This is a genomic window from Staphylococcus cornubiensis (genome assembly GCF_900183575.1).
In the GTDB taxonomy this organism is placed as follows: domain Bacteria; phylum Bacillota; class Bacilli; order Staphylococcales; family Staphylococcaceae; genus Staphylococcus; species Staphylococcus cornubiensis.
The window spans coordinates 1-115,343 of record NZ_FXUZ01000004.1 but is presented as its reverse complement, the minus strand read 5'-3'; the positions used below and the strand labels follow the sequence as shown (position 1 = coordinate 115,343).

Sequence of the window (115,343 nt, the reverse complement as noted above, 5' to 3'; positions counted from 1 at the left end):
AGTCAAAATAGTTGACCCTGTTCATTTTAAATTGATATAGCGCTTGTTTGAAGCATATTTTGATAAGGCTCGCTAACTAAATCGTTGTGCATTTATTGATAATATGCAAAAAATGTATCATTTTGTAATTAAACCGTTAATTTTCAGTAAATTCATTTTTCTCTTTTAGTGGCATATTTTCCTGAGAATACGATAAAAAATACTCTTTAAAAATCTTGTTGCCAACCCACAATTTGCTTTAAAAACCTTGTTTTACATCTAATAAAAAAGGGGAGAACATAATCATTTTTGATGCTATGGATGCAGTATTGAGTTTAACTAACCCTCCCTATGATTTGTGGTATTTGATTGCCCTTATGGCTTCGCGTTCCCAGGGGACTTGTCTCAACTAGCCAACGCTTGATTGAACTATGACATGGATGTGGTATTGGCGGATTTTGGGAGCAGTAGAGAAATCTCATGTAAAACAAAGATTTCGTCGTACTGCCCCAGCAAGGCTGACTCGACTTCTCAAAAGCACAAGCATTGAGAAGTCAGACAGCTACTGCGATAAACAGCAGCCACTATCAGAGTAAAGAAGTGACTGCTAGCAATATTCACTAATTTCCTCGGGAGTCTCAGCCTTCTGGGCAATCTTACATCAAATGCAGTCACTTAGGGCAAGTTGATGAAATGGAGACAATCCCATAACATCCAATGATGACGTCCCATTCATCCTCATTTTTTGCCTTTTTTATCATTATTAATCGCTATATGTCCATAAAAAGAAGATAGGGACTGGGAAAACTTAATGTCCCGGTCCCCTTCTAAAATTAATTTAAACGATCAATATACGCGTCGAACGCATTCACAAAACGCTTCATATAAGAAATCGTACGTTCGTCTTCAATTGTCCCTGCGTCTGTAATTAATTCGTGTACACGGCCAACAACCAATTTAGGCCCTGGCATAATGTGCGCATTCATCGCTGTTAAAGTTTGTCTTAACTGTGCTTGTGACAATGCTGAACCTGTTGCGCCTGGAGAGCAACCTGCAATCGCAAACGGACGGCCAATGAGCGGGGAACGATCGCCTTTATTTTTAATACGAGAAGCCCAGTCAATTGCATTTTTCAATGGCCCTGGTGTCCCATTATTATATTCCGGTGTCACGATGACAATACCGTCTGCTTCACCCAACGCATCACGGAATGCTGTCACAGCTGTTGGTTCTTGGTCGCCTTCAAGGTCAAAGTTGTATACGGGCACATCTTTGAATGACACTTCTTTAATATTCCAATTTTCAGGCACTTGTTGCATCATTTTCTCCATATAAATACGGTTGTATGAATCTTTCCTCAAGCTACCACAAATAAATACAATGTTTTTCATAATGTTTCTCCTTTAGATAGTATTTTTACCAATATGTTTATGACTGACTTTAAATTTGCTACTATCATAACACAGGTTTTTACATTTTACCGATAGCATGAATCAAATTTTATTTTCCATAACCTACTCTTTGCATTGACTCAAAAATTCAATCAATGAACACCATAACTAATAACGCTTTCTATTTATACCTCTTTTCTCCGTATTCTCGAAATCACAATATTGGCTTGTGCTTGTGGTATATACCATTTATTCATCATCACTGGATTTGAATCTTTCGCATAAATCGTTTCCACAAGCAGCCAACAGTGCTCGCCTCCATCGAAACTGATGTCACCGTGATTAAAATGTGGCACCTCTGTCGTCATTACTTTTAAATCAGATTGCGCTGCTCGCTCGTAAATCGTCTTTTCTACAAATTCGGTGATCGCCGCTTCTTCTTTCAGTTGAATGTTCAATGTATCAATGACATGAAACGGCACAAAGGTGAAACAAAATGCATCGGCTATTGTCGCTTTTTGATTTTCGCGTTGATAATAACGTTCCATTGCAACGAGTGCTTTCGGATGAGTTGGAAAGAGCGCATTCGTGTATTCACTTGCTAGATCTATACGATAATTCATGAATACAAGATGCATACACGCCACTGCCATTTGGTCGAGTGGATGTTGAAACGCTTCGATACTCGACGCCCGTTGTACATCACCTGTCTGTGGTAAAACGACATGACCTTTGCCACGGATACTTTTAATCATCCCATCTTCAACTAAAATTTTGATAGCTTGACGCACTGTCACACGACTGACACCAAACCGTTCGCACAGTTCTTTTTCACTTGGCATCACTTGTCCCTTTGGATATTTTCCGATTTGAATTTCGTTAAACAGTGTATTGTAAATAGCTAAAAATTTAGGTTTTGTTCGTACCAATCGCACCACACCTCCATCATGTTCTCGCTTTATTTCTCCCTCTAAGACAAATTGGGTCCACATCACCATAAAAATGAGCATTCGCTTAATGTTTCGTCATCAAATGTTCAAAACTATAATTAAATAGTATATTGATAAAATTTTCACATACCCCTATACTTTGGATATCTTATACAACAAGGAGGTCCTGATATTGAGACAACGACAATGGGGCATGTTGCTCTTTACAGGTATTATTGGAGGCATACTATCTGGTATCGTTAAACTCGGTTGGGAAGTGATGTTTCCACCGCGTACACCAGAAAGAAACGCGACGAATCCACCACAAGAATTGTTACAACAAATGGGATTCAGTCATGACTTTACATACCAAACGTATACATTTTCACATATGGCTCTGCCGTGGGTAAGTTTTATCGTACATTTCAGTTTTTCAATTGTGATTGCTGTGATTTACTGCTTGTTAGTGAGAAAGTATGCGGCTGTGGCTATGGGATACGGAGCTGTTTTTGGGATTGTCATTTGGGTACTCTTCCATTTGATTTTAATGCCGCTCATGCACACAGTACCTGCACCGTGGGATCAACCTTTCCATGAGCATTTATCTGAACTGTTCGGACATATCGTTTGGATGATGACGATTGATGGGGCACGACAATTGTATCTTTATAAACACGAATCTCAACCTCAATAAAATATGAAAAGGGACTTGGACATCTCATGAATCCGAGCCCCTTTTTAACTGGATTATTTTTTATCTGTGATTGGCGTATCATCTTCCATTTGTTCATAATGATACTTCACTAACTCAAAGAATTTGTCCATGTTGTAATTCCATCTATTATAATACGCGATTGGGTCTGTATGCGTTGTGCCACCCCAATATTTCATAACAGCATAATGACTAATAATCGATCCTACCCCTGCTTGATCGTCAGCTAATGTCGGTTCAATATTTTGCTGTTTCAACATGTACGCTGCGAGCCATGCTTGGTTATTCACTGATCTTGCAAAGTCATCAAAGCTATACATCCGGACGACTTCAATATGATAGAAGTACGGGTTCGCTTGTTTACCTGCACCCCAAGCGATATAGTTAGATGGTGCTGTGATATGGATTTGATTGGCATCTACAAATGCGTGGACAAAAGCTCTATCGTACGTGGCATACATTCGGTCGACCCATTGTTGTAACGTGCGATAATCTTCACCGACTTCATGGATAACGACACCGATATACGTGCCATATTTATACGAAATTTTAGGGAGTGTGTCCATACGTGCATCTTTGACAACTGGGGAGTGTGGGATGTGATTTTTTATAATGTATTGGTTGACATCAGGGTAAGGAATCGGTGGAAAAGCTTCTGACGATGAGTGTGCTTGTTGCTGTTCACTTTGAAGTGCGAGATTTTGATGGTTCGGTACATTTAGAGGTTTTTGTATGGCGGTCGGCACGCCAGTTGTTGACGCAAAAGCCGTTGTAAATAAAGTTCGTGCGTAATTTGTTGTGGCAAAGCATAATGTACTAAGTGTCATTACAGTAGACAATGCCATCGTAGTGAAACCTTTGAGCATTTTAACCACACCTTTCTCTCTTTTTATTATTTAAACAACAACGAATCCTATAATACTTTTATACAATAGATATTACGCCGTTCTTTGTTAAAGTCAAGCCCCTATCGTTTATCAACGTATTGTTTTATATTTAGGTGTGGCTTATTTTCCTTTCTCAAAACAGTTTCTATATTATTTTTCCACTATTTTTTTGAATTCACTTTATATATGATTGTTCATTTGCACGTTTGAAGTGAGGTATGCGCCCTTTATTTTTACAACAAATCAGGGGCTGGACAACTTCATGCCCTAGCCCCTTGTGTTTTGCTTAACGGATTAAATTGGAATGTACTTTGCTTACTTTGCAGCGTTTTTTAGAGTGTTGTAAATCGCATCATTTTTATGCACGTCCTCTTTTTTACCAAAGTCAGGACTGTTTGGATCTTCATTCATATGGTCATAATTGAAGACACCCCAATTGCCATCACCTTGTGCATCATTGTTCCAAAATGTCCACGATAAATGATTATGATTCGCTTTATTCATAATGTATTCAAGGTCACCCGGTTTAGCGCCAGGTCCACCTTTCATAGATTGAATGTTGAACTCACCTAAATAACTTGGTACATCAAAATCACTGTTTTCGATACTATCTAACTTTTTATCAAATGATGCTTGGACACTTTCATCAAATTGGGTCGCGTAATTATGATATTCATAGACAAGACTGTCCGCTGAATCATGATAATAAGAAGGCTCTTTCATATTTTGAGGGTCCCACACCGCTTCTAAAAAGATAATATGTTTGTCACCTGTATCACGAATCGACTTGATGGCATCTTTATAAAAGGCATGAACTTGGTCATCACTCTTACCATCATCTTTATTTTTAGGTTTTACGCCTTTAGGTTCATTTAAAATGTCATAACCGGCAATCGCACTTTCATTTTTGTAGTGATCTGCCATTTGATATAAAATTTCTTTTGCTTTACCTTGTGCATTATTATCTTCCCAAAAACCGCCATAGCCTTCGTTGCCACCGTTCGTATCAGCTGAGTGTTCCGCTGCATTTTGAGATTGTGGTACACCGTGGAAGTCGAGAATAACGTACAGTCCGTGTGCTTTCGCTTTTTCTACAAATTTATCCACTGTATCAAATGAATCCGCTTCGACTTTTACATCGTCAGGGTTCATTCCTTTTTGATAATTGGTGATGTTAATATAGTTCAGCGGCAAACGTATTGTATTCATTCCCATCTCTTTTACGCGTTGAAAATCTTCATCTTTCCAATGATTGTCTGCATAGGTATTCAATTTCTTTCTCGCTTCATCAGGACCAAATTCATCGTCCATTTTATCTTTCAATGCTTTATACGATAAATGCTGATAAGGTTTCGGAAAATCCTTATACTGGTCACCTGTAATACCACCTAAATAACCTTCAGTTGTAAACGCATTGCCTGCATTCACACCTTTAAGTTGAAATGCTTTCCCATCTTTTTGAATCGCTTTACCTTCCGTTTTAAGCTGACTCATCTCTTCAGCATTAGCGTGATGTGTTGGTAAAGCAAGCGTCGTCAATGTCGTTGCGGCTAATATCGAACTGATTACACGTTTCTTCATCCAATCACCTTTCCTTCATTCATTATGCATGCTCAAAATCTACGTCTTGGTCATTGTAGTGATTAATTGCATCTTCATCTAAATGGAATGATTCTTCGTTCATCTTGAAGTCTAATGGTAAGTTTAAGTCGAAGTTTTGATCTTTAATGAACTGTTGTTGTACTTTCAAGCGGTCGAATACATTCGTATCGTCACTATGATTATTTTCATTTTCTTTTTGTGTTGCCTGGAAGCGTCCGTCTAAAAAGTGATTTAAAAAGTCCGCTTCATCTGCGCCTTGTTTTGGTGATTTGTCGCCACTTTCTTCAATGGCTTTTTCCCGTAATTCATCAAAACTCCATTCGTCAGCATCTTTTTCGAGATAGCCACCTTTTTTGAATTCACCTGGACCGTGTTTAACAATGGCATCAAAATAAATGTATTGTCCTAACTGTGATAACCCATCCTCTTTAGCGGCACTCACAGCCTTGTCCATATAGTCTGTTTTCAAAACGTAATTTTGCGCTTTTACAAAATTATCTCTGTCATTTTGATTTGCCTCTTTCCAAGCTTTTTCAAAACCGTCTAACCCTTCATGAGACTTAGAGCCTTCTTGCGCATGTTTTTTTAATGCACTTTCATATCGTTTCAACGGGTTATTTGGATTTAACTTGTTGTAATGCGCTACAAGATGGACCATATCATCCGTACCCGTTGTAAAACCAATAACCCCTGCTGTATAGCCTCTTCCATCACCAATATCTTCTATATATTCATAGTTGTGAGAGTAGTTACTGTCAGTATTTTCTGCTGCACCTACTAATGCCATAATTGTTTTACGTAGATGATAGTTGCTGTCCATGTAGTTATCCGGATTAATGTCACTCGCTTTTTGTGAAATTTGTGTTGTCACATCTTGAGTGGTTGCTTGTGCTACACTACCGTATGTCGCAAAACTTGATGCGACGACTGCTCCAGATAAAATGACCTTAACTGTGTTCTTCATTTTTCTCCTCCTATGCATCACTGAACTTTTAATCATAAGCGTAATCACGATTCCCAATCAAAACGGTTCAACATCCGCCTTAACAAAGTTAGCCTAGCTAACAAATAAAGCATAATCCTTTTTTATGATTTTCGCCAGAAAGGTAAGCGCTTTCTATTGTATTATTAATTAAAAGTTTAAACTGAGTATAAATTCTTCATATTATCATCACTATTTTTTACATATTCAAAAAATAGTTAACAACTTTGGAATGTACTTCAACATAAAAATGGCTAGTATGTTTAGAAAGGTTTAATAAACGTGATGATGTGGAAGATAAAAAAGGTATATTTTACAAAATTCTAAAATAATCATTTCAATTAAATGAAACTTATGATTATAATGACAAAAAGGAGGCTATCACAATGTCAACTACATCAGAAAAATTGTTAGCTTGTCTTTCTTATTTCAGCGTATTTTTTGCGCCAGTATTATTTCCATTGATTGTATGGCTTGTCGCTCCACAGCCTGTTTCAACACATGGCAAAAAGGCATTGATTTATCACATTTTGCCGACCGTATTTTCCCTTATCGCGTTTGCTTCGTTTATCGCGATAGTCAATACAAGCAGTGCAGTGGTGACAACTTTTCTTGTCATTCTCATCATTGTCACAGTTGTAGGGTCACTCTATTACATCGTTTATAACCTATACTGTGGTATCAAAGTATTAATTGTCGAACAAATTTAAATAATACCGAACATTAAGAGGATTTAAGGTAACAAAATTATCGGAGAGGGTTGGGACTTCATTGAATTTCCCAGCCCTCTCTTCCTACGATGAGCGAAAATCATAATGTGGAAATGTAAAATCAATCAAGATTAATGAGGACCATTTGATTAAAATATATCAAAGTAAGACAATCAAAAATTTGGTTTCCCATCCTCCCTTTTCTTTTGGGCTAGGCATGTTTTTGAATGAAGTGATGAATATGATTCCAGGCCGTCCGAGATTCAGGAAGCCATGGCGTTAAAATATAAAATGTGTGGAACATGCCATGATAAGTGATAAGTTGTGCCTCACCGCCTGCTTGGTTCACTTTATGTGCAACAGTTTGACTGTCACTTAATAACATTTCGTCTTCACCTGTTTGGATTAACATCGGTGGCATATGACGATAAGTGCCGTATGCCGGAGAAACGTACGGCTTCTTCAGCTGTGACTTTTGAGCGTAAGGTACTGAAATATGGGTATTTGCGTCATCAATCGGTTGATCAGAGCCAAAAATGACGTCTTTATGGAAGTTTTTTCGATATGATGCCCCTTCTGCCGCCAAATCAGTCCATGGTGACGACAAAATTAACATTTTAGGCAATGCTTCATGTGTATCTTGTAACTTGAGTGTGAGTGCCAAAGCTAAGCCACCACCTGCTGAATCACCGGCGATAATGATTTGATCAGCATCATACCCTTGTTTTAATAGCCAACGATAGCCATCCTCCACATCATTAAGCGCAGTCGGATAACGATATTTCGGCGCGACACGATAATCAATGGAAAATACCGGTGCATTTTGACTCGCTTTTGAATAACGAACTGCCGCACGGTTATACACATTTGAAAAGCCATTAATGTAGCCGCCACCATGTATTTGATACACAATTTGTTGCGATGATGCATGTTGTGGCTTCAGTAAATACCCTTTCACTTCTTTTAAGTCTACAGCTTGATTCGTATAGTGCTTCGGCGGATGCCAATCTTCAATATGATATGTATTTTGATGCTGTGTACTTAGTGCATCGTCCGAAAGTAAATCACGCGTCGTTACTTTTAACAAGCCCGCTACCAAATTCCCGCGAAATGAAACATCGTGTTGAAGGCGACCATAATTTAAAATCAACACAATCCCTATTAGCAATACGACACCCATTAGCTGTCCTCTCTTTTGATGAAATTGTCGTTGATGCCACAACACAAATACAGCAATACTTATTAGCAATATACCAACGTACGCCCATATATGCGCACCTAAAATCCATAATAGTAACTCCAATAAAATAAAAATGATGAGTACTAGCAGTTTTAAAATGATCCGCAACATACACATACACCTCTTTACATAATTCAACTGCACTTCTTTATTGTTTCTCGTTGCCATCATTTTTTGATATGTGATATTCATACTGTAACATATTTATAATAAACCATTATATGACTGCCTCGCATCCTCCCCGCTTCAACTCCTAAATCGTGACAAATGTCATATCGTCATGATGACAAACCTCACTACAAGCGAGTGGCACCGTTCACATACAATAAACATAACCTGATTAAAGGATGTGACGGATATGATTCAAATTTCTCATTTAACACAAACATACAATCAGCGTCATGTTGTCGATGATGTGTCATTTCAAATTCAACCTGGACAATGTACCGCACTGATTGGACCGAACGGCTCAGGAAAAACCACGCTCATTGATATGATTATCGGTGACCGCCACTCTGCACAAGGGACAATTAAGGATCATGAACAGCTTTTAACACCTGAACGTTTAGGGGTCATGTTTCAGCAAAGTCTCTTTCCCGAGCGCATGAAAGTCATTGAACTGTATCACTTGTTTGCGCATTGCTATCACGCACCTTTACCACTTGAAGCATGGATTGAAATCACACGTTTTACAGAAACACAACTCCAACAATTTGCGACACAACTTTCAGGTGGGCAACAACGTATTTTAGACTTTGCGTTAACACTTGTTGGACAACCGCAATGCCTCATTTTAGACGAGCCAACCAGTGCGATGGATGTCGAAATGCGTCAACATTTCTGGTCAGTCATTCGTCAGTTGAAAGCAGAAGGACGTACAATTTTTTATACTTCTCACTACATAGAAGAAGTTGAACAAATGGCAGATCGTGTCATTGTACTCAATCAAGGCCGTTTAGTCATGGATGATACGCCACAACATATCAAACAGGAACAAGGACGCTCAATCATCACATTACCTACCAAACCATCTGAAACACTGATATCACAATTATCTGGCATCAAACTCATGCCAACAGATGACGGGCAACTTCAAATTGAAACAGCGGATGTACAGCAAACGTTAATCGAACTCTTATCACTCCATGTGCCGTTACATCATATTGAAATTCATCATCATTCATTACTCGACATTATATTCAAACAAGACCAAGGCGGTGTATCACAATGATCAAACATTACTTTTTCACAGAGCTACGCTTACTGATACGTCACAAAACACGGTTCGCACTCGCCGTTATACTCCCGTCTGCATTTTATTTATTGTTTACGTCTATTCTCGACCTTCCCAAGGCAGCAATGACGCAATTCAACCAAGAGTATATGTACAGTATGACGACATTTAGTTTAATGAGTTTTTGCTTGTTTTCATTTCCGTTAGACCTCATTGACGAACGCACACGTGGCTGGTACAAAAGACTCATGCGTACGCCACTCACCCCGATTCACTACGTAGGCGTCAAAATGGGTAAAGCGATGTTTCAATTTGCGCTAGCCATTGTCATGATATTTACATTGGCTGCACAGTTAAGAGGTGTCAGCTTGTCGTGGCACGATTGGTTGATCTCAGGTGTTTTAATCTGGCTCGGGGCAAGTCTGATGTTGAGTTTAGGAGCATTACTTGCACAGATGGATGATACGCAAAAAGCGAGCGGTATTGGCAATATTTTGTATTTAGCACTCGCTGTTCTCGGTGGTCTATGGTTCCCTGTATCACAATTTCCGACATGGATGCAACATCTTGCAGTGATCACGCCGACATATCATTTAAAAAAGCTTTCCTATGACATCAGTTTGCATGAACATTTTCCGGTATTATCTTTAATGGTCTTGCTCATATATAGTATAATTTTCTTAACACTTGCACTGTATATTCGAAAAAGAAGTGAGATGTCATGATTAAAAAATTAGATTTACATTATCTAAATTTATCTAGTTTACTTTATTTACTTTTCTTAATCCTTAACCTATGGAATCCATACATTCATGGTCGTCGCGATATTTTAATCGTCGCCGTTTGTCTCTTTGTCATTGTCTATACAGCCCTTGTAGTCGCTTATCCACTCATGTCTAACGGTTTAATGTATACTTTGCTCACCCTTCAATACGCGGGCATTATTTATTTCGTATACGCATTCAATCCGATGACGGCATTGTTTTTGTTTTATAGTGCATTTGCGATCCCTTACGTCTTTAAAGCCAAACTCTGGTCCAAAGAATATGTCACTTGCCTTGCGACGATGGTCCTTTGTATGATCGTGACAGCAATGTATTACCCAGAATCTTATTATATTGTCGCCTTATTAATCTTTTTTACGGTCATCAATCTCATCATGTTTTCAAATTTCAAAAATGTTGAACGACAGCACTATCAAAATGAGCTGGATGCTAAAAATAAACAGTTGAACTTTTTAATCGCTGAACAGGAACGCAACCGTATTGGACAAGACTTACACGATACGTTAGGACACGTTTTTGCATCATTAAGCTTAAAATCCGAGCTCGCACTCAAGTTGATCGATACCGAACCTGATCGCGCAAAGTTGGAAATGCAAAGTGTGAACGCCATTTCAAAAGAGACACTCAATCAAATCCGTGTCATTATTAACGATTTGAAAATCCCTTCTTTTGCGGAAGAAGTGGCATCTGTCGAGACATTATTACAAGATGCCAATTTGGAATTCCAGTTTGAAGGCGTACACTTCGCACATGCATTGAACCCAGCGAAACAAGGATTGCTCGCGATGGTGCTCCGTGAAGCGATTAACAATGTGATTAAACATGCCAACGCGACGACAGTTCATGCGGCTTTATCTGAAACGACTGATGGCTTACAACTCGATATTCAGGATAATGGGCGCGGCATTGATGAAAAGTCGCCCATTCATCTCCAAAGCATACAAGCCCGCGTTGATGTTTTAAAAGGGCAATTACATGTACAAAACCATCATGGTCTACATATACAAATTTTGATACCGAGGAGCGTGCCACTATGATTCGTGTCGTTTTAGCTGAAGATCAAACCATGTTGCGTCAAGCAATGGTCCAACTGATGCAACTGCATGACGCAATAGATGTTGTTGCTGATGTTGGTGATGGACAAGCGGCTTTGAAAGCTGTCGAAACACACCCTGTTGATGTCGTCATATTAGATATCGAAATGCCTGGATTAACAGGTCTTGAAGTATTGAAATACATTCGCGAACAAGCCATTGACGTCAAAGTGATTATTGTGACGACTTTCAAACGACCGGGTTACTTTGAAACAGCTGTGGCGCATGATGTCGATGCGTACGTGTTAAAAGAGCGTTCTGTGGACGAACTCGTTCAGACGATACATCGCGTCATGGCGGGTCAAAAAGAATATAGTGATGCTTTAATGACCTCATTTGTCACAGAACGGAATCCCCTCACTGATAAAGAACAACAGGTGTTGAAAGCCATTGGCAAAGGACTGACAAGTAAAGAAATTGCACAAACCCTTTATTTATCAGATGGGACCATACGCAATTATACGTCGACCATCATCGACAAACTTCATGCAGACAACCGCTTCGATGCATGGAAAAAAGCATATGACAAAGGATGGGTGTAGCGCAAGAACGGCACTTTTGCAGATATCCACACATATATCATAAAAAACGACCACGCACCTCTTCATACATATGCGTTGGTCGTTTCTTATTGATTCAGTTGACATCATTTCCAAATGCGTCTAGCGGTTATTTCGCCCATAAAAATTGAATCAGTTCACTGGCGACTTGACGATTGTCGTGTAATTCACTATGCTGTGCGCTTGGCCCGACATATTCTGATTCGCGATACGATTTCGGACTGTCCCCGAGTAAATACTTCAATGATCTAGAGGACGTATTGGATACACTGCCGTCAGAGTGCGTACCGTCTTTTAAATCCCCATAAATGTTCAGTACATCAATATTCTTCCCTTTGTACACATCTTTCAGTACTCGCAAATCTTGATATGGTGGATTCATTCGGCTTGGCTTACCCTCTGCATCGAGCGTAATTTCATTCACTTCTTCATTCATATGCAGTACACCATTGAACGTTCCCGCGATATTCACTTGACGTTGTAACTGTGGCAATGCCGTATCTTTGCCATATGTGGCCATATATTGCGCAAATGTCATATTCGCCATTGAATGCCCTACAAAATTAAAGTTTTTAATATGATATTTTGTTTGTAAAGCGACTAACACATTTTTAAACCACTCTGCATTCACATCTGGGTCTTCTTCTTTATTATTTTTCAATTCTACTTGTACAATCGGATTAATCGCATTGCTATCCAAATGCCCTTTCAGCTTCACTTCACCCGCTTCATCCACATGCGCGGTAATGACATCTTGTGTGACACCTTGATTTTCCGCTTGCTTCACTAAAAACCTTACAGAGTTCACACTCCCGCCGTAACCATGCAAAAATAACGTCGGTGTTGTACTATCAACATACTTGGCATGCTTCGGATTATTGGCAATAGAAGTATTGCGGTAAAGGCCTATGTAAGTCACCCACCCTATAATCAATACAACAACAATCCCAATACTCCATTTCCAAAACTTTTTCATGGATGTCACCTCTTTATACGCGCTCGATCCCGTCTCATCGATATGCATTAAATTTACCTGATTCTATTGCAAAATCCATGAAAAGTCAATCTTGCAAAACTTTTACGTACATTTTGGCTAGCGCGCGACATGAGACGCTTCGTAAGTTTGACCGAATAACTTGTAATGGACAAATTTTGAAAGTTCATTAGATTGTGTAATCACTAAGATAGTATCATTACCTCCAACTGTCCCAATCACTTCTTTTAAATCCAATTGGTCGATATAATAATTCACAGTTTGTGCAAAGCCTGGTGACGTTTTAATAATTAAGTACGTATCCTTAATAATCAGAGAAACAATATCCTCTTGATACAATTTGATAAGTCTTTCTTTCGCTTCTTTTTGTGCGTTTTCGTTATATTGCCTGTAACACCTTTGTTGGTGTTCTGCTGGCATCTTATAAATCTTTAGTTCATTTAAATCTCTGCTAATCGTTGCAAGACTGTATCGGATTCCAAAATGCTGCTCAATATAATCAACAATTTCTGCTTTCGTATGAATATCGTGTTCCTTTACAACCATCGATACAAGGTCTAATCTCTTTCTTTTTTTCATACTTTTAAACTCCTTAATCTGATGATAGGTCAGTCAGACAACCATACACATCATTATCATAGCAAAATATTTTGTTCTGATATGTGAACTTTTTGGCATCTTTTAAAACCCTCGTATCTTCACCGATATCACCTTTATGGATATCCATACATCATATTGAATGAAGCACCATCTTACGTTTCTCTTAACACTACATATTCAATCATTATTCAATTCATTTGAACGATTAAAGTCATTGGCATGCATAATTTATCAATTTTATGTATTGAATACACTATTCATATGAAATTTTAGACAGTTTCATTGAGAAAATATTCACAATATAGGTGAAGAAAGCGCTTTATACTTGGGTTGTATTTAATTAAAGGAGGGGCAACAATGGAAAAAAATCCTATTCAAGTCAACAGTGAAATTGGTCCATTAAAAACGGTTTTACTCAAGCGACCTGGTAAAGAACTAGAAAATCTTGTGCCCGATCATCTCAGCGGGTTGTTGTTTGATGATATTCCGTATTTGAAAGTGGCCCAAGAAGAGCACGACAAGTTTGCACAAGTATTAAGAGATGAAGGTGTCGAAGTCGTTTATCTCGAAAAATTGGCAGCTGAAGCGATTGCTGACAAAGCTGTACGTGAACAGTTTATTGATGATATTTTAGCGGAATCTCAAAAAACTGTGCTAGGTCATGAAAAAGAAATTAAAGCACTTTTTGAAAATTTAAGTGATCAAGCACTCGTCGACAAAATTATGGCCGGCGTAAGAAAAGAAGAAATTCAACTCGAAATGAATCACTTAGTGGAATATATGGACGACAGATATCCGTTTTATTTAGATCCGATGCCAAACCTGTATTTCACAAGAGATCCGCAAGCTTCTATTGGACGTGGTATGACAATCAATCGCATGTACTGGAGCGCACGTCGCAGAGAATCTATCTTCATGACGTATATCTTAGAACACCACCCACGCTTTAAAGATGCTGATGTGCCCGTTTGGTTAGATCGAAATTCGCCATTCAATATTGAGGGCGGCGATGAATTAATTCTCTCAAAAGAAGTGTTAGCCATTGGTATCTCAGAACGGACATCCGCACAAGCGATCGAGCGGTTAGCACGACAAATTTTATTCGATGACCAATCCACATTCACTAAAGTATTGGCCATTGAAATTCCGAACAGTCGCAGTTTCATGCATTTAGATACCGTCTTTACGATGATTGATTACGACAAGTTCACGATGCATGCCGCAATTTTTAAGGAAGAGAATCAAATGAATATTTTTACAATCGAAAAAGATGAAGCGACGAATGATATTCAAATTTCACATTCAAGCCAATTGAAGAAAACCCTTGAAGAAGCTTTACATGTAGATGAGATTCACTTCATTCCTACTGGTAACGGCGATGCGATTGACGGTGCCCGTGAACAGTGGAATGACGGCTCAAATACGTTAACGATTCGCCCTGGTGTTGTTGTGACGTATGACCGCAATTATGTTTCTAATCAACTTTTAAGAGAACACGGCGTCAAAGTCATTGAAATTACAGGCAGTGAATTGGTGCGCGGTCGTGGCGGCCCAAGATGTATGAGTCAACCTTTATACAGAGAAGACATATAAATACTTCATCATCTTAAAATAGAAAGGATTTTTAAAATGACAGACATTCAAAAACCATTAAATTTAAAAGGCAGACATTTATTAAAAGAAGACGATTTTACTAAAAAAGAATTCTCGGACTTAATTGATTTTGCGATGACATTAAAATCCTACAAACAACAAGGCATCCGACACCGTTATTTAGAAGGTAAAAACATTGCTTTATTATTCGAAAAAACGTCGACACGAACACGCGCTGCTTTTACAGTGGCTTCCATTGATTTAGGTGCACATCCTGAATTTTTAGGTAAAAATGATATCCAATTAGGCAAAAAAGAATCTGTAGAAGATACCGCGAAAGTGTTAGGTCGCATGTTTGATGGTATTGAGTTCCGTGGCTTCTCACAAGATACAGTGGAAGCATTAGCTCAATTCTCCGGCGTCCCTGTATGGAATGGACTCACTGACGCATGGCACCCAACACAAATGTTAGCGGACTACATGACAATTAAAGAAAATTTTGGGTATTTAGATGGCATCAAGCTCACATACATTGGCGATGGTCGCAACAATGTCGCAAATTCACTGCTTGTTGCAGGTCCGATGTTAGGTGTTGATGTGACAATTTGTACACCTCAATCTTTATTCCCTGCGCAAGAATATATTGATATTGCTGAACGTCGTGCCAAACAAGATGGCGGTTCAATCAAAATAACTGACAATATCGATGAAGGTGTCAAAGGAGCCGATGTCATTTATACAGACGTATGGGTGTCAATGGGTGAAGAAAGTGAGTTTGAATCACGCATTAAGTTATTGAAAGATTATCAAGTTAACAAAGCTTTATTTGATAAAACAGGTAAAGACCATACGATTTTCTTACACTGTTTACCTGCATTTCACGATACTGAAACCGAGTATGGTCAAAAAATTAAAGAAGCATACGGTCTCACTGAAATGGAAGTCACTGATGAAATCTTTAGAAGTCACCATTCCAAAGTCTTTGATCAAGCAGAAAATCGCATGCATACCATAAAAGCTGTGATGGCCGCAACATTAGGATAATTCAAAAGATTTGATATGATTCAAAAGTCCAGACATACTTATTACAATGAAATAATATTAAAATCATTTAAAATAATAATTAACCTGGACTTTTGGTTCTATTAAAAGGAGACATGACATATGGGTGGAACAGATGAAAACAAATTAAATAAAACCTCCTTAATTGGTTTAGTCATTGGCTCGATGATTGGTGGCGGTGCATTTAACATTATTTCAGATATGGGGAATCAAGCTGGTGGACTCGCCATTATCATTGGCTGGCTGATTACTGCAGTCGGTATGATTTCACTGGCCTTTGTCTTTCAAAATTTAACGAATGAAAGGCAAGATTTAGACGGTGGTATTTATAGCTATGCGCAAGCCGGGTTTGGTGATTTTATCGGCTTTTCAAGTGCTTGGGGCTATTGGTTTGCAGCATTTTTAGGAAACGTTGCATATGCCACTTTATTGATGTCTGCGGTAGGCAACTTTTTCCCAATATTTGAAGGCGGCAATACACTTCCTTCGATTGTCATTGCATCATTGTTATTATGGGGCGTGCATTACCTCATTTTAAAAGGGGTGGAAACTGCCGCGCTCATTAATAGTATTGTGACGGTTGCCAAGTTAATCCCTATTTTGCTTGTCATTGTATGTATGATGGTTGCGTTTCATTTTGACACTTTTAAAGCCGGCCTTTTTGGTATGACAAGCCATGCATCACATGGGTTTAGCTGGGGTGACACGCTCTCACAAGTGAAAAGTACGATGCTCGTCACAGTATGGGTCTTTACGGGAATTGAAGGCGCAGTTGTATTTTCTGGACGTGCTAAAAATAAAAAGGATGTCGGCTCAGCCACAGTTATCGGATTAGTTTCTGTATTAGTCATCTATTTCTTAATGACTGTATTAGCACAAGGTGTCATTCAACAAGATCACATTTCTGAACTTTCCAATCCTTCTATGGCCGCTGTTTTGGAACATATCGTCGGTCATTGGGGATCTGTACTCGTCAATATTGGACTGATTATTTCAGTTTTAGGTGCATGGTTAGGCTGGACACTTTTAGCCGGCGAGTTACCGTTCATCGTTGCGAAAGATGGCTTATTCCCTAAATGGTTTGCCAAAGAAAATGAAAACAAAGCACCGAGCCATTCATTATTGATTACCAATATATTAGTTCAAATCTTTTTAATCAGCATGCTGTTCACACAAAGCGCTTATCAATTCGCCTTTTCACTCGCATCAAGTGCTATTTTGATTCCTTACACATTGAGTGCTTTTTACCAAGTGAAGTATACCGTGCAAACGAAGCATCGCGCGACAGCAAAACAATGGATCGTAGGTATCATCGCATCTATTTACACGATATGGCTCGTATATGCGGCCGGACTAGACTATTTATTGTTAACGATGTTGCTCTATATACCTGGACTCATTGTTTATAAAATCGTGCAAAAAAACAATCAAAAACCTTTAAAACAACTCGATTATATCTTTTTTATGATCATTATGTTATTAGCCATTATCGGCATCATCAGATTATTAACTGGTGCCATCGATGTATTTTAGTGAGGAGTGATTTTTATGCATAAAAAAATTGTCATTGCTTTAGGTGGCAATGCAATTCAGACAACAGATGGATCTTCAGAAGCGCAAAAACAGGCAATTCGTACAACAATGCAAACACTGAAGCCATTATTTAAGACCGACTACGATATTGTCATCTCTCATGGCAATGGCCCGCAAATTGGCAACCTCCTAATTCAACAAAAACAAGCGGATAGTCCTCAAACGCCTGCCATGCCTTTAGATACATGTGGCGCGATGACACAAGGGATGATTGGTTTTTGGATTGAAACAGAGGTCAATCGTGTATTAGCAGAAGTGAACAGTGACCGTAAAGCAGCGACAGTCATCACACGTGTGGAAGTCGATGCAAACGATCCAAGAATGGCCAATCCGACGAAACCCATTGGCCCTTTTTATACAAAAGCGCAAGTCGAAGAACAACAAGCGCAAAATCCGCAATCTGTGTATAAAGAAGATGCTGGAAGAGGTTATCGTAAAGTCGTCCCTTCCCCACTACCCGTTTCTATTTTAGAACATCAATTGATCAGCACTTTAGTTGAAAACAACAATATCATCATCGCCTGTGGTGGTGGCGGTATTCCTGTTGTCAAAAAAGATGACACTTACGAAGGTGTAGAAGCTGTCATCGATAAAGACTTTGCGAGTGAACGTTTAGCGCAACTGATTGATGCCGATATACTGATGATTTTAACGAATGTTGAAAACGTCTACCTCAACTTTAACGAGCCTGATCAATGGAAGCTAACGCAAATCGATGTCGCCAGTTTGAAACAATATGCACGTGACGGTAAATTTGCAGAAGGTTCGATGCTACCTAAAATTGAAGCGGCTATCGATTTTGTAGAAAATGGAGAAGGGCGTCGTGCGGTGATTACCAACTTAGATAAAGCCTATGAAGCCTTTAAAGGAGAAGCCGGCACACAAATTTATAAGTAGTCATAAGGTGGTGTTTCTATGGGAGAAAAGTCATACAATTACGCAATCATCGATGACTCCCTTATTAAAAATGATATTCAAACATTTCTAGAACCATTTGCTGCCTTTATCAATATACCCTCGATCGTTTTACAGCCGTACAAGAACGAATTTATTGTCAGACAGTACAACAAAGGCCAAGTGATTTATTATTCATCAGATGAACTGACGCATATTTATTTTTTAATCGACGGTTATATTGTACGAGAGCATTATAACATTAATGGTGATGTCTACCGTGTCATCAACAAAGGTCAACAATTATATCCCATCCACAATCTATTTCAAGATAAGACAACACATGAAGTATGTTCTGCACTCACCAATTGTATTGTGATGGCAATTCCGATCGATTTCATGGAGTATTTATGTAAAAATCATCATAAAGTATTCATTCAATTGTATAAATACTTATGTGACAATGAAAAACAACTGACTGAATATAATATGGCACTCAGCGCTAAAAATGCCAGGTCCCGTGTCATTAAAGTGCTCATTTACTTATGTCATACGATTGGTGACGACCATGATGAGTTTTATGAAATCAAATCTTTCTTAACGATTCAAATGGTCAGTGATCTCGCAAGTGTTTCACGCGAAACAACCGGACATATTATCAATGCGTTGAAAGAACAAAACTTGCTTCTAAAAAATAAGAAAAATTGGATGTTCAGTAAAACGCTGGTCGATCAACATAACGCTGATTAAACAAGAAGTGTCTGAATCTTATCCGAGACTTTCGTCAATGATGACAAGAAGGTCTCGGATTTTCCTATGATGTAGTTTCGTTCAGTCAACTCGAAATACCTATACAACTGGACGCCTTTCTCGATAATCTAGAATGCGCCGATACTTCAATATGCAATGCGCTATTTTGTTGTGATGCCACTTTTGATAAAATGAAACTGACTTTGACGAATGGAGTGATACCGATATGGCGCACCAAATTGAACAATTAAAAAATATCATTGACCACTCGCAGCGCATCGTATTTTTCACAGGTGCCGGTGTCTCAGTTGCAAGCGGTGTACCGGATTTTCGTTCAATGGGCGGTTTATTTGATGAAATTTCAAAAGAGGGCTACTCACCTGAATATTTGTTGAGCATTGATTATTTGGAAGATGACCCTGTTGGTTTTATGCGTTTTTGTCACAAGCGGTTACTATTAGCCGACAAACTGCCTAATCCGGTTCATCAATGGATTGCTGAATTGGAGCAACATCAACAAGCGTTAGGGGTCATCACGCAAAATATTGACGGATTACATAGCGATGCAGGAAGCCAACACGTAGACGAACTACATGGGACACTTAATCGTTTTTACTGCCCGAATTGTCATCAACAGTATACGAAAAATGATGTGATGACACAGCAACTGATACAATGTGAACGTTGTGGCCATGTGATTAGACCAGATATCGTCCTTTATGGAGAAATGTTGGATCAAACGACGATTGCCAACGCACTTCAGAAAATCACACATGCGGATACATTAATTGTGCTTGGATCATCGCTCGTCGTTCAACCTGCAGCTGGACTCATCTCAAACTTTCAAGGTCAGCACCTCGTCATTATTAACAAAGACGAAACACCTTACGATCACTATGCAGAACTTGTCATTCATGAAGATATGGTCACTGTCGTCGAACAGCTCTCCTCGTGAATAACTATAATGAACAAAAACGGTAGCTCTATCTCATTGAGAACTACCGTTTTTTAATGGGCTGTTTAACGTGTAAATGTGGCTAAACTTTTTAAATATTGTCATTCGTCCTCACATTTTATTTCACAACAGTGACAAGACGACTATCAATATAGCCAATGCGTTTACCTTTATTGTTGTATAAGGTAAAATATTTCTTACCATTTGGATGGTAAGAAATTTCTTTGGCATTGTATCGATCTCCAGCCTTAATGTGCTTTACAGTGACTTTTTGTTTGAGGTTTAAACCTTTCCAAATTGTAATTTTTCCTTTGTTGATTTTCACATGTTTATTATATTTTTGTGGTGTTGCTTTTTTAATAGGTGCAATTGAATGACCGTTCGTATAGCCTATAAATTCACCATTTGTACGGTACAAAGAGTAATATCTCTGTCCATCAGGATGGTTGTATGCGTATTTAGCAACATAGACCTCTCCCATCTTGACACTATCAGAACCCTTACCTAGTGTAAGTTCTAAATTTGTCCAAATCGGGATTTGCTTATGATTCAATTTCACGAATTTATTATACGGATGTGCCACAGGTGTAGCCATCCAATGTTTAATGTAGTCTATTTTCAAATCATTCATTCTTGTACCACTATTATTGAATGCACCACCATATGTGTGTACAGCAACAATTTTATTTTGCTCATTTCTAACAGCACTTCCACTTTGACCAGGAGATGTGTCAACATCATAATATAAGCTATTCTTTGTTGTTTTTATCAAATGCCCCGAAGCGCGATACTGCATTTGTCCCGGTTTATTACCTGGAAAACCTGAAATTTCAAGTTTATCATCTTTTTTAATTTGTGATGTTATACCTAATGTTCCTGTCTTTTTTCCTAATTTAGAATCTAACTTAACTATCGCAAAATCAGCATCTTTCTTTGATGCATTAGTCCAACTTTTAAGCGCATACATTTTTTTAGCTTTGGCTTTACCTATCGTATATTGATCCCCTTTTTTACCTGCATAGACCGTTAGTTCTTTCGCCCACCCCATCGTAGGCGAATATACATTGTGCCCTGCAGTCAGTACAGTATCTTCACCTATCATCGTTCCTGTTCCTTGATAAATGACACCATTTGTAAACCTCATATGTAATAATACAATTTGTCTATACGGCGTAGACAAATGGTTTGATACGGGTTCACGTTGATCTTTTCCAAAAACTCTTTCTCCAACTTCCCCGTACAAATATTCAATAGGTACTACTTTATTTTGATCTATTTCTATTTGACCAGATGTCGGTTGTTCTGTTGGCTCGATTGGCGATGTTTCCGGGTTAATTTCTACACCTTCTGGATAATATTGTTCTTCTATGATACCATCACTCGCAACATAATCTACTTCGGCAAAAACAGTGGATTTCACATTAAACAATACGACTAACATTAAAACAGCGCTTAGCAAAATCATCTTAAACTTGAACTTCATTTTTAATCCCTCACTCAAAATAATCTAAAAAATAATGATTTACTTCTACTGCGATTATGCGATTTATCACAATGCACTTAGCACGATTGACACGTCCCCTACTTACTCGATTTGATTATAAACAATAACCTAAATTATATTCAATAAGGAATTGAAATATTTATTATTTTATTTTGTACATTTTGGATTTTCAAATTCATAAGGAGTAGATTAAAGTGAGCTCGCTAAAATAATCGTCATTTCAGCATTATTAAAAGTACTTTTTTGTCAATATGTGGCTTTTGATCAAAGAGGATGATTAAAAAATAGCCAACTTCACGACTGTGTCAATGGACAATCATGCGTTGGCTGGTCGAGACTTTCATAGGGTAAGAATGCGAGAGCAAGTTTAGCGATTCCAAACAGCTAAATTTGATTTACAGTATCCCTCTCATCGATATTTCTTCATCAATGCATCTGGAATGTGACAATAATCATTTGGATATTTGTCGAGGTGATCTTGATGGATGTCAGCACTCGGAATATAATTCGTCAGTGGTGCCACTTCGACAGCGATACGTTCGGCATCAGTTCTATTTTGGATGAATTGTCGGGCTTCAGCTAAATGTTCGGGCTGTTCACTATACACGCCTGTTCGATATTTCGGTCCGACATCTTCTCCTTGTTGGTTGATGCTATATGGGTCTATGATTTCAAATAAATAGCCCATCAATGCAGTAACGTCCACTTGTGATGGGTCAAAGGTTGTTTTGACACACTCAACATAGCCATCATACGGGCCGTCTAACGTTGTCGTGTCACCATTTGCACGCCCCGCTTCCGTTGTGATCACACCGGGTAATGTTTTCACAAAGGCTTGGACACCCCATAAGCATCCGCCTGCAAGAAATATCGTTTCCATAAATCTCCCTCCTTATTGTAGTTTTATTTTATACTATACTGTAACGCATCCCAAAAAACAGTTGCCGAATTAGAGCGATGAGGATGATTCCGCATAACATTTTCTGGCCAAATCTTCAGCTTGCATCTGAGCATCGCCAAAAAAAGACTTGGACGTCATATCATCCAAGCCGTCTATTATTTCCATTCTCACTCGCCGTGATACAAAAATGATTCATCATGTGCGCTTAAGCCTCATGATTCAAATACGTTGTAAACATTTCTTGATATAAGTTAATAAATGTTAAGTAGACATCTTTGTCGACATATTCATCGACTTGATGCGCTTGTGACATTTGACCTGGGCCATAAGTTACGAATGAAAAATGTTCGTCCTTATCTTTCAATAACAATGACGCATCTGTCACACCTGTCGCTGCGATTTTTTTGACTCTCTCACTAAAGTACTTTTCACTTAAGTTTTGTGCTAAATCAATTAATGCATTTTCACCTGTTGTAACGACGGGCGCACGGTCTCCGTATGGCTGAATCGTCAACTGTTCATCTTTATCCGTTACACGTTGCTGAATTGACTCAAATAAATCGATAAAGCTTTGACTATTGAACTCTGAAACCGTACGCACATTAAACAATGCCGTCGCTTTATCTGGAATAGAGTTCACCTGATCGCCACCGTTAAAAACAGTCGATGCCAACGTCGGTCTACCAATAATGTCGTTTTTTTGATCGACTTGTTGAAACGCTTCATTTAAATGATAAATAAAGTTGACGACAGGTGTCACCGCATTAATTCCTAATTCCGGCATCGAACTGTGCGCTGATTTACCTCTAGATGTCAGTTCGACGTGCATGGAACCTTTATGCGCATAAAACATCCCCTCTTGAGAAGGCTCGGCAATGAGTAATGCATCCACATCGTCCATATAACCTTGTTGTTGTAACAATGCAGCACCTTCACTCTCAATTTCTTCTCCTGCAGTAGCTAAAAGGCGAATGGTCCCTTTCTTCAATGAACCTGATTCCTTAATTTCAATCATACTTATTACGAGTGCTGCGAGGCCTGCTTTCATATCTGCTGAGCCACGACCGTGTAATCGACCAGCGTCATCCTCTGTTAATTTAAAAGGTTCATACTGCCATGTAGAAATATCGCCTACCGTTACCACATCCATATGACCTGAAATAGCTAGTACTGGTTTGCCTGAACCAATTTCTGCCACTAAATTTGCACGTGTCTCACTATTGTCTAACTTTAAAATCTGAGCGTTAATGTGATACTGATCGAACAAATCGTGCAAATATTGGGCGACTTGTAACTCATCATCATTCACCGACTGTATTTCAATGAGGTCACGTAAAATCTGAATTCTTTCATCTTGACTTAAAACCGACATTGCATGCACACCCTTTCAAAAATATGTTAAGCGGATTCGTATTGCCAAAATAGGGTTAGCTATCCCCTCCACCTTGATAATTACGATACAACCTTATTGTCTCAAAAAGGATATCTAATTACAATTTAGGGCGCCTACCTAACTAAATAGAACAATCACATTTCGTTTGTTGAAATAAAAAAACACTTCTGTGCACGATTACACACAAAAGTGTTCGAAATGTTGATAATGTTATCGACCTAATAACTTTTCAGCATTTTGATACATGAATTTTTCTTTTTGTTCGTCCGTAATCATATCCGTTGTCAAAATTTCGTCTGTTAATTTTTTGACAACAGGTTCAATCGTATACGGCGTGTCTGAACCATAGACAATATGATTTTCATCTGCCATTTGAAGGAGCATTGGTAATTGTTGTGGCAACACTTTACCTGCTAAATCAAAGTATAAATTGTTCATTGTCTTTAAAATATCATCCGGTTGTTCTTCATATTCAAAGATAGCATTTCCCATATCAATGCGTTGCGCAATCACTGGGAGTAACGCACCGCTATGTGGAACAATCCATTTAATATTAGGAAACTTACTGAATGTGCGGTTTTGGTTCATATAGACGATAGCACGCGTTGTATCAAAGAAAAATTCCATCAATGGGGTAAAGACTTTTTTCTTAATCGATGGGTTAATCGGCTGTGGTTCGTTAGGATGGATAGCCACAATCGCATGACGTTCATTGAGTTTCTCAAAAATCGGATCTAAACTTGGGTCTCCTAAATAAATACCGCGCGCATGTGACGGTAACGTGAAACCGACTGCTTGATGGACATCTAATGCACGATCAATCGCCTGAATCGACGCGTCCACAAGCGGTATCGGTAATGAAGCAAAAAGACCAATTTTATCAGGGTACTTTTTAGACAGTTCAGCACCATATGCATTCGCCTCTTCATTCACTTCAACCATGACGTCATCTGGCGCAGCACTATGGTGAGGTCCCGCAATAGACAACACCCCATAATCAATCTCCATTTCTTCCATAAATTTCAAATAAGCCTCGATAGAAAATGAAGGCGTCGCAACACCTGCACCCTTCCCATCAAAATACGCATCCAAATATCGAATAAAACCTGGTGAGAAATAATGTGAATGTAAATCAATCTTTTTCATGAGACACACTTCTTTCTTTTTAATATGTGTTTGATAAAAACTTGTCACTGAACCAAAGTGTCGGGCAATCATACCTTAAAGCATGTCGCTGTATCGCTTTATCCATAACATTGAGAGCGCCGGCAGTCTTCCCTCTTCTCAAAAAGCCACACGTGTTTCAACAAGGTAAAGTTACAACGACTTTAATCATGTGCATGTCATATCATCATCAACCTCATATATCCAGCACTTTTGACAACAAGGTTTATTAATTATTAAATGAAATTACTTTTGACTACAGTTTATATTAACAATGATATGAAATACACTTCATATTATATGTTTAAAATTTCACTACCTCAAACAATTATTCTTAGTACATAGCCAGCAATATAATCGCTTACATTACAACTTCATTAGTTGATTTGGTTTCTAATAAAAAAACCACATCACTCTTAACGCAAAAAACACGAAATTTTGCGTTAAGAGTGATGTGGGATTTTAATCATTCATTTTGAGAAATACTGTCATATCAACGTTTCGGACTATTTTAGGTCTTTTTTGAACACTCACGTTACACACGAGCCCTTGTGTTAACTTATCTTAGAATTAAGGACTAATTACGATTCTTCATAAACAATAATATCACCGGGTTGGCATTCTAAATATTTACATATAGCCTCTAAAGTACTGAAGCGCACGGCCTTGGCTTTCCCTGTCTTTAAAATGGATAAGTTCGCAATGGTCACGTCGACAGCTTTGGACAATTCGGTAAGCGATACGTCTTTTTCTTTCAACACTTCATCTAACTTTATTTTAATCATGGTGACTCCTTATATCGTCAAATCATTTTCTTCTTTAATCTCTTGAGACCTTCTATAAATCGTAGTAAATGAGAGGAGTAATAAATTAATAACAACAAGTAAAGTTGCAGTCAGGTTTCCAATATCTAATACGCTAACAATGGCTTGATCGACATGTAAGAAATCTATCAAAAAATGAAGAGAAACAAAAATCAAAATACACATCGAAGTATACAACGTTTTATCGTGTATCTTATCTGAAAATCTAAATTTAGTATTTACGTTTACTTTACTAAATATTTGATATACGAATGTAAAAACAACTAAAGCTAAGATAACTTGTAACACATATACAAGGGCATAAAGCTGATACGATATTGATGCATGCCATATTCCGTCATCCAACAATTGGCTATACTTGAACAAATTTTTTATTGAAAGCAATACAAAAAGGACAATTAATATTACTGAAGTGAACTTTAGATATTTAATATTTCTTTTCATGTTTATCCCTACTTTCATTTCATTTTACTCCAATTTGATTCTTTATATCGTTAAATCGTTTTCTTCTTTGAGTTTCCGTGACTTGTCATAAATAGTACCAAAAATGAGTGCCACTGTACCGAGTACCATTAAAAGGGTATCAGATAAACCCTGCATATTCAGCGCTTTCATATATTTCGTCTCAATTTGAATTGAATTAGACAAAACGCTTGTGGCTGAGAATATCATGATACCGAGAGAAAGATATAAAATCCTCATCTGTGATTGAGTTGAAAATTCAAATTTCTTGTATATATCATTAATGAGTATGATTGTTAAGACAAAAACACCCACGAGGATCAGTAATCGTACAGTATACACTAGCGCATAAAGTTGATATTGTAATGGCGCATGCCAAATTGACGTTTCAAGCAATTGATAATAATAGATTAAGTCTTTAACTCCTCCAACAAGATATAAGACAGACGTGATCACAGCTAGCATTTGAATCACTCTCATGTGTTTTGGTATTTTCATTGAAGTCTCCAATTTTATTGATTATCGATAAAATTATACCACCATTTTTATCGATAATCAATAAAAACTTTAAATATAGATTCCACTTGCATATGACTATTTAGTATAATGGTATTCAATTCAACATGAGTAAGGAGTGGTTATCTTGAAACAATATGTAGTGGATGCATTTACCAATCGTGTTTTTAGTGGGAATCCTGCAGCAGTATGTATTTTAGATGAATGGTTGAATGACCAAACGATGTTATTGATTGCACAAGAAAACAATTTATCTGAAACTGCTTTTTCAGTGAAGCAAAATGGGAAGTATCAATTGCGTTGGTTTACACCTGGAGGAGAAATTGATTTATGCGGTCATGCGACATTAGCAACCGCGTTTATCCTCATGAATGAAGTAGATACAACCCTTAAAGACGTCACTTTTTCAACATTAAGTGGCGATTTAACTGTCACACGAGAAGATCACCTTTATCGCATGACTTTCCCACCTTTTGAATTAAAACGTGTTGAAATCACTCAAGATATCATTGATGCGTTAGGTGATACACCAACAGAAGTGTATTTAGGAAGAGATTTATTATGTGTCTTTGAAAACAGTGAACAAGTGATTTATTTGAAACCTAACATCGAGAAAGTCAAACAACTCGACGGCGTGCTCGTACATGTCACTGCACCAGGTACTGACACGGATTGCGTTTCTCGGAGCTTTGCGCCAAAACACAGTATTGCAGAAGATCCAGTATGTGGTTCAGGACATTGTCATATTGCGCCGTACTGGGCTAAAAAGTTAAATCAAACAGAGGTCTTGGCATATCAAGCTTCATCACGAGGTGGTACGCTTTATACAACATTCAAAGATGGTGTACTGACATTAGCTGGAGAAGCTGTACTATTTGCACAAAGTGAGCTTTATATTTAATAAAAAACGAGAAGTGAATAGCATGTTCGCATCACTCCTCATTTTTAATAGGCAAATCATATTTCATGTGCCGCTTCATACATCTTTTTAATGATTGATATGACGCGGTCTTGTTGTGCATCAGTCATATCCGATCCTGATGGCAAGCAGATTCCATTTTCGAACAGTTCTTTAGCATTATCTGATGATTCGGCAATATAGTTATAATCACGATATAAAGGTTGCAAGTGCATTGGCTTCCAAACGGGTCGTGCTTCAATATTTTCAGCACTTAATTTTTCAATGATTTGATGAACAGTTACTCTTGCTTCATCTGGATTGATGGTCAAAGCAGTTAACCATCGATTACCTTTAGACGATTTTAATTCGGGTTGAAACTCAAACCCTTTTAAGTCACGAAAAGCTTTTTGGTAATTTTCAAATATCGCTCTTCTTCGCGCAATTCTGTCGTTTAACACTTCCATTTGGCCTCGACCAATCCCTGCTGAAATATTGCTTAGTCTGTAATTGTAGCCTAATTCACTGTGTTCATAATGTAATGCTTGATCTCTTGCCTGTGTTGATAAAAATAAGGCATGTTCTAATGAGTGTTGCCTTGAAACAAGCATACCCCCACCACTTGTCGTAATTATCTTGTTCCCATTAAATGAAAATATACTGTAATCACCGAATATTCCGCTCATTTTATCGTGATACATAGCGCCTAGAGATTCCGCTGCATCTTCAATTAATTTCACTTGATAACGATCGCATAACGCTTGAATTTTATCGAATTGAGACATTTGACCATATAAATTCACTACAATCACAGCTTTGGGTTTAATACCTTTATCTTCATACGTCTTAAACGCGTTTTCAAGTGCAATAGGCGACATATTCCAAGAGTCTTTTTCTGAATCAATAAAAACAGGTGTCGCATTTTGGTATAAAATTGGATTAGATGTTGCACAAAATGTAAGTGTTGAACAAAAGACTACATCGCCTGCTTTAACACCACTTTCAATTAAAGCAAGATGTACTGCGGCTGTACCACTGCTCAATGCAAGCGCATACTCACTACCGACGTACGTCTTAACACTGTCTTCAAATGCATTTACATTTTCCCCTAATGGCGCAATCCAATTCTGTTCAAAAGCGCGTTCGATATATTGCTTTTCATGACCTCCCGTATGGGGTCTTGATAAAAATATCCGCTCATTTTCCAAACCTTATTCCTCCTTTGGTCTAGCAGGTGTGCCGATGACCGTCATATGTTCACCCACATTTTTAACCACCGTCGCACCAGCACCCACAATCGTATGACGCCCAATTTCAATAGTTGGAAGAATGGTTGCACCTGCACCGACATGCACACATTCACCAACTTTCACACCGCCTGTTAACGTAGCGTGTGGTGAAACATGGGCAAAATCTGCTATTTGGTTATCATGTTCAACAACGGCGCCTGTATTGATAATCACGTGATTGCCTATTTTTGTTGCTGCATTAATCACCACTTGTGCCATCACTACAGACCCTTTCCCAATGCTGACGCTCGGACTCATCACTGCAGTCGGATGCACCAGTGTCGCAAATCGATCGATATCCACTTGACTCTTGTTAAAAATTTGTTCACGTACGTCATTACTCCCTATTGCGATACAAAAATAAAAATTTGTGCTATAGTCATTCATTCGTGCAAGATTGTCATAGAATAAGTCTTCTTCTTCATAATACTGACTGATGCTGTCATCTAAATAACCCACAACCTGATACTCGTTACTCATGTCAGCAATATCTCTCACAACTTTTGCATGGCCACCTTTGCCAATTAAAATCAGTTTTTTCATATATGGTTACCTCTAAACTTTTCTATTGTCACATGATTTTCAGCACTAATATCCTTTTTTAGAAGCACATTTTTGATTGTTCGATATAAAATGAACATATCTAATTTGAATGATTGATTTTCCACATACCACACATCCAGTTTGAATTTTTGTTCCCAAGTAATGGCATTCCTACCATTCACTTGCGCCCAACCTGTAATTCCTGGTTTCACACGATGCCTTTGACGTTGTTTATCACTGTACAATGGCAAGTATTCCATTAGTAAAGGTCTAGGTCCGACTAAACTCAAATCACCTTTCAACACATTAATGAGCTGTGGTAACTCATCAATACTCATTTTTCTAATCCATGACCCCACTTTTGTCATACGTGCTTCATCTGGTAAAAGGCGTCCAAGGTCATCTTTCTCATCAGTCATTGTTCTGAATTTATATATTTTAAAAGGCGCTTCATCTTTTCCTGGCCTTACTTGTTTAAAAATAACAGGCGAGCCTAACTCTTTTCGAATTAATATAGCTGAACCAATGAATAAAGGAGATGTCGCAACCAATGCAATTGCACTTATAGTAAAATCAAACACACGTTTTAACATGACCCTCTCTCCTAACTCTCCAATATTTGAACAAGTTTTTTCGTTAAATTTTCAAAATCATAGTGTTCCGCAATTTGAGAAGCATTTTCTCCTTGTTCATATGCTAACTCCTCATCTTTAGCCATCGCTACTATCGCTTCAGCTACTTTTTGAGGCGTTTGCGCACTCACACAGACACCACAATGATAACGTTCAATCATACTGTAGCCTGTCGTATATGTCTGTAAAATAGGCCTTCCAGCAGCAAGATATTCAAATAGTTTATTTTGACTCTGCCCATACTGATCTAGTTTTGTACTGCGGTTATGCAGTATATTGGCGTATGCATTTTTTAAAATAAATGGGATGAATTTTTTAGGGATTTTACCTTTAAATAGGACGTTGTTAAGTTTTAATGCTTTCACCTTATCCACAAGTTGACTTCTTTCATCTCCATCACCATATATGAGTATTCTAATTTTCTCTTCCGGATAACTCTTTTCTAAAATTTGGGCTGCACCTATTAGTAGTGACAAGTCATTCACTTTTCGAATTGAACCTGTGTAAATAAAGTTTTTAAACTCTCGATTTAATAAATGAACGTCAGCTTGATTAAAAGTTGTTACATTGTGATAAAAGTCTTTCAATACAACCCCATTACTAATATGATGGACCTTGTCTTCAGATATCTGATTCTTCCATCCTCTGTTTTTTATATATTCATAACCACCCGGCCAAGTCATTATAATAGAATCCGCTTTTTGATAAATTATTTTTTCCATATGATACATCAATTTAACAAATGGATTTTTCTCACTCAAAATGTTATAAGCTACAATACTTTCAGGCCATAAATCTCGAATTTCAACTACACATTTAATATTCCACTTTTCAGCAATTTTTAACCCAGCTATTAATGTGAGCGGATGCACACTAGAAGCTAAAATAACATCCGGTCGTCCATATCTTTTCCGGTATTCTTCGGCAACAGTGAGTAACCTTTTTGCAAAAGTAATCATATTAAAAATTCGATGGTGATTATTAGACTGATAGGCATGTGATTTTACAAAAACAAAAGGAATCTCATTAACAACGCGCTCACTATATAACTTTTTCTGGTTATTTATCGTTTCATTAGAATTATGCCTTGTATTTGCACAAAAAATGGTCACTTCATATCCTTGTTGCTTTAAGTATTTTGCAAACCAATAATGTCTACCACCTTCATTAAAATATTGATCTGTTGCGTAATGATTCATAATCCAAATGTTTTTCACAAATAAAAACCCCTATCTATTAAAAACTCAATTTATTGATTCATATGTGTTGCTATACTGAAACTCACGCCTACGATAAATATTTGTAGCAATCCAATAGACAGTTGGTTTTGAAATAGTGTTGTTTCAAAAGATTGATGGACAATAATGCCAACAAAAAAACTAGCGGATAGTCTAACTAAAAAATTATTTTTACAACGGATCATGCCCATCCATATTAATAAAAAAATGAGAAGAACCAATATGAGCCCTAAATAACCAATTTGCATTAAAATATTTAAATATAAATTGTGAGGAGATTGATTATGTATATAAAGATCTCTCGCAAGTGTTCCCGGTCCATAGCCTAAGAATGGCTTTTGATTTATAAACTCTATTAACGGAAGCCACAATTCATTTCGCCCCGACATAATACTTTTTCCAGTATGAGTTAACACCCAATTCTCTAACGGTAAATAGAATTGAAATGTTGGGAGTATCGGATAAAAATATATAAACGCAATACTTATAACAATTAAAGCCAAAAAGAATACTGCTGCAATAAAACGATATTTCACTATGAATTTCCAACATATGTAAACCAGGCAAGTAGCAATCACACTTAATAGAATTGATCTCGTATCACTCGCTAAAATCAGAATTAAACTCATCACTAACACGACAAAATATAAAATCTTATATTTAGAAAACTTTATGCCACAAATAAGAAAAAAAGAGGTATAAAACATATAAGGCCCCATTAAGTTAGAGTTGTTATAGATACTTGAAAATAAATGTGGTGTTCCTGCTAGAATGAAAAACATAAAATGGTACATAGTAAAAGCGATAACCATTATATTAATCGATTTTAAGTCACTATAATCCAGTTTTATGAAACTCAAATACAGTATCGTATTCAAACAAGCAATCATCTGAACACTATTAATCAAATCCTTAAAGTGATAGCCATTATTCAAAATAGAAATCAAACAAATAACAACGAGTGCTAAAATCGCGAATAAAATAATCGATTGTAACTTATTTAAGTTCACACCTTTAAATAAATAAACAAGTAAACCTATATTAGTAATCCCAAAAACTAAAAACAATGCGATTAAACCTATAACTGAAAATGAAGACACAGTAGCATTAAGAGATCCCAACAAAATAAGAAAATACAGCACAAAAATAACTATGGTGGATATCTTAAAAATAAAATGATTTTCTATTGAATTGACCTTCACAATCAACCACCTCTGCATCTTTAATTATCCGATTTCAAATCATTTTTCGGAATACGTGTTAAATCTATTTTTTGACCATATTTTATTTCGTTATCAAGCGGATTCAGTACTAATTGCCCTCCATTTGGATGAAAAGTCATTTCTCCAAAATATAACTTGTCTTTACTCACTAAAAAATCTACTCTACAAAACGGAAATGGTGCAGCGAGCGTTTCAGCTACTTTCATCATTTCAGGTACATATTGACTCAACTTAAAATCACTGTCATCAAAACCTTTTCTGCTAATGTCAATATCGGATTTTTTTAATGTTTTATCATATAAATTGATTCGACTATTGAGGGAGGGATTGCCTTTCTCATCATTAATGTTTTGAATAACACCAAAAAACTCAACTTTCCCACCAAATACAAAAAATTTATAATCTACCAAGTCTTCATCATTTAAATACTCCTCAACAAGTATTTTCGGATTGATGTTTTTGTAATTCCATTCTCTTGAATATTTGTAATAATTATCTTTCAAAGCTCTGTTAAATCTACTTTTAGTTTGGCGAAAATCTGTTTTACCTCTCTCTACTAATTGATTAACGCCCGATGTATGATTCGTTTTTAGAAATACCTTTTCTGGCATTTGTTTAAAATCGATTTCATCAAAACTTTCAAAAGCACCTAATAACGGCGGTAATAAGTGATTAAACCCGTGCTCGATTATGTGATTTCTCATCAAAAATTTATCTGTATATTCTGTTTGTAATGGATTACGATAGTTTAATTTGAGCCAATTCATTTTGTCTATAAAACGTTCTGGATTATCCAAATTAAGTTTTATACCTGTATTGATACGAATGTTTAATTTAGTAAATTGTTCGTCACTCAAAGGCAACATCATGATACTTTTTAACTTGCTTAATTTTCTGTACAACTTCTTTGTTCTTTCTTTTAAAAATATATTCCTAATGATGATCTTGAAATTTTCCACTATTTAAACACCTCATAATTATTTTAAGTGCTTCGTTTTCAAATTATTAAATATGATAAGTTGTAAAACCATCTTAAGACTGTATGTACATAACTGAGCTAAAGCGATGACTACTATATTTTGTGAAAATGTATATAAAACCACTGAGAAAACTACAAACAACACTAAAGTAAGTGTGTCTATAATTGCTTTTCGCTTTAAAGAATAATATTTAACTAAGAAACTTCTAATGATATAATCAGCGCAAATGAGACTAAATGTAATTGTCACAAAAATATAGATGCTTTCAATGGACTCAACATAACTTGCATAAAGAATACGGATTAATATCAAACCAAAAAAGTAAGACAAAATAAAGACTACAATGCTGATTAAAGGCAGAAGTATATAAACGCTACGTTTAATATTGCTTGTCATCTCTTCCGTGTTAGCCAAATAGCTTAAAATAACAGAAGAAATCATTGTGAACGGAAACAACAACATTTTAGTCGGTAATGTTGCAATAAAAAAAATTGTGACGTTGCTAGCATCAAACAAATAATTAATGATAAACCTGTCAGAATAGTTCATTAAAGAACCTACAAAACCTGATATGATTAAAAAGACTAATGCTGAATTTTCAATACTTTTATTTCGAGCTACAATCAACTTACGAACATTTACTTTTACTAACACATATGTAAACATATTGATCACAAATTCAATCATTACAAAGAAAAACAAAACTTCTTCAATGTTATGCATATCGATAAAGAAGAGTGCAATATAGAATAAACTCAAAATCACATTAATTTTAAGTATCTTCACAAATGCTTTTTTAACTCTATAATATACGAGTAAAAACATTCGACTTGCTGTTAATAATATAAGTAAAACAAGTAAGAAGTAGGTCGAAAAGTTGATATCTGTATAGAACAATGTCGTTAAACCTATGATAGAAACAGCTAATATATAACTCAGCAGCATTTTGTAGTAACTATAGAGTTCTTTTTTTCCTTCAACTTCACTGCCAAATGTATGATAGTTTTTTTGATATAAATTCGTGAAGCTTGTATTTATAGTGATGATAACAACATTACAAATCCCATATATAATAAGAAATTCACCAAACTTGTTCTGACCTAAAGTTCTTTCAAAATTTGGGAATAAAAAAACTTGCTGAACAATAATAAACAAACCTTGTGACAAAATATTGATTAACATGTCTTTGATAAACTTCATTTTAATCACAAACCTTTGATCTTTTCATAAATTTTCTTATATTGTCCTGCCGCTTCATACCAAGAAAATTTATGTTTATCAATTTGAGCGATGTTATTTTGTATCTCTTTATAACAACTAATAACATTTAACATGTTATTAATAAGTTCATCAGCATCACTAGGTGAAACAGCATATCCAACACACCCGTCCTCAAAATAACGATCGAACCCTTCAGATTTTGTATATAACAAAGGTAAGTTTTGAGTGAGCGCTTCTAAATAAACTAGACCAAATGTTTCTGAAAAAGATACTAATGCAAAAACATCCATTCTTTTCATTATACTTTTAATTTCTTCTTTGCTTCTCTTCCCTAGTAAATGCACATGCTTATAAGAAGACAAAATTTCATAATATTTATCATCTAGAATTTCACCGATTACATATATGTTAGTCACTATGCCCAGAGTTTTATCATTCAGATGTTTAGCTAAGAATTCTATATTTTTATTTTTCATTACTCTGCTGACACATAAAATGTTAAGTTGTGTTGATAATTTCTTTTTTTCCAGGCTTTGATTGTTTATCCAAAAATGATTGATGCCATTAGGTATGATCACTATTTTCTTGCTTATTTCTTCTATTTCAGATGAGCGCTTAAACAATGCTTTAATCGTTTTATCCTTATACGACTCAGATAAGAAAATAATTGTGTGCGCATGTTTAAGAATTCTACGCCCTAAAGGTAGTAAATGTTTATAAAATCGTATAAAAAAATTCAAGTCTGTATTTCGAACTGTTACCACATAAGGTTTATCTGACTTGTAAGCAACATAACCGTCAGTGAAGAGCGTATGCGCATGAACGATATCATATTTTGCTATATTTAAGTTCAATGTCTCAATCCATTTTTTTATCTTCTTCTGCTTACCAAAATAAAATAGTCTATCTTTACTTTTTAAAAATTGTTTGTGATAGACATTTCTAAGATTTAATTTGTGAATACAATGTTTCTCATCATTCACTTTTCTTGGCATAATCACTTCATTTCTGACATCTAATAATTCAAGATGATTCAACAACTCGCTATGTAAGCGCGAATGCATGTAATTTGAATTAATATGAAGAACTCGCATATTTCCCTCCTGAATTTTTAAAGAGACCAATACGAAATACGATTAGTTTCATATTTTTTAAACCTATTTTTTAAATCAAAAATTATTGCCTCTGATGCTAACAAATCGATAAATTTCTTGTCTTCTATTCTCTTGAAATAGTCGTGATCTACAGCATATATCATGACGTCAACATCCTCGTTTGTACTTTCAATGGTTGTAGTATTAAATTTCAAACCACAGTCTTTAAAATTTTCAATAAATGGATCAATGACTTTAGGTATAATATCAAAATCATTCAATTCTTTAATAACTTCTATCACTTTTGAATTTCTAAAATCAGGGGTATTTTCTTTAAATGTGAGCCCATAAATAACTATATTACTCTCTCTGTTCTTGCCCTTTTTCATTATTTCTTTAATTAAATTCCTCACTACAAAACTAGGCATATAATTATTTATATTTCGACCTGTGGAGATAATTTGAGAATGATACCCAAGGTTTTCTGCTTGATAAATAAAATAATAAGGGTCTACACCGATGCAATGACCTCCTACCAATCCAGGATAAAATCCTAAAGCGTTCCACTTCGTATTCATAGCTTCTATGACTTCAAATGTATTAATCCCCATTAAATCAAAAACTTGTGATAACTCATTCATAAAAGCTATATTAATATCTCGCTGGCTATTTTCAACTACTTTGGCGCTCTCTGCTACTTTAATTGAGGAAGCTTTATGCACACCTGCTTTAATCACTTTTCCATATATTTCAGCTATAGTATCTAAAGCTTCTTGATCTATGCCAGATACGATTTTTATAATGTTTTCAACTGTATTTGTACGGTCACCTGGATTGATGCGCTCAGGGGAATAACCCACTTTAAAATCATCACGTACTTTTATATTAGATATTTTTTCTAGGAGCGGTACACATATATCTTCTGTTACACCAGGGTAAACTGTTGATTCATAAATAATGTAATCGCCTTTTTTCAAATACTTTCCAACTAATTTAGTCGCATTCTCTATAGGGGACAAATTAGGCGTATTATCTTGATTGATTGGTGTAGGTACAGTAATAATGAAAAAATTAACATCATGTAAGTCTTCTTCATTTGAAGAGAAGATTAAAGTTGAATTTTTTAAAACTTCTTCTCCAACTTCTCCAGTAGGATCAATGTGATTTTGATATTTTTTGATTTTTTCTTTATCAATATCAAAACCAATAACAGGGTAATGTTTTGCGAACGCAATTGCTAACGGCATACCTACATATCCCATTCCAATTACTCCAATTTTCATATCACTCATGTTTATCTCTCCTTTCATACTTTGGTCCATCTATCATTCGCTATATCTAAAATTTCTTCCTTAGAAAAGTCCGTTTTTAAAACTTCAATGATATATGCCATGTCACCCTTATCAACCTTACTCACTTTCCCTCTATATATTTTTTCATAGACTTGTTCGGGATGGATTTCATCTTCATTGAGCAATTCTTCATACAGTTTCTCGCCTGGACGAATGCCCGAAAATTCAATACCAATGTCTTCTTCCCTTTTACCACTCAAACGGATGAGATTTTTGGCAAGATCAACAATTTTGACGGGTTCTCCCATATCGAGTACGAACACCTCGCCACCTTCTGCGAGCGCCCCTGCCTGTAAGACGAGACGTGAAGCTTCAGGAATCGTCATAAAGTAACGTGTCATCTCAGGATGTGTGACAGTCACAGGACCACCTGCTTCAATTTGTTTTTTAAATAATGGAATAACTGATCCACGAGAACCAAGTACATTGCCAAAACGTACAGCAACAAAGTCTGTGTCACTACTCGCATCGTTTAAGCTTTGGATAATCATTTCAGCCACTCTTTTACTTGCGCCCATGACATTTGGCGGATTGACCGCTTTATCAGTCGAAATCATGACGAATTTGCACACTTTGGCGTGTTTTGCAGCTTCCGCAGTATTTTTCGTCCCAATAATATTATTTTTCACCGCTTCTTCTGGGTTATATTCCATGAGTGGGACGTGCTTATGTGCAGCCGCATGATAGACGATAAACGGTTGATACATTGTCATCACTTGAAACATACGTTCACGGTCTTGAATATCTGCAATGACAGGAACGATGTCGATCAACCCTTTATACATATCGCTTAACTCTTGATGAATGAGATAAATACTATTTTCACCGTGGCCAACAAGTATGATGCGTTTCGGCTTAAATTTACATACTTGGCGACATATTTCTGAACCAATCGAACCACCCGCCCCTGTCACTAATATCGTTTGATTCGTCAACTCTTTAGAAATCATATTCATATCGAGTTCCACAGGGTCCCGTCCGAGTAAGTCTTCTACTGACACTTTTTTAAGTTGACTTACCTCAACCTCACCCGTCATGACATTTTCAATATTAGGCATTTTTAAAACTTCAATATTCAAGTTACCAGTCAATGCGCTAATGTCTTTCAATCGTGCTACAGGCAACGTTGGAATTGCTATAATGATTTTTTGTATTTTATAGCGCTTCACGAGCTCCGGAATATCATCAATCGTGCCTTCTACTTTAACATTCGTCGATAATGTCATATTCTGCTTGTTCGGATCGTCATCCACAATCGCAACCGGCTCCATCCCCATATAAGGACTATTCGCCATCTGACGCATGAGTAATAAGCCACCTCGCCCCGCACCAATGACGAGTGTAGGAATCTTCTTATAGTCACTCTTGATGAATGCACGTCGGTAAACTCTCCACGATAACCTTGAACCGCCAATTAAAATTAAATGCATCATCCAAGTGATTAAATATAATCTGACAAACATACTGCCGTTCATCAAAACGAAAACAATCACCATCGTCGTAATAATGGCGGATGTGACCGATTTGACAATCAGTAATAATTCCGTCACGCTCGCGTACTCCCACGCACGATGATAAATGTTGAAAATATAAGCAAAAATATGATGTGTCACTAATAATGATATGGACGAAAATATTAATAAGTTTGTCGAATAGTTTTGAAAATAAGGTTCCAAAATGTAATAACCGAGAAAGACTGAAAATGTAACAATGAACGAATCGACTAGTATGAGTAGAGCTAATCTCTGTTTCACCGTTAATTTTGACACCTACATCACCCACTTGTTCAAATTAGACCAAAGAATTTTTTATGTTTTGTCGGTTTTAACGGTCTCTCTAGTTTCATGTCGATATTGTTAACCATTGTGCTTCCGTTATCAATCAAGTGCTGTATCGTTTCTTTATAAGGTCTGAGCTTGCTTTCTTCTATTAACGTTTGTAATTGAAAGGGTCTTTCCCCTGTTGAATGTGCATCAGATGCAATCACATGAGCTAAATGACATGTGATAAACTGTAATGACAGTTTTTGAATATTTTTGCCAAATGTGCCTAAAAGTGAGCCCGCTGTCAGTTGACTCAATGCACCATTTTGAATCAACTCATACAAGATTTCCGGATTTTTGACAATGGCTTTATTACGCTCTGGATGCGCAATGACCGGAATGTAACCTCGCCGTTGTAATTCAAAAAGTAATGGCTTTGTATAATGCGGTACTTCACGAGATGGCAATTCAATCAATACATATTTGGAATGATTCAATCCCATCACAGTGCCCTTTTCAATCCCTTGAATGATATCAGCAGAAATTCGAATTTCTTGTCCTGGATATAATGCAATCCCTAACTTTTGAATTTCTGGATGACTTTTCATCTTTTCAAGTTTTTCCATCACCACACTTGCTTCGTTATGAAAGCGCGGATTGAGATGATGGGGTGTTGCGACTATGCCCGTCACGCCTTGCGTAGCCGCCTGTTGCATCAATGCGATCATATCTGTGTCGGTTTGGGGGCCATCATCAACACCCATTAAGATATGATTGTGGATATCGATCACTGTTTCTCATCTCCGTAGTAAGCATAGTATCCTGAATCTTTGTCGGCTTTGACTTTATTCAGAACGACACCTAAAATTTTTGTATTTGCTTTTTCTAATTCTTTTTGACCTTTTATCACATGATTGCGATTATTTTTTTCAACATCCACGACATAAATCGCGTGGCCCGAAGTTTTCGCATACAATTGTGCATCGGTGACTGAATTAATCGGCGGTGTATCAATCACAATAAAGTCATAGCTGTTTAATAAATGTTGATATAAGTTTTGGAAAGCTTGTGATGCGATAAGCTCTGAAGGATTGGGAGGGATGGGTCCTGAAGTAATTACGTCTAATCCTTCTATCTCTGTCTGTTGGATAGTTTGTTCATAGTCGCCCCAGTTCATCAAAATACTCGATAAACCTTTGTTGTTTGGTAAATTAAAAATGTAATGTTGTGTGGGTTTACGCATATCGCCATCAATCAATAATGTTCGATAATTCGCTTGTGCATAAGTCACTGCTAAATTGGATGACACAGTCGATTTGCCTGACAACGGTGAAGATGACGTAACGATAACACTTTTAATCGGTGCATCTACCCCCGCAAACATAATATTGGAACGAATGCCCCGAAATTTTTCACTCACTGGTGATTTCGGTCGATGATGTACAATCAACTGTTCTTCTGCGGTTTTGATTTTAGATTTCGCCATAATACCCCTACTTTCGCCTTAATATTTCTCTATGGATCCGAGTACCGGAAGTTTGAGATATTCTTCCACATCTTGTTCTGTCTTAATGCGTTTATCTAACATCTCTTTTATGAAAATAATCAAAATTGCGATAACAATTCCGAGTAACACCCCTATGACTATATTCATTGCTGTTTTAGGAGACACTTTTTCAGCATTGTCATCCGCTTTTGAAAGAATAGACACATTATCAACATTCATAATATCTGGCATTTTTTCGGCATACACATTCGCAATGGTGTTTGCGATATTTTCCGCTTCACTTGGCGATGTGTTCGTCACACTAATATTAATCACTTGAGACTCAGCGGTATTCGTCACATTGACCATTTCGCTTAAATCATCGTAGTTATATCGGTGATGATATTTTTTCGCCACTTCCTCGAGTATTCTAGGACTTTTCAAAATTTCTGAATATGTATTAACGAGTTCCAAGTTATTTTGGACAACTTGCGGATTAAAATCGCTATTGTTGTGATTTTGATTCACTAAAATTTGCGTTGATGCCTCATATTGCGGCTTTATTACCCAAAATGTTAATACTATCGATACAATCAAAAAGATAATAGGCAAAATAATCAGTAATTTCAAATTTCGTTTGAGTATCCTTAAAAGGTGACCTAAATCGATTGTCTCTTCCATGGTTCTCCTCCCAATTACATACAAATTTCAATTTCATGTTTTTTCGCTACACTTATTTAGTTATAAATCTCTTTAATTTTGAAATTTAACTTTCTTTTTCATCATACACCTTAGTCTTATTTTATTCTATAAATATATACAATTTTTCTTCAAATATGACTTAGTTGTGAATTAAGAAATTTATTAGTTAAATATTTTCTATTTTTAGACGTAATAATTGTATAATCTTGTTTTTTAATAAAGATATAGTGGTGTGTAATATTTTATTTCTAATAAAAACCGAAACCAAACATGGTAAATAGCAATATTTATAAGGTGTTGGACGGACAGCTCTCACAAATTAAAACACCCTTTTCCATGTTGGTGATGGCCAAAATGTAAAGGGTGTCTTCTCTATCAATCACTATTTTTGAATTATATTTGAAATATTTTTGTTATCAAATGAATTAAAATATCACGCTTAATGTAATGGGCATGTTGGCATTGCTCTGACATTCTTTGTTCAAACGCACGAGGGTCATCGCCAATTTCGTCTAGAATTTTATTCAATTTCTTATATTCATGAACAGGAAAAATATGATTCGGTGAAGTCAACGGACGATGATGTGCCGTTTCATCATATGCCAAAATAAGCTGTTGATGATGAAAAGCACGCGAAATCGCATTTTCTACTTCATTTCCACGGTTAATATCGAGATAAATATCACATCGCTGATACAATTGTGCGATTGTGTCTTTGTTTGCTGTTGGATATAACTTCACATGCGAAAACTGCTCAAAAGCCATTAACTTCGATGACATTTCAGTCCGTGCAGCAATGTGAAACTGCCATTCTGGGTGTGCCGAGACAATATCTTTTAAGTGAGGAATATCATCTGAATTCGTTAATGTTAAGACGTGCTTCGTATGTTGATTCGTTTTGTTGAATGGATATAAGTAACCAGCTTCGTGCACATGCCCTGCTTGTTGGGGGGATAGTTGCGCCACAATTTTCTCATACTCTTCTTTATTAGGAATCATCACGGAGAAGTGTTGGCTTTGTTCTTGATTCAAAAGCGTCAACATATTGCCTGGGACGTGACCTTGACTCTCTTCTTGCCAAAACAATACACCCCGACCATTCAAATTCATATGATAGAGCACTAAAAATGGTGTCGATAATGAATTAATGACGATATCGCTTAACTCAAGTTGCATCTGTTGTAGGTAAAAAGTGATAAACGCGACTTTTGAATCAAAGAAATAGGTTTGACCTTGCCAGTCCAATACGTAATCGCCTGTGACGTAATTTTCGTAAATGATTTCTTTCTTATCTCGTGTCACATACTTTTTGAAAATAGTTGTTCCTGCTAAGTCATAAATCGTTTCAGCAAATTTAAAGCCTCTGTCTGTATAGTGGTCAATCGAACGTAATCGGCCACTCTGATCAAACCAACGCACGTGACTCACAATTCTCGTTTTATAATTCGGGCGATAAATGATTTCACCACGTGTTTGTCCCATATTTTTAATTTTGGCAATATGGGCGTCGCCTACAATTTCCCAATATGGCGGAATGTCAACATCATTAAAAAATTTCGGCTGGTCGTCTTCGTATAATCGATTCGCCGCAAAAAACTGGTAAGGCGAGGTAACATTTTCTGGTAAAAAGCCATCATCTTCCATACAAATTGTGAAGTTTTGATAACCTGCTTGAATCAGTGTTTGGTGTAATAATTGTGTCGGTTCGTGATAATATTCAAATAAGTTAATCATAGCGCACCTCTTCCAATAAGTTTTGCCATTTCTTCACAATTTCAGTAGTTTCAAAATGTTTCGCAATCGCATAGGACGTTTCGTGTGGGGATTTAGGTCCGTGCTGAAAATATTGAACAATTTTATCGGCCATACGATCAGTTATTGCGTCTATCGTTTCATTCGTTGCTAACGTATCAAGTAAATAACCGTTTTGACCGTCATGAATAAATGTTGGATTACCATAATTAACATTAAAACCAATCATACCGAGCCCCGAACCGACTGCTTCCATTAAAGTTAAACCGAAACCCTCACTTTGCGATGCCGACACAAACAATTCATATTGCGCGTAAATATGTGTTAAGTCGACATGTCCTTTAAAATGAATATAATTTTCAGCGTTGTGTTCTTGAATTACTTTTTGGATACGTTCATGTTCAGGGCCGTAACCATAAATATCAAACTGAAGCTCTGGCACGTGCTTTTTTGCTTTAATGACAGCGCGTGCAATCCAATCGACATGTTTTTCCGATGCTAGCCTTGAAGCTGTAATGATTGTATAAGGTGTTCTATCTTTTGTTGGATATGTTAACTGCTTCAAACTCCCGACCGGAATCGTATAAATACGTGGGTCGTCCGCGGTATATTGACGAAACTGTTCTGTTAAAGTGGTGTTCTGCAATTCAGTTGCAACGATATAAAAATCAATAAATTTCGCATTTTTAAACTGATATTCATAATAGTTGTTCCATAAAATATGTGCCCCATCAGTCGCATTTTCACTGAAATGTTCGGCATGGATGACGACACCTACACGACTCTGTTGTTTGTTTTGAAGGACGGCTTGACCGATATGAGAAGCACGGTCTAAAAGGATGATATCGTCTGATGTTAAATTTAATTTTTGAATGAAATAGGCTACAAGTTCTTCTTTACTGTATAAAATAGCGTCCTGAAAGTGGTACATGCACATATCTCCATCAATGATTTCTTGGTACGCCACGGTGCCGTCTTCATTGTAAAATTGGCGCATATACAGTTTGGCCCGTTGCTCACTCGGGGCATAATACTCTGAAAATGTCCGCACATAGCTGTAAAAATCTTTTCGTATAAGCTTTCCGTTAACTACAAATTCAGCACGATCGACATAAGGCTCACCTTCATTTTTTAAATAGCACGTCACAAATGTTTGTGATGGATGATGAAAATATAGTCGCTGAATTTTACCCATGTCTTCAACGTACATCACCGGTTGACCGAGTTCATTTTGTAGATCTTGAAGCGTATATGTCGTTGGCGCAATAGGAATATCTGTGAAATATTGATAGAGCCAAATGATTTCCTCGTCTTTAAAACCTAGATTGTCGGTTAATGTTTGAATATTTTCAGAAGCGATAAAGTCCAAAAATATAAATTTCGCATTCTCATTGCAAAGACGCAACAGTTGAGCACGATAACTTTGGGCGTATTCCACACCACTACTCGCCCAACCAATGCCAAAATTAATATTATAAATTGTCATACCGCACCTCCTTATTAAGGAAAATGAATCGTTAAGTCTCCATTTTTTTGTTGATCCACCATACTTAAACAGACGTTTCTAATCATACGATGCTTGATTTCCCACAACATACGATTGAATGACTCTAAGGCGACTTTATGATATTCAAACATCGCGTTACGTTGTCCTTTTTGGCGTTGATTGACATTCGCTTTTAATTGCTGCAAGTAGTCCACTTGTTCAATCCATGCTGTGTCGATCGCTTTAAGAACAGCTTTACGTAAAAATTGTTGAAACAGGGCATCATCGTTAATTTTCTGTTTGTTTTTCGCGAATTGCTGCTTAAACTGCGCCATTAATAAAGCCATCACCGCTGTCTCATGCGTTGTCGCACCTTTAACCTCAACATCTACAGCACTAAAACTCAAATTTTGATAAATATATTGCGAAATATCAGAAGAAGTTACAGTGCCCGACGTCTTAAAATGGTGATGAAATACATCTCGTGCTATCTGTTCAAAATTAAGCGTCTCCATCTGTGTACTTTCTAAAATCCGATTCCGCTCACGATAAACGAGTTGACGTTGGATGCTCATACTTTTTTCGAACTCATTTGCCGATGCTCTTAATTTCATTCCTTGTTCTTCTGCAACACGTTGGGCTTTAGTTACAATCCGTGTCACTTGATGTCGAAAGAGCAGACTTTCAGTTAAATCATTGTGATCCTGTGACATTAATCTCTCATTTTTTGTTAATTTGGCATCACTCCAACGTTCAACTAAATCATCATCAAGCGAGATAAATATTTGCGACTGTCCTGGATCACCTTGTCGTCCTGCACGCCCTCTCAACTGTCTATCGATACGACTATTTTCCATATGTTCATGCACCAATACCGTTAAGCCACCAAGTGCATAGACTTCCGACGCTAATTTAATATCTGTCCCTCTTCCTGCCATACTCGTCGCTACAGTCACTGCACTCAACTGACCCGCTTCAGCAATCATTTGAGATTCTTTAGCGACATTTTGTGCAATGAGCAAGTTATTAGGAATGTGCAAATTAAACAACGCATTTGAGAAATATTCTGCCGCTTCAGCTGTTCTTGTAATGAGCAACACAGGCTTTTTTTGTGCATGTAACTGAGTCACTTCTGTTAATATTGCACTGTTTTTATCATGAATATTCACAAACACACGATCTGGAAGGTCTTCACGAATGACAGGATGCGCAGTTGGAATTTGAACTACGATTTTCGAATACAACTCAAAAAATTCCTTCTCTGCCAGTTTTCCCGTCGCTGTCATACCAGAAAAACGCTCGAACTGCATAAATAAATTTTGGAAGGTAATCGTCGCCATCACACTCATATCGTTGGAAATGTCCAAGTTTTCTTTCGCCTCTAAAGCTTGATTGAGCCCCGCTTGCATTTTCGTCCCAGGCAACATCCGCCCTGTAATACGGTCAATCAACATAATTTCACCATCCAAGACGATATAATCTAAATTCACATCCAACAAATAGATTGCGCGTAAAGATAAATGAATCACGCGAACAAGGTCAAAATTTGAACTGTCGTATATATTTGTGACGTTAAAATACACATTCGCTTTCTCAATACCTTGTTCGGTCAACCAAATGTCTCGCTTCGTCTTTTTCATTTTAAAATCCTGATCTGCTTTGAGCGTCGCAACAAACGCTTTGACGACATCAAACAAATTGGACTGAACACGTGGCGCACCAGAAATGACGAGCGGAGTTTGTGCCGTATCTAAAATAATCGAGTCCACTTCATCGATAATCGCATAATACAATTCAGGCAAAAACTTACTTTCCAACGTATCAGCTAAGTTATCGATTAAATAATCAAACCCTAAATGACCATTCGTCGTATAAATGATGTCATGTTGATAAAGATTTTGCTTTTCTATATTACTTACGGGATTGTCTGCATTTTCTACAAAACCAAGTGAGACCGATAAGCCTAACCAGTTGTATAACGACTTCATTTCTAAATAGTCTCGCTCTGCTAAATAATCATTCGTCGTAATTAAAAATACAGACTTCCCCGCTAATGCATTTAAATATAACGGCATCGTTGCAGTTAACGTTTTCCCTTCGCCCGTCTGCATCTCAGCAATATTTCCTTGATGCATCACAATCGCGCCGAGCACCTGAACATCTTTGTGGTACATACCTAAAACACGACGTGACGCTTCTCTTACAACAGCATAAGCTTCAGGTAATAGGTCGTTTAAAGTCACTTGATGCGCACGTAACTGCCGTTGAAATTCAATAGTCTTCTGTTGTAGTTCTACATCTGAATATTGGGCCATCCGTTCACTGTAATGATTCACTTGTTTCAACATTTTATTTAATTTCTTGAGACGCATACGATTGATAGTTGTATTAAGATTAAGACGCATGGTCACCCCCCTTTCTAAAACGAATTCGCATTTTGCAGTGCACGTGTCCGTTGAATGATATAATTCACTTGTTTTACCATGTCGTCATAGCAAGCAAGTGTGGGCTGGATGTCGTCATTAAGCTGTACTTCTGTTAATACAATACGTTTAAACGTCAGACGATGACACGATGCATTCACCATTCGAATATCATAGCGATATGCCTCTTTCGGATATTCGAACTCTTTTGGACCATGATTCATCATTAACTGCTTGATTGTCGTGTCGTTTTTTCTATAAAAGGTAAGAATGAAATAGACACTCTCTACAGGATGTGCCTCTACTTCAAACATCAGGCGATACTGGCACCCTCTCTTTAAAATAGGGAGATTCGGTGTACAGCCGTCTTTATCAAATTGTGTCGTCATCGTCCATAAATGAATTTGTAACCCTGACGGCATCAGTTGATTCTCAAAATAAGTCCCGTTTGTATGAAATTGAATCCGAGAGCCGTGTTGATACGTTTCTTTATTCGTATTGCGCCATAAAATCGGCATCGCATGTTTAGTTTGCATGAACATCTCTCCCAAAATGGTCTTTCAATAAAATGTAATAAAAGTTCATAAACCAATTCACTACAGTGGCCGTGTCATCATTATGTCGACCAGGTACCGCTTTATTCATTAAATGGACATGTTGACGACTAAGTACAGGGAGTAAATCGTGAAACGCAGAATGGTCGTAATCATCATGCTCCATGTAAGTCATTGCTACAGAGGTGTGATACAAGTCACTATTTGTAAATACATCCCAAAATTTCTGATTCAGCTTAGACATACGTGTGTCAGGGTCAACCACTTCAGACTGGTGGGCAAGCGCAATATCCAATGATGTTTCAAAATCTTGTGGCCGTAACAACTTCATATTTTGCGCAATGGTCCCGATATTCACGAGTGGCTTTCCAACATTGATTGCTTTCGGATGTAGTTGTGCACCGTAATATAACGCACCAAACGACCCCATTGATAAACCAGAAAAAATACACGCATCGTAGCTAAATCCGAGTATTTCCAAAGTTTGTTGGATGACTTGTTTAATACCATTTTCAAATGTGGTCGATCCTAAATAAAACGCACCGCCTTGAATACGCGGGTCACTGATGAGTAGAAACGGCGCGTCAAGTTGTTGCATTAAATAATACGCTTCGAACCCTTCTGCCTCACGATAACCACTAAAATATACATTTAATGGGGGTTTAAAGTCACCAGGATGAAAGTAGTAGAAAAATTCCTCTCGCCTTTCATCCACAAAACGCTCACCCCCTAATAACAACTGTCCAAATTCAATGCGTGACAAGCGCTTATGTATGGCTCCAATATGCACGACACCACTGTAACGCGCCCTTACCGCAACAGCAATATATGCGGTATACGGTCGTCGTGTTAAGTAGAGCGGTTGCGCCAACGCTTGTTCGTTTAAAGTGATTGTCTCTAACACCCCTTCTTCAGGGTTTAACGACAACAAACGGACAACATATTCAAGCTCAACGTCTCCTTCTGTATAAAACTCAGGCCATATTTCAATGACTTTATCACGGTCATATACTAAATTCTTACGCCAACTGAGCAACGGACGAAATGTATCACCAAAATCTCCTTCGCACTGGACTTCTTTATGGCCATAATACGTCACGTTAACTGCGTCAGACGTATGCATGTGCGTATGTGCTGGACTGACTTTATCGCCATATTGCCCGGGAAATGAAAGTGCCAATAATTTATCGTGTAACGCCTCTTCATCAGCGTAGTGAATCGGTCGAACGTCATACTTTTTTACTACTTCTAACGCCTTGTATCCCGTTTGCCAATAATGATAATCCACGAGCGTGTTGTATGGTGTACATACAAGGGTCAAGAGTTCACCCAATGAATCCGTACAGGGTGTTTGAATAAATACAAGATCAAATGACCCTATTGCTTCAAACAGCGCCTCAACATTTCCAACCCAATCACTGTCATTATGAAACCGTTGCGTATCCATATAATTCCATGTCACTTCAGGCTTTTGAGCGAATAAATAGTCCAAACTACGGCCACCGATTTGTAGTACATTAAACGGTCGTCCCATCGTTACCACCTTCTAAAAATTGATTCAATTGTTCAATCATATGCTCAGAACTTAATGTTTCAATCATGTTTGTATTAAATGTATAAGCCGTATTCCAATGTTTTAATGTGTTTAAAAAGTAATCGAGCGCTGAATCAAGTGCCTCGTAGCTGTCGATGATGATACCATTTTTAAAATCTGTCACATAAGGGCTTTGAATCATGTGAATTTGTGGAATGCGCACACTTATACTCGCAATTTGGACATATAAATCGGGTTGCTCACTCAAGTCAATGACGAGGCGTAAACGTGTCAAAGCTTTGCGCACTTCATCTTCATACGGCACAGAGTGAAGTTGAATCAATTCCTCAAATGGTATTGGCGCTTTCGCTTCAATCAACTCCGCTTTCGCTTTATCTTTCACATCTTTTTCATTATGTCTTTCATTCATTTCGTGCATGATTTGTCGAATCCAATCATCTACATCCGTCTCATCTTGTTGCGTCAATAATACGAGCCGATAAGATGGATAAGGTTGAATGTAGTCTGTGAGCTGTCGTAATACACGTTGTAAATCCTCATCCTGCATCCCGTCTATCCAAATACCAATATATGTTTCATGTAATTGACTGCTTAAATTCGACAGTTGCTGTGTTTCAAACGGCGTCATTCTTAAAATGTCAGCTTGAAGCGCATGCTGTGCTAACAAAGTCTTTAAACGCACTTCATTTTCCGACGTATCCACTAACCATTTCGAACTGTGTGTCATCGATTGAATAAAGGCATCATCTAACGCCCCATTTCGCTTACTAAAAATCGAATAGCTCACAGTGACATCAGTGGAAATACTTTGAAATATCGCATTGTGCTTGGGATGTGCGCACACAATCAACTGATCCGTTTCATTTAGATGCCGTGCACAATAGCGCTCTAAACGTTCTTGAATCAGCATTGCCATCGAATCGTACATGGGCGCCTCAAACTCTGGTTGAAACGGTGACATCACTTCCACTTGATCTGTCAGTAAATTTTCTCGCAGTATAACTTCTCCCGTTGTCGTTAAATAGTCTTGTATGTTCGCTACACCATCTGCATAATAACGAATAGCACTCAAATAACCGCGCTCATCAAAAATAAATCGTCGTTGTTGTTGGCACTGTTCAAAGTCATCGAGCCAAATTAAATAGCCATCTTGATTAAAATACACTTTGGATGTGCCACTTTCCGTTATCACTTGAATCATATACGGTGAAAATACAAATTCTGCATCATCTGGCCACGTCAAATCCTCAAATTGAAAAGAACGTGAAGGTGTATCATCAAAGCCTTGAATCTCATCAAACAATGACCAAATATCCGCTTCATACAAATCATATTTGTGTAAAAACATTCTTAAATGCGGTTGATAGCTTAAATGCAACAGTTTAAATGGCACGTCATTTTGCGCATGCATCGTCATTAAACTCATTGCGTCATCAAATTGTATCTTTCTATTCTTTACATAAAACGGCTCAGTTAACTGACACCACCATTTATCATGGTCATACCATGCTGGAACAAAATATTTCATAGCTCACTCCTTACTATATTTGTCCAAAAATGATTGATATTGATCAAAATATAAATAAGTACGTATCGTTTCGGTCACATTAATCGTCATGTAAATCATAATGACAAATTGCGTGAACACCGACAGCTCCTTTGTCATATTAGGCACCACGATAGAAGTCAGTAACGGCAAACTGATCATCAAACCTAATACACACGCACCTACCAGACTCACTTTTCTAGACATACCGTTCAAATATTTCTCTGTCGCTTTTCCTGGATAAATCCCTTCAATATAATGGCCATTTTTTTGAAATTCTCTCGCCTTTCGCTTCGTATTCAACAGCAATTTAGACAAAATATAATTCAGCACGATGAACATCACGAGAAATATCACAACGCCCGCGGAATGATTTAATTCTAAAAATTGGGGTTGATAGGTCACATTTCCTGTCGCCCATCTTCCTATCAAATGGGCAATCGTTCCTACGATGAAAAACAATGTAAAATTAAACATCATCGCAATGCTTCCGCCAGAATTAAGCTTCCACGAAATATACGTATCTTTTTGATTTGTCGTCACATTCATCATATCTTGATAAATAATGTGATACTCGATGCGCTCTATCCATACTAATAACACCAGCACGATGAACATCAACATCACACCTATAATGACTGTAGAAGTATCTAGTCGCTGAAGCTGTTGATGTTGAAAAATGGACTTGATGATACCGACAAGCACAATCGGCGTTGGACCCGCAATGCCATAAACGGTATTTTGATCTGCAAGCCACACGAGGAACATCGTCCCTGTCACTAAAATGAGCAACAACAAACCGATATGAATACCGTGGCGCGTGCCATAATACTGATTGAGCACAAAACATCCTTGAATCACGGCCAATAGTATCGTGAAAAAACGCTCTTTAAAATGACGTTCTATACGTGTTTCCAACTTTTCTTTTTCGATATTGCGATAAGTCAACAGTGCCATGATAATCATCGTTGTAAGCCACGGACCAAGCCCTAGAGAAAAAATGTTGATTGTATGTACATCACCACCCACATTCGACAGAGCTAAATCTAACAAATTATGTGGCGCATGCGTTCGTTCTTTTATCCCTGGTAAAGTCATGTGACTCCCAAACATAAAAATGACAATGACCATCAATGTGAAAAAAAGACGTTGATATAAAACTTTATATTCTTTCGTTTTAATATGCTTCAAACTTGTCAATGTTCCCATATTTTTCCTCTTTTTAATGAATTAATAAAGAAGAGGCAAAAGCCTGCATTATTTTTTAATGTTCTTTTGTGTCCTTTAGAAAATAACGTTGCTTCCGCCCCTTTGGATACTGCATTAATTATCTTTCTTACGTGTCGTTTTATCTTTTTTGTCTTTTTTAGCTTTGCCGAATAATGCTAAACCGAACAAGGCTGATAACAAGCCAGCGAATATATCTTTTGATGTGTCTTTTTCACCTGTATTTGGTAATGATTGAGGTGAATGATGCTTTGGTGTTTCAATTGGCTGTTGCGTGATGGATTCACTTGTTGTCGGATGCATGCTTTGTGATGTACTTTCACTTGTTGAATGGTGTTGCAGACGATTAGAAACAGATTCGCTATGGCTTGTAGAGTGTGCACCACTTAAGCTCGTACTTGTGCTATTCGATGTACTTAGTGAACCACTGTCACTTGTTGACGTACTGTGTGACATTGAACCGCTTAATGACAGGCTTTCACTTGTTGATGTGCTTAAGCTATCGGAATAACTTGTCGATACGCTAGCACTGCTTGCCATAGACACACTCTCGGAGCTTGAAAGACTTGTGGACACTGAAGTGCTCTCACTTGTCGATGCACTTATCGACCTGCTTTGACTCGTTGAAAGAGAATGACTCTGACTGACTGATGCACTCGTTGACGTACTTGCACTTGCAGATACTGATGCACTCGTTGACGTACTTTGCGAATCAGAAATAGATATACTATCACTCACTGAAAGACTTCCTGATGTTGAAAGACTGAGTGATGTGCTTATACTTTCAGACGCTGATGTACTGCCACTTGTTGATATGCTGGTTGAAATCGATTCACTTACTGAACCACTTGTTGATGTACTGCCACTCATTGAAGTGCTGAGTGATGTACTTGTTGATTGACTTAACGATGCACTCGTACTGCCTGAAATAGAAGCACTGTTAGAAACAGATGTACTATTATTGGCTGACTCACTGAGCGAGACACTGAGCGAATTGCTTAACGACGTGCTGCTACTTGTCGATTCAGATGTACTAACACTTATTGAGTCGCTTTCTGAAGTTGAAAGACTTTCCGAATTGCTCAGTGACGTGCTTGTACTTGTTGATACAGAGTCGCTCACACTATTGGAAGCACTATTTGATGTCGACATGCTTGCTGAATCACTCAATGATTGGCTCACACTGTCTGATAGAGAAATGCTGTCACTTTCAGAAATAGATGTGCTGTCACTCATTGACGCACTTTCGGAAGTTGAGAGACTTTCCGATTGACTCCATGACGTGCTTGTACTATAAGACTCAGAAAGACTTGTACTTTCTGATGTACTGTCTGACATGGAAGTACTTGTCGATTTGCTGAGTGAGATGCTGTCGCTATCAGACACTGAAGCACTCATAGATTCACTAGATGAAAGACTTAAACTATTTGAAGTGGATGTACTATTCGCCATTGATGCACTGTCACTATCTGAAATAGAAGTACTTAATGAAATAGATTCACTTTCACTCGCTGATGCACTAAGTGAGATACTTGTGCTGTCTGACAACGAATTACTGTCAAAAATACTTAATGAAAGACTTGTACTTTCTGATACAGACATACTTTCCGAATCGCTTAATTTGTCACTGATACTACTAGAAACTGACGTGCTCTCGCTTATTGACACACTGCCTGAAATCGATTCACTTATTGACGCGCTAGTACTATTGGAAATCGATACACTGTCACTTGTAGAAGTACTTTCGAAAATCGATGTACTCTCTGAATCGCTCGTTGAAAGAATTGTGCTAGACGATATCGAATCACTCGTACTATTAGAAACAGAGATACTATCACTTAACGAGTCACTCTCAGACATCGATGTACTCTCACTTTCTGATGAAGCGACACTATCTGAAACTGATGCACTCATGCTTGCTGAATCGCTTACTGACCTACTGTTGCTTGCTGAAATACTCGTACGCTCTGATAACGATGTGCTGTCACTGGCCGATATGCTCTCGGATTCACTTAACGATACACTGTCACTATTCGATACAGAATCGCTTATACTATTTGATGTTGACGTGCTATCCGATACAGAAATGCTGTCACTGATTGAAGTGCTTTCTGAATCATTTATGCTATTAGATAGAGATATGCTAGCACTTTCGGATTCACTGTCGCTCATTGACATACTATTTGAAGCAGATGTACTTTCGTTTTCTGACATCGAGGTACTGTCTGACACAAAATTACTCTCACTAATCGATATACTTAATGATGTTGATATACTTTCCGAATTACTCAATGACGTACTCTCACTTCCTGAACTACTCAATGACAAGCTTGTACTTTCCGCTTCTGACACCCTATTGATCGCACTCAACAAAGTACTCATACTATTTGATGTTGACATGCTCTTGGACTCACTTAACGAAGTACTTTGCGAATCAGAAATGGAATCACTTTCAATATTTCTTCCAATCGTCCATACAAAAAGTTTTTTCGTCGTATTATGGCTCGGATCTTGAGACGTCACAGTGACCATGAATTCACCTATTTGCACTGGTGTCCCGCTGACCATTTTTGTCTCAGGATTATATGTTAGACCTAGTGGTAAGCCCGTCACGGTATCTGTCGTCATCCCACTATTGTCAATCGTCTTTATCTCGACTCCAGTAATCGGTTCAAAAACTTCATTGAATTGATGTTCAACCTTCACAATTGGATTTGTCGTATCAATAATATTGAAGTTAAACGAAGAAGTAGAAAAATTATCCGCTTCGTCAATAGAGGTCACAGTCACCTTAAATGTACCTAACTTAATCGGTGTTCCCGTAATCATGTTGTCTACCTCATCGTACTTTAGTCCTGGTGGTAATTCGGCTACCAAATTTTTCACATGTCCAGTCCCATTATCTGTCGTATTCACTGTAATCGGCGTAATCGGACTATTCAGCTCTTTCGTTTGTGTCGGCATATCTAATCTCGGAGCTGTCACATCTTTATAAAAGAAGACCACCGTTTGCCCCGCCTCAGTCAGTTGCAACGTATTGTTTGACGCATTATAAGTTGGTGCATCTTTACTGTAAAAGCTTACGTATCGATAACCTCTTGCTGATAACGCATTCTCTTGCTGATCGATTGTCACAACATCCCCTACATTACCGGCTATCTTTTTCGGCGGTATAATTTCTTGGCCTGTATCTGCATCGAAATAATGCACATGGGTAACGGCGGCTTCGGTATAGTAAAGCGAACCTACTTGAATTTGTTGTAAATTTCGTGCGTCGCCAGTTGATGCCGATATCGAGAATGAAAAGGTCGTATTCCCACTTCTTAAAATCCAATCTGAAATATCTTTCGACCATTTTTGATTCGCATAAACGACGGTCATCACTTTCGTGGCAGCATCATAACTAATAAGGAAATGCTCGAAAGTGCCATCTGGTTGCTTGTGTAACTTAGCTGCAGTCGCTGTCGTCGTCCCCTCTGTATAAGTTACCGCGACACCATTTTTATTGGTTGTCACAAAAGCACCAAAAGCACCACCACCACCGACAGTTGGGGGATCCGCATTTGCATCGTCACTTGCTTTCGGTTGTGTTGTGTTGTGATACGTATCTAACTTGAAACCAAACGCACTACTCAGACCACCAAAACCAACAGCTGCCCCTTGCTTCCCAACTTCACCTAAAGGACCCGGTGAAAAAACAAAACCAATCCCATCACCACCTGGTATACCGTCTGGACTATGCCCTTCATAACGCTTTCCTAGGTTGACAGCACCGACTAATTCGAAACTTTCTCCAAAATTAACTCTGGAACCGAGCGTAATTGACCCTCTTTGGTTGCGTGCGTCAGACGTTAAAGTGACAATGCCTGTCTCCGGCACATAATACGCTGTCCCTCTTGCAGTAAAGTTACTTTCAAAGTTATCTCGTGTCACGACAACTTGGTCCGATACCCTTGACGTCGTATCTCGTGTTGTCGTCAAATGACTTACCGACCTTGCATTTCGAATCCTTTTCGTGTGATGCGATTCACTCGTAGTCGTTGGTGTCGCTACACTTTCTGAAGACACCCATGTTATCGGTTCGAGTACCTTTGTCATTGTTTTCATAGGCACTTCACTATGGAGAGGTTGACTTAGGCTAGACGCTGACTCACTTGTTGTTAATGATGAATGTGCCTTGTTCTGTGATATCGATTGAGCGTGCTGTGTTGTAGCATCATGCGCTGTAGTGGATGTTCTATGTTGTGGTTTGCTTGAATCTTTTTCTCCAGTTTTTGAAAAAGATGAGGAGTCATTTTCTTTACTTTCACTAGAGTCCATAGTGCGATGTTCGTATGACTGCGTTTTCGTGGTTGTATGCGCATGAGGAGATGTATGATTTTCTGTGGATTCACTATGTTGTATCGTATTTTCACTGTGCAATGCTTTCGTACGTTCGCTCTCTGTAGTATGCGCGCTATGAATTTCTGAAGTTACTGTGCTATCTTTCGCATGTGCATTTTCTGAAGTTTTTGGATACGCCGTTTCACTATGAGTTTCACTCGATGATGTACGCACATTTTGACTTTCTGCTAATGATGCACTATCACTTTCCGATGTTTGCGTATGCGTATTCGCGTCATTTTGTTCAGAACTTTGAACTGATTCTGATGGTACTGTCTCACTTTCACAATTGCTCTGTTGACTTAATACTGTTGAGTTCTGGTTTGCGACAGCCGTACTCTGTGTAGACAACTCCGAAGTTAACGGAAGTTCAGAAGCCGCCATTGCTTCGTGACCTTGAAACGCATTTGCTGTTAAAGCACCACCTGCAAGCGTAGTCACTTTGATTACATGTCTTTTAATGACATTCCCTTTACCTTCATCACCCTCTTCAGTTGAACGACTTGTTAATAAAGGTAATCCCATTATGTGCAATAACTTAAATTCCTTAATACCCGACCTCACCCAATGCTTCCCAGACTTATATATTTTGACCCGGGATTTTTCCTGTTTCAAACTTTCATTCAATGCTTTTTCCTTTTTTGACATTCAATCAAGCTCCTTAAAATGTATGTTCACTATCAATCATTTTGTAACCATACACTGCAAAATATTTTTCATGTCTGAATTATTAGAATTTTTTCGGTAAATTTTTTAAAATCAATCATTTTACATTAGCAATTACTTTTACCACAAACTAAATGCTTTTTCGCACGACATCGTATTAGTATTTTACAAAAGTATTAGAAAACCATAAAAAACGAATTGTACATCACGGCCATACAATTCATCTCTACTTTTGCTACAATAAATGCAAAATGATTTTTGCGCTAAGCTAAGGAGGGATAAAAATGATTACTTATCAATCTTTTCACCAATTAAACTCACCTTTGATCTCAGAATTAAAAACACATTATCATTTCGATTCTAAAATGGTCGTTTCATCAGGCCACTATGATTTAACACTATTCCCTTGCATTGTTGCATTTGAAGAGAGACGTATTGTAGGTGTCTTAATTTATAGAACGGAAACGGGAATATTAGAAATCATTTCATTAGATAGCTATAGAGAAAACAAAGGTATTGGAAGTCGGCTTATTCAACACGTCGAAACTATCGCGCAGACTTTAAATATTCATACCATTCAAGTGATAACAACCAATGAAAATATTAAAGCGCTGTACTTTTATCAAAAAAATGGTTATCGCATGTCCGATATTCGACCGAATGCAGTAGACTTCGCACGACGCATCAAACCTTCCATTCCGCTTATAGGTGATAATGGCATTGCGATTAAAGATGAAATACTATTTACAAAATATTTTCAATCATCATAAAATAAGCATTTGAAACTCACTGACTTGCTACGTTGCTTCTAATGACTCACCACGTACAAGTGGGTACCTAACCAACGCACAAGCCAAAAAACCATGCAGTTGTAAAAGTAGTGCCCCCCTTTTATAACAGTTATTCCCAAAACGCATGTTATTTGGTTATCCGATTATAATATTATAAAATAACAAACTCAAACGTTTTTTAGAAAAATAAATAAAAAGAAAAAGACATAAAATGTTTCTATGACTATTTTAATGGTCCTATCTTTCATTGTTAGCATCAACACGATTATCACAAATGTCGAACAATGAACAGTGATGATAAATCGTATCATGTTAATTTGAGTCTTTAGTATTGGGCGTTCTAGCGCTATTCATTAAAATGCATCATTGCTCAAAAATTAAAATAGAACGAAAGCATCGATTAAGTATAACGAACATCACCATTTATCGTTAAAAAAATGACATAATGAAAAAACATAATTTAACAAATGCACAAAATGGGTAATCATATAATAGTTATTTTTTAATTTAAGCGTATAATTATGTCAACATATGATATGAGGAGGGACAACGATGGCCAAAACAGCATTGGCATTCATTTTTGATGGTGTCACGATTATTTTAGGATTCACGTTCGCTATCATCTTTTTCATCAAAGGATTCGATATATACTTAATGTCGATTCCTTTATCAGTCATTATTCCTAGTTCAATCTCCTTATATATGAATTTGAAAAAGCGAAAGTCTGACACTGAACGGTCGAATTGAAAGAGAATTTTAAGAAGATGAATCAATGAGAGAAATGTGATGATTTATGAGTAGAAGGGACTGAGGCATAATCATTTTGATGCAGCGGATGCAGTATTTTGTTTAACTAACCCTCCCTATGATTTGCGGTGTTTTGATTGCCCTGATGGCTTCGCGTTCCCAGGGGACTTGTCTCAACTAAATTTGGCTTGATTGAAGTGTACACTGGATGGAAGCCAAATTGGATTTTCGACTGCGTCTGATCCCTCGGGAGTCTCAGCCGTCTGGCAATCATACTACAAATGCAGTCACTGAGGGTCAACTTTATGAAATGGAGACACCCCCATAACATCCAATGGTGACGTCCCATTCATCCTTATTTTTGCCTGTTTTATCATCATTAATCGATATATGCCCATAAAAAGGATAGACAGTATAAGAAGGGCACCGAAAATGATGAATGTAGTCGTCGTTTGAAATTTAAAAACATATAAACATAATAAAGGTATGCCAATTAAAATGATTATAGCTATTAAATCTATTAAATCGAGTCGAAACTTTTTCATTTTGAATTGAACTCCCTTCACTTTAATATGAAAAAATTGCATTTTAGCTTGGTATTAGACGTTTTATTTTGTATTGTTCTACAGATATATTCCCCCTAAAACTTAAAAGTATGTGCTTGGAGGGGCTTTATTTTTTCATTTATATATAAAAAGGATGAATAAAAACATCCATCCTTAAGAGTGAGTATATCTTATTTAGAAAAATGTGTTTTAATCGTATATTGACCATCAGCTATAAATTTTCAGAAGAATGTCTGTGCTTTGTTAATAAGAGTATCGCTATACCCGTGAGTATGTAACCTATAATTGCTACGACAGAAACTGAAAAACCGTATTCTCCACCGGTTAGCCACACATGATGACTGTTGATGACATATTGGATCCACCTACATCTGTTTGAGTTGGGGAAATCGTAATCAACGCTCCTAAATTCCAACATATATGAAGCACAACACTTGCCCAAATAGAATTGTACCGGTAAGTAGCTATTGCATACAGCATGCCTACTGTTGTGCCACCTATGATTAATAAATAAAAATCTATCTCCATTAATCGACCATTGAACAAATGTACAACTGCAAAAGAGACCGAAGTAATCACCATTGCGACTATAATATTCGTTTTCTCTTCAATGTATTTCAATAAGATACCTCTAAATGTAACTTCTTCGACAATCGGTGCTGCAATTCCTCCAAGGATTACCAATTCAAAAAACATTTCCAAAAATTCTTTTGTTGATTCAACACGCGTCATACTAAACTGTCCCGGTACAAAAACAAAATAGAAAACAATCGTAATCACAGTTAATAATACACCTAAAATCACACTACTTGGAAACACACGAAATGGGGTAATGCGAAAATAAGAGAGTGGCTTTTTTAACATTTTGTTAGCCATCCATTTAATTAGCAATAGCGCAACGACAACATACGTTAGTCCATGCAGTGCATATTCAAAACCATACAATGACAATAAATGCCATGAAATAGCGACGTTTTGTGCAAAAACAGAAATCACAAACATCAACAAAATTAATCCAATAATTTTAAATAAAGTCTTCCACAATTTCATATCTCTCCTTTGAACTCCCTAATGCCACAAAATTTCTCTATATTCTCCTACTACAATACAATTACTTCTTCATTCATATGCAATTTTATCACTTAAAACATATACTTTTTTAATCAATTTAGTATCTTATGTTATTTTGAAGTATATTTCTCTCTAAATATGACGCCTCAATATTCGCGTCAACACGTCCCTATGGCAACTGATTTATACTCATTAACATCTCTGCCACTATGTATAGGATCACAAAAAGTGGATGAAAGAGGCGTCACCTACTAGCCCAATATGTTACGTCTCACATGCAATTGCAGCGAGTGCTGTCATTAGCTTAAAACAATAAGAATATGACCCATACTTTCTTTCGTGATATATCGCCCATCACCTAAAAAGAAAGTATCTCAATTTTCTCATTAGTAATTAAAATAAAAGTGCACTCCTTTTGAATATGCACAAAATTTAACTAATAATGTCCCGATATATTGATGAATAAATTGTATAATAACCCAATTAAGTTAAAAAAATGACATATAAAACCGCCTATGCTCGTAGGAACATAGACGTTTTTATGACATATTGATTTATTTTTAGAATAAACACTTACCGACATTGCAATACTAACAAATTCTAGCTACTTTCCAATCCTAACAATATGTTTAATGTATGAATTACGCCATTATGATCATTATCTCTCGCAATGAGATCAGCCTTACTTTTAAGCTCGGGGTAAGCATTGTCCATCGCAACCTTTATACCCGCCGCATTAAATAACGCCACATCATTTAAACCATCCCCAAATGCAATTGTAGATGATTGAGAATACCCCAAAAGCTGTTGTAAACGCATGATTGTCTTGCCTTTATCGACATCTTTTGCTGTTATATCAATCCATGCTGCCTCAGAAGCAACAATGTATAATTGGCGTTCAAAGTCTTTTAGTTTTTCCACATGTTCAAAACATTGCTGCTTATAATCATGCACAGTAATTTTTAAAAAATCTTCCTTAATCTCATCAAAATGATTAACATATGCGACAGTTTCATACGAACCATGCACGATTTGACGTTCTGATTCACTAATATGATTCAACACATAGGCACTTTTTTCCGTACAGACAATAATTGTTTGCGATAAATCAATTTGTTGTAAACGTTGAATGAGTGATAAACCCAGTTGGCGGTCAAAAGTTTGAGACCATATATTGTCACCATTATATTGGATACGTGTCGCACTATCACCCACAATATAAGTATCTTTTTCTAAACCGTTTAAAATTTTAACGACTCTGTCACACTGCTTCCCCGTACAAAAGACAAAGCGGATACCTTTCTTTTCACATTGTACTTTCAAACGACGAAATGCCTCTCGATCAAACTGACTACGACTGTCTAAAAAAGTTCCATCCATATCAGTCACAACGAATTGTAGGTTCATTAAACACACACCCTTTGTAAATTACTCCCCTAAATCTTCACCATTTGTTTCAATTACTTTTTGGTACCAATAGAATGAATCTTTCTTCAATCTTTCTAATGTTCCTTTTCCTTCATTGTCTCGGTCAACATATATTAGACCGTAACGCTTTTTCATCTCGCCTGTTGTAAATGAAACAATATCGATAATGCCCCATGGTGTGTAACCAATTAAATCCACGCCATCTTTATCAACCGCATCAATGGCCGCTTCTATATGCTGTCTCAAATAATCAATTCGATATGCATCGTGAATTTGATTGTTTTCTACTTTATCTATCGCACCAAAGCCATTCTCTACAATGAACAAAGGCACTTGATAACGTTCATACAAGACATTGAGCGCATAACGCAAACCTTCTGGATCAATGGCCCATCCCCAATCACTCGTTTCAATGTGTGGATTTTCAACCGAGTTAGGAAGACCCCCGTTGACAATATTGTTATCAACAACCGTTTGTGAATCATGTTTAACCACCGTAGACATGTAATAACTAAAGCCAATGTAATCGACAGTACCTTCTCGTAAAATCTCGTCATCTCCGTCTTGCCATCCGATATGATACCCTTTTTGTTCAAACATTTTTGTCGCATAACTTGGATACTCACCACGTACTTGTACATCAGGGAAGAAATATCTTAATCGATTCGCAATTTGTGCTTCCATCATATCTTTCGGGTGACAAGAATAAGGATAAATTGGTACATAAGCAATCATACTTCCAATTTTAAAGTTCGGATTAATCGATTTACCGATTTTGACCGCCATTGCACTTGCAATCAGTTCATTATGGGCAACTTGGTACAACACTTCTTCAGGATTATCGCTGTCATTTAAACTTACACCAGAGTTTGTCCATAAGAAAATCGGGTTACTCGTATCCATTTGGTTATTGATTTCGTTAAATGTCATCCAGTACGTCACTTTATCTTTGTACCGTTCAAATACAACTTGTGCGAAACGTGCAAAATGATCCGCTACTTTTCGATTACGGAAGCCACCGTACTCACGTGCCAAATGGAGTGGCATTTCGAAGTGTGATAACGTAATAATCGGCTCAATATTATTTTGGATGAGTTCATCAAACACATGATCATAAAACTGGAGTCCCTCTTCATTAGGCTCTAACTCATCACCATTCGGAAAAATACGTGTCCAAGCGATTGACGTACGAAGGCATTGCAAACCCATTTCTTTAAACAGAGCAATATCTTCTTTGTAACGATGATAAAAATCAATGCCTACGTGATTTGGATAGTATTTATCCGCTTCCACTGACGCCGTTATTTCTCTCGCTTTCCCATGCGCACCACCTGTCATCACATCGATAACACTTAATCCTTTACCACCTTGGTCGTAGCCTCCTTCAAATTGGTTGGCAGCTAAAGCACCACCCCACAAAAACGTTTTAGGTAATTTAGACATGATTCGTTGCACTCCTTTATTTTTTTATAATTGTTAACAACTGACTTTCTTGATTTAACTGTTGTTCTTCCGTAATCAGGACATCTTCAAAATCTGCTGAATTCGTTACAATAATAGGAATCACGCTTTCGTAGCCGTTATCCTCAATTTGCTTTTTGTTGAATTTTAATAATTGCTGTCCCTGTTGTACACTTTCATTTTCTTTAACAAATACTTCAAAGCCTTCACCGTTCATTTTGACAGTATCTAAGCCGACATGTATAAGAATTTCAACGCCATCTTCAGAAATGATACCCACTGCATGTTTAGATGGTGCAATCATAGAAATTTTGCCATCAAATGGTGCCTTAACCACTTCTTCATCATTCGGTATAATGGCCGTACCTTTACCCATCATACCTTCAGCAAAAATGGGATCATTCACTTCTTGTAAATCTATACGTTGACCTGCAATTGGCGAGAAAACGGATTTCTCTAGCTCTGTTACAGCATAGTGGCTATCTGTACCTTCAATGCTTTCTGTAGATGCCACTTCTTTCGTCGTATCTTCTCCATAACCCAGCATTTGAATCAAAATAATAGGTAAAATAAAGGCGATTAACGAACCTATCACAATCCCCCAAATAGAAGCCGGGTTACTGGAATTGTACCCATTCACTATCGTAATAGGACCTGGCAAACCTGCGTAAGCATAATATTTAGGATTAAAGAAACTAGCGACGAACGCACCTATACCACCACTTATGCACGCAATAATAAAAGGTTTTTTAAAGCGTAAGTTAACACCATAGATCGACGGCTCAGTGATACCAAATATCCCTGTTACACCAGCGGAAGATGCAATACGTTTAATTGATAACTGTTTAGATTTAAGTAATACACCAAATACTGCACCGACTTGAGAGATAACAGCTATTGTCTGGAAAGCTTGGAATGAATCACTCTTATATTGTTCAAAATTAGCTAAAACCATAGGCGTGATACCCCAATGAACTCCAAATACAACGAAAACTTGCCAAAATGCGCCGATGATTGTTCCTGCTAACCAAGGGGCTACATCGACCAAGAAGTTATAACCACCCGCTATACCGTGAGCGACTAATGTTGATAACGGCCCAATAATGAGTAATGTCAAAGGAACCATAATGACAATACTAAAGAAAGGCGTAAACAAAGGTCGAATGACTTCATGAATCATTTTATTTAAGAATTTTTCAAGATACGATAAAACCCAAACCAACAATAATGGTGGTAATACACTAGACGTATATGTTGTTTCTGATAATGGAATTCCTATAAAGTGAACCGCTTGCCCTTCTCCAATTTTGCTGATCATTTGTGTTAAATCTGGGCTAACCAATGCTGCGTTACAAGCAATTGCGATATACACATTGACATTAAAATGTTTCGCAGCTGTAACTGATATAAATATTGGTAAAAATACAAATGGTGCCCAAGAGATAATGTTAAAAATTTGATAAGTCTCCGTTTTTTCAAAAGCTGGAACAATTAAGTTAATGATTATTAGTAAACCTTGTAGTATACCGGCAGCAGCTAAAATATAAATAAACGGTGCAAACACTGCTGACATTGTCGCAATCACTCTATTTAGTATAGACTGCTTTTCATGATCATCATCGGAATGCTTCACTGTTCCCTTCTGTTCGTCTAACAAACTTTCAAACTCTTGATAAACATCCCTTACTGCATTTCCGATAACAACTTGAAACTGTCCATTATTTTCTACAACTGTAACTACTCCAGGCAACTGACTAACTTCATCTTTAGCTGAAGGTTTTGATCGTTTCAAAACAATTCTTAAACGTGTGGCACAGTGTGAAGCTTTTACAATATTTTCTTCTCCACCAACTGCGGTCAGTATGTCTTGAGATAATTCTCTATATTTATTGCTCAATAGTATTACCTCCCCAAAATCATTTGATGAAACCGGTTCACGTTCATTATAATTGTACCGGTTCAATTTGTCTATTCCGATACAAAACAAAAAACGACACATGTTATAATAAATTATCTAGAAATTGAAATGAGGGCTTATTGTTGCTGAAATACGAAAAAATCGCTGATGATATGCATACATTCATCACAAACAATCAATTTAAAGCAGGGGATAAATTGCCAAGTGTCACGACTTTAAAAGAAAAATATGAAGTCAGTAAAAGTACGATTATTAAAGCATTAGAATTACTGGAACATGATGGTATTATTTATCAAGCACAAGGCAGTGGTATTTATGTCAGAAATGCTCGAAATGACAACCACATTAATGTCTTCAAAACGAATGGGTTTTCAAAGAGCTTAAGTGAGCACCATCTTACAAGCGAAGTTTTAAAATTAGAAGAAATCACTTACATTCCCCAAACAGTCATGCAAGAGCTGAATTTGTCAAAAGATGACACTGTTTATTATTTAGAAAGAATACGTTATGTCGATGGCAACGTCTTATGTATTGAATATTCTTATTACAATAAAGAAATCGTTAAATATTTGAATCATGAAATAGTAAAAGGATCTATTTTTGATTACCTAGAGCAAAATATGCAAGTTAAAGTTGGTTTTTCCGATATTTATTTTAATGTTGATCAACTCGACTCTAACGAAGCGCAACTTTTAAAGCTCGAACCCAATGATCCGTGCTTACGTTATCATCAAACCTTTTACACTACGACAGGCATACCATTCGACGCATCAGATATCGTCTTTCATTATAAAAATGCTCATTTCTATATACCTAGCAAAAGATAACCATACGTTAAAAGCCAATCATATTCACATCACATGAATACGATTGGCTTTGATTTGGCTATAATACTTCCCTGACTTTGTAATATCCTTATTTAACATCATCTATACTTACATCCTTCAACGCACTATTTCCCAGGCAATACTCTCAATACCTTGTCATTACTCACTTTTGAACTGTCCAGTTTTTTTGGATAGTTCAAATCTCATATATTTTTGCAGTTATTATCAGAGCTTCAATGTTATATTCAACTTTATTTTAATTAAAACATAATATTAAATGATTTCTAGATAGCTCTAATAAGTAATGCTTTATTTTATGATACGAGATTGTTAGAGTAGTAATATTTTAAAAATTGCATTGTTTTTATTTTTGAAATATAATATTGTCGAATTATTTTATTGGGAGAGTGCGATCGAATGAAGATTGGTATTTTCGGGTTTAATATATTTGCTAAAGGCGGAACTTCTAGAAGTAACATTAACTTAATTCATGCAATGCTAGAAGAAGGCCATCAGGTTGTTTATTTTAACTATCAACCTTTTGATGAAGCAGCATATACAGAACTCGTCATTCATGAAAATATTCAAAGCGATTATTTTACGATTCGTCCATTTAAAGACGAACATGAAATGGCATGTGTAGACTATCTCATTATTACACGAGAATCATTTTTTAAATATGCACAAAATGTAAAACACTTTAATCCTCAAGTCACAATTGTTGGGGAAATTCATGGTCCTTTAAGCTACCTACCTCAAGATTTCAACACAGACCTTCAGCATATAGATGCGGTTCGCGTGAGTACATCAAGTATTCAACAAGAATTTCAAGCCATGTTTAATTACCCTTATGTATTTCCCTTATACGTCAATACGAGACATATCGATATCGATAATACGCCATCCAATACACGGAGAAATCTACTCATTAAGTCACGATTTGAAGATAATGTAAAAGATATTTCATACGTTATTCGCTTAATCAACTTCATTGTCAAAAACAAATCACATGTGGATATTCATTTATATTTAATTGGCTATGGGCCTTCAATGATACTGTACAAAAATTTAGTGCGTTATTATCAATTAAACGATTACATACATATTAATGGTAAACAACCACGTAACTATATTTATATGTCAACTTCACCTTATGAAACGTTAGGATTTTCAATTTTAGAAGCCCTTGGAGGAGGAAATAAAGCACTTATCTACCAAGGCAATGATAAGGTGCTCAAAGAAATTTATGAACCGTTCCATGGCATTGAATTCTTAACAAAAAATTTATTAGAAGATGCTGATATATTACTACAATTTCTCAACCAAAAATACACACGTGAAATGAGAGACGACGACGTTAAAGCATTACGTCAAAATTTCCTTACCCCTCATTACGCCTCACTGTTTTTATCAAAAGTTGAAACATGTGTAGCCGCTCATCCACGTCAAAAACGATTGAGACGTGTGAAAAAGCGCCGTTTTACCGATAACAAACAAAAATATACTGAACTTTATTTGAAGTTTAATGATAAATTGCTTTTCCGTAAAATTTTAAACAACCCACGGATTAAAGCACATCTTAAAAATATTTATGACAAGCGTACAGAAAAGTTACAGAACATTGTAGACCCTAGTGATACGAATGTGTTTATAGAATCATTTCACGGTAGTAACTTTAGCGGAGACCCTAAATATATCGCCTTATCTTTAAAGCAACATTATCCAGAAAAGCAGATATTCGTAAGTTCAAAAAATGCATTGGTTGATATGGAGATTAGAAGTTTTGGATTAACACCCGTCCGTTTTGGTAGTCAAGCGTATATTGAAGCTTTCAAAAGTTCAAAATATGTATTTGTGAACGGCAACACTTGGGATAAAGTTGGAAAACATCCACAGCAGATTTTCGTTCAAACTTGGCACGGCTTTCCTTTAAAGAAAATGGTCGGCAACCTAAACAATGCTCAAGAACGCGACAAACAACTGAATGCTTTTCTACCAAGGATGATGAAGTGGGATTACTTGTTAATTTCTTCTCATATTAACAAAATGTTATTTACATCAGCGTTTAAACTAGACCAAAATCATCATTTGCAAATTCTGACGGACGGTGCACCAAGAAATAGTTATCTCATCGGCCATCACAATGCAACAGAACGTCAAAAAATGCAATTTAAGTATTTCCAACATCAAGATAAAGATAGACAATATGTACTATTCTGTCCTACATGGCGCCAAGAAAAGCGTGAAAGTGTGTCAAATATTAACTTAAAGAAATTGCTAGAGTATTTACCCGGACATATTCATATTATTGTAAAGCTCCATCCTAATGAAGGTCATTTAAGAAGTCACTACAACCATTTAGATCCACGTATTCATTGTTTTTATAATGAATTTGTAGATATTCAAGAATTGTATATCCTATCTGATTGGATGATTACAGATTATTCTTCTACTATTTTTGATTATGCGCATTTAAATAAGCCCATATTCTTACTTAATGAAGATCAAATGGACTATAACCAAAATATCGGGTTTAATTTTAACATTCATCAACTCGGGCATTTTCCAATTGCTAGTCACAACGAAGAGAAATTAGCACAACAAATTAAAAATACGACTGAAATGGATTACACGCATATGATTCAGAGATTAATGGCGTATGATCATGAGAAAAGTGACATAAACGTGCTAGAAAATATTATGCGCCACACAAAAGAAGATGCTTTACACCACAACAAAGGATACTTATTAAGCCTCACATAATATTTATACGCAAGGAAACGCAACTATCCGGTTTTTCCGGATAGTTGCGTTTTTAATGATATCCATCAAAATTAAAAACACAGGAAAACGGCAATCCTCTCGCCATTCTCCTGCATTTTATTCAACGTCGATATGCCATTTACTTGTTATTTTTTAAGTCTTTGATGTCATATTTCACAAATGGGACGACATTTTTCATGTGTAATTCATTATTTGACCATGAATCGAATTTTTCAAACATGAGGCCAATTTGACCATTTGGCATTTCTGTTAAAGACGAATAACCATAGCCGTATTGACTGTAATCCACATCATGATGGTAACGCCAATCGATAGTGTTGTCGCCATTCACTAAACCAATCCAGATTTGACCATTTCGTCTGCCTGATGTTGAATTCGGTGTACTTAAAATAACCGCATCTTTACCGTCGATTTTTTTGCTGTATTTAATAATAGAAAGTTCTGTGCCGTAACTTGGATTTGATACAAAGTCTAAATATTTCGGACTGCTCCAATGATCACCGGCATCTGTACTTGTCATATAAGCAATTTTACCGTTATTCGTTCTCATATAAACTTGTAAGACACCCGGATTCACTTCGACGATTTGCGCTTCTGCTGACCAGTTTGATGGTAATGGAACGACTTTACTATTCCATGTTTTTCCATTATCGTCGCTATAAATAGTCACAAATTCTTTTCCTGTATATGAAGGAATGAGGATACGTCCTTTTTGGCTTTCGACAACGCCTCTTCCTGGTCCTAAAAATGGTGCATTACGACTTTCACCCATAACTGGTGGCATCATTTTCGGTGTAGACCAATGCTCACCATAGTCCTTACTTGATGTATAAGCAATAAAGTTCGTTGGTACAACTTTGAATAATGCATCTTTATAGAAAATATTCATGTTCACTTTTTTACCATTTTTATATTCCACTTTTTCGCCATTTTCAAATTTGACAGCCATTTGATCCGTTTTTAAAGGTTGACCGTTTTGTTTAATTGAAAAATCGTCAGCTACTGAGTACTCAGTCGGTTTGTTTGTGCGCTCATCATAAATGACACCATTGTCTCTAATCGTATAGTTGTAATCTGATTCGCCTGTTTTTTGCAATTTCATATAGTAATGACCATCCACTTTTTTAAATCCTGAGTCATCACGTTTGGCACCTGCAGAACTAACACCTGCTGGCAACGCATCGGCTAATAATAACGTTTGATGATCTGACTTCTCTAAAATCATTGAATCAATATAAGTTGCGCCACCACTTAATTTAGTAGAACGTTTGTCTGGATCACGTGGCCAATCTAGTGGTTCCGCAGCAAAATCTTCAAATGCGAGAGGAAGTTGCGGTGATGACCAAGTTTTTCCACTGTCATCACTATAGCTTGTAGCAGTATTAATTTTGTTCGTAAAGTCATGTGTTCCTGCATATCTTGCATCAATACTCGCAAGCACATGGCCATTACTTAAAGTATTGAGCGCTGGAATTCTGAAATAGTTAGAATGTGTCGCATCATTCGCTCTGAAAATAAAGTTTTGCGTCACGTCGTTCGTCGTTTTTTCAATCACTGTGTCGTCATTCATTGCAGTGTTATATATTTCTATATTTTCGATTGTGCCTTTAAAACCGAAATCGACTTGCCCTGCTCTGTTAACGCCACCCAGCATGTAAGAATCAAGTCCTTGAATATCACTTAATTTCAAATAAGGATCTACCTTTTGTTCAGCCACCTTTGTCCCATTAGCATACAATGCATATGTCTGTTGCTTCGAATTACCAACAATCGCTACTGTATTCGACACAGGTTGATTTTTAAATTTGCCCCATATCGAAGCAGGCCGTGCAATTAAATCGTTCGTACGAGACGTTTCATTACGCACTTCTGCACCTAACTCACCATTTTCTCTTACAAAAACATCAAAATAGCTATTTCTCGTTTTCGAATTTGAGGCTCCGAACAATGCTTGATTCCCTTTAACATCATCTTGCTTAAATTGAATAATCGCCGTAAAGTCCCCTTTGTCTATTTTACCTTGAAGGGCTTTAGTAATATCGCTTCCTTTACCAGTTAAATGCGTCTCTTTCTGACTAAAAACTAAATTGGGGTCTGCTTTACTTTCATTTGATGATGTTCCAGCGTTCACAGGTTGCACATTAAAAAATGACAGCACCCCAGCAATAGAAAAGATAAATAATGCTTTAAATATGAATAAAAAGCGTTTTGATTTCATTATACTGTCCCCTTTGTTCGTTAATAGTATTTCTTTTTCTCACTAAACAACGACCAAAATCACAAATCATGCTTCCGATTATAATTTCAAACCTTGTGACAAAGTGATTTTTGATACTTTTACATTTTAGAAATCGCTTTCATAAATAAGTTTATCACTTTTGAAAATATTTTCAAAACAAAATATAATAAATAAACATACTTCTATTCAAAAAATTTGTTTAGGTAAAAGTTTAAGAAGCTGATGATAATTAAGTAGCATGCTAAAAATTGGCTTTCACAAAAGTTGAATAGACATTAAAAACCCCACTTCACCGTAAAAGACAAGCGGGGCTTCACAGTATCAATTCTATTCGATAAACTACCAACTATAAGCCTTCACTGGATAGTGATCGGAATAATCATCATAAGTATACCAATAAGGAAATGAAAAGACTTCCCAAGGTACTGACTTTTCTTTAATCGCGGTATTCACTAACGTCCCAGGTTGTCTATGGTCTTTATCCACAAAAATATAGTCTAAGTATTCCGCAGCACTTTTAGGATAATTATAGTGTGCGATTGAGTTCGTCTTTGGATCCCACGTACTTGTGTAACCGTTATAAACAGGCTCTCTTGCATTTAAGTTTTTAAGCATGGCTTCGTATTCCCCTGTGTAGACACGTTTGTTGACATTCATATCGCCACCAATGTAGACCACTTCATTTTCTGGAATATGTTTATCTTTTACAAATTTGCTAATCTCTTGCATTTGTTCCGCTCTAATTGCTCGATCTCGCCCCGTACCACAACTCGTATCTTCCGACTGTGTATGTGTACCAATGACATGAACATGTTGATTGCCTTTTTTAATCTTTGTATACACAAATCCTTTATTACTGTAATTATCATAGCCACAACCATGCTTAAAGACGTGTTGAATTTTTTCTTTAATTGGATATTGGCTCACAACTGCCACACCACCATCTTCAAGTGTAAAATCTGAGTAGCTGCCCTCTGTTCGATTCCATCCCGACCTTGCACGTCCAAGCACTGGTGTCTGATAAGGAAACATCGCTTTCAAATTTTTTAATAATTCGTATGATGCGTTGTTGTCGAACAATTCATTAAATATAAGGACATCATTGTTTTTTAAATATCTTGCTTCAGGTATTAAGTTAGCCCGGACACCTTGACCCCAATTCGGATACAACAGTGTCGACAGCATATAAACATTGTGCGTTGCGAGTTTTAATTCTGGGTCTTTGTCCTCTGCTGCTTTGACGATTCGATGATTGCATACTAAAATGCCCGTGAAAATTAAAAAAACTGCTATAGATAACAGCATGAAACACTTGAATCCTATCATTTTTGTCATTTTTATCCCTCCTCAATTCCATATCATATATCGCGACTTTATTTATACAGTTAATTTATGATTAATTGTTTATTAAATAAAAATGAGAAGTTTTTTTAATTAAATAATTCAAGTGACAAAGAGAACTTTTGCCTCAGTTAATGCAAATAAAAAACTGTGCCGTAGCAATTCAATGCTACATACACAGTTTTTCAATTCTATTCATTAAGAGGTTAACATTGTTCTTTCAAGGTCATGTTCTTAGCTTAGTTCGTTTTTCTACCGCGTCCTAAGATGTATAGACCTAATGCTAAGCTTAAGCCACCTGTAAGTGATGTACCGAATAATGCCATGTCGTTTTCTTCACCAGTTTCAGGTAAAGCTTTCATTTCGTGGTTTGCTTTAGCTTCTTGGCTGTCTTTCATTGCTTTTTGGTTATCAACAACAAGTTTTTGACCAGGTAAAATCATATTTTTATCTTCTAAATGATTATCTTTAGCGATTTGTTCTACAGTTGTGTTATTAGCTTTAGCAATTTTTTCTACTGTATCACCAGGTTGAACGACATGCATTGCATCTTTTTTCTTCATTTCATTTGATGCATCTTTCGCTTTGTCCATACCTTTGTCTTTGGCTTTATTTTCTTTGTTGCCTTTGTCTTCAGCTTTGCCTGCCTTGTCGCCTTTATCTTCGGCTTTGTTTTCTTTGCTGTCTTTCTCTTTAGCTTTGTCTTCTTTGCTGCCTTTGTCTTCAGCTTTGCCTGCCTTGTCGCCTTTATCTTCGGCTTTGTTTTCTTTGCTGTCTTTCTCTTTAGCTTTGTCTTCTTTGCTGCCTTTGTCTTCAGCTTTGTTTTCACCTGAATTATTGTCTTTTACGTTGTTGTCTTCTTTAGGCGCTTGGCTGTCATTTAATTTTTTAGCTTCAGCAAGAATATCTTTACTTACACTTGGGTCATCTTTAAGGCTTTGGATGAATCCATTACGTTGTTCTTCAGTTAAGTTTGGTAGGTGTAAAATTTCATAAAATGCGTTTTGTTGTGCTTCACTGTAATCAGGTTTTGCTTGGCTGTCACTTAACTTTTTAGCTTCTGCAGAGATGTCTTTACTTACACTTGGGTCATCTTTAAGGCTTTGGATGAATCCATTACGTTGCTCCTCAGTCAGATTTGGTAAGTTTAGAATCTCATAGAAAGCACTTTGTTGCGCTTCATCAAAACTTGGCGCAGGTTGTGTAGGCGCTTGGTTAACGTTCACATTTTTAGCTTCAACAAGAATATTAGCGCTTACACTTGGATCGTCTTTAAGGCTTTGAATATAACCATTGCGTTGTTCTTCAGTCAAGTTTGGTAAGTTTAAGATTTCATAAAATGCATTTTGTTGTTCATCACTGTAATTAGGAGCAGGTTGAGAGCCCTCTTGACTATCATTTAATTTTTTAGCTTCATTAAGCACATCTTGACTTGCACTTGGGTCATCTTTAAGGCTTTGAATGAAACCATTACGTTGTTCTTCGCTAAGGTTCGGTAATTTTACTACCTCAGAGAAAGCGTTTTGTTGCGCTTCTGCGTTATTATCAGCTTCTTCTGCAAAACTTGGTGTATTCACAAGTAAAGAACTCGCGATTAAACAAGAACCCACCCCAATTGATAATTTACGAATGCTGAAAAAGTTTTTGTTTTCCATTGATTACAACCCCTTATTAATTTAAATTATGTATTGCATTATTCACTATAATGCTACATTATTACAAATTAAAAGTAAAGTGCAATTTTTGAATATTTAAAAATAAAGCGGTGTAAATTATTGATGTTTTTAATATAACATGTTGCAAAATTTTAATTGATAAAATTAAATTTTTAAAGCATTAATGAAAGTAAAATGATATTTTCAGAAACATATTTACTATACTTTTCTTATGCTGCATGAATCATAATCTTTTGTGTATAAATCAATATTTCAAAAATTCTATTTGCTTAAATTTTCAGAAGTTTTATTTGGATATATTAATTTCTTTGTTTAAAAGTACACTTCTTATCACACTCAGACAGTGGGTAATATCTTACCATTTTCTTTAAAATCTAGTTTAAAAATTTTTGTATCTCTTCAATATGATTCACAACATCACGCACAATAAATCTTCATATATATCAAAAAATCATCGCGTTTATCCAATCGACTTAAAGTAGTGTGATGATTTATAATGATTTGGAATCCATTGAAACTACTGAAATTCATTGTGTTCACCCTATTTAAACTATGTTCGTCCAACATGTATGATTATCCCTAATTCTTAATAAACAAAATAAAAGTAGGAAAACAGCATTTTCATTCCGCCATTTTCCTACACTTTCAAACCACTATTTGCTCAAATGATTTTCTAGATAATTCTTCTTTCTCTATTATTTTTCATTGATACCTTTATTTTCTTTATTAGAAGATTTGTAACCAGTAATCATACTTTTACATTTCTTAGTAAATTACCACCAACTATACTGCGATGAATCGTGAAACTCTACTTCATCTTCTCTCTTTTCGCTTAATAGGTACTTTAATATATTTTTGTGATTTCTTTCATCTATATCTTTATCAACCTTGTCAAAATTTCGTAACCACATCAGTGTTTCCTTGTACCAAACCAGTTCTTCTACTGACTCATTTTTAGTTCTGTAATTTTTAATATATTCTGTAAGTTCTTCTAATTCTTTATGTAATTTATATTGTCTCACCAAGGACTTAATTTTATTAAACTCTTTTTTTCTTTTTTCTCTTAAACTTTCCGCCTTAAGCCTTTGACGTTCTTTTTCATTTTCTCTTTCAATATATTCAATCTCTTCATCATATAATATACTAGGCAATTCGAATATTCTTTTAAATATCTTTTTCAATAGGACATCATCCGTATCAGAGCCTGGATAATTTTTTGTAATACCATAATTATCACTCCATGAATATACTCCAGTAAGTTCACATTTAAAATACCCCGTCTTAATATAATCATATGTCGAATACCGATCATCATTACTTTTGACCCTTTTTGTTTTTTCTTTAAATTTCAACTTAATTCTAAAATCTTTATTTATTTCATAGAACCTTTCATCTCTATCTAAAACTTTCTCGTAACGAGGGATGCTTATATTAATATATTCTTCATCAACATTAATTTTAAAACCTAAACTTTCAATTGCTTTAAATAAAGTATCACAAAGATTATAAAAATTAGGTAATGCTTCTTTAGAAATATTAGTTGAATTTAATACCTTTTGAGCTTCTTTTCTATAGTAACTCCACGGGTCTAACTCTGCTTCTCTTCTTCGCTTTCTTTCTGCTACTAGGTACTCTTTGTGTTTCGTAATAATCTTATGATGTCGTTTAACCTTATCAGGAATCACTAAATTCGTATATGCAATATATATTTCCTCTTTTTTGTCATCATCAAAGTATAGCCATTTGTTTTTGATTTTTTCTTTATCACTTAGCTTTTCATCAATCTTAATTAAGTAATCCTCCCCATAGATAGGATCAATAGGGGCAATAATCCCTTTCTTATAGTTGTATAAATATTTAGCATTTGGAATGGGAATCTGATGTTCTTCAATCACCTTTTTTAAATCATTAAATTCAATATTATGTTCTTCTGCAAATGCTGTTCGCGATTTTGTCCAAAGCTCCTTATAAATATCAAAGCGATTCATTTCCATATTCTAACCTCCTCTAACGGTGTATTATTACAATAACTCTATCACGTATGACTGTAGAAAGTCGAACTACAATAATATGCAGTCCGACTTTTATGAGTAAATCCTCTTATAAAATAACTTGAATTAAATGATTTTTATAGTCTCTGTTAACTACTTGATTTATAAATTTTTCTCATAAGCAATGATTCTAGATACTTAATAGTTTAACACTACTAAAGTTTTCTACAGCAATACAGCAAGTATTATATGACTTTCCTGTCACCCTTCTTTTTGGACTTTATAAAAGTATTGATGTACAAAAGTCATCTAAACATTTAAAACTAACTCAGATGTTTAATTTTTAGAAATTTTCTCTTTTACTTCAGTTGGTAATATACCCATAAAATAGTTCTCTATGTTGTCCCAAAACCAAGTGGTATAGTTTAATATTTTTTCTTTTGCATTAGAACCATGTTGCTCTTTTGTAAATAAATATTTGAGCATCTCAACGCTTGTATGATGTTTAGACTGGACATCTTGTAATATTGTATTTTGGTAAAAGTCACCTTGTTTAATTGCTTTCTCCAGTGGCGCAACAGAGTTCATTCTTAAATAAATTTGTGGTGAGCTTCCACCTATAACTTGATACCGCAGTAACTTCCTAGCTTCTCCAATGCCTAATGCTGCTATTTGCGAATCAATATTGCTTATTTTTTGTCTCAAATGGAAGGATATTACGACATCTTTCTCTTTTAAGTAATTATATTTTGGAATAAGAGCACTAGAAATTGAATCCATAATAAAACTTGTAAAGATGTCTCCATCTTGATGGATAAAATATCTTTTATTATTCTCATTACTATTTGTTCTCTCAGCTATAAATTTAATTTGTTTAATTTTATTAAATTCAAATGCAACATTAATTACAGTTTGAGCAAAGGTCTGAGCTTCAAATTTATCAGAAATTTTTAATGTTTTCATAAAATGATTACCTAAATCCTTGATTGTAAATTGCTTCTCTACAATCTTTTGCTGATCTACAAATTTCTCAAAAGCATTTAAAATCATTTTATATTCTGCTATTACATTTTCTATTGAATTATTATCATTTAAGCCAATTTCAACTCCAGATGTATAGGTTAGCTTTTCAAATAATTTTGCATGCTTTAATTTTTCTCTTTCCTTAGCAGTAAACAAGGCGTATTTAAAACTTGGAAATGACATTTTCTTATAGTATTTTTCCCATATTCCACTTAAATTCACTTGATACACAGAACTATATATGTCACTCTCAATATCATAGCGCTTAGTAAAATACTTACCAAAATTAGACTTAGATAATGTAAATTCAAATTCTTTATTGACGAAAATTAAATCATTTCCAAACAAGCTTCTAGGTCGTGCAACAAAAGGAGAATAGCCAAGTTTATTAGGAGAAGAAAAATCTTTCTCTATCATCAATAAAACCGTTTTAACTTTGTTATCTAAAGTATCCTCATCCCTCTTATTTTGTACAAAAATATATTTAAAATCTTCTGGACTTATAATGACATTACGATTATTGCCTTTTTCTTTATATACTGATAATACCTTTTTCATAACTTCAATTATTTGAGATTTCCTTATTGCTGACATTCCTTGTAGTCGCTTCACTTCATTCATATCTTTTGACAGAAAATCAATTACACCAAATCCATAGTGGACTTTATTTTTATCCCTGACCGCACGTCCAATCTCTTGAATATAATCAATAACATTACCGGTTGGAGCATAATGATAGACATTGTTTATATCTGGAATATCTATCCCCATTCCAAAGGCTTTTGTCGCTAATACAAATTGAATATCTCCCGACTTGTATCCTCTTAAAACTTCATCTTTTTCTTCTTTTTGAAGTGTTCCGAAATATTTTCCAATTTTTTCCTTAATATCCGGCTTATTTGAACCTACAAATTCATAAAAATCTAATAATAATTTTACTGTTGGAAAATATATTAATGATTTTTGATCTTTTTCTATGGCTTCTTCTATATGTCTTAGTGCTAAACAATTTTTTGTATGTCTGTAATCTCGTCCTTCTTTCTCAAAATATTTTTGACCACTGCGAACTTTCATAAATAAATCTTCCCTACGCACATAACCAAAATAAGAAATTGGACTAATCATATTTAGACTATTTCTTGTATCTAAATACATATCTTCGCGTCCACCATATATTGCAGTTGCAGTAAAAGTAACGATAGGAAATTTATATTCTTTTCTTAACTTCGCAAGGTAGATTCCTAAATACCAATAATCAGCTCTAAATGACTTACCCCAAGTGGTAACAATATGTGCTTCATCTATAATAACAACACCTATATTCCTGTCACCGATAAGCATTTTAATGTCGCTTCGTGCTTGCAATGTTTCTGGTGATAAATAAAGAACGTCAATTCTTTGATTTTGGATACCTTCAATTATATTTTCTTTCTCGTAAGGCGGTGTGTTACTATTTATAGTTGCAGATGAATTTATACCCTTACTACGCATATTTTCTACTTGATCGTTCATGAGTCCTATCAAAGGAGATATTACAAGTGTTAATGGTTTATTATCTTTATACTTATTTGCTAAAAACAAGGCAGGGACTTGAAACATGACTGATTTCCCTGCACCAGTGGCAGCAGTAATATAGATATCTCTAAAAGAATCCCCGAACATAGCATTTTCTGCTTGTACAACAATATCATCAATAATTTGTGATTGTGAAATGTTTATAGTTTTCTTAGAACGATCCTCAATATTTTTATAAAAATCTATTTCTCTAAAATCATCATACCCATATATATCTTTCAAAATCTTTTTATATTGTTTCTCATTATCAATAAGATTCCTTCTTATCGATAGCGTGGTGAAATAGAATTTCACATCACTTAACTTTTCAAGAAGATTTATTCTTTCCAAATAATTGTTTGGCAAATTATCAAGTGCGCCAGATAGTATAAATACCACATTTTTTTTGTTATTTTTACTCAGTATTTCATCTTCTAAATCTAAAAAAGGTATTTCATCCTCCGATAATTCTATACGAATAGTATTTTCAACTGAATTATCTTCAGTAGTACTTACTGAGATAGGTTCACTTTCGTATAGATTGTATATGTCTATTTTTTCATCTATTTCAGGATAGGTTACAAAATAATTATTCGATTGCTTTGAATAGTTAATTTGACCATAAAAATATGATACTTGCTCTAGCAAAATAGCTTGTTCTATCTCAAGCGCATTATCTTCTTCAAAATATAAATAATGGTAGACTTTCTCAATATCTGATAAAGTATTTCTGTAAGGAAATTGTTTATCAGATAAATTGTTTTTTAGGATTGCTATAGGCATTTTATTTATAGACTGGTATTCTCGAAATAATTGGTATTCTTCCATAGTCATCCATTTGTAATTTTCAGTAAATGTTCGATTTGATATAACCTCTTCAACTACCTGCTCTTTTACAATTTTTAATTCAACCTTGTCATAATAATCAATAGAAAACGAAAAATATTTGTTTTCATATGTAAACAAGCTTGAATCTACTCCATTAAGTACAATAATTGTACTACCTTTCTCATTAATTATTTCTTTAATTTTATTATTAATCATAACGATAATCCCCTAACCGTTTTGTAATTCTATTTACCTTCAATTTTTCTAATGCTTTTGATTCAATTTGTCTGATACGTTCCCTTGTAACATTCAATTTTTTTCCAATTTCTTCTAGTGTATAGACCTTCTCATTTTCAAATCCAAAGCGCAATAATATGACTGTCCTTTCTTTATCAGTTAATCTTTTATTAATAGCATCCTTTAATTCTTGTCTTAAAGACGAATTATAAACTTTATCCTCAACACTTAAACTTTTTTCATCTGGAATAAAGTCAATCAAAAAGCTACTTCCATCATCATTAATACTAGTTTCTAAACTTTTTAAATTTGATAACTCTATATATTTTTTTATTGTTTCTACTTCATGTAATTCACATTCTATTTCTTTTGAAATCTCTTCATTAGTTGCTACTCGTCCATGTTTGTTTAAAAGCTCATTTTCAATTCGAATAAGTTTAATTAATTTTTCACGCATGTTCACTGGAATTCTAATGGTAGTACTAAAATCTGCAATTCCTCTTGTTATACTTTGCCTTATCCACCATGTTGCATATGTTGAAAACTGATATCCCTTTTTAACATCGAATTTCTCAGCAGCTTTTAACAAACCCATCATCCCCGCTTGAAACATATCCTCTTCTGTATAAGAAACAGTGGATAATAATTTGTAATTACCAACAATTTTTGAAACTAATTTTTTGTTTGCAATTACAATGTTAGATAAAATCTCTAATTTTTCTTCCGACGTTTCTTCGATTTTCTTGAATTCAGTCAAGTATTCGATATTATATTTTTTATCAATTATTTTCTTGTAACTTTTTATATCTTTTTGGAAACTCTCACTCTCTAGTAAATCATCTAAGTCTTCAAAATCTTCATCTTCAAACAACTCATCTATTTTACTCATGCTTTTCAAATCTCTGTCCTTAATAACTTTATATCCTAAATCATTCAGTAATTTACAAATATCTTCCCGCCTTTTTATTTCAATAAATTCATCTTCAAACCAATTTAGTAAATCACTCTCTAATAATTCTTTGTTCTTATTAAAAAGAGAGTATAATTTTACTAATTTATGTTTATATGAATGTTTATCTTCAGAAATTGTAATATTTAGAGATTTCAATTCTTCTAATATTTTATATTTTTCTGAATTTTTTACAGAAAATTTTTTTAGTAACAAATCAACTTCATATCCTTTAATTTCGCTTCCATATTTAATATTACTGTTTATATAATCGATAATTGAAGTTATATTTTCTCCCATATTAGCCCCACCCTATGTAATTTTATAGACTAACTTTTGTTTTTACTTTTCAAAGTAATTATAACAATATTGTAACATTTTAAACATACCTAATATTAAAAATATGACTTTCTCTACATATATAAAATGTACATTTATATTTCTTTAGAATTTCGGATGATTTGGTCAAGTCACTAACTTAACATGTCAACTTCTACTCTTCAAAGTCGTTAATAAATGATTTACATCAGATTAGTTTATTCAAATATACAATTCTAAAAATGTTCTCCCAAGGTCATAATCATGATAATGAAGCATTTGTATTTTAAAATAAGTGCCGGAGTTAAAACATAGCCTACTACATTTTAGCTCCGGAATTCCCCAACTTATTAGACTTTCAATAAAAATATACTACAAAAATAAAGTAGGTAATTAATAGACAAAATCTGTAAGATATGTTTCTAAAAACTTCATTTGTTTAATTCACACCTTCTATTAAAACAAATCAAACAAAAACAGACTGCCTAACATCAAAACAACCGCCACTGCGACGAATACAGTAACAATTAATGTTTTCTCTATCAACAATTTCCTTTTTTCTCTTGTATCGTTATAAGTCTTTGCGCCATTCTCCATGTAATTCACGATCTCTTTAAACGTTTTGACATCGTACTTTTTCTTCAACTGTTCAATCTTAATCGCATAATACATTGAAATGACCCAAAATATGAATGGGATGAGTAAACCGTACCATCCATCGATAAATTTCAAAACTGGGCCAACTGAAATCATAGTAATAATCATAAAAGCAAGCATCAATTTACCATATCTGTCCATGTTATAGTGATCAATGATGTTCTTCATTTCTACTATATCTCCTTTTACAAGTTGATCTAAAGAAACATTGAATAAAGAACTGAGTGCAATCAAATGGTACAAATCTGGGTAGGTTCTCTCATTCTCCCAGTTCGAAATCGTTTGCGTAGATACATCAATTTTCTCCGCTAATGCCATCTGTGATAATTGTTTTTCTTTTCTATAAAACCTAATTTGATTGCCGACATCCATATCCAACAGCTCCTTCATTGCCCACGATAACTTGTAATTAAACGTTATTCTATCAAATCTCTTTATAATGTCACTATAAAATTTTTTATAGTTATATTTCCCGGGTGATACGCTTAAGTTTTTGTGACTTTTCCTAAAAAATACCACCTACTCCAGTAAAAGTAGATGGTATCGTAAAACTTACATAATTCACTTTCTTAAACTTAATTTTTATTGAGAAATTGCTTCACACTTCACTGTTCAATGCAATTTTACGAATCAGTTCTTTCTTATGGTTAATAACATCTAAAACTTGCTTTTGTTGCTCTCTCGTCAAATACATACCTTCAAGCGAAAGATTCTTAACGATCTGTTTGTTAAATTGTGAGTCAATCGTCATCATCGTATCGCCGCCTAATGGTCATACTATACCACATACTCAAGATTACCTTGTATTTCAATAATCAACCATTTCTTAATTAAAATGGAGGAAATAGCATTCGCATTGAGATCCATTACTAGACAACGCACAACACCTATTTCAATTTCAGTGTAAAGGCATTAATCGCAACGATAACAGTACTGAGCGACATGAGAATCGCACCCACTGCTGGAGATAAAATCAAGCCAATCGACGCTAAAATACCTGCTGCTAAAGGTACAGCAACAATATTATAGCCTGCACCCCACCATAAGTTTTGAATCATTTTTCTCATCGTTCTATTGGAAAGTGTCAAGAAATGAATAATGTCAGTCGGATTACTTTTAACAAGGATGATATCACCAGAGTCTACTGCAACATCTGTACCTGCTCCAATGGCGATACCGATATCTGATCTAATCAAACTTGGCGCATCATTAATACCGTCCCCAACCATCATCACTTTCTTACCTTTACTTTGATACGCTTTTATAATGCTCTCCTTATCTTCTGGCATGAGTTGTGCATGGACATCATGAATACCTAGTTCTTTCGCTACCGCTTCTGCCACTTCTTGATTATCACCCGTGAGCATGACAGGTGTGATACCTTTCGCTAATAAATCAGTGACCATTTGTTTTGAACTGTCTTTGATTTGATCTCCTTGCGCGATAATACCCACGACTTGTGTTTCATCAATTAAATAGCTAATGGAATTGCCTTGCTGTGCTAATTTCGTGAACAATGCTTGATCATAATCAAACCCATTTTGTTCAAGGTAGGAAACATTGGTGATTTTATAAGATTGACCGCCAACTTTCCCTTCCAATCCAACACCTGAAATATTTTGAACATCTTGCGGTTGCGTATATGCAATGTTTTTACTTTGAGCAAATGTGACAATGCCTGTTGCTAATGGATGATTCGATTGACTTTCTAATGACGCAAACAAGCTTAATACTCCATCGTCACTCATATCTTCGTGAAAGCTCTCATAATGATTGACTGAAAAGTTACCTTCCGTCAATGTACCCGTTTTATCCATCATGACATAATCGATATGTTGTGCAGTTTCTATCGCTGCTCTATTTTTAATGATTAAACCGTGATGCGCCCCTATTGACGTCGAACGAGCAGTCACTAACGGAATAGCCAAGCCTAACGCATGTGGACAAGCAATCACTAACACCGTCACCAGTCGTTCTAATGCAAAATCAATTTCATTTTGTATCAGCATCCAAGCAATAAAAGCGATCACACCGACACTGACAGCAAAATAGAACAGGTAACCCGCCACTTTATCAGATAATAACTCCGCTCTAGATTTATCATTTTGAGCCTGATTCACGAGTCCCATCACTTGCGAAAGATAGCCCGCTTCTCCTACAGCTGTCACCTTGACTTGTATCGTTCCGTTCCCATTAATAGAACCACCGATTACTGTGTCATGCTGCTTTTTCTGTACTTTTTTAGACTCCCCGGTGACTAACGATTCGTCTATTGCGGTCTCACCACGAACAATGATGCCATCTGTTGGAATACTTTCTCCCGCTTTCACCTCAACGATATCATCCATTTCGATGTCCGCTATGTTAACTTCTTCACGCTGATCATCATCCGTAACTTTCATCGCCGTATTTGGTAACAGTGCTGCCATTTTTTTCAATGCGTCTCCAGCACTTCCGACAGCATTCATTTCAATCCAATGACCGAGTAACATAATTAAAATTAATGTCGCAAGTTCCCAGAAAAAGTCCATCGTATGACCTGTTGCATGACTAAAATGATTCATATAAAAAGCATAAAGACTATAAATGTATGCAACTGAAATACCTAAAGCAACGAGCGTCATCATACCTGGTTTTTTCGAAGCCATTTCGTCTTTGGCCCCAGATAAAAACGGTTGGCCCCCATAGAAGAATAAAATGGTCGCAAGGATTAACACAATCCAGTCAGAACCTGGAAATGTGAATTGAAATGGTAATTGTACGCCCATCATTGGAGATAAAATCATAATCGGTATCGCAAAAATCAATGAAACAAAAAACTTCACTTTAAAATTTCCATGATGATGTGCATGATTGTCGTGTTCATGATGATGATCGTGATGTTCATGACTTCTATGCTCATGCGGGTCATGGTGGTGCTCTTCAATATTTGACAAAATAACGCCTCCTATTTCTATCACGCTATCATTTAATACATCTACAGCATAACACATACCTATAGGGGGTATAAAGCGTTGTAGTAGCATCAGTAATACGATAAACGCATAAAAATCCTCTGTCTATATAGCGATAGAGGATTTTTATGTACACTTTTTAAATTTTATAGTTATAAATAACCAATCAAAAATGACTGCTTATTTGTCAGGAGGTAGGATAGCCTTACGCACTTCACCCATTTTTTCATCCAGTTGTCCTGCAATTTCTGAAATTCTGAAGAGCTCTTTTTTTAAATTTTTATCTATTTCGGAATATTTATATTGCAGTTTATGCTCAGCTGCAGCGAAAAAGTCCATAGCGAGTGTTCTAATTTGAATTTCAAGGGGAATCCATTTCACACCCTTTGACATATATAATTGTGTTTCCACGATTAAATGTAAACTCTTATAGCCACTCGCTTTAGGATGCTTGATGTAATCTTTGACGCGCTTAATTCTCAAATCATCTCTATTCTTTAAAAGCTCATAAATGCTGTATACATCTTCTTCAAACGTCGTGACAATTCTCACGCCAATAATATCAAAAATATTTTCTCTGATTGCTTCTGGTTTGAAATCAACATTTTTCTTTTCCATTTTCTTTCGAAGCGATAGTGGTGTTTTAATACGTGTTTTCACATGTTCAAAAGGAGAGTAACCATTGGTAGCACGCCATTCTAAATCAATAATTTCTAAGTCGCTTTTAATTTCAAGTAAGCCCATCTCATACTCTTTCATCATTAACTTAAATGCTTCTACCTCTTGTTTTGCTACGTCGTGCTGATCAACTTGCGCAAATATATCTTTCAAATCCATACACATTCTCCTCAACAAATTGTTATGCAATATCAAATAATATTTTCATTATTAATTAAATTATAACAGTTACCTATAGACTTCTCTATAATTGAAAATATTACAGAACTATGGCGTCATCTTATGGATTTCAACACGTTCCAAATAGCGTTATCACCAGATGCTACATTAAAGTAATTTATAGCATTTTTCCGTGTACATCCCATCCGTTTTCTTTCGCTTCTTTTAATGCTTGCATCCTTCTGTAACCAACTGGGTGATCGGATATGAAGTTATTCAGTTTTAACCAAAACGATTCATCATGTGTATCTATAGATTTAAAATATTCATCAATGTCTACTTTAGCCCCCACATACTTGCCAGAGTATAAATAGATTAAGTCTAAAGCACCTTCTTCGGCATAATACACTGCAGTCCGATCAGCTGTATATTCTTGTGCTCTTGTAAGACTTTTATCTAAGAAGATTGGCTTTAGTGCTGGTGAAAGTATCAGCCTCCATAGATTCGTATGTCCACATTTATGATGCGCCAACTCATGCGCTAAAACAAAGCGGACCAGTTCGTTTTGTTTATGGCTATAATAAACATCAAGCAAATCACTATAAATCACGATATAACGCTTTCTCAATGTACATTTAGCAGCAAAAGCATTCATCATACCGTTCCCGTTGTTAATATATAATCTTGGTGTCTTTAAAGGTCCATTTTTAGAAAACCCCATTTCATCAGCGAGTTCCATAAAAATTTGATGGATTTCAGGGAATTGTGTCGCTGTAATTTCTACGCCATTTGAAGCACTGGCCCAATAATTTTTTCTAATTGCAAAAAACCCGATAATTGGAACGAGTAAACCGAAAAGTATCGCACTAATCCATTGAGACACTTCACTACCATTTAATAGAAAATAACATCCTAAACAAACTGCAATCACAATGACGAGTAGCCCAAATCTGATCAATGGCATTTCCGCCTTATGTCTTAGTTCTTTGACGCTTACATCAGCTTTTTTATTTTTATGCATATGATTTTGGCACATGATTTCACATCCTAAATAAGACTTTATTATTAATACACTTTTTATTAAACAATAAAATTATAAGAAAGGCAAAAACAAAAGTGAAAACACCTGAAATATTTTGATAATTAAAGGTCGTATCAAAAATAAGCACAACAGAAAAATCCGAGACATTTCGCTATGTATGACGAAAGTCTCGGACCTATTGTAGTCGTGTCAAAATTTTATAAGTAGGGTGTTATTTAAGTGATTAATGTTTTTTCTGATAATAGTAAATCGGTATGCCTAACATTGTGACCCCGATTCCAACGATTGCAAGGAGGGGTTGAGTAATTAATGTATTCAGCAAGACAAACGTGCCTGCTAACAATGCAATCACAGGTATGACGGGATACAATGGTACTTTGTATGGACGGTGTAACTCTGGCTCTCGTTTTCTAAGAATAAATACCGCTAAGAAAGCCATACAATAAAATGCCCAGATTACAAAGATTAGCATGTTCGTAATTGTGTCAAAAGCGCCTAAGAGCATCATCATTGTAGCAATCACAATTTGAATCACGCCACCGAGCCATGGTGTACGTGAAGGTAATAAGTCTAAAAATAAGTGCTTAAATGGCAGTTGATTGCGTTCTGCCATAGCATAAGGGATACGCATACCAGTCATCGTATAACCATTCATCGTGCCATATACAGAAATTAAAATACCGATTGTGACGAGTTTTCCGCCTCCCGCACCAAATAAGATTGAAGATGCTTCGCTTGCGGCATTTAAGTTACCTTCAATTTGATGAATCGGGAGTGTCATTAAAAATGTTGCGTTAATCAGTAGATACACAACCATGACAAGACCGATACCAAGTGTAATGGCACCTGGTAAGTCTTTTTTAGGATTTTTCATTTCCCCGGCAATATTACCGACATGAATCCAACCATCATAAGCAAACATGGTTGCAAGTAGGCCAGCACCAATCGCTTCAAACCAATTTGAGTCTGTACCATTGACAACGGGAAAGAGAGAAAATGATACGTCACTCGTATGAAAGAAGCCGATGATGACAATGAGTGCAATCGGTATTAATTTAATCACAAGCGTAATTGACTGTAGAATCCCGCCCGCTTTAGAACCTAAAAGATTAATCAGTAGTATCGAGACGGCACTGACCATTGCGATAGGTAATAACAATGATGTCGATAAATGGAATAAATTAATGATTTGCGTTCCAAAAATAATGGCGAGTGCTGCGATATTTGCTGGAAAATAGATAAACGCTTGTGCCCAACCAGATAAAAATCCCCAGAAATCGCCATAAGTGTATTCGATATACTTAGTCAGTCCGCCAGTTTCAGGAATCGCCGCTGCAAGTTCAGCTCCTGTCAAACCGGCACAAATGGTCATCATACCGCCGAGCAACCATACAAAGAGTGCCATACTGGTTGAACCGGTCACTTCCGTCACACTAGAAGCTTTGAAGAATACACCCGCACCAATGACTGAACCCATGACAAGTGAAAGCGATGCAAAAAAGCCGATGTTTTTCTTTAGAGCTGTATCTGTACTCATTGCTGTTGCCTCCGTTTCATTCCTTGATATGGGCTATCCTACCACACCTTCACTTGTATCTGCAGGTCTCAATAAGTCATCAATAATATGTGACACACGTGTAAGGTCAACGTTACCTCCAGATACTAACGCGACGATGTTTTTGCCTTTAATCCAACGCGGGTCAATTTTACCACTTAATAGGGCAGCAGTTGGTAATGCCCCTGCACCTTCAGTAATGATTTTCGTACGTTGCATTAAATGACGCATGGCATTCGCGATTTCATCTTCTGAGACCAATACAAATTCATCGACAAGTTTTTCAACAACAGCATACGTTTTATTACCAGGAATGGTGACTTCAGTGCCATCTGCAATGGTATGTGCTGTAAATTGTGATGTAATTTGGCCTTCTTTTATAGATTCCGCCATACCGTGAACATTTTCAGATTGCACGCCGATAATATGAATAGAGGGGTTAAATGATTTTAAAGCCGTCGCTAAACCAGCAATCAAGCCACCGCCGCCTACCGGTACCACAACAGTGTCAATATCCCAAATTTGATCTAAAATTTCTAAACCAACCGTACCTTGTCCTGCCATAACTTCAACATCATCATAAGGGTGTACAATCGTTTTGCCTGTTTCCGCTGCCAGTTGTTCCATATACAGACGAGAGTCATTAAATGTTTCTCCTTTAAGGATGACCTCAGCACCATAGCCACGTGTCGCCTCTTGTTTAGAAATCGGTGCTTCTTCAGGCATGACAACCGTGGCATCAACACCAAGCAGTTGTCCAGTTAAAGCGAGACCTTGCGCATGGTTCCCCGCTGAAGCCGTGATAATGCCTTTCGCTTTTTGTTCATCCGTTAAGTGCAAGATTTTATTGAGTGCACCTCTAAATTTGAACGATCCGGTGTATTGCATGTTCTCAAGTTTTAAATAAACGTTCCCACCTGTAATGTTGTTACTCAAAAACATTGATTTAATTAGTGGTGTTTCACGTACATAATCTTGAATTCTCATCTTAGCTTCTTTGATATCATGAATATTACAATATTTTTCAGTTTGTATCATAACAGCATTTGTTGCCATCACCATCATCCTCTTTTCAAATTGATGTTGTACGAACTAGATTAAGTCTGCTAACTTTTCATAAGGCATCTCATGTGATTGTGCTAAACCTTGATTTGTAATATGTCCTTGATAAATATTCACCCCTGAGGCTAGGACTGGATTGTCTTGAATTGCACGTTTGATACCTTTATTGCTAATTTCGGATAAGAAGTCAATGTTCCCCGCTGCGAGCACCATTGTAGATGTGCGCGGTACAGCACCCGGTTGATTCGGTACAGCGTAATGGATGACACCATCTTCAACGTAAATCGGATCACTAATCGTTGTTGGACAAATACCTTCAACAGTTCCGCCTTGGTCAATCGCAATATCCACAAGCACTGAACCTTTTTTCATGCTACGTACCATATCTCTCGTCACAAGTTTCGGTGGTTTAGAGCCTGGAATTAAAATTGTTGAGATAAACACATCAGCCGTTTTGATTTCTCGAGCTAAATTGGCTTCGTTAGATTTCACTACAGTCACATTGTCGTTTTTAAAATGTGCTTCAAGCCAAGCAATACGTTCATCTTTTAATTCGATAATCACGACTTCTGCTTGTAAACCTAACGCAATCGTTGCCGCATTGACACCTGCAGAACCGCCACCGAAAATCACCACTTTACCAGAAGGAATTCCCGAAATGGCATCAATACCAGAAATTAATATACCTTCCCCTTGATGTTGCGCCTCTAAGTAATACGCACCCATTAACATTGAACGGCGTCCAGCAATCGCGCTCATCGGTTCTAACAAAATCGCTTTACCATCTTGTTCGATTGTTTCGCCACCAATCGCCGTCACACCCGCTTGTTGCATCGTTTCAACTGTTTTTTTAGACGATGCCAAATGTTGGAATCCCCAAATCACTTGGCCTTTTTTGAAATATTGAAATTCACTTTCGTGGGGCTCTTTCACTTTAATAATTAAATCCGCTTCCCAGCACTTTTCATGTGAAACAATTATCGCACCGGCATTTTCATAAGCTTCGTTCGTAAATCCAGAACCTATGCCAGCATTGTGTTCTACGTATACTTCATGTCCTTGATCTTTCAGGATTTTAGCATTTTCAGGTGTACAGCCTATACGTCCTTCACCAGGCTTTAATTCTTTAACAATACCAATTTTCATAACAAACACTCCTTGTTGAGTCATTGAAACTGTATTTTAATTTAGATGCTAAATATATCTTATTGAAAATTAAAAAAAGCATTATGAAGTATCTATAGCTATAGAGATTGTGAATTAATTCACTAACATATTAGCTTCAAATTTAGCTAAAGTCAATTGAAAATGCAATAAATTCAAAATGAAAATATTATTAAAATAATCCGAATATTACAACTTTTGTTGGAGTTTTGTTGTCATTGAGTGGGATTTGCAGGCAATATACCAATCATGCGAGAAACACTGTGGCATATACTGCTATATAGGAGGGGAAGTCTAAGGGCAGTATTATTCTTTAGGCAGCATCATAGTTACAGGCGTAGACAGTAACTCAAAAATTCATTAGTAGTCGTCGGTTTAAGGAATAAGGTTTGGATGCATCGTGCTAACGCAAAATAAAAAGCGACCTATCAAAAAATCGCTCCACTCTTTTTGTATACAATTAATTACAACTTTACGAAATTATTATTTTTTAATTGTAAAAACACCATTAAAGTCATTTAGACGTATTTTCAGATTTCGCTTTGTTCATTTCAATTTCATAAATAAATTTATACACACCTGGTATAGAAAAAAGTTGGTCTTCATAGTATGAACCACCATAATAACTAATCTTTTGAAAATCACTATAGCAAAACATTTGATGTTTCATAATCCTTCTTCTAGTACTAGAAAGTAACCTCTTTGCTTTTTTATTATCATATCTCATTTTTATATTTAAAGAGGCACTAAATGTAAAAATGATTATACTAATCATAAGAATATAAGTTGTTATTTCTGAAGTGAATTGAGTTATTTGAAACTGATAAATAATATCTCTTATAATATTTATAAATTCTTTATTCGAAAGAATGTTTTGTATTTCATTAGGAAGTTTCGAGAAATTTGAATCACCCGTAAAGTTAAGTTTAGGTTTTTTTACAGTGCTCATAAAAAATGTAATGAACAACAAAATTATATTAGGCAAACCATTAATAAACAATTGATTTTTGTGTAGATTTCTAATTATGTAAGGTTCTGCCACAAAACATATGAAACCATAAAATATAGTGGAAAATAAAACAAATAAAACTTTTAACAATATTATATTCTCAATTTTATTGCTATCATACAAAACAGAAACTATAAAAAATGAAATAAAAGGTACTATTAGCGTGATAGCAATAGGAAACTTATAAAGCATAGACTGAATCAAACAAAATAGTATGATAATGTAAACAATTACTATAACAACTGTTGCAAATGGCTGAATTACTGTTATTACATTTAAAAGAAAAATGAAGATGAAAATAAAAAATAAGGAAAAAATATACATACCTGTATTCACTTTCTTATAGTATTTTTTAACTTCTTTTTTATGCAAATTTTTTTCATCATCTAATATTATCCAGTACTTAAGAAGGGCAGTGTTTTTTCTATATTGATATATATTTGATAAATAGTGTTGTAAATTCTTATTTTTAATATTTATAACTAGTAAAATCGAAACAGTGGAAACTACGTAAAGTAAAGTTAAAATTGATGGTCCATAAATCAACTTTTGTAATATTAATATCCACATATATATGGACCAAAAATATATAAACAGCTTAATATTCAAATAACCACATCCCATCAAATAAAATCGAAACGGTGAAAATAAACCCTCAATTACTTTATACTTCTAATTATAGTAATGCGTTAATATACGGTGCTTCTTATTATTTGCAATATTTATCAAATAAATTGTATAATAAAATTAATAATTTGTATATGTAGATCTGTTTTTAAATATTTTCATCAATTGAAACTGTTTCTACACTACAATAACTACTTTGATTTAAAATAGAGGCGTAATATCTCATTTGCTAATCTGCATATTCATTCAATAATAAGAGTATTACATTTTCATTTGCAAAACCATTTTACTTTATTAATGTTTATCTGAGCACTTTAGTAATATTTGAGTTAACTATTGCCGATAAATCTCTACTAATATTTAAAACACAAAATTAAACTTTATTCATATTACACTAATTAATAAATTCAAGCTATAGTTACTTTAATCTTTAATATTTGGAGGAGGCTAGGATTTACATTCCTCCTCCTTTTGCAATTCATTAGAGGTATAGTAGGTAGTAAACAAGAAAATAATATAAATATTCTCAAAAATATTGAATATTGGTCAATCTTAAACTAGTCCATTGCTTTAACGTTTTTCTCGATAAATTCTATTTCGTTTTTAGATAAATTATATTTTTTGTATAATTGTTGATCAATTTCAGAAACTGTTTTGGACCAATCTATATCTGAATTTTTTGTAAAGTCTTGTATTGGTACCTTTGACCATACTTCTTTTGTTTTATTTCCCTGTGTAATTTTTACAACTCCTAACATTACTCTCGTAAATTTAGTTTTTAAATACTTCAATAAATTATCAGCATCAGATTTTTTTGAAAAACTACCAAATGAAATAAATGTTTCAGTATGACCTAAGTTTTTCCCACCTACTATTGGATTAGATAAAACTTCACCAAGTTTACCCGAACCATTAGAACTAGGAACTAAAACTTTAAATTTATCCATATTGGGATGCTCTAATAAATAATCTTTTCTCATCCAATAATATTCTCTCTTTTTATTTTTACGTCCCAAAATCTGAACATATTCATATTTATCATTAGGAATACGTTCGAAAAAAATTTCTTCTAGCTTATCGAATACAGATGATGATAGATATCTTTTAGAGCCACCAGAAACCCTACTTCTTAAATTAGGATTTTCCGACCATAACGTCTCAGAATATTTATAACTTGTATTACTGAATAATAATTCAGCTATAGAAATGAAATCTTCTCTAACGACTTTCTCAAGAATTCGATTTAATTCTGAATAAATTGTGAAAGTACCAATAGGACCAATTTCCCTTTTTGAATCATGGTATAAAATCGCCACACCACCTTTAATAATGGTATTAGGAAATAATTCAGATGCATCTTGTACGTAAAATACTAATTGATTATTTATATCTTCAATCATTTTTTTGTTCCATTTTTTTGACGTTGATCCTATATTAAACAAGAATCTCGCTGGTGTAATCAAACAATATTTATCACTGATTTTTTCTGCTAAGTCATAAAAATAATTATAAATTGATGGTTGCTCACTTCGATTTTCAATATTATCTTGATACGGTGGATTTCCAACTACTACATCAAATTTCATCCTCATTCCCTCCAAATAATTCATCACATTTTTTCTCAAAGTCACCTTCGCCACGTGCATATGGTGTAGTATCTAAACACACAATATGTGAATCACTAATGGTCATACCTCTCTCATCAAAACCAAATATATAATTTCGAGCAATATTATATATAATTTCTGTTGGTGCAAATCCGTATACTTGTTTTTCTAATATATGTTTTAAGCGTTCATCAGGATTAGGAATCACACCCTCTAAGCCGATATATAACCTTTTTACTATCTCGGTAATATATAAGCCAGATTTCATGTATAAATCAACAAATGTTTTATTCGGATTTCGAAAATCATCAGGACTTTCTTCTTGTAATTTATCTATCATCATCTTAACCACTTTTTTAGGAGTATATATTTGATTAGTTTTTTGGGGTGGAATATAGTCAAAAATGTCTTCTTTTTGACTTTCATTAAAATAATTAGATAATTCTTTTCTCTTATTCATAAACTCCTTCACCGATTCGTCAAATACATGTCTATCAAAAAATCTATAAGTATCTCTTAATGTTCGGAACTGTTCCAAAGTAATACCAGTTACCTCTTTAAATACATTGTCACTTATATCTACATCAAATGTGTCCAATGATGTTGTTTGGCTACCATAAGCCATTAAAAATGAAGGTATTGTACGCGAAAAGCCTCTTAATCGCGCACGAACGTCATCTTCAACCTTAGTCTTCTTTTTTTCTTCAGATTTTTTCAAAATTTCTTCTGTTGATTGCTCAACTATTTTTTTAGTTTGATTTTTAATAGTTTCAGATACTTCATTTTTAAAATTATCTTCTATTTTTTGCTTTTCGTATTCATATATTTTTTTTGCTTCAACTATCGCTGCAGAGTTATTATTTGCCTCTGCAACTTTTCTTTGGAGATCAGCCTTAATTTCATTCTTTTTTATACTTGTGTTTTTCTCAATCATTTCAATTTCACGTGCGATACGTTTGGCATTATTATTAACTACTTGATTAGCAGTTCTATTATTCAAGCCATTCTCTTTCGCAATACTTTTAATTCCACTTTTTATATTATCTCTAAAAGTAGTCTCAATAATCGAACTAATATTAACATCTTTCTGGTCAACTAACTTATCGACAATATTGTCCATATCATCATCATATAATTTCTCTCCAAAATGAGCTTTCGATTGATTAATAACAATATCATGTTTAATTAATACTTCTCCATTTTCATCAACTTCAACCACATCTGTCTCAATATTTCCATTTGTATTGTGCTGCGCTGATTTTCCTGGATTAACTGGGGTTAATTGTTCTAGTATTTCACGAGCTTCAGAAGAGGCAAATATTCCTGATACGTTTTGAAATAACAAATTTGACATGAAACCACGCTTCACTACTTCTTGTGCTTTAATAGCTTTAGGGATAGTCAATACTTGGTTTACATCTAACTTAATCATTTTTCCTTCACTATCTTCCGCTATAACTGGAAAAAAGTTAAGTAATTTACGAATATTATCTTTACGTTCAACTGATGTACCTTTACCGTTCGAAGTGTTATTAGAAAGATTATTGGCAAATTCATCATAAATAACCAATGTTCTATCAGGTGCAAAATCAAAAACATAAGCATTTTCTTTTTTTATTACATTATTATTAGCTTTGTATTGCCATGGATTTTGCGCTCGAAACGCTGCTTGCATATATAAACTTGGCGATTTTATATTTGATAGCATCATTACTGCCGTCCATTCAGGAACAGTTATCCCAGTTGTTAATTGTCCTACAGAAAGCGTTATTGTCTTTTCATTTTCAGAAATTGCTTTTTTAACCTTATCTAACGATTTATGATTAACTACTTGATCGTCTTCATCAAAACGCTCATTTCCAGCTGCTAAAACCACTTTATAATTTTCAAACACTGGATGATTTTTAAGAAGTTTTTCTAATGCTTTTGCACTGGCTACTCGATTCAACAACCAAAATGTGTGTTTTAATTCATTACGCAATTCTTTTGTTGAAAAAGGATATTTTTCGTTATGAGTAAGCGAATCTAACCATCTAATTACGTGTTTCTCATAAATAAACCTTCCTGTATCATTAGTTGCAAAAAATTCATTCAAATCAAATGCAAAATCTATATTTTCTCCTTCAATTTTAGCTCCCCTATTCACTTCGTCTGTTATCATTTCACTCATTTGATATGAAAACATATTTAATCTTGGCATATCTTCATAAGGATTATTTAATTCTATGTCATTCCACTTAGCTTTTGATTCTTGTTCATTTTCATATGTCCAATTAAAAATTTGATCTTCACTAAATTTTCCTGATGAAACAGCTTTAAATGGTGTACCTGATAAATGTAGTGTGAATTTCCTATTAATTTTGTTAAATGCTATGTCTGTTTTAAGTGTATCAACACCTTCATGACTTTCGTCAATAACTAATAGATCCCACTCCAAATCTTTTACCCAGTCTAGTTTTATATGTGTACCTCCAAAATATATTGATCCTTTTAGATCTTGTAAAGAAATAAAAGTTATCATTTTATCTCTTTCTCCATTACTATATAGGCTTTTTCTAAATTCATCACGACTCATCACAGGTCTATCTTTTAAAGAATCAGCAGTTGAAATAAATGCAAATTTTGTTTGCCATGCTATAAATTTTTCAAAATCATCAAACCATGAATTACCAATAGCTGGACGATTTGTAACGATTAGCACTTTTTCAGCATCTATTTTCCTCGCTAAGTCATAGGTGGTTAATGTTTTTCCAAAACGTGGCTTAGCATTCCATAAAAACTCTCCACCAGGATGTTTATGAATATAGTTAACTGTTTTTGTAACTGCTGCTTTTTGTTCAGGTCTTAATTTGTAAGATAGTTTTTTATCTGTTTGATCAAAATTATTATTTTGAAAATCTTTAAAATCATTAAGTGATTGAAAAGGATTTCCATTATAAAAAAACCATTCTGTATTTGGTTTTTGTTTAATTTTTTTGTGTGTACGTAAATATGAATGGAACAATTTATCTTTGAACCATTCATTGCTATCATTAAATTTTGCTGGTTCTGACCACAATTTCATATATTCAATATTAAATGCGGCAGTTTTTGTTTGTTCTCTTATTCTCTCATCCACATTTTTTCTTTCTGTATAACCAATCTTAATCCATCCCTCTTTATCTTTAACAGAAGGGAGCGTATAAGCATAAATTTGTGGATAAATAGTTTTAGTTGTTCTAATTAGAGTGTTATCTATCATGTTTATTTTACCCCTTTATCGAAATATTCCATCTTATTTGTTCGCCAATTCATTATCTTAACCCGTTTGCCAGGTTTTACTATTTCATTATTTTCTGCTTCATCTTGAAATAAAGACAATTGAACTTCTCTGCGTTTTATTTTTTTTTCACTAAGCGGAATAATATATTTTAATCCATCCATCTGAAACACATTGTAACTTATTATTTCAGCAATATCTTTAAACAATCCATGTAATGGTTCCTCTAACCATTTTGCATAATAAAAATCTCGATATGAATAAAGCAGATTTTCCCGAGCTAATAAGAGTGAATCCCCACTCCACTCAAATCCATAACTAGATTTAAACGCTTCAACTACCAATCTTTGCCATTCAGCTTTATCATTCACTTCTTTATTAATTCTCTTTAGTTTTCTATCGACAAAACCAACACGTTGATTTAAAGGAATAATTCTACCTGACTCCATGTCATATCGACTCACCATATATGGTGCTTCTCCACAAGTGACTTCTATCCAAGTTCTACCAACATATGTTTCTAAACTATCATTTTTGTAATTTTTATCTATTTCATCATTTTGCTTTTTTACAATCCATGTTGGTGTGAATACTTCTCCCTTAGATTTTGTTCGTTCTTTTTGTATTTCTTTTGACTTTAGTGATCTTGGTTTAATTATATTGCTCATACTTCCAGTAACTAATTCTGGTTTTATTTGAGATTTTGCCGAATAATTTTTAACACCATACCTAATGTAGTTTTCATTTGCCCAAATTATATTTCTTTTTGTCCTTATTGTTGAAGTTGTTCTATCAATCAATAATAAATCTAAAATTTCAGGCATATATTCTCTTATATAACTCTCATTAATATCTGCAGAACTAAATGAATTTATTTTCATCTCATTGTTTTCCTTTGCCATAGTATTACTCTAAATGCCCCCCATCAAATAATAGCTTTTTCAGTGATTTATTTAATTTCAATAGACTTATAAATAAGTCTATTATACATTTGATTATGCTGATTTTGCTATTCTGTTTGTTTATAAATTATCTCGGGTGTAGATGTAACATTTTTTGAATATAATTCCGTTATTTCTATCTCTACGGGGATTGGAAATAATTCTCCAACTATAAATGCAGTTCCTGTTGGCAAATACGAAAATCGTTTTAGTTGAAATCTATTTATATAAGGAATCGTGTTAATAATATATTCTAAATCTATATTGTTCTTTATTCTATGAACAATATAATTATTACACTGTGATAGCACTGTTGAAGACAATTCACTCGGCCTCTGACTTGATAACATTAAAAAACAACCAAATTTTCTACCTTCTCTAGCAATTTTCTTGAATATCTCTACTTCCTCAAACTGACTAGTTTCTTTTGTTTTCGATATATATCGATGAGCCTCTTCAAAAACAAATACATTTACCTTTCTCTCGTTTATTTGTTTTGTTTTATTATCTAGAAATTCTTTTTTTAAAATATATGTTGTAAAGAAAAGTAACAGATCATCATCTAACTCTGAAACTGAATAAATTATTGATTTTGCATGTATATCTGTGTCATTATTTCCAAATAATTCAGAAAATCTTGAGCGGACATTTTTAATGCGTGTTTCGAGCGTAGCCGAATAAGCTCTTGCTTGATTATTCCCCTTACTTTCTTCTAGTAAAAATACAAAGTCTAATCCTTCTAATAAGTTATCAAAACTCGATATGTTATATAGTGCTTGTTCTAACTTTTCGTTTATATTTATTTTCTTGTCTTTATTTGATATAACTTTTTGCAGACTCTCAATAAAAGTTTCTTCTTCTTCTTTAGTCATATTGCCGTATTGAGAATTATATGCACCTGTATCAATAGACGTACCTTCTAATATACTTATAATTTTTGTTCTTTTTCCAACTACATCTGTTTGTTGATTTCTATATAACTGATACGCTATATAACATTTTAACCAATTTTTATCAATAATTTCATTTTCAATAGCATTTGCAATTTTTAATGCCATCTGTAAAACAGGTAATTGAACTAACTCTGACGGTTTTATTAAGTTCAACCAATCTTGAATATCTAAATTTCTTATATTTATTTTAAAGTCACTTAATACATTAATTATTTTCACATTTTTTATCTCTTTATATTCATCATGTACATCAAAGATATGAAAACGCAAATTCTCCGTTTCTTGATTATTAGTTTTCGAAACTAATTGCCTTATTGTAGTCGACTTCCCTGATCCAGTATTCCCTAATATAGCTGTATGATGTGTTAATAATTTATTAGTATTAAAACGGGCACTATATTGTTCATCAATAAGTCCAAGAATAATATCATTCTTGCTTTTTGAATATGAAAAAATTAATTCCATCTCTTCTTGACTCGTTAAATACACTTTATCTTGTAAAAAAGGATATTTCTTTAGATTAAACTCAATTTCTCCATTTCTGATTATACCAACTGGTACACATTCAAAATTGCCATTGTACATGAACTTTGATTCCTCATCATTAGATAAAGGTATTTCTTTATCTTCTATCTTAACAACCTGGTATATGAATTTTTCACTGTATTCGTTTTTTATTGTCACATAATCTAACACTCCTTTAGCAATATAAATCTGTCCTAGTAAATTGTAGTTTAATTTTTCAAAATCGCTAACTTCAAAAATTAACTTATCGAAGGTTATACTAGTTACCTTTCCTATACTGTTCATCATTTTCTTCCTCTTTCTTAATATTATCCAAACTTTTGCTTTTCAAAAAATTATCTACAATATATTTAAAGTAATATACATTTTGAGTCTCATGTTCTGTTTTCTCTTTTTCTATACTAGTTTCCCCCCCAATAAGATGTAAATTGTAATTCTTATGTCTTTCATAAAAATCATTTAAATTACTCTCATTTTTGTTCCCAAATATTATTAAATTAAAATCTTGATTTTTTAAATTTTGAGCTATTATGCTATTAATATGATCATCTGGAAACCCATATCCTATAATAACTAAAGTAGTGTCCTTTTTTTGTAAACAATTAGAAAACTCTCTGAATAATTCTGAGTATGGGGCTTGAGCTGTTTCTCTATGTTTTAACATAGTTGGATAAATAACAACTTCCTGATGATTCTTTTTATTTATAGAATCAACTTGTTGCAACTCACCTTTTTCATTAGTTTTCCAATTGATAGAACCATGAATTTTATATACATTTGCTTCTTTAGTTACTGGTTGCCATTTTTCTTTATACTTATTTGTATCATCCACTACACGATATTTAAATTGATTAATATCAAATTTTTTATGTAATGTGTTAGCAAAACCAGTGTTATAAATGATATTGTTAGCTTCCAGTGCATATTCATTAAATAAATCATAATTTGTTGTAAATATAGAAACTTTTGCTTTTAATTTATTCCTTTTATCGAAAACATAACGATAAAAATCACGATAAGTTTTATAAGTTTCTCCCTCATATTCTATGGCTCCTGTTTCTGGAATGGTATTTATAAATTCACTTTTTATTATATTAAAAGCTCTAAGTAATTTTTGATTATTAGTAAAGTTCAGCCCATTTTGAATCCAGTTTAGTAGCTCTTCTATATTAGTATAACTATAGTAATAGTCATTTATAATATTCATTATTTGACTTTTATATTCAAAATCTTCTTTATTTATCCATTTAATATATGTATCTAAATTTCTAACTTTTAGGTTTTCAATATTATCCTTTATTTCTTCCATTATTTCTTTTTTGTGGTTTCTATTACTCTCAATAAATTGTACAAATTCGTTAATCTCCTTCGAATCCAGAAACTTCTTCACTTGATTCATAACTACATTATTATCTAGTATTTTTCTCATTGTTTGAGACATTAAAGGCACCGCATTTGTTGAACATCCTGAACCCAAAAATATTACTAAGTTATTTGCTGAAAGTTGTTTGTTAATAAACGTCGATATCCTATCATGTTGTTCACTAATGTTTAACCCCTCTAATTCATCTTTATCTCTATTAAAATGATAAATAGTCATTATAAATCCTCCCAACCATTATATTTTAAAGTTAAACTTATAAAACTTCCCTCACTTATGATATGCTTCCCCTTATCAATGATATTGCTAAAAAAATATAGAATGAACTCTAATAATGAGCTCATTCTATATTTTTCATCACTCCTTTTTAACCATTTGGAAACTTAGTTAACTTGAGGTGTTTTTGGATAATATTATCTAGTTGCTGCTGTTCTTTATCTAATATACCTGTATCTTCTTTTATTAAATCTATTATCTCAATTATCTTTCTTTTATTTTGTGATGTCATAAATTCTTGTGTACCACCTATGATTAAACCATTGATTTCAATATGGTCAGTCTGGTAAAAACTCAAACCTTCATGTGTTATTTTATTTCTGTAGTCCCTCGTTTTACGATTATTTTTGTCAGGTAAATTAGGATAGTACTTTTTATCGCTACTTTTTTTATTATTTTGCTCGAAATATTCTCTAGCATCCTGCGTCAAACCTTTAGATTTCTCATCTTCACCATTATATAATCTTCCTACTTTATCTATATTTATATCATTAATATCAACCATTAATGTGAAACAGCGTACTCTTATAAGTATATCGTCTAAAGTAGTTATCAACCTTATTGAATTCGTTATATGATAATCTAATATTAAATTTTCTTTTAAATCATTATTTTCAAAGCTTTTAAAACTCTCTTCTATTTCTTCTTGCGCTAAATTTAGAAAAAAGCGATTTCTATCATATGAAACCACCAAATCTGCAATACATTGCTTAGCTAAATTATCAAATATGCTCTTATCATCATACATAGTTTTGTTTACATCATAATTAAACATTTAACACCCTCCATTGTTATTTTATATTACTAAATTTTTTCTTTCCCCTTATAATTTTAATAATAGAATATTTCACTAGATATTTGAACGCAAAATTACTATTAATATACAGTATTATTGATTAACAATATCTACAATAACCACAATCATCGCATAAATAGTAGTATTAATTGTCACATTTATTGCACCATCCAATCCTATATTTCTTATAATACTTTTTTAACTTATATTTTTTTCATTAAAAAACCTTTTTACTTAATTGATTATATAATAAGCTATACTTTTGTAACTAGCTACTTAATTTCACTTACCAAATATCACAAATAATATCTTTTCACATAGAAAACCACAAGAAAAGTCACATAAAGCCTTAATATTTGATATATTTATGTAAAGGATAACATAAAGGTGGAATATAAATGGCGACAATTGGATTTGAAGAAAAATTATGGCAAGCTGCGGATAAATTACGAGGGAGTATGGATGCAGCAGAATACAAGAATGTAGCATTAGGTATTATATTCTTGAAATATGTATCTGATTCGTTTGAGGAAAAGTATGAAGAATTATTGAATGATGAATATGCAGACGAAGAAGATAAAGATGAGTATTTAGCAGAGAATATTTTCTGGGTTCCTAAAGAAGCACGTTGGCAATATATTAACGATAATTCAAAGAAACCAGAAATCGGTCAAATTATTGACAAAGCGATGATAGCAATTGAAAGAGAAAATGAGTCTTTAAAAGGCGTGTTACCTAAAGATTACGCAAGACCTGCATTAGATAAAGAAAAATTAGGCGATATTATTGATCTATTTACATTCAAAGTTGGGGATTCTGAAAGTAAAAAACAAGATGTTTTAGGTCGTGTTTATGAATACTTTATCGCAAAATTTGCGAGCGCTGAGGGTAAAAATGCTGGGGAATTCTATACACCAGCTTCAATCGTTAAATTACTTGTTGAAATGATTGAACCATATCAAGGTAGAATTTATGACCCTTGTTGTGGGTCAGGCGGAATGTTTGTACAAAGTGAACATTTTATCGAACGACATCAAGGTCGTATAGATGATATTGCTGTTTATGGTCAAGAATCTAATCCGACAACTTGGAAATTAGCAAAAATGAATTTGGCTATTCGAGGTATAGATAATGATTTAGGTGATCATCATGCAGACACATTTCATAATGATTTACATAAAGATTTGAAAGCTGATTTTATATTGGCCAATCCTCCATTCAATGCAAGTGATTGGGGACAAGAAAAATTATTAGATGATTACCGCTGGAAATTTGGTATTCCTCCAAAAGGAAATGCAAACTATGCATGGATTGAACATATGGTTTCTAAACTTGCCCCAAGTGGTACAGCAGGATTTGTATTAGCGAATGGTTCAATGTCTACAAGTGGTAAAGATGAATTAGAAATACGTAAAAACTTAATTGAACAAGACTTAGTTGAATGTATAGTTACATTACCAGGGCAACTATTCTATTCAACTCAAATTCCAGTATGTTTGTGGTTCGTGACAAAAAATAAAGCTAAAAACGGTAATAATGAACGACGTGGAGAAGTACTATTTATAGATGCTAGAAATATTGGTAGTATGGTATCAAGAACATTAAAAGAATTCTCAGATGATGAAATAAAGGATATAGCAAATGTCTATCACTCATGGCGTGGTACAAACGATAATCAATATGAAGACAAAGCAGGCTTCTGTAAAGTAGCCAAGACAGAAGAAGTAAAAGATAACGAATATATCTTAACACCAGGGCGTTATGTAGGCTTAGCAGAAGTAGAAGAAGATTCAGAACCATTTGAACAGAAAATGGAAAGAATCACAGCAGATTTAAGTGAACAATTTGCGAAATCAAAAGAACTCGAAGACCAAATCCGTAAATCAATGGAGGGATTAGGTTATGGAGTATAAAGTAGAGAATCTCATAGATAGTGTTTCAAAAAAACATACTTTTCCAGGTGATAAAATAATATTCTTGAATACTTCAGATATTGAAAAAGGATATGTACTTCATAATAACTATTCAATGATTGATTCATTACCTGGTCAAGCAAAAAAATCAATTCAAAAAGGAGACATCTTATATAGTGAAATAAGACCTAAAAACGAGAGATTTGCGTATATTAATTTTGCTAGTGATGACTATGTAGTATCAACAAAATTAATGGTTTTAAGAAATAAAAAGCCTGAGATACTAAATACTAAATATTTTTACTTATATATAACTAGTAAAAAAACAATAGATTATTTACAAAATTTAGCAGAATCAAGATCTGGAACGTTTCCACAAATAACATTTAGTGAAGTTAAAAACATGGTTATAGATATACCTACCCTTGCAGTTCAAAATAAAATTGTAAATTCAATAGAATCTATCGACAAAAAAATAGAGTTAAACAAAAAAATAATTGCCAACCTTGAAGAACTTTCACAAACACTATTCAAACGTTGGTTTGTTGATTTTGAATTCCCAGATGAAAATGGCAACCCATACAAATCAAGCGGCGGAGAGATGGTTGATAGTGAATTGGGTGAAATACCTAGGAGTTGGAAAGTTGATGAATTAGGAAATTATATAAAAATAAAAAGTGGTAAAAGACCTAAAAATAAAGTTGATAAAAAAGATATAGAAAATGTGGTGCCAATAATTGGTGCTAGTAAAATAATGGGTTATACCAATGATTATTTATATAATGAAAAAATTATTATAATTGGAAGAGTAGGAACTCATGGTGTAATCCAAAGATTTTCTACAAGAACATGGCCATCAGATAATACTTTTGTAATAACAAGTGATTTTGAAAGCATTATATATCAAGTACTTAAAAGTATAGACTATATATCATTGAATAGAGGTTCTACACAACCTCTATTATCTCAAAAAGATATTAAGAATACTAAAGTAGTAATGCCAACCAATGCAACTTTGCTTTCAAAATATCAAAAGGAAAACAATCATATTCTAAAAATGATGGATCAAAAAAATATAGAAAATCAAAAATTAGCACAACTCCGTGACACACTACTACCTAAATTAATGTCAGGTGAAATTGAGATACCTGATGACATTGAGGTGATGGAAGATGAGCTTTCAATTTAGTGAAGATGATTTAGAACAGGTGGCATTGAAGTGGTTTGAGGGTCTTGGTTATTCTGTTAAGAATGGTCGAGATAGTGGTGAAAATGGGATTATGAATGAACGGGAGAGCGACAAAGATGTTGTGCTTGATGATCGTTTAGAAGCAGCTTTAAGACGTATTAATCCTGAACTAAATAATAATGCTATTGAACAAGCTATACGTGAAATTACTATTGAGAAGTCTCCTAGTTTATTAGAGAATAACCGTTCTTTCCATGAAATGATTACAAATGGTATTGAGGTTGAACACTATAATAATGACGGTGAAACGATTAATGATTTGGTGTATGTATTCGACTTCGAAAACCTGGAAAATAATGATTTCTTAGCGGTTAATCAATTAACTGTTGTGAATGGCGATTATAAAAAACGACCTGATATTGTGTTATTCATAAATGGATTACCGGTAGTGGTCATTGAGCTGAAAAATTCTACAAATGAATCTGTTGGGATTGAAGACGGGTATCATCAGTTAGAAACGTATAAAATGAGAATTCCACAATTATTTAATCATAATGCAGTATTAGTAACGAGTGATGGTGTTAATACAAAAGCAGGTTCTTTAACTGCTGATTATGACCGTTTTATGACTTGGCGTACCAAAGATGGAAAAACTGAAGATTTATCAATGTTTCGTAGTTTAGATATATTAATTCACGGTATGTTAAATAAAGAAGTACTATTAGATTTAATATGTCATTTTGTTTTGTTCCAAGATGACGGTAAAGGACATATAGTTAAAATATTAGCTGCATATCATCAATATTATGCAGTGAATAAAGCTGTTGATCGTGCTATGGAAGCAACATCTGAACATGGAGATGGCAAGGGTGGCGTTATTTGGCACACACAAGGTTCTGGTAAGAGTTTGACAATGGTCTTCTTCTCAGGAAAGTTAATTCAAAAATTAAATAATCCAACATTAGTGGTTGTAACAGACCGTAATGACTTAGACAATCAATTGTATGGTACTTTTGTTAAGTCCAAAGGACGCTCAGGTAAAGGATTATTAAGACAGACACCTAAACAAGCTGAATCACGAAAAGAATTAAAAGAACTATTATCAGTAGAATCAGGTGGTATCGTATTTACAACTATGCAGAAATTCGAACCTGAAGAAGGACAAGCGACAATGGATGCTTTAACAGAACGTAAAAATGTAGTTGTTATGGCAGACGAAGCACACCGCACACAATATGGTTTCAAAGCAACTTACGATGAAAAAGGTGAAGGTATTAAATATGGTTATGCAAAATATTTAAGAGATGCTTTACCTAACGCTTCATTTGTTGGCTTTACTGGAACACCTGTATCTTCAACAGATAAAAATACACAAATGGTATTTGGTAATTATATTGATGTATATGATATGACTCAGGCTGTTGAAGATGGAAGTACAGTTAAAATTTATTATGAAAGTCGTATTATTCCATTAAATTTACCAAGCGATTTAGATATTGATGAAGCATATAATGTCATTACCTCTGGCCAAGAAGAAGATACTAAATCTCGATTGAAATCTAAGTGGTCACGTATAGAAGCTCTATCTGGTGCAGAACAACGTGTACATGCTTTAGCGACTGACATTATTAATCACTTTGAAACAAGACAGAAGGCAATGAAGGGTAAGGGTATGATTGTCACAATGAGTCGTCGTATTGCCGTTGATTTATATGATGAAATTGTAAGACTTAAACCTGAATGGCATTCGGATGATGATGACAAAGGTGTTATCAAAGTCGTTATGACAGGTTCATCTAGTGATCCGCAAAACTTCCAAAAACATATAGGCCCGAAAAAGCGAAGAAACCTTTTAGAGAATCGTATGAAAGATGTTAATGATGAATTGCAACTCGTAATTGTGCGAGACATGTGGTTAACAGGATTTGATGTACCTTCAATGCATACAATGTACATAGATAAACCGATGAAAGGTCACAATTTAATGCAAGCTATTGCACGTGTTAATAGAGTATTTAAAGATAAACCAGGCGGCTTAATTGTTGACTATGTAGGTATTGCTGAAAGTCTGAAGGAAGCACTAAAAGAGTATACGGACTCTGATAGAGAACAAACAGGTATAGATACAGAAAAAGCGCTAGAATTAATGTTAATGAAATACGATATCATACAAGATATGCTATATAACCATGACTATTCTGACTTTGAGTCAGAAGATCAATTAAATCGCTATAATGCTATCTCAAATACGATGGACTATATCATTGGTTTAGGTGAGAAAGAAAGAGAGCGATTTATAAAAACTGTGACAGAGCTTTCTAAGGCATTTGCATTATGTGCAACAGAGGAAGCTGCTCAAGAACTGAATAGTGAAATTGCGTTTTTAAAAGCCGTGAAATCTGGACTTGTTAAATTATTAGCTCCACCTAGTGAAGGAAGCAGCCATAAAAAGACACCTGCTGAAATAGAAGCAGAAATAAATCAATTGATTTCAAAATCAGTTGTAACTGAAGAAGTTGTAGATATTTATCAAACACTCGGAATTGAAAACCCAGATATCTCAATATTGTCAGATGATTTCTTAAAAGATGTAGAAGGACTACAGCAAAAAAATGTTGCAGTTGAGTTGTTAAACAAATTACTTAAAGGACAAGTTAAGTCATTAATGAAAACAAATGCTACAGTATCTAAAAGATTTTCTGAGATGCTAAGTAAATCAATACAAAAATACAATAACCGTTCTATTGAAGCTTCAAAAGTCATAGAAGAATTGATTCAAATGGCGAAAGAAATAAATCAAGAAAAACAAAGAGGAAAAGACTTAGGTTTAAGCACGGAGGAAATTGCTTTTTATGATGCATTAGCCTCTCATGAAACTGCAAAAGAAGCAATGGGGGATAAAGAATTAAGGGCTATTGCACATGAATTAACAAAAACGGTCAAGAATAATATGAGTGTAGACTGGTCAAAACGTGAGAGTGCAAAGGCTAAAATGAGAGTCCAAGTAAGACGACTATTAAAGAAATATGGGTACCCACCTGATCTTCAAAAAATAGCTGTAGAACAAGTTGTCGAGCAAGCAGAATTAATGGCAAGTCAGCAATAAAAAAATAAATCATAATGCGGTTAGAGAAACATTTCTCTAACCGCATTTATTAGTATCCTCGTTCAATTAATTTTTGTTTTTCCTTCTCAAGTTCAGGAATTTCTTCTTCATCTGGTAATGCATCTATATAATCTAGTCCTAGATGATTTAATGCTGTTTCTAAATCAACATCCTCGCTTTCCATGTACCTCCAAACTTTCAAACTAGTATATTCATCATAAATCTCATTGTAATGGTAATTACCAACAATCATTTTATCACCCTTCGCCATATAATTAAGCTTATTCTAAAGTAAAGGTCAATGTTGGTCAACGTTTTTTTATTCTTAATTAATTTTCCATCATCATACACTATAAATGAGTTAGTGACTGAACCTTTCTTGTATATAATTTTTCAGCTAATTATAATTAAAGTAAAATAAATGTATCATCTATGCTTATTAAAAAACTCTATTTGAATACTTTACAATTTGGTGGGGACTCGTAAATCGTCTTTTAAGATAACTCAAAGTATCTATTTTAATCATTTGCAGTGAAACGATGTTGATTTGTTTTGTTTCCATATTGACCTCCATGTATTTGCTATGATTTCAAAATCCATTTTTGACGTGCCTTAGGGTTGAGTGGATGCATAATTTCATTCGTTTCTGGGTTGATGAGTTGTTTCACTTTCTTTTTATGTGGTTTCAACATCTCTAAAATTTCATTTACACGTGCTTCAACAACTGGCTTCTTAGCATAGGAGCCCCAAGCTAATATCACTTCGTCAGATTCTTTCACTGCTTTCATAATTTGAATATCTGTATGCTTATCATGACTATTTGCCATATGCTTTATATTTGTGCTTGTTATCATGTTTGAATATAGATTCACAAAATTAATTGATCCGAAGTCTTTCATTTCAGATACTTTATTTAGAATTAATTGAGTCGTTAAATCTAATTTTTGGGTTCCTTCTAAATTTGGATAACAAGTTATAACTGAAATTATCTTTTTATCTTTGTCCCACGTTTTTTTGAGTAAATAACGATGTTGATTATCATCACTAAATATTGCTTCAGTTTCTAATATACATTGTATATTCTGCATGATTAATGCCTCCTATTAATATTCTTCGGGTAGTAACATGACATAATAAGAAAGATCTACATCATCTTCTCGGATAATGTAGACTTTATTCACATTGATAGGTTGTTTGACATTTGCCTTATGCGTTTTCACATATGCTGGTCTTTCTTGTTTGTGTTTGATATATAATTGGTTATTGTGCATATTGAACTGGAAGACATGAAAATAATCTATTGCTTCTAGTTCCTTGGACTGTTCGTTTTCACGTTGTGCTACAAATTGCCATAATTGATGTTGTAATGCAGTAGGTAAGTTGTTGGCGATACCACGGGTGATATATCTATTCATAAGAGACTTCCTTTCGTTCTGACTCTTTCATCCAAATGATGATTTCACTTAGTATTGTGATTACTAATTGTGTAATTTTGATATATTTATGCATATTATTGTCCTCCTGTTAGTAAGTATCGTTGATCCAAAAGTGGCATGATGGTGTTGTGTAGGTATAAGAAATCCATATCGTGATTTTCATCGATATAGCCGATGGCTATGAGCTGTTTCTGATAGTAGAGAATGAAAGGGTAGATATTACTTTCGTGAAGTGTATCAGAGTAGTAGGTATAGGTTTGAAGTATTTTATTACTGAGTGGCCCAAGCCTTACATATTGGTCAGGTAGGATATCATCAGCGATTTCCTCGATAGATTCACATTCCCACTTTTCACCCTTTGGTAGGTTGAATAAATTGGTTATATAGTGTTTGAGTTGTAGTTCTAATGTCATTGTTATGACCTCCTAATGTATTTGGTTGATGTATACATGTGATATATCATTTAGATAATATATATTTGATTTTTATTTCATTTCTCTCACTTTTTTCACTAATAACTAAGTGGTAAAAGTGGTAATTTGGTCGATGAAATAATCATTTTGACCATATATTTCGAATTGGAATTTGGGCATAAAAAAAGACCCCCAATCTTTTTTCAAAGATTGAGGGATAAGACTTTCATCAATTTTATACCTTACAAGTTTTACTTGTTTATCTGTCGTAATTTCAATAGAATCAATCAACATTTTCATAAGTTGATTTTTAGCTTCGGGTGTAGCTTCCCTTAAGTAGACACTAAATCGGCTAATCATCATGGTTAAACGGCTTTTCAGTTTATCAAAATTTGGTACTTCATCTTGTGATTCAGTAGCTTGTTGCGCTTCTTTAATTTGCTTATCTAGCATCTTTAGTTGTCCATTCATCTGACTTTGTTTTGCTTTTAACATTTCGCTATCCATTTGATCATCTAAGAACAATTCTAACAATCGTTCTTGTTGTGTTTTAAGCTTAGCTTTTTGTTTTTCTAAACTATCAATGTCATATTTAATTTCTGTTTGGTTACTATGCTTTTGTTTCAGTTCTTCTATCACATTTGATGCAATCTGCTTAATAACATCAGGTTGTGAAAGAATACGATTCAAATGAACATTGATTACGCGTTCGACGACTTCAGCATTAATCGCATTACTATGACATGCAGAACTCCCTGAGCGGTTGAATAATGAACAAATGTAATAGCGTTTGATTGTCCGTTCTTTCGACTTTTTCGTTTTATAATAAGTCCGTCGGCATACCATATTATTGCCGCACTCTGGACATTTAATGAGCCCACGAAGATAGAAATCTCCACCAATAGGTCTGCCCGGTTTAAAACTTTTAGAAGCTAATTTTTCATGCACTTGATCAAATACTTCTTCACTTATAATTGCTTCATGTTTACCTTTGACCAATATCACATCATTTTTATCACTTTTGCCACTTCTTCGCTGTACAGCCCAGTTTTGATGGTTATTGAATCTGACATAGCCTTTATAGACTGGATTATTCAAAATGTATTTAACACCATACACTGAAAATGGCTTTTGATTAATAGTACGATACCCCTTTTGATTAAGTACGGTTGTAATGGCTTTGAGGCCTTTATTATGATTCAAATATAAATCGAAAATTTCACGTACAATATTAGCTTCATTTTCATCGATAACCAAATCATTTTTCTGAGTAAGTGGATTAAGTGATAACTTATAGCCTAGCACTCTGCCTGTAATAGCCTCTCCACTACGTGCTTTGGCATTCATCGACATTTTGACGTTACTGATCAGTGTTGAACGCTCAATTGACCCTATTAACCCAAACATTGTAACGAGTACTTCTCCAGAAGCATTGGATGTATCAATATTCTCAGAAATCGATTTATAACCTACGCCATGTTCTTTGAATTCATGAATGATATTAAAAACGTCTCTCATTGATCGTGAGATACGATTCAATTTCCAACTTAACACCATTTCGATTTTATTATCCTTAACATCTTGTAATAGACGTTTCATTGCTGGTCGACCTTCAATATCTTTACCTGATATACCTGAATCGATATAAGTTTCATAGTCATAACCTGGATAGTTTTTCACAACTTCTTTGATGAGCACTTGTTCTTGTTCATGGATTGAATATCCACGTTCAGATTGCTCAGATGTACTTACACGTGAATACAGTGCAATTTTCTTACTCATAACGTACCGCTCCTTTTATTAGATTATTGCTACAGACCATCGGTCTTGTAACATCATATGGATAATATATATTTATAATTTCGTTTCATTTTTATCACTTTTACCACTTAATCATATGAGTACTACAGGCAACTGCCTGTAGTACGTAATTAGATTACTTACCTTTATTGATACGTTCTTCTATGATAGGTACAAGCACTTCTACAAATGCTTCAATTTGTTCATTATTCATCGTCAAAGTCCTCCCAATCAAAGTCCAAATTCTCTTCATCTAATGCCTCATCGTCTGTTATATTTTCATTTTTATCTAATGAAATAATATTATCTTTTTTCGAAATATCATGAATCTCTTTTTTATCGGCTTCTTTCCAACCTAAATCAATCCAATAATCGTAGCCATTGTATAGTTTGGTTTGAGTATCAAAGTTTGCTTGAATTAACTGTTTAATAACCTGAGAACTCACCTTTATTTCTTCATTAATAACTTTATTCAACTCGGATACTTTGATTCGTGATCCTGGTTTGATTTCTATAAGTTTTCTGAGTAAATTAATACACGCTTTCTGATTTGCAATACTGACTGATTTGTTAGAAACAAATTCATATCCAAAATTTAACCAGTCGTGAGTAATTTCAGTGACACGACTATTTTCAAGATATTCGATATCTGCTTCTACAATTTTTTGATACACATACATCAAGTAAAGAAAGATTTCTTTCTTCTCACTTATGAGTTTATCAATTAATGAAGTATCCGCTTTTTCAACATAATATTCACATGGAATAACATTAATTCGACGCTCCAAAGGTTTCGCATGTTCAGCAGGAAAATAAAGTACCGCATTTGTACCAAAAACAAGTTTCAAATCCAAAGTGACCTCCACTTGAGTTTTTCCTTTACGATCAACATGCATTGATTCTACAGATAATAACTTTTTGAAGTCATTTACAGTCTTTTCTTGAATCCTAGATTTTCCAATTTCATGACTTGCCATTAGACTTTTGTCAATTAAACTTTCTTTGTCAAAGCGACCTTCAAGCTCATTAAGTGCCTTAGACACAATATCTTTACTATAGAAAAATGATTTAACTAGTTCAATATATACAGATTTACCATTCTTAGCTCCACCGTATAATATGAGACCCCTACGGTATTTAGTATCAGCTGTAAGTAACACTGCTGTATGTTGGAAAAGAAAGTATTGTAAATCATCGTCATAATTCGCAAGTTGTAACATATATTGGTTAAAATATGGCGGTATCTTATCAGTAATTACATCATTTGTACTTAATGATAAATTCAATCGTGTTTTTGGAAAGATATCGATTGAATTTTTAACGACTTGAAACGTATTAAGATCGAACATATTTTCACCACAACCAATATAGTGCTCATTTTCAACAAGTTCTTCTACATCTGTTGATTTTTGCAATCCATCTACGACATTTTTTAGAGTGCTTAGTGAAGGCTTATAATCTACAAGCAATACTTGTATCATTTTAGATATCAAGTCTTGTAATTCATCTCCATTTATCTTTTGCCACCCGTTATCTTTGAAAACAAACAATTCTGAATTAAAACGTTTGATATGAAAAACCTTTATCATCATTTCCATGAGTACGGTGTCATTGGGATTCTTCTTAATACCAAAATAGCTATAGATGTTAGGTCGATAGTCCGTATCTTTTGAGATATTAAGTCGTAACTGATCGATAAGTTCGTTATACACTGTTTCACCTTGTACCGTTTCTTCTATTTCATCATCATTGCCAATACTCATGGTTAGGATAGCAATCAGACCTTGACGGTCGATTGCCTCCTTAGCCTCACTTATTATTTTAGTTAACATTTCGAATATACTGCTCATTATAATATTCCTCCAGTTTCATTTAATGGTGCTACATCGTGTACATAATAATTACCGTTATATTGACCAATATGGATTAAATTCATTCTATCAATGTATGGTTCATACGTGTCATGACCCACGCTATAGTTGCTATGACGTTTAAGCCAATCATGAATTGACAACTGATTAACGCTCGGTTTTGTTGGAATATTACGATTCGCATATACAATCTGATTGTTCACTTCAATTTCATACGTGAATTGGTGCTTTATTTCACCCGAGAAATCTGTTTGGATCACAGAATGTAACGTAGCTACATATATATTATTTTCTTTGATTGGTGTACTACTTGGGATGTGTAGGCTTTGTCCTCTATCGTTATTCATGGTCTACGCCTCCTATTTCTTCCACTGTCACATGTGCAAATTCACCATTGAACAACTGGTTAGCCGTATATTTCATTAACTGACCCACATTTTGTGCAATTTCTTCATCTTCACATTCAATCATAATCGCATCGTGTATCGGTATTATAATCTTGAACGTTTTTTGATCGCACTGTGCTTTGTACACTTTTAGCAGAATGTGCTTGAAAATATAACTCGCTACAGTTTGTACGTAGATTGCCATAATACTACTACCTTGAAATGCGCTCATATCATGTTCAATGCCGTAAGGCATAGGCATGGTTTTATGCTCTTCGATTTGTTTCTTAAGTTCAATGACTTTTGTAAATTGGCTGACCGCATCCAACCATTGCACTTCACTTACATAATGTTTCAACTTGAATTTAGGACTATTGAAGTTACCACCAAATAGAAACGAACCAATAAATGCACGTTTAACAAATACTCGTAGCTCATCTGGTAAGTCTAATTCACTTAGCAATGTGTCATACAGTCCGTCTTTCTGATTTAAAAAATCAATCAGTTTTGAATCTTGAGTCATGTACGCTACAACTGATGGTTCAAACGATTTAAAATCGACTGTATACACCTTCTTAAATTTTGAAGGTAAAATCGTATGTTGTACTGCTTTAGGTAAGCCTTGAAGATTAAAATTTTTAGTTGTAATTCGATGTGTTCGTGTACCAATCAACGATAATTGCGTATATAATCGATTCGTACCATTTAATGCCTGTTCTAACCTATCAAATAGCTTTTCGATCTTATCAGAATGTTCATCATTCTTGGCTCTTTCAAGCATTGTTGCTTTGATATCGGGTAATTTATCGATATTAAGCGAAATAGGTTCTGATTCAATCTCTTCCTTTAATGATTCCAATCCTTGATGTACTTCCACGTATTGGTCTAACTTAGCTTGTTTATCAGCTAAAAGTGCATTATATTTTTGATCTAACTGCTGGCTGAATTGTTGCTGCAGTTGCTGAACATCATCTTGGTTAGATGATTTGTCCATTAACCACTGCTGTGTTTTGTTACTTTGAGTCAACGACATCAGTTTGTCTCTTGTCTCCATGTAAATCTTCTCCTTTATGGTTGAAAGTGGCGCGCTCACTTTCAACTTAAAATTTGTTCAAAACGTTTTGACAAGACAATCTTAATACTAAATAGAGGTCGTTGATGAAGTGGCAAAAAAATTCAAAAAAATTTCCACCAAGCAAATAAGCTCAATCCCTTTATATCAGGGATTGAGCTTACCAATTATTTATTAAATTTTTACTTAACTTCAATTAGAGCTTTTTCGGTTATTCCTTCTTTTTAACAGTTGATTCTTAAATTGCTTCATTAACATTGCCATTGGGATGTTATTTTCGTGCGTCTTAGTCACTTCAATTTCATTATTATAAGCATTATAAAATGATTTATATTCATTAATATAGCCATTTTTCATATCATTATAATGTTCAGTCTTATTAATGTATCGGTCTATCAATGTTACAACTTGCTGCATATCATCCATAAAATATTGGAACA

90 protein-coding genes and 1 pseudogene are annotated in these 115,343 nt (G+C 35.0%); 20 read left to right on the top strand and 71 right to left on the bottom strand.

Annotated features, from left to right (window positions below; all coding sequences use genetic code 11):
* Positions 1–812: 812 nt before the first annotated feature.
* Positions 813–1,370: an NADPH-dependent FMN reductase gene (locus CCE82_RS06525; protein ID WP_086428607.1), complete on the bottom strand. Its 558-nt coding sequence runs from the start codon at positions 1,368–1,370 to the stop codon at positions 813–815.
* A 185-nt stretch (positions 1,371–1,555) separates the two neighbouring features.
* A complete protein-coding gene (locus CCE82_RS06520) occupies positions 1,556–2,299 on the bottom strand; it encodes a GntR family transcriptional regulator (RefSeq protein ID WP_338062203.1) in 744 nt (247 codons plus the stop codon).
* Between the two features lie 214 nt (positions 2,300–2,513).
* Here CCE82_RS06520 and CCE82_RS06515 point away from each other — a divergent pair, with 214 nt between their 5' ends.
* Positions 2,514–2,993 (top strand): YagU family protein, encoded by a 480-nt coding sequence (locus CCE82_RS06515; protein WP_086428709.1) that lies wholly within the window; start codon positions 2,514–2,516, stop codon positions 2,991–2,993.
* Between the two features lie 53 nt (positions 2,994–3,046).
* Here the strand turns inward: CCE82_RS06515 and CCE82_RS06510 are convergent, their stop codons facing one another.
* The 3 genes from CCE82_RS06510 to CCE82_RS06500 form a co-directional block, all read right to left on the bottom strand.
* On the bottom strand, positions 3,047–3,877 hold the full coding sequence (locus CCE82_RS06510) for a peptidoglycan recognition protein family protein (RefSeq protein WP_086428606.1): 831 nt from the start codon (positions 3,875–3,877) through the stop codon (positions 3,047–3,049).
* A gap of 336 nt (positions 3,878–4,213) precedes the next feature.
* Entirely contained in the window at positions 4,214–5,479 is a 1,266-nt protein-coding gene (locus tag CCE82_RS06505) for a glycoside hydrolase family 5 protein (protein ID WP_086428605.1), read from the bottom strand.
* 22 nt (positions 5,480–5,501) lie between these two features.
* A complete protein-coding gene (locus CCE82_RS06500; RefSeq protein ID WP_086428604.1) occupies positions 5,502–6,464 on the bottom strand; it encodes a chitosanase in 963 nt (320 codons plus the stop codon).
* A gap of 404 nt (positions 6,465–6,868) precedes the next feature.
* On the opposite strand from CCE82_RS06500, the gene CCE82_RS06495 reads away from it, so the two are divergent.
* The gene (locus CCE82_RS06495) at positions 6,869–7,192 is read left to right on the top strand and encodes a magnetosome magnetite crystal formation protein family (protein ID WP_086428603.1); all 324 of its coding nucleotides are present in this window, start codon (positions 6,869–6,871) and stop codon (positions 7,190–7,192) included.
* A gap of 211 nt (positions 7,193–7,403) precedes the next feature.
* On the opposite strand, the gene CCE82_RS06490 is transcribed toward CCE82_RS06495, so the two are convergent.
* Positions 7,404–8,543, bottom strand: a complete 1,140-nt coding sequence (locus tag CCE82_RS06490) for an alpha/beta hydrolase (protein WP_159454523.1) — start codon at positions 8,541–8,543, stop codon at positions 7,404–7,406.
* Positions 8,544–8,790: 247 nt separating this feature from the next.
* Between CCE82_RS06490 and CCE82_RS06485 the strand changes: the two genes are divergently transcribed.
* From CCE82_RS06485 to CCE82_RS06470, 4 genes are read left to right on the top strand one after another with little or no spacing between them, the layout of a single operon-like run.
* Positions 8,791–9,663 carry an ABC transporter ATP-binding protein gene (locus tag CCE82_RS06485; protein ID WP_086428601.1) on the top strand — a complete coding sequence of 291 codons (873 nt, stop codon included), beginning with the start codon at positions 8,791–8,793 and terminating at the stop codon, positions 9,661–9,663.
* Positions 9,660–10,391 carry an ABC transporter permease gene (locus CCE82_RS06480; protein ID WP_086428600.1) on the top strand — a complete coding sequence of 244 codons (732 nt, stop codon included), beginning with the start codon at positions 9,660–9,662 and terminating at the stop codon, positions 10,389–10,391. The genes CCE82_RS06485 and CCE82_RS06480 overlap by 4 nt, the downstream gene beginning before the upstream one ends.
* The gene (locus CCE82_RS06475; RefSeq protein ID WP_086428599.1) at positions 10,388–11,488 is read left to right on the top strand and encodes a sensor histidine kinase; all 1,101 of its coding nucleotides are present in this window, start codon (positions 10,388–10,390) and stop codon (positions 11,486–11,488) included. Before CCE82_RS06480 ends, CCE82_RS06475 begins: the two co-directional genes overlap by 4 nt.
* Positions 11,485–12,087 carry a response regulator transcription factor gene (locus tag CCE82_RS06470; RefSeq protein WP_086428598.1) on the top strand — a complete coding sequence of 201 codons (603 nt, stop codon included), beginning with the start codon at positions 11,485–11,487 and terminating at the stop codon, positions 12,085–12,087. The genes CCE82_RS06475 and CCE82_RS06470 overlap by 4 nt, the downstream gene beginning before the upstream one ends.
* Positions 12,088–12,214: 127 nt before the next feature.
* Here CCE82_RS06470 and CCE82_RS06465 read toward each other — a convergent pair whose 3' ends face one another.
* Both CCE82_RS06465 and CCE82_RS06460 read right to left on the bottom strand, forming a co-directional pair.
* Complete coding sequence (locus CCE82_RS06465) at positions 12,215–13,081, bottom strand: alpha/beta hydrolase (protein ID WP_086428597.1); 867 nt, start codon at positions 13,079–13,081, stop codon at positions 12,215–12,217.
* 117 nt (positions 13,082–13,198) lie between these two features.
* The gene (locus tag CCE82_RS06460; protein ID WP_086428596.1) at positions 13,199–13,678 is read right to left on the bottom strand and encodes an arginine repressor; all 480 of its coding nucleotides are present in this window, start codon (positions 13,676–13,678) and stop codon (positions 13,199–13,201) included.
* Positions 13,679–14,056: 378 nt separating this feature from the next.
* On the opposite strand from CCE82_RS06460, the gene arcA reads away from it, so the two are divergent.
* The 6 genes from arcA (at position 14,057) to CCE82_RS06430 (ending at position 20,546) form a co-directional block, all read left to right on the top strand.
* Positions 14,057–15,292: an arginine deiminase gene (gene arcA / locus CCE82_RS06455; protein ID WP_086428595.1), complete on the top strand. Its 1,236-nt coding sequence runs from the start codon at positions 14,057–14,059 to the stop codon at positions 15,290–15,292.
* A gap of 36 nt (positions 15,293–15,328) precedes the next feature.
* On the top strand, positions 15,329–16,336 hold the full coding sequence (gene argF, locus CCE82_RS06450) for an ornithine carbamoyltransferase (RefSeq protein WP_086428594.1): 1,008 nt from the start codon (positions 15,329–15,331) through the stop codon (positions 16,334–16,336).
* A 120-nt stretch (positions 16,337–16,456) separates the two neighbouring features.
* Complete coding sequence (gene arcD, locus CCE82_RS06445; protein ID WP_086428593.1) at positions 16,457–17,887, top strand: arginine-ornithine antiporter; 1,431 nt, start codon at positions 16,457–16,459, stop codon at positions 17,885–17,887.
* Between the two features lie 15 nt (positions 17,888–17,902).
* A complete protein-coding gene (arcC, locus tag CCE82_RS06440; RefSeq protein WP_086428592.1) occupies positions 17,903–18,844 on the top strand; it encodes a carbamate kinase in 942 nt (313 codons plus the stop codon).
* 18 nt (positions 18,845–18,862) lie between these two features.
* Positions 18,863–19,591, top strand: a complete 729-nt coding sequence (locus tag CCE82_RS06435; protein WP_086428591.1) for a Crp/Fnr family transcriptional regulator — start codon at positions 18,863–18,865, stop codon at positions 19,589–19,591.
* A gap of 226 nt (positions 19,592–19,817) precedes the next feature.
* Complete coding sequence (locus CCE82_RS06430) at positions 19,818–20,546, top strand: NAD-dependent protein deacylase (RefSeq protein ID WP_086428590.1); 729 nt, start codon at positions 19,818–19,820, stop codon at positions 20,544–20,546.
* Between the two features lie 118 nt (positions 20,547–20,664).
* Here CCE82_RS06430 and CCE82_RS06425 read toward each other — a convergent pair whose 3' ends face one another.
* The 7 genes from CCE82_RS06425 to CCE82_RS06395 all read right to left on the bottom strand — a co-directional run bounded on the left by CCE82_RS06425 (position 20,665) and on the right by CCE82_RS06395 (position 27,292).
* Entirely contained in the window at positions 20,665–22,029 is a 1,365-nt protein-coding gene (locus CCE82_RS06425) for a trypsin-like serine peptidase (protein ID WP_086428589.1), read from the bottom strand.
* Between the two features lie 430 nt (positions 22,030–22,459).
* Complete coding sequence (locus tag CCE82_RS06420; protein ID WP_086428588.1) at positions 22,460–22,930, bottom strand: peptide-methionine (S)-S-oxide reductase; 471 nt, start codon at positions 22,928–22,930, stop codon at positions 22,460–22,462.
* Positions 22,931–23,156: 226 nt separating this feature from the next.
* On the bottom strand, positions 23,157–24,323 hold the full coding sequence (locus tag CCE82_RS06415; protein ID WP_086428587.1) for an ArgE/DapE family deacylase: 1,167 nt from the start codon (positions 24,321–24,323) through the stop codon (positions 23,157–23,159).
* Between the two features lie 231 nt (positions 24,324–24,554).
* Entirely contained in the window at positions 24,555–25,490 is a 936-nt protein-coding gene (locus CCE82_RS06410; RefSeq protein ID WP_086428586.1) for an amidohydrolase family protein, read from the bottom strand.
* Between the two features lie 599 nt (positions 25,491–26,089).
* On the bottom strand, positions 26,090–26,293 hold the full coding sequence (locus CCE82_RS06405; RefSeq protein WP_086428585.1) for a helix-turn-helix domain-containing protein: 204 nt from the start codon (positions 26,291–26,293) through the stop codon (positions 26,090–26,092).
* Positions 26,294–26,302: 9 nt separating this feature from the next.
* Complete coding sequence (locus CCE82_RS06400; RefSeq protein WP_159454522.1) at positions 26,303–26,776, bottom strand: hypothetical protein; 474 nt, start codon at positions 26,774–26,776, stop codon at positions 26,303–26,305.
* 42 nt (positions 26,777–26,818) lie between these two features.
* On the bottom strand, positions 26,819–27,292 hold the full coding sequence (locus CCE82_RS06395; RefSeq protein ID WP_086428583.1) for a hypothetical protein: 474 nt from the start codon (positions 27,290–27,292) through the stop codon (positions 26,819–26,821).
* 136 nt (positions 27,293–27,428) lie between these two features.
* On the opposite strand from CCE82_RS06395, the gene CCE82_RS06390 reads away from it, so the two are divergent.
* The gene (locus CCE82_RS06390) at positions 27,429–28,211 is read left to right on the top strand and encodes a PhzF family phenazine biosynthesis protein (protein WP_240507179.1); all 783 of its coding nucleotides are present in this window, start codon (positions 27,429–27,431) and stop codon (positions 28,209–28,211) included.
* Positions 28,212–28,267: 56 nt separating this feature from the next.
* On the opposite strand, the gene CCE82_RS06385 is transcribed toward CCE82_RS06390, so the two are convergent.
* From CCE82_RS06385 to CCE82_RS06285, 21 genes are all read right to left on the bottom strand, one after another.
* Positions 28,268–29,416 (bottom strand): DegT/DnrJ/EryC1/StrS family aminotransferase, encoded by a 1,149-nt coding sequence (locus tag CCE82_RS06385; protein WP_086428581.1) that lies wholly within the window; start codon positions 29,414–29,416, stop codon positions 28,268–28,270.
* A gap of 3 nt (positions 29,417–29,419) precedes the next feature.
* Positions 29,420–30,040 carry an acetyltransferase gene (locus CCE82_RS06380; RefSeq protein ID WP_086428580.1) on the bottom strand — a complete coding sequence of 207 codons (621 nt, stop codon included), beginning with the start codon at positions 30,038–30,040 and terminating at the stop codon, positions 29,420–29,422.
* Positions 30,037–30,633, bottom strand: a complete 597-nt coding sequence (locus CCE82_RS06375) for a sugar transferase (protein WP_086428579.1) — start codon at positions 30,631–30,633, stop codon at positions 30,037–30,039. The genes CCE82_RS06380 and CCE82_RS06375 overlap by 4 nt, the downstream gene beginning before the upstream one ends.
* Positions 30,634–30,644: 11 nt before the next feature.
* Complete coding sequence (locus CCE82_RS06370; RefSeq protein ID WP_086428578.1) at positions 30,645–31,889, bottom strand: glycosyltransferase family 4 protein; 1,245 nt, start codon at positions 31,887–31,889, stop codon at positions 30,645–30,647.
* A 32-nt stretch (positions 31,890–31,921) separates the two neighbouring features.
* Positions 31,922–33,112 carry an O-antigen ligase family protein gene (locus CCE82_RS06365; RefSeq protein ID WP_159454521.1) on the bottom strand — a complete coding sequence of 397 codons (1,191 nt, stop codon included), beginning with the start codon at positions 33,110–33,112 and terminating at the stop codon, positions 31,922–31,924.
* Positions 33,113–33,132: 20 nt separating this feature from the next.
* Positions 33,133–34,092, bottom strand: a complete 960-nt coding sequence (locus CCE82_RS06360) for an ATP-grasp fold amidoligase family protein (RefSeq protein ID WP_240507178.1) — start codon at positions 34,090–34,092, stop codon at positions 33,133–33,135.
* 18 nt (positions 34,093–34,110) lie between these two features.
* Entirely contained in the window at positions 34,111–35,313 is a 1,203-nt protein-coding gene (locus CCE82_RS06355; protein ID WP_086428575.1) for a polysaccharide biosynthesis protein, read from the bottom strand.
* A 5-nt stretch (positions 35,314–35,318) separates the two neighbouring features.
* Positions 35,319–36,428, bottom strand: coding sequence for a glycosyltransferase (locus tag CCE82_RS06350; RefSeq protein WP_086428574.1), 1,110 nt, complete (start codon positions 36,426–36,428; stop codon positions 35,319–35,321).
* A 17-nt stretch (positions 36,429–36,445) separates the two neighbouring features.
* On the bottom strand, positions 36,446–37,720 hold the full coding sequence (locus CCE82_RS06345; RefSeq protein ID WP_086428573.1) for a nucleotide sugar dehydrogenase: 1,275 nt from the start codon (positions 37,718–37,720) through the stop codon (positions 36,446–36,448).
* Positions 37,721–37,734: 14 nt separating this feature from the next.
* Positions 37,735–39,549 carry a nucleoside-diphosphate sugar epimerase/dehydratase gene (locus CCE82_RS06340; protein ID WP_086428572.1) on the bottom strand — a complete coding sequence of 605 codons (1,815 nt, stop codon included), beginning with the start codon at positions 39,547–39,549 and terminating at the stop codon, positions 37,735–37,737.
* A gap of 17 nt (positions 39,550–39,566) precedes the next feature.
* On the bottom strand, positions 39,567–40,334 hold the full coding sequence (locus CCE82_RS06335) for a tyrosine-protein phosphatase (protein ID WP_086428571.1): 768 nt from the start codon (positions 40,332–40,334) through the stop codon (positions 39,567–39,569).
* Positions 40,331–41,029, bottom strand: a complete 699-nt coding sequence (locus CCE82_RS06330) for a polysaccharide biosynthesis tyrosine autokinase (RefSeq protein ID WP_086428570.1) — start codon at positions 41,027–41,029, stop codon at positions 40,331–40,333. The genes CCE82_RS06335 and CCE82_RS06330 overlap by 4 nt, the downstream gene beginning before the upstream one ends.
* Positions 41,030–41,047: 18 nt before the next feature.
* Positions 41,048–41,710, bottom strand: a complete 663-nt coding sequence (locus tag CCE82_RS06325) for a Wzz/FepE/Etk N-terminal domain-containing protein (RefSeq protein ID WP_086428569.1) — start codon at positions 41,708–41,710, stop codon at positions 41,048–41,050.
* A gap of 414 nt (positions 41,711–42,124) precedes the next feature.
* Positions 42,125–43,465 carry an accessory Sec system glycosylation chaperone GtfB gene (gene gtfB, locus CCE82_RS06320; protein WP_086428568.1) on the bottom strand — a complete coding sequence of 447 codons (1,341 nt, stop codon included), beginning with the start codon at positions 43,463–43,465 and terminating at the stop codon, positions 42,125–42,127.
* Complete coding sequence (gene gtfA, locus CCE82_RS06315; RefSeq protein ID WP_086428567.1) at positions 43,458–44,969, bottom strand: accessory Sec system glycosyltransferase GtfA; 1,512 nt, start codon at positions 44,967–44,969, stop codon at positions 43,458–43,460. Before gtfA ends, gtfB begins: the two co-directional genes overlap by 8 nt.
* Before the next feature lie 14 nt (positions 44,970–44,983).
* Positions 44,984–47,374 (bottom strand): accessory Sec system translocase SecA2, encoded by a 2,391-nt coding sequence (secA2, locus tag CCE82_RS06310; RefSeq protein WP_086428566.1) that lies wholly within the window; start codon positions 47,372–47,374, stop codon positions 44,984–44,986.
* Positions 47,375–47,388: 14 nt separating this feature from the next.
* Positions 47,389–47,928, bottom strand: coding sequence for an accessory Sec system protein Asp3 (gene asp3 / locus CCE82_RS06305; RefSeq protein ID WP_086428565.1), 540 nt, complete (start codon positions 47,926–47,928; stop codon positions 47,389–47,391).
* Positions 47,918–49,480: an accessory Sec system protein Asp2 gene (gene asp2, locus CCE82_RS06300; protein WP_086428564.1), complete on the bottom strand. Its 1,563-nt coding sequence runs from the start codon at positions 49,478–49,480 to the stop codon at positions 47,918–47,920. The genes asp3 and asp2 overlap by 11 nt, the downstream gene beginning before the upstream one ends.
* Positions 49,464–51,029: an accessory Sec system protein Asp1 gene (asp1, locus tag CCE82_RS06295; RefSeq protein ID WP_086428563.1), complete on the bottom strand. Its 1,566-nt coding sequence runs from the start codon at positions 51,027–51,029 to the stop codon at positions 49,464–49,466. The genes asp2 and asp1 overlap by 17 nt, the downstream gene beginning before the upstream one ends.
* A gap of 3 nt (positions 51,030–51,032) precedes the next feature.
* The gene (gene secY2, locus CCE82_RS06290; RefSeq protein ID WP_086428562.1) at positions 51,033–52,256 is read right to left on the bottom strand and encodes an accessory Sec system protein translocase subunit SecY2; all 1,224 of its coding nucleotides are present in this window, start codon (positions 52,254–52,256) and stop codon (positions 51,033–51,035) included.
* 114 nt (positions 52,257–52,370) lie between these two features.
* On the bottom strand, positions 52,371–57,305 hold the full coding sequence (locus CCE82_RS06285) for a lectin-like domain-containing protein (RefSeq protein WP_086428561.1): 4,935 nt from the start codon (positions 57,303–57,305) through the stop codon (positions 52,371–52,373).
* 302 nt (positions 57,306–57,607) lie between these two features.
* On the opposite strand from CCE82_RS06285, the gene CCE82_RS06280 reads away from it, so the two are divergent.
* Positions 57,608–58,093 (top strand): GNAT family N-acetyltransferase, encoded by a 486-nt coding sequence (locus CCE82_RS06280; RefSeq protein WP_086428560.1) that lies wholly within the window; start codon positions 57,608–57,610, stop codon positions 58,091–58,093.
* A gap of 573 nt (positions 58,094–58,666) precedes the next feature.
* On the top strand, positions 58,667–58,861 hold the full coding sequence (locus tag CCE82_RS06275; protein WP_086428559.1) for a hypothetical protein: 195 nt from the start codon (positions 58,667–58,669) through the stop codon (positions 58,859–58,861).
* A gap of 890 nt (positions 58,862–59,751) precedes the next feature.
* Here CCE82_RS06275 and CCE82_RS06265 read toward each other — a convergent pair.
* From CCE82_RS06265 to CCE82_RS06250, 4 genes are all read right to left on the bottom strand, one after another.
* Positions 59,752–60,471 carry a CPBP family intramembrane glutamic endopeptidase gene (locus tag CCE82_RS06265; protein ID WP_240507177.1) on the bottom strand — a complete coding sequence of 240 codons (720 nt, stop codon included), beginning with the start codon at positions 60,469–60,471 and terminating at the stop codon, positions 59,752–59,754.
* 627 nt (positions 60,472–61,098) lie between these two features.
* Positions 61,099–61,905, bottom strand: coding sequence for a Cof-type HAD-IIB family hydrolase (locus CCE82_RS06260; protein WP_086428557.1), 807 nt, complete (start codon positions 61,903–61,905; stop codon positions 61,099–61,101).
* Between the two features lie 21 nt (positions 61,906–61,926).
* Complete coding sequence (locus CCE82_RS06255; RefSeq protein ID WP_086428556.1) at positions 61,927–63,369, bottom strand: 6-phospho-beta-glucosidase; 1,443 nt, start codon at positions 63,367–63,369, stop codon at positions 61,927–61,929.
* Between the two features lie 16 nt (positions 63,370–63,385).
* Positions 63,386–65,284, bottom strand: coding sequence for a beta-glucoside-specific PTS transporter subunit IIABC (locus tag CCE82_RS06250; RefSeq protein ID WP_086428555.1), 1,899 nt, complete (start codon positions 65,282–65,284; stop codon positions 63,386–63,388).
* A 143-nt stretch (positions 65,285–65,427) separates the two neighbouring features.
* Between CCE82_RS06250 and CCE82_RS06245 the strand changes: the two genes are divergently transcribed.
* Positions 65,428–66,132 (top strand): GntR family transcriptional regulator, encoded by a 705-nt coding sequence (locus CCE82_RS06245; RefSeq protein ID WP_240507176.1) that lies wholly within the window; start codon positions 65,428–65,430, stop codon positions 66,130–66,132.
* Between the two features lie 417 nt (positions 66,133–66,549).
* A complete protein-coding gene (locus CCE82_RS06240) occupies positions 66,550–68,895 on the top strand; it encodes a CDP-glycerol glycerophosphotransferase family protein (RefSeq protein ID WP_086428553.1) in 2,346 nt (781 codons plus the stop codon).
* A gap of 139 nt (positions 68,896–69,034) precedes the next feature.
* Here CCE82_RS06240 and CCE82_RS06235 read toward each other — a convergent pair whose 3' ends face one another.
* The 21 genes from CCE82_RS06235 to CCE82_RS06140 all read right to left on the bottom strand — a co-directional run bounded on the left by CCE82_RS06235 (position 69,035) and on the right by CCE82_RS06140 (position 101,696).
* Positions 69,035–71,134, bottom strand: a complete 2,100-nt coding sequence (locus CCE82_RS06235; protein ID WP_086428552.1) for a sialidase family protein — start codon at positions 71,132–71,134, stop codon at positions 69,035–69,037.
* 360 nt (positions 71,135–71,494) lie between these two features.
* On the bottom strand, positions 71,495–72,490 hold the full coding sequence (gene sph, locus CCE82_RS06230; RefSeq protein WP_086428551.1) for a sphingomyelin phosphodiesterase: 996 nt from the start codon (positions 72,488–72,490) through the stop codon (positions 71,495–71,497).
* Between the two features lie 245 nt (positions 72,491–72,735).
* Positions 72,736–74,151: a B domain-containing protein gene (locus CCE82_RS06225; protein ID WP_086428550.1), complete on the bottom strand. Its 1,416-nt coding sequence runs from the start codon at positions 74,149–74,151 to the stop codon at positions 72,736–72,738.
* 794 nt (positions 74,152–74,945) lie between these two features.
* Positions 74,946–76,166: a hypothetical protein gene (locus CCE82_RS06220; protein ID WP_086428549.1), complete on the bottom strand. Its 1,221-nt coding sequence runs from the start codon at positions 76,164–76,166 to the stop codon at positions 74,946–74,948.
* A 333-nt stretch (positions 76,167–76,499) separates the two neighbouring features.
* The gene (locus CCE82_RS06215; protein ID WP_086428548.1) at positions 76,500–79,784 is read right to left on the bottom strand and encodes a DEAD/DEAH box helicase; all 3,285 of its coding nucleotides are present in this window, start codon (positions 79,782–79,784) and stop codon (positions 76,500–76,502) included.
* Positions 79,777–81,054 carry a sigma-70 family RNA polymerase sigma factor gene (locus CCE82_RS06210; protein ID WP_086428547.1) on the bottom strand — a complete coding sequence of 426 codons (1,278 nt, stop codon included), beginning with the start codon at positions 81,052–81,054 and terminating at the stop codon, positions 79,777–79,779. The genes CCE82_RS06215 and CCE82_RS06210 overlap by 8 nt, the downstream gene beginning before the upstream one ends.
* 474 nt (positions 81,055–81,528) lie before the next feature.
* On the bottom strand, positions 81,529–82,101 hold the full coding sequence (locus CCE82_RS06205; RefSeq protein WP_086428546.1) for a helix-turn-helix domain-containing protein: 573 nt from the start codon (positions 82,099–82,101) through the stop codon (positions 81,529–81,531).
* A gap of 226 nt (positions 82,102–82,327) precedes the next feature.
* On the bottom strand, positions 82,328–82,483 hold the full coding sequence (locus tag CCE82_RS13045; protein WP_167370967.1) for a hypothetical protein: 156 nt from the start codon (positions 82,481–82,483) through the stop codon (positions 82,328–82,330).
* Positions 82,484–82,616: 133 nt separating this feature from the next.
* The gene (locus tag CCE82_RS06200) at positions 82,617–84,668 is read right to left on the bottom strand and encodes a heavy metal translocating P-type ATPase (RefSeq protein ID WP_276205641.1); all 2,052 of its coding nucleotides are present in this window, start codon (positions 84,666–84,668) and stop codon (positions 82,617–82,619) included.
* Positions 84,669–84,863: 195 nt separating this feature from the next.
* Positions 84,864–85,520 (bottom strand): GTP pyrophosphokinase, encoded by a 657-nt coding sequence (locus tag CCE82_RS06195; protein ID WP_086428545.1) that lies wholly within the window; start codon positions 85,518–85,520, stop codon positions 84,864–84,866.
* Positions 85,521–85,698: 178 nt separating this feature from the next.
* Positions 85,699–86,556: a M48 family metallopeptidase gene (locus tag CCE82_RS06190; protein ID WP_086428544.1), complete on the bottom strand. Its 858-nt coding sequence runs from the start codon at positions 86,554–86,556 to the stop codon at positions 85,699–85,701.
* Between the two features lie 229 nt (positions 86,557–86,785).
* A complete protein-coding gene (locus CCE82_RS06185; RefSeq protein WP_086428543.1) occupies positions 86,786–88,099 on the bottom strand; it encodes an APC family permease in 1,314 nt (437 codons plus the stop codon).
* Between the two features lie 33 nt (positions 88,100–88,132).
* Positions 88,133–89,173, bottom strand: coding sequence for a bifunctional threonine ammonia-lyase/L-serine ammonia-lyase TdcB (tdcB, locus tag CCE82_RS06180; protein ID WP_086428542.1), 1,041 nt, complete (start codon positions 89,171–89,173; stop codon positions 88,133–88,135).
* Between the two features lie 36 nt (positions 89,174–89,209).
* Positions 89,210–90,325 (bottom strand): alanine dehydrogenase, encoded by a 1,116-nt coding sequence (locus CCE82_RS06175; RefSeq protein ID WP_086428541.1) that lies wholly within the window; start codon positions 90,323–90,325, stop codon positions 89,210–89,212.
* Between the two features lie 532 nt (positions 90,326–90,857).
* The gene (locus CCE82_RS06170; protein WP_086428540.1) at positions 90,858–91,961 is read right to left on the bottom strand and encodes a hypothetical protein; all 1,104 of its coding nucleotides are present in this window, start codon (positions 91,959–91,961) and stop codon (positions 90,858–90,860) included.
* 575 nt (positions 91,962–92,536) lie between these two features.
* Positions 92,537–93,565, bottom strand: coding sequence for an Eco57I restriction-modification methylase domain-containing protein (locus CCE82_RS06165; RefSeq protein ID WP_206184379.1), 1,029 nt, complete (start codon positions 93,563–93,565; stop codon positions 92,537–92,539).
* Positions 93,555–96,827, bottom strand: a complete 3,273-nt coding sequence (locus tag CCE82_RS06160) for a DEAD/DEAH box helicase (protein WP_086428538.1) — start codon at positions 96,825–96,827, stop codon at positions 93,555–93,557. Before CCE82_RS06160 ends, CCE82_RS06165 begins: the two co-directional genes overlap by 11 nt.
* A 2-nt stretch (positions 96,828–96,829) precedes the next feature.
* On the bottom strand, positions 96,830–97,747 hold the full coding sequence (locus tag CCE82_RS06155; protein ID WP_086428537.1) for a restriction endonuclease: 918 nt from the start codon (positions 97,745–97,747) through the stop codon (positions 96,830–96,832).
* A gap of 107 nt (positions 97,748–97,854) precedes the next feature.
* On the bottom strand, positions 97,855–99,552 hold the full coding sequence (locus CCE82_RS06150; RefSeq protein ID WP_240507174.1) for an ATP-binding protein: 1,698 nt from the start codon (positions 99,550–99,552) through the stop codon (positions 97,855–97,857).
* Positions 99,524–100,864 (bottom strand): SIR2 family protein, encoded by a 1,341-nt coding sequence (locus tag CCE82_RS06145; protein WP_086428536.1) that lies wholly within the window; start codon positions 100,862–100,864, stop codon positions 99,524–99,526. The genes CCE82_RS06150 and CCE82_RS06145 overlap by 29 nt, the downstream gene beginning before the upstream one ends.
* A gap of 148 nt (positions 100,865–101,012) precedes the next feature.
* Positions 101,013–101,696, bottom strand: coding sequence for a hypothetical protein (locus CCE82_RS06140; RefSeq protein ID WP_086428535.1), 684 nt, complete (start codon positions 101,694–101,696; stop codon positions 101,013–101,015).
* A 419-nt stretch (positions 101,697–102,115) separates the two neighbouring features.
* On the opposite strand from CCE82_RS06140, the gene CCE82_RS06135 reads away from it, so the two are divergent.
* Genes CCE82_RS06135 through CCE82_RS06125 form a run of 3 tightly spaced genes read left to right on the top strand, consistent with a single transcriptional unit; the run spans position 102,116 to position 107,925 of the window.
* Positions 102,116–103,630, top strand: coding sequence for a class I SAM-dependent DNA methyltransferase (locus CCE82_RS06135; protein ID WP_086428534.1), 1,515 nt, complete (start codon positions 102,116–102,118; stop codon positions 103,628–103,630).
* Entirely contained in the window at positions 103,620–104,819 is a 1,200-nt protein-coding gene (locus tag CCE82_RS06130) for a restriction endonuclease subunit S (protein WP_086428533.1), read from the top strand. The genes CCE82_RS06135 and CCE82_RS06130 overlap by 11 nt, the downstream gene beginning before the upstream one ends.
* A complete protein-coding gene (locus tag CCE82_RS06125) occupies positions 104,803–107,925 on the top strand; it encodes a type I restriction endonuclease subunit R (protein ID WP_086428532.1) in 3,123 nt (1,040 codons plus the stop codon). Before CCE82_RS06130 ends, CCE82_RS06125 begins: the two co-directional genes overlap by 17 nt.
* Before the next feature lie 49 nt (positions 107,926–107,974).
* Here CCE82_RS06125 and CCE82_RS13315 read toward each other — a convergent pair whose 3' ends face one another.
* From CCE82_RS13315 to CCE82_RS06075, 10 genes and pseudogenes are all read right to left on the bottom strand, one after another.
* Complete coding sequence (locus tag CCE82_RS13315; RefSeq protein ID WP_276205640.1) at positions 107,975–108,109, bottom strand: hypothetical protein; 135 nt, start codon at positions 108,107–108,109, stop codon at positions 107,975–107,977.
* A gap of 291 nt (positions 108,110–108,400) precedes the next feature.
* A pseudogene (locus tag CCE82_RS13250) lies at positions 108,401–108,487 on the bottom strand (JAB domain-containing protein); the annotation flags it as partial.
* A gap of 19 nt (positions 108,488–108,506) precedes the next feature.
* Positions 108,507–109,013 (bottom strand): DUF1643 domain-containing protein, encoded by a 507-nt coding sequence (locus CCE82_RS06110; protein ID WP_086428530.1) that lies wholly within the window; start codon positions 109,011–109,013, stop codon positions 108,507–108,509.
* Positions 109,014–109,028: 15 nt separating this feature from the next.
* Entirely contained in the window at positions 109,029–109,340 is a 312-nt protein-coding gene (locus CCE82_RS06105) for a DUF960 family protein (protein ID WP_086428529.1), read from the bottom strand.
* A gap of 95 nt (positions 109,341–109,435) precedes the next feature.
* Positions 109,436–109,774, bottom strand: a complete 339-nt coding sequence (locus CCE82_RS06100) for an SAUGI family uracil-DNA glycosylase inhibitor (protein WP_086428528.1) — start codon at positions 109,772–109,774, stop codon at positions 109,436–109,438.
* Between the two features lie 105 nt (positions 109,775–109,879).
* The gene (gene ccrC, locus CCE82_RS06095; RefSeq protein ID WP_086428527.1) at positions 109,880–111,556 is read right to left on the bottom strand and encodes a cassette chromosome recombinase CcrC; all 1,677 of its coding nucleotides are present in this window, start codon (positions 111,554–111,556) and stop codon (positions 109,880–109,882) included.
* A gap of 224 nt (positions 111,557–111,780) precedes the next feature.
* On the bottom strand, positions 111,781–113,424 hold the full coding sequence (locus CCE82_RS06090) for a DUF5906 domain-containing protein (protein WP_086428526.1): 1,644 nt from the start codon (positions 113,422–113,424) through the stop codon (positions 111,781–111,783).
* Entirely contained in the window at positions 113,424–113,792 is a 369-nt protein-coding gene (locus CCE82_RS06085) for a hypothetical protein (RefSeq protein WP_086428525.1), read from the bottom strand. The genes CCE82_RS06090 and CCE82_RS06085 overlap by 1 nt, the downstream gene beginning before the upstream one ends.
* Positions 113,785–114,885 (bottom strand): DNA polymerase, encoded by a 1,101-nt coding sequence (locus CCE82_RS06080; protein WP_086428524.1) that lies wholly within the window; start codon positions 114,883–114,885, stop codon positions 113,785–113,787. Before CCE82_RS06080 ends, CCE82_RS06085 begins: the two co-directional genes overlap by 8 nt.
* A gap of 210 nt (positions 114,886–115,095) precedes the next feature.
* On the bottom strand, positions 115,096–115,343 hold a 248-nt coding region (locus CCE82_RS06075; RefSeq protein WP_159454520.1), incomplete at its 5' end, for a hypothetical protein.

Coding starts and splice junctions, on each gene's coding strand:
- CCE82_RS06525 (WP_086428607.1), bottom strand. CDS start 1,370: ATGAAAAACATTGTATTTATTTGTGGTAGCTTGAGGAAAGATTCATAC.
- CCE82_RS06515 (WP_086428709.1), top strand. CDS start 2,514: ATGTTGCTCTTTACAGGTATTATTGGAGGCATACTATCTGGTATCGTT.
- CCE82_RS06510 (WP_086428606.1), bottom strand. CDS start 3,877: ATGCTCAAAGGTTTCACTACGATGGCATTGTCTACTGTAATGACACTT.
- CCE82_RS06505 (WP_086428605.1), bottom strand. CDS start 5,479: ATGAAGAAACGTGTAATCAGTTCGATATTAGCCGCAACGACATTGACG.
- CCE82_RS06500 (WP_086428604.1), bottom strand. CDS start 6,464: ATGAAGAACACAGTTAAGGTCATTTTATCTGGAGCAGTCGTCGCATCA.
- CCE82_RS06495 (WP_086428603.1), top strand. CDS start 6,869: ATGTCAACTACATCAGAAAAATTGTTAGCTTGTCTTTCTTATTTCAGC.
- CCE82_RS06490 (WP_159454523.1), bottom strand. CDS start 8,543: ATGTTGCGGATCATTTTAAAACTGCTAGTACTCATCATTTTTATTTTA.
- CCE82_RS06485 (WP_086428601.1), top strand. CDS start 8,791: ATGATTCAAATTTCTCATTTAACACAAACATACAATCAGCGTCATGTT.
- CCE82_RS06480 (WP_086428600.1), top strand. CDS start 9,660: ATGATCAAACATTACTTTTTCACAGAGCTACGCTTACTGATACGTCAC.
- CCE82_RS06475 (WP_086428599.1), top strand. CDS start 10,388: ATGATTAAAAAATTAGATTTACATTATCTAAATTTATCTAGTTTACTT.
- CCE82_RS06470 (WP_086428598.1), top strand. CDS start 11,485: ATGATTCGTGTCGTTTTAGCTGAAGATCAAACCATGTTGCGTCAAGCA.
- CCE82_RS06465 (WP_086428597.1), bottom strand. CDS start 13,081: ATGAAAAAGTTTTGGAAATGGAGTATTGGGATTGTTGTTGTATTGATT.
- CCE82_RS06460 (WP_086428596.1), bottom strand. CDS start 13,678: ATGAAAAAAAGAAAGAGATTAGACCTTGTATCGATGGTTGTAAAGGAA.
- arcA (WP_086428595.1), top strand. CDS start 14,057: ATGGAAAAAAATCCTATTCAAGTCAACAGTGAAATTGGTCCATTAAAA.
- argF (WP_086428594.1), top strand. CDS start 15,329: ATGACAGACATTCAAAAACCATTAAATTTAAAAGGCAGACATTTATTA.
- arcD (WP_086428593.1), top strand. CDS start 16,457: ATGGGTGGAACAGATGAAAACAAATTAAATAAAACCTCCTTAATTGGT.
- arcC (WP_086428592.1), top strand. CDS start 17,903: ATGCATAAAAAAATTGTCATTGCTTTAGGTGGCAATGCAATTCAGACA.
- CCE82_RS06435 (WP_086428591.1), top strand. CDS start 18,863: ATGGGAGAAAAGTCATACAATTACGCAATCATCGATGACTCCCTTATT.
- CCE82_RS06430 (WP_086428590.1), top strand. CDS start 19,818: ATGGCGCACCAAATTGAACAATTAAAAAATATCATTGACCACTCGCAG.
- CCE82_RS06425 (WP_086428589.1), bottom strand. CDS start 22,029: ATGAAGTTCAAGTTTAAGATGATTTTGCTAAGCGCTGTTTTAATGTTA.
- CCE82_RS06420 (WP_086428588.1), bottom strand. CDS start 22,930: ATGGAAACGATATTTCTTGCAGGCGGATGCTTATGGGGTGTCCAAGCC.
- CCE82_RS06415 (WP_086428587.1), bottom strand. CDS start 24,323: ATGTCGGTTTTAAGTCAAGATGAAAGAATTCAGATTTTACGTGACCTC.
- CCE82_RS06410 (WP_086428586.1), bottom strand. CDS start 25,490: ATGAAAAAGATTGATTTACATTCACATTATTTCTCACCAGGTTTTATT.
- CCE82_RS06405 (WP_086428585.1), bottom strand. CDS start 26,293: ATGATTAAAATAAAGTTAGATGAAGTGTTGAAAGAAAAAGACGTATCG.
- CCE82_RS06400 (WP_159454522.1), bottom strand. CDS start 26,776: ATGAAAAGAAATATTAAATATCTAAAGTTCACTTCAGTAATATTAATT.
- CCE82_RS06395 (WP_086428583.1), bottom strand. CDS start 27,292: ATGAAAATACCAAAACACATGAGAGTGATTCAAATGCTAGCTGTGATC.
- CCE82_RS06380 (WP_086428580.1), bottom strand. CDS start 30,040: ATGAAAAAACTGATTTTAATTGGCAAAGGTGGCCATGCAAAAGTTGTG.
- CCE82_RS06375 (WP_086428579.1), bottom strand. CDS start 30,633: ATGTTAAAACGTGTGTTTGATTTTACTATAAGTGCAATTGCATTGGTT.
- CCE82_RS06355 (WP_086428575.1), bottom strand. CDS start 35,313: ATGAAGTTTATCAAAGACATGTTAATCAATATTTTGTCACAAGGTTTG.
- CCE82_RS06350 (WP_086428574.1), bottom strand. CDS start 36,428: ATGCGAGTTCTTCATATTAATTCAAATTACATGCATTCGCGCTTACAT.
- CCE82_RS06345 (WP_086428573.1), bottom strand. CDS start 37,720: ATGAGTGATATGAAAATTGGAGTAATTGGAATGGGATATGTAGGTATG.
- CCE82_RS06330 (WP_086428570.1), bottom strand. CDS start 41,029: ATGGCGAAATCTAAAATCAAAACCGCAGAAGAACAGTTGATTGTACAT.
- CCE82_RS06325 (WP_086428569.1), bottom strand. CDS start 41,710: ATGGAAGAGACAATCGATTTAGGTCACCTTTTAAGGATACTCAAACGA.
- gtfB (WP_086428568.1), bottom strand. CDS start 43,465: ATGATTAACTTATTTGAATATTATCACGAACCGACACAATTATTACAC.
- gtfA (WP_086428567.1), bottom strand. CDS start 44,969: ATGACAATTTATAATATTAATTTTGGCATTGGTTGGGCGAGTAGTGGT.
- secA2 (WP_086428566.1), bottom strand. CDS start 47,374: ATGCGTCTTAATCTTAATACAACTATCAATCGTATGCGTCTCAAGAAA.
- asp3 (WP_086428565.1), bottom strand. CDS start 47,928: ATGCAAACTAAACATGCGATGCCGATTTTATGGCGCAATACGAATAAA.
- asp2 (WP_086428564.1), bottom strand. CDS start 49,480: ATGGGACGACCGTTTAATGTACTACAAATCGGTGGCCGTAGTTTGGAC.
- asp1 (WP_086428563.1), bottom strand. CDS start 51,029: ATGAAATATTTTGTTCCAGCATGGTATGACCATGATAAATGGTGGTGT.
- secY2 (WP_086428562.1), bottom strand. CDS start 52,256: ATGGGAACATTGACAAGTTTGAAGCATATTAAAACGAAAGAATATAAA.
- CCE82_RS06285 (WP_086428561.1), bottom strand. CDS start 57,305: ATGTCAAAAAAGGAAAAAGCATTGAATGAAAGTTTGAAACAGGAAAAA.
- CCE82_RS06280 (WP_086428560.1), top strand. CDS start 57,608: ATGATTACTTATCAATCTTTTCACCAATTAAACTCACCTTTGATCTCA.
- CCE82_RS06275 (WP_086428559.1), top strand. CDS start 58,667: ATGGCCAAAACAGCATTGGCATTCATTTTTGATGGTGTCACGATTATT.
- CCE82_RS06260 (WP_086428557.1), bottom strand. CDS start 61,905: ATGAACCTACAATTCGTTGTGACTGATATGGATGGAACTTTTTTAGAC.
- CCE82_RS06255 (WP_086428556.1), bottom strand. CDS start 63,369: ATGTCTAAATTACCTAAAACGTTTTTGTGGGGTGGTGCTTTAGCTGCC.
- CCE82_RS06240 (WP_086428553.1), top strand. CDS start 66,550: ATGAAGATTGGTATTTTCGGGTTTAATATATTTGCTAAAGGCGGAACT.
- CCE82_RS06235 (WP_086428552.1), bottom strand. CDS start 71,134: ATGAAATCAAAACGCTTTTTATTCATATTTAAAGCATTATTTATCTTT.
- sph (WP_086428551.1), bottom strand. CDS start 72,490: ATGACAAAAATGATAGGATTCAAGTGTTTCATGCTGTTATCTATAGCA.
- CCE82_RS06225 (WP_086428550.1), bottom strand. CDS start 74,151: ATGGAAAACAAAAACTTTTTCAGCATTCGTAAATTATCAATTGGGGTG.
- CCE82_RS06220 (WP_086428549.1), bottom strand. CDS start 76,166: ATGGAAATGAATCGCTTTGATATTTATAAGGAGCTTTGGACAAAATCG.
- CCE82_RS06215 (WP_086428548.1), bottom strand. CDS start 79,784: ATGATTAATAATAAAATTAAAGAAATAATTAATGAGAAAGGTAGTACA.
- CCE82_RS06210 (WP_086428547.1), bottom strand. CDS start 81,054: ATGGGAGAAAATATAACTTCAATTATCGATTATATAAACAGTAATATT.
- CCE82_RS06205 (WP_086428546.1), bottom strand. CDS start 82,101: ATGGATGTCGGCAATCAAATTAGGTTTTATAGAAAAGAAAAACAATTA.
- CCE82_RS13045 (WP_167370967.1), bottom strand. CDS start 82,483: ATGATGACGATTGACTCACAATTTAACAAACAGATCGTTAAGAATCTT.
- CCE82_RS06195 (WP_086428545.1), bottom strand. CDS start 85,520: ATGGATTTGAAAGATATATTTGCGCAAGTTGATCAGCACGACGTAGCA.
- CCE82_RS06190 (WP_086428544.1), bottom strand. CDS start 86,556: ATGTGCCAAAATCATATGCATAAAAATAAAAAAGCTGATGTAAGCGTC.
- CCE82_RS06185 (WP_086428543.1), bottom strand. CDS start 88,099: ATGAGTACAGATACAGCTCTAAAGAAAAACATCGGCTTTTTTGCATCG.
- tdcB (WP_086428542.1), bottom strand. CDS start 89,173: ATGGCAACAAATGCTGTTATGATACAAACTGAAAAATATTGTAATATT.
- CCE82_RS06175 (WP_086428541.1), bottom strand. CDS start 90,325: ATGAAAATTGGTATTGTTAAAGAATTAAAGCCTGGTGAAGGACGTATA.
- CCE82_RS06165 (WP_206184379.1), bottom strand. CDS start 93,565: ATGAAATTTGATGTAGTAGTTGGAAATCCACCGTATCAAGATAATATT.
- CCE82_RS06160 (WP_086428538.1), bottom strand. CDS start 96,827: ATGATAGATAACACTCTAATTAGAACAACTAAAACTATTTATCCACAA.
- CCE82_RS06155 (WP_086428537.1), bottom strand. CDS start 97,747: ATGGCAAAGGAAAACAATGAGATGAAAATAAATTCATTTAGTTCTGCA.
- CCE82_RS06150 (WP_240507174.1), bottom strand. CDS start 99,552: ATGATGAACAGTATAGGAAAGGTAACTAGTATAACCTTCGATAAGTTA.
- CCE82_RS06145 (WP_086428536.1), bottom strand. CDS start 100,864: ATGACTATTTATCATTTTAATAGAGATAAAGATGAATTAGAGGGGTTA.
- CCE82_RS06140 (WP_086428535.1), bottom strand. CDS start 101,696: ATGTTTAATTATGATGTAAACAAAACTATGTATGATGATAAGAGCATA.
- CCE82_RS06135 (WP_086428534.1), top strand. CDS start 102,116: ATGGCGACAATTGGATTTGAAGAAAAATTATGGCAAGCTGCGGATAAA.
- CCE82_RS06130 (WP_086428533.1), top strand. CDS start 103,620: ATGGAGTATAAAGTAGAGAATCTCATAGATAGTGTTTCAAAAAAACAT.
- CCE82_RS06125 (WP_086428532.1), top strand. CDS start 104,803: ATGAGCTTTCAATTTAGTGAAGATGATTTAGAACAGGTGGCATTGAAG.
- CCE82_RS13315 (WP_276205640.1), bottom strand. CDS start 108,109: ATGGAAAGCGAGGATGTTGATTTAGAAACAGCATTAAATCATCTAGGA.
- CCE82_RS06110 (WP_086428530.1), bottom strand. CDS start 109,013: ATGCAGAATATACAATGTATATTAGAAACTGAAGCAATATTTAGTGAT.
- CCE82_RS06105 (WP_086428529.1), bottom strand. CDS start 109,340: ATGAATAGATATATCACCCGTGGTATCGCCAACAACTTACCTACTGCA.
- CCE82_RS06100 (WP_086428528.1), bottom strand. CDS start 109,774: ATGACATTAGAACTACAACTCAAACACTATATAACCAATTTATTCAAC.
- ccrC (WP_086428527.1), bottom strand. CDS start 111,556: ATGAGTAAGAAAATTGCACTGTATTCACGTGTAAGTACATCTGAGCAA.
- CCE82_RS06090 (WP_086428526.1), bottom strand. CDS start 113,424: ATGAGCAGTATATTCGAAATGTTAACTAAAATAATAAGTGAGGCTAAG.
- CCE82_RS06085 (WP_086428525.1), bottom strand. CDS start 113,792: ATGAATAACGATAGAGGACAAAGCCTACACATCCCAAGTAGTACACCA.
- CCE82_RS06080 (WP_086428524.1), bottom strand. CDS start 114,885: ATGGAGACAAGAGACAAACTGATGTCGTTGACTCAAAGTAACAAAACA.